Consider the following 115,343-nt stretch of genomic DNA (forward strand, 5'->3'; position numbering starts at 1 on the left):
ATGTTTTCCGCTATTGCTTGCCGCGGCCGCACAGTAATGATACAGCCCGGCATCTCCGGCGACCTCCTCATCCTTCAGCAGACGGCGGAAATGGCTGTAAGCGGCAGCGTGCCGGCCCAGGATACCCATGGTTGTAGCCATTTTGAATACATGCTCCTGATGGAACGGCACCGTTGCTTCAAGCATACCGAGCAGCGTTTCAAGCTGTTCCTTATCTCCTGCATACTGCAGGAAGATGGCCATATTGCACAGAGCATGCAGATTGCCGGGGTCTTGCTTCAGCACCTCATTCAGACATTCCTTCGCCTTGGCGAACCGGCCCATATAGAAATGAGCTAATGCCAGATTATTATGCGCAGCCAAAAAATCCGGGGTACCCGCAGTGATCTCCTCCAGCAGCTCTACAGCCTGAGGGAACTTACCCTCCTCCAGCAGACTACGCGCCCGGTCATGCTCTACGACTCCCTCACGGCTGCGGATACGCACCAGCGGAGCAGGCCGGTTCAGCTCATATTGCAGCAGCTCCATCAGTTCTTCGGATTCGGTCATGAACTCGCCGTTAGCATCCTCTTCCAAGTAAGTGACCAGCGAACGCTCCGCCTCTTCAAAGCTTTCCATATTAGCGAAGTTATTAGCCATGTAGAAATGGCATTCTGTCATAGCGGGGTCGATTTTCTCCAGAACATGGATAAGAATCTCGTTAGATGCGGTATAATTGCCCATCTCAGATAATATACCCGCCATATTGCAATGATTCACCGGATTATCCGGCTCATATTCAACAGCTTTGCGAAAATTTCTTAATGCCTTATCATATTGAAAGCGGTCCAGCGACCGAACGGCTCTTTCAAAGAAAAAATTGGCATCCAGAGTGACCGGAATGACATTACTGTGCTCCGCGGCATTCTCTGAAGTTCTCTCTATCATGGAAGCAAGGCACCTCCCTTGTTTCAGCTTCCCTAGCCTTACCTGTTCGTTTCCATTTATGGTCTCGGCTGTCTTCTTCACACAGTATACCACATGTGGCAACGAGATTCTCAAGTCTCAGAGAGAGAGCTAACGGGAGGGAAAAGCTCAAAAAAAGACGCGGGAGTTAAATCCCCGCGTCTCTGAACAGCTTATCTATGGAACCGCCCTCGATGATAATACGCGTGGCCTCAGCCAGCATGGGAGCTACCGAGAGCACTGCGAATCTGCTGGAATGCTCGTCCGGCAGGGCAATCGAATCGGTAATGACAATCTCGTCGATATTGGGATGATCCATCCGCTCAAGCGCATCCCCGGAGAACAGTCCGTGCGTAGCACAGACGATACTGTTCCGGGCGCCCCGCTCCTTCAGGCCCTCCACCACATTGACGATCGTGGTTCCGGTATCTATAAGATCCTCTATAATGATTGGCGTCCTGCCTTCCACATCACCAATGACATGCGTAATCACCGATTCATTATGCGCCGGACGCTTCTTAATCATGATGGCGAACGGCGAATCCAGCCGGCTGGCCAGCTTCTCCGCCATGGACGCTCGTCCCGCATCCGGGGAGACCACGACCAGATCGGTAAGCCCCTTCACCTTCAGATAACCGCTAATCAGATCAAGCGCCGTCAGATGATCGACCGGAATATTGAAGAATCCCTGTATGGCTGCGGCATGCAGATCAATCGTAATTACGCGCGTTGCACCGGCGGTGGTCAGCACATCGGCGACCATTTTGGCCGAGATCGGCTCACGTGGTGCGGACTTACGCTCCTGCCGGGCGTACCCGTAATAGGGAACGATAATGTTCACCGTTCTGGCCGATGCGCGCTTGGCGGCATCAATCATGACCAGCAGCTCTACAAAAAGCTCGTTAATCGGATGAGCCAGGGATTGCACCAAAAATACGTCGCAGTTCCGGATGCTCTCTTCATAATGCACATAAATCTCGCCGCTTTTGAAACGGGTCAGCTTAATCTGGCCAAGCGGCGCACCAAGGCGCTCCGCAATATCAGCGGCAAGCTTCGGATTCGACGAACCGGAAAAAATCCGTAATTGATGATGCATAGTACCCTCCTGGGATTATAAATTTATACGTTGAACGGAACAGATGTACGGCGGCGTCCTTCAAAGACGGCCAGTTCGCGGAAGCCGGTGCGCCAGAGCATGTCCCGGGCCTCTGTTAAGCCGTCTCCCAGCTTCATGGGATCATGCGCATCAGAGCCAACCGTGAGCGGAATGCCCAGCTCAAGCGCCTGAACAAGCACATGCTCTGCCGGGAACATCTCGGCGCACGGCTTGGTCAGCCCGGAAGCGTTCAGCTCCATCGAGATGCCGCTGCGGGCAATGACCTTCAGCGTATCCAGCTCAAGCTTCTTAGCCTCCGCCAGGTCCTCCGGCGTCCGGGGTCCGTAACCGAACCTTTTGATGACGTCCATATGTCCTATAATATCATATAATCCTGATAACGCCGACTTCTGTACAGCATCATAATAGCGGCGGTATACCGCCATTACATCCTGGCCTTCCCAGCCATGGGTCTGCCGGTGGTCGGTAATGTCCCATTCTCCCAGGAAATGCACCGAGCCAATCAGATAATCCCACGGATAGGGTGCCAAAAGCTCGCGGATCTGTTCCTCATATCCCTCAATATAATCCGCCTCCAGCCCGACCCGCAGCTCAATCGTGCCCCGGTAGCGCTCCTTCAGCGTAAGGCATTCCTCCACATATCGCGGAAGCTCCGCAAGAGGCATAGCCATCTCAGGATAGTAGTGGTCCGGGTCGACATGGATCAGCGGCAGATGATCCGACAGCCCGAGCTGCTCAAGACCCAGAGCGATGCCCCGCTGCACATACTCCTCCAGCTTCCCTACCGCATGGCCGCAGCGTTCATGATGGGTATGATAATCGATGTGCATGCTGAAAGTTCCTCCTAATCGCGGCGAGGCCGTTCATGGCGGGCGCTCAGCTCTTCCAGAATCTCATCCAGCGGAAGCTTGCGCTCCTGCAGCAGCACCAGCAGGTGATAGATCAGATCGCTGACCTCCAGGCGCAGTTCGGCATTATCTTTGTTTTTGGCGGCAATGATCGTCTCGGAGGCTTCCTCGCCGACCTTCTTCAGGATCTTGTCCACGCCCTTGTCGAACAGATAGGTCGTATAGGCCCCCTCAGGACGATTCACCTCACGCTCGGCAATCACACGCTCCAGCTCACCGAGTACCGCAAACCGCCCGCTCTCTGCTTCAGCAGCATTCACAGCAGCCCCCGCAGTGCCAGTTACGGTTGCCGGTGAATCGAGCGGAATCTCGCGGAAGAAGCAGCTGTTCTCCCCGGTATGGCAGGCCGGTCCCTCCGGCACTACCTTCACCAGCAGCGTATCGCTGTCACAATCGTAATGGATCGAAGTGATCGCCTGCGTATTGCCGGACGTCCCCCCCTTATGCCACAGCTCGCTGCGTGAACGGCTCCAGAACCATGTCTGGCCGCTCGCAAGGGAGCGCTGCAGCGACTCAGGATTCATATAGGCGAACATTAATACCTCCAGGGTGCGCGCATCCTGAATGACAGCAGGCAGCAGGCCGGATTCATTCCAGCGGATGCCGGACACTGCCTCTTGCTGGCTTAGTACGATTTCTTTCTTGTCCTCGCTCATCGGATCTCTACTCCTCTTTGCTTCAGATCAGCCTTCAGATCATGAATAGCAATCTCTTTATAGTGAAAAATGGTTGCCGCAAGTCCGGCATCTGCCCGGCCTTCCGTAAATACATCATAGAAATGCTCAATTCTCCCGGCCCCGCCGGAAGCAATGACAGGAATACTCAGCAGGTCGCTGACCGCCGCCGTCAGCTTCAGGTCGAAGCCGTCCTTGGTCCCATCCGCGTCCATACTTGTAAGCAGAATCTCGCCGGCCCCCAGCCGTTCAGCTTCCTTGGCCCAGTTCAAGGCACGGATACCCGTGGGCGTACGTCCGCCGTGCGTATACACTTCCCATTCGCCCCAAGTCTCATTATATTTGGCATCCATCGCCACAACAATGCACTGGGAGCCGAAGTGACGGGCCCCTTCCAGAATCAGCTGAGGGTTATTTACAGCAGCTGTGTTGATGCCGATTTTGTCCGCTCCGGCACGCAGAATCCGCTTCATATCATCAGGTGTCGAGATACCACCGCCCACCGTGAAGGGAATGGCAATCTCACCCGCCGTCTGCCGCACCACTTCAATCATGGTCGCCCTGCCTTCCACAGAAGCGGAAATATCGAGGAATACCAGCTCATCCGCGCCCTCGCGGTCGTACAGCGCCGCAAGCTCCACCGGATCTCCGGCATCGCGAAGATTCACAAAATTCACGCCTTTTACCACACGCCCGTCCTTCACATCCAGACAAGGAATAATCCGTTTCGCCAACATGCCAAGACCCCTCCTTAGTATAGACTTACCGCAATCCGGAGGATTGGCCCAGGGTCTGCAGCGCTTCACCCAGATTAATATTGCCGGTATACAGCGCCTTGCCCACAATCGCCCCGCCGATTCCGCTGCCGCTATGTACGTTCAGGCGCTGCAGATCATTAAGGCTGGTCACGCCGCCGGAAGCGATTACGCTGCGGCCGCTTGCCTTGGCCATAGACAGAATGCCTTCCACGTTCGGTCCCTGCATCATCCCGTCGCGGGAGATATCGGTATAAATGAAGGTCTCGGCACCTTTGGCGGCCAGCTCCCTGGCCAGGTCTTCAGCGCGAACCTCCGAGGTGTTAAGCCAGCCGTGCGTAGCCACATAGCCGTTGCGGGCATCGATGCCGATAGCTACCTTGTCGCCGTATTTGGCAAGAACTGCTTCTGTAAAAGCCTGATCATTGATAGCCGCCGTTCCGATAATCACCCGGCCGACGCCGAGGCCCAGCAGCTTCTCAACATCGGCAAGGGTACGGAGACCGCCGCCTACCTGTACAGGAACATTCGCATGCTTAGCAATGGCCCCAATGATGGAATCATTCACAGGGCAGCCTGCTTTGGCTCCGTCCAGATCCACAAGATGGATATACTGCCCGCCTTGCTCTTCCCATGACTTAGCCACCTCTACCGGACTGTCGTTATAGATCGTCTCTTGGGCATAATCACCCTGCTGCAGCCGGACACACTTGCCGTCCCGGATATCAATCGCCGGATATAGGATAAAAGAAGACATGAATACTCCCCGCTTTCATTGCAATTTAGTGATTCAGACAGCTAAGCCTGCTGTCCCCGGAGCTGCAGGAAATTACCCAGCAGCTTCATGCCAAGCTCTCCGCTCTTCTCCGGGTGGAACTGCATGCCGTAGACATTATCGCGCCCCACGATAGCCGTTACCGGATATCCGTAGTCTGTGACAGCCAGCAGATCGCTGTCTGCCGCGAGTGCATGATAGGAGTGCACGAAGTACACATGCCCCTCCGTCAGGCCGGCCAGCAGAGGACTCTCCGGCTGGCGGAAGCTCAGCTTGTTCCAGCCCATATGCGGCACCTTGTAGCCGTCCCGGGGGGCGAAGCGCACCACTGCGCCGGGCAGAAGCCCCAGCCCCTTATGCTCGCCATGCTCCTCGCTGCTGCTGAACAGCAGCTGCATTCCGAGGCAGATGCCCAGCACCGGCTGGCCCGCTGACGCTGCGGCCCGGACGACATCATCCATTCCGCTCTCCCGTAAGTGCTCCATCGCATCGCCAAAGGCACCGACTCCCGGCAGAATGACACTGTCTGCCGCCAGGATCTCGGCGGCATCCGAGGTTACAAGACTCGTATACCCCAGCCGCTCTACGGCCTTGCTGACACTGTGCAGGTTGCCCATGCCGTAATCGACGATTGCAACGGCCATCCTATAGCACTCCCTTCGTTGAAGGCACGCCCTTCACCCGGGGATCTACGATAGTCGCTTCGTCCAGTGCCCGTCCCAGCGCCTTGAATACCGCTTCAATCATGTGGTGGGTGTTGAACCCGTAGTGCACGATGACATGCAGTGTAATTCTGGCTTCCAGCGCGAATTTCCAGAGGAATTCTTGAACCAGCTCTGTTGAGAAGCTGCCCACCTGCTGGGAAGGATACTCCGCCCGGTATTCAAAGTGCGGCCGGTTGCTGACATCAATGACTACCTGAGCCAGTGCCTCATCCATTGGGACAAAGACACTTGCGTAACGCTTGATGCCTTTTTTGTCGCCAAGCGCTTCCCGCAGTGCCTGTCCCAGACAGATGCCGATATCCTCCACCGTGTGGTGATCGTCGATATCGATATCGCCCCGAGCCTGCACACTCAGGTCAAACTGTCCATGCTGCGTGAACAGATCCAGCATATGATTCAGAAACGGTACATCGGTCTCCAGTTCGGAGACCCCGCTGCCGTCCACGGCAAAGGTTAGCTTGATGTCCGTTTCATTGGTTGTACGGCTAAGTCCGGCCTTACGCAGCGCCACTTCGTTATTATTGTTCTCCATTTCCGTCTCCACCTTTCGCTTCGTTCGTAAGCCGGATTTCTATCGCGCGTGCATGGCCTTCCAGTCCTTCACGCCGGGCAAGCTCCATAATCGCCGCCCCGTCGCGCAGCAGCGCTTCCTTGCTGTAATAGATCAGACTGGACTTCTTGATGAAGTCATCCACATCTACAGGCGAGGAGAACCGTGCTGTGCCATTCGTCGGTATAATATGGTTCGGTCCGGCAAAGTAGTCGCCGACCGGCTCCGAGCTGTACGGCCCGAGGAAGATCGCACCGGCGTTCTCAATTGCGCCGGTCAGCCCCATCGGGTCGTTCACCACAATCTCCAGATGCTCCGGCGCGAGCCGGTTCACCACGGAGATGCCCTCCTCAAGCGAGTCTACGACGATAATCGCGCCGTAGTTCTCGACCGAGGCCCGCGCGATTTGCTCGCGCGGCAATGCCTGCAGCTGCCGCTCAACCTCGGCAGCCACCGCCTCCGCGAGACGCTGCGACGGCGTCACGAGGATCGCCGACGCCATCTCGTCGTGCTCGGCCTGCGAGAGCAGGTCGGCCGCGATGTAGGCGGCCTCAGCGGTATCGTCGGCGAGCACGACGATCTCGCTCGGTCCGGCGATGCTGTCGATGTCGACAGCGCCGTAGACCTCGCGCTTGGCCAGGGCCACGTAGATGTTCCCTGGCCCGCAGATCTTGTCGACCGGCACGATCGATTCCGTGCCGAAGGCGAGGGCGGCGATGGCCTGCGCGCCGCCTACGCGGTAGATCTCGTGTACGCCCGCTTCAGCGGCGGCCACGAGAATATAAGGATCAATACCTTCAGAGCCGCCCGTCGAAGGCGGTGTCACCATCACGATCTCCGGCACCCCGGCGATCTGTGCCGGTATCACGTTCATCAGCACCGAGGACGGGTAGGCCGCCTTGCCGCCGGGAACATAGACGCCCACGCGCTTCAGCGGGCGGATGATCTGGCCGAGGATCGTACCGTCCGGCTGCAGATCCATCCAGGAATTGCGTTTCTGCCGCGCATGGAACGCACGGATATTCACGGCTGCTGCGCGAATCGCCGTCACGAAGGACTCCTCTACCCGGCCGTAGGCGGCCTCAAGCTCCTCCGGCGTTACGCGCAGCTGCGCTGGCGTCAGTACAGCGCCGTCGAAGCGCTCCGTATAACGGAGCAGCGCCGCGTCGCCTTCCCGCTTGATATCGGCCACGATTTCACGTACGGCCTTGTTCTGCTCCGGCGTGCCGTATTCCACCTCACGCTGCAGTTTAAATTCCTTACTGGACTGGATCTTCACCGCCGCTTCCCCCTTGAGCTTATAGTTTTGCTTATATTATTTTACCTGCAACCCCGGTTCTGCAATAACAGCCTGCAGCCGGTCGCACAGCTGCTGAATCTCCTCATTCTTCATCCGGTAGCTTACCCGGTTCGCCACCAGGCGGCTGGTGATCTCGAAGATGCTCGTCATCTCCACCAGACCGTTATCCTTCAGCGTCTGGCCGGTCTCTACCATATCCACAATCCGGTCAGCCAGCCCGATCAGCGGTGCCAGCTCGATGGAGCCGTTCAGCTTCACAACCTCCACCTGCTGGCCTTGCTCACGGAAATACCGCGAAGCCACGTTCGGGTACTTGGTAGCTACCCGCTGCTGAATGCCCGGCTGCCAGTTCGGAAGACCGATAATCGACATCCGGCAGCGGGCGATCCCGAGATCCAGCAGTTCGTACACATCGCGGCTCTCCTCCAGCAACACATCCTTGCCGACAATACCGATATCCGCCACTCCATACTCTACATAAGTGGGCACATCCACCGGCTTGGCCAGAATGAACTCCATTCCGGCCTCCGGCAAGGAAATCACCAGCTTGCGCGACTCTTCTCCGTCCGGAGGAATCGGCAGTCCCGCCTGGCGGAACAGCTCTGCCGCTTTATTGTAAATCCGGCCTTTCGGCATGGCTACCTTAAGAATCTGTGCCATCAATACCCGCCCCCGTTTCGTGTGTACTCATCATTTCAAAACCACCTGCAGCAGCTCCGCTCACCCATGCTCGCTGACAAACGACACGAACGTGTAGATCTCGCCGTACAGCTCGCCCTCTGCCTGAATAGTATCTGCATCCAGCCGCTTCACGGTCTTCAGCTCCTCCGGGCCTGTTGCCAGCCGTGTAACCACAGCATGCCCTTCCGAGCGCAGCCTCGCAGCCTCGGCCAGACCCTCCTGGCGCCGCAGTGCATCGTACTGGACCAGAATCGGCAGCTCTTCCTCTTCCAGCAGCCCGGAGACTCCATCCAGAATACGGTTGGTCTTCAGGGAGAAGCCGGTGGAGGGAATCGGACGCCCGAATTGCTGCAGCAGGTTGTCATACCGGCCGCCGCTGCATACCGGGAAGCCCAGCTCGGAAGCATATCCCTCGAAGGTCATGCCTGTATAGTAAGAGAAATCACCGATCATCGTCAGATCAATCAGCACATGCTCCGAGACACCGTAAGCAACCAGCACCTCCCAGACCTTGCACAGATGCTCGATCGACGCGCGCGCCACCGGATGGTTGCTCAGCTCCAGCGCCTGACCGCAGATCTCCTTCCCGCCGCGCAGCCGCAGCAGTCCGTCCAGCTCCTGCTTCTGGGCAGCAGACAGCTCAAGACGCCGCAGCGTCTGGCGGAAGGCTACATAATCGCGGCTGAGCAGATGGCTCTTCAGCTCCTCCTGAGCCTGGGGCAGGCCGGATACCGCCTCCTGGAAGAGACCGTCGAGGAAGCCCACATGTCCAATTGCTATTTTAAAAGACTTTACGCCCGCCGCCTGCAGTGAAGCAATTGCTAGCGCGACTACCTCCGCGTCAGCCTCCGGCGAATCATCACCGACAAGCTCTACACCGGTCTGAAAGAATTCTGCCTCCCGCCCGGCCTCTTCTTCAATGGCCCGGAAGACGTTGGCATGGTAGGACAAACGCAGCGGCAGCGGCTCATCCTTCAATAGAGAGGAGACCACACGGGCTACAGGTGCCGTCATTTCTGAACGCAGCACCAGCGCCTGCCCACGGTTGTTCAGCAATTTATACAGCTTCTGATCAGATGTAGAGCTGGCTACACCGACCGTATCGTAATATTCAAGAGTAGGCGTAATCATCTGCCGGTAGCCCCAGCGGCTCATACAGTGAAGTACATCCTTCTCGATCTTGCGCAGCTTCGTTACCGCACGCGGGAGATAATCTCTTACGCCGGCAGGCTTTTCAAATCCCTTTGGTTTGGCCATCTTCATTGTTCACCTCATCGGATATGTTAAAGGGTATCATCAAATGCTTTATCATGGTAAAGTGGTAGCAAAGTAAAGTAGTGGCAATATCGTATCACGGACCATCCTTTTGCGTCAACAATTCGCTTGAATTCCAGAGTTCCTTTTGCCACCGGGATAAGCGGCGAATATAATAAGTTAATATGATTGTACTTTATTTCCTCCATTAAGTATTCCCGGTACCTAATTCAGAAGCAGAAAGAAGGACTGACGGCTTGAGTACATCCTATATGATTGGCGTTGATATTGGAACCACCAGCACGAAGGCTGTCCTCTTTGAGGAGAACGGAACAATTGTCGCTCAGAGCAATCAGGGCTATCCGCTGCATCAGCCCTCCCCCTCTGTTGCAGAACAAGACCCGGAGCAGATTCTGGAAGCCGTAATTCATACCATAGCATCGGTCATGCAGGAGAGCCTTGCAACACCTGAATCCATTCTGCTGGTCTCGTTCAGCTCCGCTATGCATAGCGTCATCGCTGTAGATCCTGCGGGTAAGCCGCTGACCGCCTGTATCACCTGGGCTGATAACCGGAGCAGCCGCTATGCCCGGCGGTTGAAGGATGAATTGAATGGACATGAGCTGTACCTGCGGACAGGAACGCCTATACACCCTATGTCTCCAATCACCAAGCTGATGTGGCTGGGCGAGGAGCAGCCCGAGCTGTTCCGGCAGACCTACAAGTTCATCTCCATCAAAGAATATATTTTCTTCCGGTTGTTCGGAGAATATGTGATTGACCATTCCATCGCCTCTGCCACCGGCATGTTCAATCTGGAGAAGCTCGACTGGGACGAGGAGGCGCTCCGGATTGCCGGTGTTACTCCAGAGCGGCTATCCCGTCCGGTCCCGACCACCCATATCCTGCAGGGCCTGCTTCCGGAGCTTACCGGAAAGCTCGGTCTGCTCACGGACACTCCGTTTGTAGTAGGCGCCAGTGACGGCGTTCTGTCCAACCTGGGCGTAGGGGCAATGGAGCCGGGGGTAATCGCTGCAACGATAGGCACAAGCGGTGCCATCCGTACTGTAGTTGACCATCCGCTGACCGACCCCAAAGGACGGATCTTCTGCTACGCCCTGACAGACAAGCATTGGGTGATTGGCGGCCCCGTGAATAACGGGGGGATGCTCTTCCGCTGGGTGCGTGATGAGTTCGCTGCTTCTGAAGTAGAGACGGCGAAGCGCCTGGGCATTGATCCCTACGAAGTATTAACCCGGATCGCCGAGCAGGTGCCGCCCGGCAGCAACGGACTGCTCTTCCATCCGTATCTGACCGGAGAACGCGCACCGCTGTGGAATCCTGATGCCCGCGGCTCCTTCTTCGGGTTAAGCATGAATCACCGTAAGGAGCATATGATCCGTGCGGTGCTGGAAGGTGTCATCTTCAATATGTACACCGTATTGCTGGCCATGGAGGAATGTATCGGTGAGCCCGTTAGAATCCTGGCTACCGGCGGCTTCGCCCGCTCGGCGCTATGGCGGCAGATGATGGCGGATATTTTCGATCAGGAGGTAGTCGTCCCTGAGAGCTTCGAGAGCTCTTGCCTCGGCGCTGTTGTACTGGGATTATACGCCATCCGGCGGATCGATTCCTTGGATGCTGTCTTCAGCATGATTGGCTCCACTCACCGGCATGAGCCTGTTACTGCCCACGCCAAAGCCTACAAACAGCTGCTGCCCATCTTCATCTCGGTATCCCGCAGTCTGGAGGATCAGTATCAGGCTATCGCCGACTTCCAGCGCGAGCAGGCGGGAGAACAGCCCGGCTAACGTGTTTTCCAGAACCGCCTGCTTACAGCAAAGCGCCGGACAGCCGCAGATGCGGCCAGCCGGCGCTTTCAATATATGAACTTAGCCTAAGTCTACACTGTCGCCTTTGGCGCTGCTGCAGGCTTCTGCGGTGCAGAGCCGAACACCATCCAGGCCGGCTTCACATAACGGAAGGCAAGAGCAACCACTAGCCAGGAGCCCAGGAGGGCCACCAGCCAGCCGCCCGCTATTGCCGCCGTATAGGCCAGCGATCCGCCGTGGAACGGCAGCTTCCGGTACATGAACAGCAACAGCGGATGGAGCAGATAGATACCGAAGGAGCATGCCCCGGCCGAGAGCAGCAGTCTGCTCAGCACGCTGCGTCCTGCCCCGTACAGCAGGAAGGACAGCTGGAACAATACCAGACAAGAGAGCAAGGCATGCAGGTTCGAGAACCCTTCGTACCATAGACTATTGATTACTGTTTTCTTCGTATAGTTGTTATACCACAAGACCACATGGTAAGCTCCGGCAGCCGCCCATAAGAGCCATAGTACCACCCAGCTTGTCCCTTTACCGGAACGCCAGCCTTCGCGGGAGGGAACCAGCCACTTTTTCAAGGAGCTGTAGTAGATCGCAATCGCCGCACCTAACAGGAAATACGAGAAATACGTAATGGCCAGACTACCCTTGGACAGCTGCCAATACCCATGGTTCACCATATATTTGTTAAGCAGCACGAAGCCCCACTGTAGAGCAAGCCCGATCACCGGTGCCCATGCCGCGAGATGCCGGACTTTTTGCAGACACCAGAGTATCAACGGGAACAGCAGATAGAACTGGATAATGATGATGATATAGTAGAGATGTGTATACGCCGTACCCGTCCATAGATACTTGAAGAACTTCCCGCCCATCTCCTGAAGAGGCATCCCCCAGGTATGACCGGCCGTCATTTTCAGTCCAAAATACAGCACCGTAAACACAAGATAAGGCACAATAATATAGATCAGTCTGCGGCTGTAGAATTTGGCCAGTACCTTCCCGCCCAGCGGACGGTCAATATAATTGTAGAACAGGACGAACCCGCTTAAGAATATAAAGGAAGGCACCGCAAACTGGCTGAACTTGTTAATAAACAGAAACGGAGGGAACATGGAAGTGCCCAGTGTCTCAGCCAACGTGCGTGAAGTGGCATGGATGGCGATCACCGCAAAAATAGCGATTGCCCGAAAAATATCAAGCTGTGGAATTCTTTCCTTTTGAGCCATTATGATTCCTCCTGTTTACGCAGCTCGCGGAGCGGATTCCCCCCGACGAACGAACCGGCAGCAACATCTTTGTGAACCACCGATCCCGCCGCAACCGTAGCCCCATCCCCAATCGTAACCCCAGGGAGAATAGTCGTGTTAGCCCCAATCATTACATTCTCGCCGATCATAACTTCACCCAGCCGATACTCCTTGATGAGATACTCATGAGCCAGGATCGTAGTGTTATAGCCGATAACCGTGTTCTCCCCAATAGAGATCTTCTCCGGAAAAAAAACATCCACCATCGCCATAAGTCCAAACGCAGTATGCTTGCCTACCTTCATCCCGAGTACCCGGCGGTAAATCCAGTTCTTGAGCGGCAGAATCGGGCAATAGCGGGCAATCTGGATAAAAATAAAATTGCGCACACCCTTCCACGGGCTGACCGTGCGGTAAATATGCCAGAGCGAATTATGCCCCTCCATGGGATAACGGGTTATCTTTCTCACGGCTGCATAGTCTCCTGCTCCACAATAGAGTACAAATCCTTCATCTCCTGGATGATGTAATCCGGTTCATAGGTGCGCAGCACAGCCTCACCCTTAAGCGACCAGGCCACAGCGGCTACACGAACCCCTGCTGCCTTCGCAGACTGAATATCGACAGCACTGTCGCCAACCATCAGTGTCTTGGCTGGATCAACACCCAGATTGGCCACTGCCGTGAGCACCGGCTCCGGATGCGGCTTCGGATGAGTCACATCATTCACCGTAACAATCGTCTCCATATATTTCAACAGATCGAACATTTCCAGTGACTTCAATGTGTTAGGCCGGATCTTCGTGGTCACAATCCCAAGCTTGATTCCCCGGCGCTGCAGCTCCTCCATCGTCTCATTCACATGGGGAAAAGCTTGGACCAGCTCATCATGATGCGCATTGTTGTACGAACGGTAGGACCGTTCCAGCACACCTATATCCTTCGGCTCCAGGCCGGAGAATGCGCCTAGCTGCTGCTGAAGTGTAGTTCCCATCAAGGGAATGATCTGTTCCCGGGTCAGCGCCGGCAGGTTATTCTCCTTCAGCGCATGCATGAACGAATTGATGATCAGCTCATTCGTATTCACAATCGTTCCGTCCAGATCAAATAACACGCATTCTATCATTGATTGTATTACTCCTTTGTTTCCTTATCTTTAGAGGGATCTTCCACCGGCTGAACTGGCTGAGAAGGCTTCTGAGGCGTATTCACAGCACTCTCTGGAACTACCGCATCTGCCGCTGCCGGTTTGGTACTGATGATCGGGTCTGAGTAGTAAGGCAGCGGCCGGACGCTTACGCGCCGGATAATGATCAAGGCGATTGCCGCAATAATAATCAGCAGCGACAATAATTGCGAGACACGAATATTGCCATACGCCGGGTCAAGATACCCCTGCTCGAAGCCCAGCCACTTCATCGGGCTCCATAGCGCATTAATGAATGAGGCCGCTCCGCTGCTGCCATTGAAGGCAAGGCTGTCCGTCCGCAACGCTTCAATGAAGAAGCGGCCGATGGAGTACCAAATTAAATAGGATACGAAGATCTCTCCGGCACGCACAAATTTCTGACGTCGCAGAACGAACAGCAGCAGGATCCCGAGCAGGCACCAGAGTGACTCATACAGGAAGGCCGGGTGATGGAAGGCATCCCCTATGTACATTTGATTCACAATGAAATCCGGCAGATGCAGCTTGTCGCGCAGGAACGACTCCTCCACCACGCCGCCGTAAGCTTCCTGGTTCACGAAGTTCCCCCAGCGTCCGATCATCTGACCAGCCAACAGTCCCGGTGCACAAATATCAATGAGCCGCCAAGCCGAGTAGCCTTTATAGCGGAAATAGATCACTCCGCAGACAACTGCTCCGATCAGCGCACCGTATATTGCAATACCGCCGTTCCAGACCTTGAAGACATCCAGCAGGTTGTCCTTATAATCCTCCCATTTGAACGCTACAAAATAAATCCGCGCAGCAATAATGGCCGATGGCAAGCCCAGCAGCAGCATATCCATGAAGAACTCCTGCGAAATGCCGTACCGTTTGCCTTCTTGAATACATAGGAAGAGCCCGGTAAGCGCACCAAGACCCAGAATCAGGCCATACCAGTGAACCGGCAGAGAACCAATCGAGAAGACAATCGGGTCAATCGCTAGTGAATAAAACATGCTCTCACACTCCTAATCCAGATCATCCATATCTTCTGAGATGGTGGCGGTAAGTTTATTCGTAAATTGTAGCGCGGCATTAAAGCCCATTTGCTTGAGCCGGTAATTCATCGCAGCCACCTCGATAATGACAGCGAGGTTACGTCCCGGACGGACAGGGATGGTAACCAGCGGCACATCGGTATCAATAATCCGTGTCGTCTCCTCATCCAGTCCCAGTCGGTCATACTGCTTGTCCTGCTGCCAGGCTTCCAGTCTGACCACCAGAGTAATCCGCTTGTGATTACGGATAGCGCCTGCCCCAAAGAGCGTCATCACATTAATAATCCCGACACCGCGGATCTCCAGCAGGTGACGGATTAATTCCGGTGCGGTACCATGAAGCTGATTATCCGAGGTCTGACGGATCTCCACCGCATCATCGGCAATCAGGCGATGACCGCGTTTAACGAGTTCCAGTGCCGTTTCACTTTTACCAATGCCGCTGGTGCCTGTAATCAGCATCCCTACCCCATATACATCACAGAGAACACCGTGAATTGTTGCTGTCGGTGCCAGTCTGCCCTCAAGGAAGCTGGTCAGTCTGCTTGAGAAAATCGTGGTCGCCATCGAGCTGCGAAGCACGGGAAGTCCCTTCTCGTTGCTGATGTCTACAAGCTCCTGGGGTACATCCAGCGCACGAGTAATGACAATACAAGGGGTATTGTCGTTACAGATTCCGCGTACCCGGCTTTTCCGTTCTTCCTCTGAGAGCATAGAGAAGAAAGCCAGCTCTGTTTTGCCTAATAGCTGCACACGTTCTTCCGGATAATATTCGAAATAACCGGCCATTTCCAGCCCGGGACGGTTCAAATCATCCACTGTGATCGGTCTCTTCAGACCTTCATGTCCGGATACTACCTCTAATTGAAAATGCTGCACCAATTCCGATACTTTTACCTTCTTAGCCATATATGTCCGTCCTTTCGTCACCCGCGGCTTATGCCGCTTCCCCGCATACCGGTTACATCTTTATCCATTCCAGCTACAGGTAATTCTCCTGCTATCTTAATGGATTATGCCAGTGAATGCAATCTTAACCCCAGCGGTTATCGTTCCATTCCACCATGATCATTACAAGAAAAAGCCGCCTAACCAGGCGGCTTTCTTCATTATAAACTATGTTTACCCTGCAGAGATCTTATCCCAGCAGAACGTTAAGTTCGGATTCTTTGTCGAAGATGTGGACTTTGTTCATGTCGATGGCCAATCTAGGCTTGCTGCCTTCACGGGTAGTGGAACGTCCATCTACACGCGCAATTACAGTGTTATTGCCAAGACCGCTCAAGTAGAGGAGCATTTCATGACCAAGGTTTTCCGTAACATCAACCATCGAAGTGAAGATTGTGTTGGGAGAAGCTTCCAGGAACACTGGCTCTTCATGAATGTCTTCTGGACGAACGCCCATGATTACATCTTTACCGATGAAGCCTTTGTTACGCAGGATTGTAGCTTTGCCGCCTGGAACTTCAACATCAAGGTTCTCTGCACGGAAACGGACAGCGCCGTTCACTTCGGAAAGAGTACCGTTGATAAAGTTCATGGTAGGGGAACCGATAAATCCGGCTACGAACAGGTTCGTAGGCTCATTGTACAGTTCTTCAGGGGAAGCTGCCTGCTGGATGATACCATCGTACATAACTACGATACGGTCACCCATCGTCATTGCTTCTGTCTGGTCATGCGTTACATAGATACAAGTAGTTTCAAGGCGTTTCACCAGCTTAGTGATTTCAGCACGCATTTGACCACGAAGTTTAGCATCCAAGTTGGAAAGAGGCTCATCCATCAAGAAGACTTGTGGATCACGGACGATTGCGCGGCCTAGTGCGACACGTTGACGTTGACCACCGGACAGTGCCTTAGGTTTGCGTTCCAGCAAGTGCTCGATATCCAGGATTTTCGCTGCTTCGCGCACTTTCTTGTCGATTTCTTCTTTCTTCACTTTGCGCAATTTCAGACCGAAAGCCATGTTCTGATATACACTCATGTGCGGGTACAAGGCGTAGGATTGGAATACCATCGCGATATCACGGTCTTTAGGAGCAACGTCATTCACTACACGGTCACCAATGTACATTTTACCTTCAGAGATTTCTTCCAGACCAGCGATCATACGCAGGGTTGTGGATTTACCGCAACCGGAAGGACCAACCAGTACGAGGAATTCCTTATCTTTAATATCAAGATTGATATCGATTACTGTTGCTTTATCGGAACCCGGGTATTTTTTGAAAATATGCTCTAAACGTACGCCTGCCATTGTATTTCCCCCTCGAGTCTAGTATTGGATTAGAAAATCAAACGCTTTCTTGTACACTTATCTTACCCCAGAGCCGGCCTCATGGCTATTTGCAAGGTTCACAAAAAACCTATTTTCTTTTCGTCACTTTATACAATAACATGGCAAGCTTCACAATAGCGGCATCCCCAAAGCTGCGGACATCGGCCCCCGTCTCCTGTTTGATCTTGTCCAGCCTGTAGAGCAGCGTGTTGCGGTGAATGTACAGCTTCTTGGCGGTTTCACTGACATTGCAGTCCATTTCAAAAAAACTCTCCAGCGTCAGCAGCATTTCCTTATCCGCCAGTACCGCCGTGTAATCACCGATCTGGCCCAGCAGCTGTCTCCGCCGGTCATCCGGAATACTGTTAACCAGCCGCTCCATGTGCAGCTCCCACGGCAGATGAATATAATCCCCTACCTGGAAGATACGGCCAAGAATAATGGTCTCCCGCAGCAAGGCGACTGCTCCTGTCAGACCTTTAACCGGGATAATGGCTGGAGAGACCGCCAGATGGAAGACGCCAACCCACTCGCTGGCAATCAGTTCATGCAGCCCCATAGAAGTCTGTGACAGCAAATCCTCAGCACTCTCTTCCTCATCCTCTTTATCATCTCCGCCTGTGAGGAGTTCCTTACGGGCTAAAATTAACCATTCCTTATCCTGCAGGGGAACCAGCAATACATCATTCTCGAAATAACTGCGCAGCAGCTTCATTAAGGAGCGATACGTCATCTGCGGATTATGAACATTCTCGCTTACCAGCATGAACGGAATCATATCTCCGAACAGCCGGCCCTTCAGCGAGATTTCATCCGGGATCTCCGCATCGTCCTTCTCCTGCTCCAGTTGGGCATTCAGCCAGCCGCTAAGCTGCCGCGCCTCCATCTCCCCTTCTTCCTTGAACCCGGTTGCCTTCAGCGCTACCGCAAAATTGCGTCCGGCATAATTCACCAGCTCCAGCTCCAGCGGCGACAGCCCCTCTGTCTCCACCCACACTGCTGTAACACGGCCATCATTCTCATAGAGGGGAATCCAGAGATAACCCTCATGAATGACCGGCAGTTCCTGATCCTTATCCGTACCTATGCCAAAAAGTGAAGCGGAATGCTGTCTCCCCAGCTGCTTGATTCCGGTCCTCTTTCCGGTGAGTTGCTCCAATTTTTGACGCAAACCCTCACTATCCATCATCACCATTCTCCACCACTTTTGCTTTTTTCGCTTATTTTATCATATTTTGCTGTAAAATGCGGAATTTGCGCTTACCGGCATACTTGTATCATGTATCAAAATACAAAAAAGGCCACCACCCTAAAGTGATGACCGTTTGACTTAAGATGAGCCATGAAGGACTCGAACCTTCGACACCCTGATTAAAAGTCAGGTGCTCTACCAACTGAGCTAATGGCTCCTAAAAAGGGATGGAGGCTGATGGATTCGAACCACCGAACACGTACGTGAGCAGATTTACAGTCTGATGCGTTTGGCCACTTCGCTAAGCCTCCATGATGGTGGCGCGGGAGGGAATCGAACCCCCGACACAAGGATTTTCAGTCCTTTGCTCTACCGACTGAGCTACCGAGCCATAAAAAAAACCTAAAAACAAAAAAATGGCGGAACCGACGGGATACTCTTCACTCCGTTAAGAGATTGCGAAGTATTCCTTACGATGCCTATGCTTCAACGAACCCAGGGAATTCTCATCCCTTATGCCATTGAAAATGGCGGAACCGACGGGATTCGAACCCGCGATCTCCTGCGTGACAGGCAGGCATGTTAGGCCAACTACACCACGGTTCCACAATTTGCTCTTAAAAATGGTGCCGGCGAGAGGACTTGAACCCCCAACCTACTGATTACAAGTCAGTTGCTCTACCAGTTGAGCTACACCGGCACGGTGTAAGGCGATACAATTCGAACATAAAAATGGTGGAGGCTGAGGGGTTCGAACCCCCGACCCTCTGCTTGTAAGGCAGATGCTCTCCCAGCTGAGCTAAGCCTCCGGGTATGTATGGTAGCGGCAGAGGGGATCGAACCCCCGACCTCACGGGTATGAACCGTACGCTCTAGCCAGCTGAGCTACGCCGCCACACTACAAGTATTGGATTTATAATGGCGGAGAGAGAGGGATTCGAACCCTCGCACCGCTTACGCAGTCTAACCCCTTAGCAGAGGGTCCCCTTATAGCCACTTGGGTATCTCTCCAAATTAATGGTAGCCATGTAAATCCGCACAGGAAATTGATTCCTGAAAACTGAATCCGAAACGAATCTGCGTGTTAAAAGTTTGGATAAGCCCTCGACCGATTAGTATTGGTCAGCTCCATGCATTGCTGCACTTCCACCTCCAACCTATCTACCTCGTCGTCTTCAAGGGGTCTTACATGTTGGGAAATCTCATCTTGAGGGGGGCTTCACGCTTAGATGCTTTCAGCGCTTATCCCGTCCGTACGTAGCTACTCAGCCATGCTCCTGGCGGAACAACTGATGCACCAGCGGTACGTCCATCCCGGTCCTCTCGTACTAAGGACAGCTCCTCTCAAATTTCCTGCGCCCACGACAGATAGGGACCGAACTGTCTCACGACGTTCTGAACCCAGCTCGCGTACCGCTTTAATGGGCGAACAGCCCAACCCTTGGGACCTACTTCAGCCCCAGGATGCGATGAGCCGACATCGAGGTGCCAAACCTCCCCGTCGATGTGGACTCTTGGGGGAGATAAGCCTGTTATCCCCAGGGTAGCTTTTATCCGTTGAGCGATGGCCCTTCCATGCGGTACCACCGGATCACTAAGTCCGACTTTCGTCCCTGCTCGACTTGTAGGTCTCGCAGTCAAGCTCCCTTATGCCTTTGCACTCTGCGAATGATTTCCAACCATTCTGAGGGAACCTTTGAACGCCTCCGTTACTCTTTAGGAGGCGACCGCCCCAGTCAAACTGCCCGCCTGACACGGTCCCCGTACCCGCTAAGGGCACTAGGTTAGAACCTAGATACGATCAGGGTGGTATCCCAACGGCGCCTCCAGCGAAGCTTGCGCTCCGCTCTCACCGGCTCCCACCTATCCTGTACAGATCGTACCCAAATTCAATATCAAGCTGCAGTAAAGCTCCATGGGGTCTTTCCGTCTTGTCGCGGGTAACCTGCATCTTCACAGGTATTAAAATTTCACCGGATCTCTCGTTGAGACAGCGCCCAAGTCGTTACGCCATTCGTGCGGGTCAGAATTTACCTGACAAGGAATTTCGCTACCTTAGGACCGTTATAGTTACGGCCGCCGTTTACTGGGGCTTCGGTTCACAGCTTCGGACTAAGTCCTAACCGCTCCCCTTAACCTTCCAGCACCGGGCAGGCGTCAGCCCGTATACTTCGCCTTACGGCTTCGCACAGACCTGTGTTTTTGCTAAACAGTCGCTTGGGCCTTTTCACTGCGGCCCCCTCGGGCTATTCACCCTACCGAGGCACCCCTTCTCCCGAAGTTACGGGGTCATTTTGCCGAGTTCCTTAACGAGAGTTCTTCCGCGCGCCTTAGAATTCTCTTCTCGCCTACCTGTGTCGGTTTGCGGTACGGGCACCTTCTCCTGACTAGAGGCTTTTCTTGGCAGTGTGAGATCATGACCTTCGCTACTATAATTTTCGCTCCCCATCACAGCCCAGCCTTAATGATGTGCGGATTTGCCTACACACCAGCCTCACTGCTTAGACGGACATCCATCAGTCCGCGTCACTACCCTCCTGCGTCACCCCATCGCTCATAGCGGATTACGGTGGTACAGTAATTTCAAACTGTTGTCCTTCGACTACGCCTGTCGGCCTCGCCTTAGGTCCCGACTTACCCTGAGCGGACGAGCCTTCCTCAGGAAACCTTGGGCTTTCGGCGGATCAGATTCTCACTGATCTTTTCGTTACTCATACCGGCATTCTCACTTGTATACTCTCCAGCGCTCCTTACGGTACACCTTCAACGTATATACAACGCTCCCCTACCCCAGATGCAAAGCATCTAGCCATAGCTTCGGTGGTGTGTTTAGCCCCGTTACATTTTCGGCGCAGAGTCACTCGACCAGTGAGCTATTACGCACTCTTTCAATGGTGGCTGCTTCTAAGCCAACATCCTGGTTGTCTGTGCAACTCCACATCCTTTCCCACTTAACACACACTTGGGGACCTTAGCTGATGGTCTGGGCTGTTTCCCTTTTGACAATGGATCTTAGCACTCACTGTCTGACTCCCGGCAAGAAGTAAATGGCATTCGGAGTTTGACTGAGCTTGGTAACCCTTGCGGGCCCCGCACCCAATCAGTGCTCTACCTCCACCACTCCATTCACCGAGGCTAGCCCTAAAGCTATTTCGGGGAGAACCAGCTATCTCCGAGTTCGATTGGAATTTCTCCGCTACCCCCACCTCATCCCCGCATTTTTCAACATGCGTGGGTTCGGGCCTCCAGTGCGTGTTACCGCACCTTCACCCTGGACAGGGGTAGATCACACGGTTTCGGGTCTACGTCCACATACTCAGTCGCCCTATTCAGACTCGCTTTCGCTGCGGCTCCGGCTTCTCACCTTAACCTTGCATGTTAAACGTAACTCGCCGGTTCATTCTACAAAAGGCACGCCATCACCCATAAAGAGGGCTCTGACTTTTTGTAAGCACACGGTTTCAGGTTCTATTTCACTCCCCTTCCGGGGTGCTTTTCACCTTTCCCTCACGGTACTGTTTCACTATCGGTCGCCAGGTAGTATTTAGCCTTAGCAGATGGTCCTGCTGGATTCATACGGGGTTTCACGTGCCCCGCACTACTCGGGATCCGTCTCGGAGAGAACACAGTTTGGGCTACAGGGCTTTTACCTCTATCGCGGGCCTTTCCAGACCTCTTCGCCTACCATATTCCTTTGTAACTCCATGTGAGACGTCCCACAACCCCAAGAGGCAAGCCCCTTGGTTTAGGCTGTTCCGCGTTCGCTCGCCGCTACTGACGGAATCACTATTGTTTTCTCTTCCTCAGGGTACTTAGATGTTTCAGTTCCCCTGGTCTGCCTCTGCGTATCCTATGTATTCAGATACGAGTAACTGCGAATTACCACAGCTGGGTTTCCCCATTCGGACACCCCCGGATCAAAGCTTGCTTACAGCTCCCCGAGGCAGTTTCGTTGTTCGCCACGTCCTTCGTCGGCTCCTGGCGCCTAGGCATCCTCCGTGTGCTCTTAGTAGCTTAACCAATGCGTTTTCCGTTAGGAAAATCGCTTAGCATCGCCATTAATTCAAAACTTGTTTACACAAGTTCAGCTTAAAGGAATGTTCTAAAACGCAAATTCGTTTCGGTATCCAGTTTTCAAGGATCAAGTTGCTGTTATTATGAAACAAACACGACTGTGATGTTCGGAATAACAGACGATGTGCATATACTGTTGTAAAGAAGTTTTGGTGGAGCCAAGCGGGATCGAACCGCTGACCTCCTGCTTGCAAGGCAGGCGCTCTCCCAGCTGAGCTATGGCCCCATATAATCACCCCAAAAAGCGAGATGTAGCTTCGAGGTTAATTCCGATTACTTTTCGGGGACCCCGGTACTTGCTATTCAATTTCAGATTGTTATATGGTGGGCCTTGGTGGACTCGAACCACCGACCTCACCCTTATCAGAGGTGCGCTCTAACCAACTGAGCTAAAAGCCCATATAACAAAACTTACAGTAGTGAAGCAATCAATGAATTGATTGTTCGCTTGGCGGCGTCCTACTCTCCCAGGACCCTTCGGTCCAAGTACCATCGGCGCTGGAGGGCTTAACGGTCGTGTTCGGGATGGGTACGTGTGGAACCCCTCCGCTATCGCCACCAAACGCATACGAAAGAGACTTGCTCTTTCAAAACTGAACACGAGTGAGTGTCCGAACCCGAAGGTTCTATTGTGGAAGCTAAGCTTCCGATTTGAATGTCTTCATTGCAGAAGACGATTCTCCATAGAAAGGAGGTGATCCAGCCGCACCTTCCGATACGGCTACCTTGTTACGACTTCACCCCAATCATCTACCCCACCTTCGGCGGCTGGCTCCCTTGCGGGTTACCCCACCGACTTCGGGTGTTGTAAACTCTCGTGGTGTGACGGGCGGTGTGTACAAGACCCGGGAACGTATTCACCGCGGCATGCTGATCCGCGATTACTAGCAATTCCGACTTCATGCAGGCGAGTTGCAGCCTGCAATCCGAACTGAGACCGGCTTTGCTGGGATTGGCTCCACCTCGCGGCTTCGCTTCCCGTTGTACCGGCCATTGTAGTACGTGTGTAGCCCAGGTCATAAGGGGCATGATGATTTGACGTCATCCCCACCTTCCTCCGGTTTGTCACCGGCAGTCACTCTAGAGTGCCCAGCTCAACCTGCTGGCAACTAAAGTCAAGGGTTGCGCTCGTTGCGGGACTTAACCCAACATCTCACGACACGAGCTGACGACAACCATGCACCACCTGTCTCAACTTTCCCCGAAGGGCACCTGATGCATCTCTGCTTCGTTAGTTGGATGTCAAGACCTGGTAAGGTTCTTCGCGTTGCTTCGAATTAAACCACATACTCCACTGCTTGTGCGGGTCCCCGTCAATTCCTTTGAGTTTCAGTCTTGCGACCGTACTCCCCAGGCGGAGTGCTTACTGTGTTAACTTCGGCACCAAGGGTATCGAAACCCCTAACACCTAGCACTCATCGTTTACGGCGTGGACTACCAGGGTATCTAATCCTGTTTGCTCCCCACGCTTTCGCGCCTCAGCGTCAGTTACAGCCCAGAAAGTCGCCTTCGCCACTGGTGTTCCTCCACATATCTACGCATTTCACCGCTACACGTGGAATTCCACTTTCCTCTTCTGTACTCAAGTCACCCAGTTTCCAGTGCGACCTCAGGTTGAGCCCAAGGTTTAAACACCAGACTTAAATAACCGCCTGCGCGCGCTTTACGCCCAATAATTCCGGACAACGCTTGCCCCCTACGTATTACCGCGGCTGCTGGCACGTAGTTAGCCGGGGCTTTCTTCTCAGGTACCGTCACTCCGGTAGCAGTTACTCTACCGGACGTTCTTCCCTGGCAACAGAGCTTTACGATCCGAAAACCTTCATCACTCACGCGGCATTGCTCCGTCAGGCTTGCGCCCATTGCGGAAGATTCCCTACTGCTGCCTCCCGTAGGAGTCTGGGCCGTGTCTCAGTCCCAGTGTGGCCGTTCACCCTCTCAGGTCGGCTACGCATCGTCGCCTTGGTGGGCCGTTACCCCACCAACTAGCTAATGCGCCGCAGGCCCATCCCCAAGCAGCAGATTGCTCCGCCTTTCATTCTTCTCTCAGGAGAAAAAAGAAATTATCCGGTATTAGCTACCGTTTCCGGTAGTTATCCCAGGCTTGAGGGCAGGTTGCCTACGTGTTACTCACCCGTCCGCCGCTAAGTTTGAAAGCAAGCAAGCTTCCTTTCAAACTCCGCTCGACTTGCATGTATTAGGCATGCCGCCAGCGTTCGTCCTGAGCCAGGATCAAACTCTCCAAATTGGTATTTAGAAAGAGCGATTGCTCATTTTGAAACATCTGACGAGAATTGTTATATTCTCTAATTTGGATCTCACCGAAGTGATTTCCCACTCACTCGTTGTTCAGTTTTCAAAGATCAATATCTCATCTTTTGTCGTTGATGTTTGTCTCAGCAGCGACCTTTATAATATATCACAGCACCCTTGTTTTAGTCAAGCGTTTTTTTAATTTCTTTTTTCGCTTTAGCTTCCAGCAAGTGATCCGAAGATCTCCTGTCCAAAGGGCCGAGACTTAATGTATCATGAATCAGGAGCCTTCGTCAACCTCTAAAACAAAGTTAATTTTAATCCCAATAACAACGCCACTCCCGGCAGCCCAAGAATGGTTACAGCACCTATGGTTGTAGGGTTAAGCGGAATGTGCAGATCGCTTACAACTCCTGAGAAATTAACGATATAAATCCCGAGCGCCGCCAATATAAGATGGGTTCCAAATACACTCAACCAAGCCCAGCCCAGTCTTTTCCTGAATACAATCAGGACCAGCAGCGCTGCAGATATAATCAGCACACCCATTGCAACAGTTCTTAGCATTGTTCTCCTCCTCGCTGACTCAGTCTGTTCATACTTGCAGCTGGCTCCGGTTAAGCCCCAGCCGCTTGGCATCCTTAAGGTGTATCTGATATTTACGCTCAGCCGCCTCCAGGATATAGATTGCATAGTCAATCTGATCCTGGCCCAGAGCCTCATCAAACATCAGGTAAGCCCGCTCCCATTCAGACTGCGCTTTACGTACCTCCTGGTATACTGTCCCCCATTCCTCTTCCGTCTGCACTGCCTTTTCCTTATCCGTATTCCCGCTCAGCCACTTGGTACTCCACCAACCCATTGCAATCCCTCCTAAGATATATGAATAACTGCAGATGCAACCGGTGATTCACACCCGTTAATCTCATACATATCGGAATAGGGACAAACTTAGAACCGGGAGAAGGGGCTTAGTAGAACTTTTAGCAGAATATCAGCGGCTCTCCGGGAAATAAAAAAGGAGCCCGAGGGCTCCCTACACTTATAATACAACTGCAAAGCACTCAGAACAGCTCACGACGGCCTTCCAGCGCCTTCGACAGGGTTACCTCGTCTGCATACTCAAGATCGCCGCCTACAGGCAAGCCATGGGCTATCCTGGTGATCTTGATCTCAAAGGGACGGACAAGACGCGAGATATACATGGCGGTGGCTTCCCCTTCAATGTTGGGGTTGGTAGCCATAATCAGCTCCTTCACCCGCTCATCGCTGAGTCTGGTCAGCAGCTCCTTCAGCCTGATATCATCCGGCCCTATGCCTTCCATCGGCGAGATTGCACCCTGGAGCACATGATAATAGCCGTCAAATTCCTTGGTGCGTTCGATAGCCACCAGATCCTTCGAGTCCTGAACCACACAGATTACCGAAGCATCGCGGGTTTTGTCCTGGCAGATCCGGCACGGGTCGGTATCCGTTATGTTGCAGCAGACCGAGCAATAATGAAGATTACGTTTGACGCTGACTAGGGCTTTGGCGAAATCAATCACCTCGTCCTCCTTCATGTTCAGTACATGAAAGGCCAGCCGGGCAGCTGTCTTCGGGCCAATCCCGGGCAAACGTGTAAAAGCTTCTATTAGCTTGGCTAGCGGTTCTGGATAATACAAAGTATCGGTTCTCCTTTGGCAGGGAGTGGAGTAAGCCTAGAACAAGCCAGGAATCTTCATTCCGCCTGTGAATTTACCCATATCGTTGTTCGCCAACTCTTCTGCCTGGGTAAGAGCATCATTAACAGCAGTGATCACCAGATCCTGCAGCATTTCGATATCCTCCGGATCTACAACCTCCGGTTTGATCTGAATGGACAGCAATTTCTTGTGTCCGTTCACCTGAACGGTAACCACGCCGCCGCCGGAAGAACCTTCAATCGTCTTACTGCCCAGCTCTTCCTGGGCTTTGAGCATCTGCTCCTGCATTTTTTTAACCTGCTTCATCATTTGGTTCATATTATTCATAGATCATCTCTCCTTTGGGATGCGCATCTTCGCGCTGATAGCTGAATCCTTATTCTTTTATGACAACAAGGTCTTCTCCAAAGAGCTGGATCGCCTCATCAATCCATGGTTCGGACTTGCCTTCGCCGCTCTCGTGCTCATGCTCCAGACGCAGCTCCTCTGTTCCGGCCGAAGCCGCGGATTTCGTCGCAGCTTCATTCCAGTCACGCATCATCATAGTTACCAGCCGGAATGGCTTACCCAGCTTGGCGTTCATTACGTTCTCGATGACCTGCCGGTTCGCAGGCTTCTCGGTAGTATCCCGGTGAATGGTATTCTTAAAAGCAACCAGCACGGCATCTTCCATCACCGCCACCGGCTCACCGTCCACAAACCACGCATGTACCGTGACCTTCTCTTCCTTCACACCCTGAAGAACAAGACTCCACTGCTTATAGACCGCGCTAAAATCAGGACTGTCCTTACCCGCAATAAACTTATCCAGCTGCGGGGGAAGCTTAGAGGCCGAGGATACGCGCGGAGCGCTTGGCGGGGCAGTGCGCTGCGCTGCCTGCTCACGCCCGCCGCCGGTAACCCCGCCAGCTTGAATAGCCTGCTCCAGCTTCTTCTCCAGCGCGGCAATCTGCGCTCTGAGCTGATCCAGCTCACCGGACTGTACCTGCGGAGAACCATTCGCAGCTGCAGGTGCGGCTGCATTCACTGCCGGATCGCCTACAGAAGGAGCAGTAGCATCCTGCGGACCGCTGCACAGCTTCATCAGCGATACCTCGAATATGGTCTGCGGATGTGTAGCATACTTCATCTCCCCCAGATAACGGCTCAGCGTCTCCACAATCAGGAATAAGCGGTCGCGGGTAAAGGCCTTAGCCATATCGCGGAAATCTGCCGGATTCAGCACGCGGTCCGTTAGCTGATCCGCTCCAGGCACCATCTTGATCATCAGTAAATCGCGGAAATAATACAGAAGATTCTCCAGGCACTTATCTGCGCTCTTACCCTCATGCATCATCTGCTCCACAAGCTCCAGCAGCTGCCCCATGTCACTCTCAAGAATAGCATTCGCCAGACGCGCGAACTGCTCGGAGGGGATGCCCCCGGTCATTCCCAGCACCTGCTGATAGGTCACATTCCCATCTGTAAAGGATGAGATCTGATCCAGGATGCTGAGCGCATCCCGCATTCCCCCGTCAGACAGGCGGGCGATATACTGGAGCGCATCTGCATCTGCTGTAATGCCTTCCTTCTGGCAAATCTCGGTCAGGCGGCCCGTCTGTTCCTCCAGTGAGACCCGGCGGAAGTCAAACCGCTGGCAACGCGAGATAATCGTAGCCGGCAGCTTGTGCGGCTCGGTAGTCGCCAGTATAAACATCACATGCTGCGGAGGCTCTTCGAGCGTCTTCAGCAGAGCATTAAATGCCTCTGTTGTCAGCATATGCACTTCATCAATAATATACACTTTACGGCGTACTTCGGTAGGTGCATATTTCACCTTATCCCGCAGATCGCGAATCTCTTCAACGCCCCGGTTGGATGCCGCATCAATCTCCTGAACGTCCATGATGTTGCCTGCCGTAATCCGCAGGCAGGACGGACACTCATTGCAGGGCTCAGGACCCGGGCCCCGCTCGCAATTGACTGCCTTGGCCAATACCTTGGCCGCACTCGTCTTACCGGTTCCCCGCGGTCCGCTGAACAGATAGGCATGCGAAACCCGTTGTTCACGGATCGCATTCTGCAGCGTCTGGATAATATGCTGCTGCCCTACCATATCTTGAAACGACTGCGGCCGCCAGGCACGGTACAGCGCGATATGTTCCACTATGCATTACCCTCTCTCAGGCTGCCGCTTTCCGGCATTTGTCGCTAATTTATTATACTATATTCCCAAGTCTTTGACCAAGCAGAAGCGGCTCACCATCCGAAAGGTAAGGATATTAGCCAGAACGGAAATAATATCTCATTACCTAGGATACTAGAAAAACAAAAAGCATCTTTGCTTGTAGCAAAGACGCTATCATCATCCTTATTTAAACCGTGCACCTGTTATTGATGGCTGCGATCCAAGCGGTAACCCTACAAAACTGCTCGGGCTAGGCCACCCTCCGGCACAAGAGCAAACTCGCTTATGGCTGCTTCCTTCCGGACCTGACCAGGTTCACAAGCACTCATTGCGGAGGACCCAACCGTCAACACAGCCCATAGGAACCAAGGCCTCACATCGACAGCACCTCTAACAGGAATTCAACCTCGCTACAGCGGATTGCGAGTTACAGGGCACCGCTACCTCCCCGTCTAGCACGGCGAAGATAAGTATAGCTTACGGACAGGCAAAAATCAACTATGCAATATTAGACACCGTATTTCTTCTTGAATCTGTCCACACGTCCGCCGGCATCCAGGAACTTCTGCTTGCCGGTGAAGAACGGGTGACAGCTTGAGCAAATTTCGACGCGAAGCTCCTGTACTGTCGAGCCGGCTTCAAACGTGTTGCCGCAAGCGCAGGTTACCTTCGTTACATTGTACTTGGGTTGAATGGTTGTTTGCATATGAAATCTCACCTCTCACGCCCTAAGCCTCATGCGGGCCTAGAGTTATATGATTACGCAAGCTACATTCTAGCATGTGAAGCCCAGGCTCTGCAATAGGCCAGCAATTCTTAAAAAACCTAAAGCCTAAAGCTGCACTCTGCGCTGCTTGGCACGGGCCAGCTCAGCAGGGGGGACATGGGTGAAGGAACCAATCACAACCTCCGGGAGCTCCTCACGGAAGATCTCAAGCATGGTCTTCATACCAAGGATCTCGCCCCGTGCAGGGGGAATAAGCTCCAGATAGCTCTCCGGGTCAATATTGAGATTACGCATCTGAATGAGCTTAAGATCTGTACGTCTGACGAACTCCACCATCGCTTCAATCTCTTCCTCACGGTCTGTAACCCCCGGGAAAATCAAATAGTTAATGGAGGTGTATACGCCTTGTGAGGCAGCGTACTTCAGCGACTTCTCCACGTTAGCCAGCGTATACCCGCGAGGCTTGTAATAGGCGTTATAATGGTCATCCAGCGCGCTGATGGTACTAACCCGCATCAGATCAAGACCGGCATCGACAATGCCGCGGATATGATCGCTTAAGCCGGCATTGGTGTTGATATTGATATAGCCCATATCCGTAATGGACCGGACTTCACGGATAGATTCAATAATCAGCTTCGCCTGCGTAGAAGGCTCACCTTCACAGCCCTGTCCAAAGCTGACAATGGATTCCGGCGTCTTCAGGTGCTCCAGCATCACTTGCGATACTTCGTTCACTGCCGGACGGAAGCTCATCCGTGTCTGCGGGGACACAAACCCGCTGTCATCGGGCTGTTCAGAGATACAACCGAAGCAGCCGGCGTTGCAGGAGTATGAGACCGGAACAGCGCCTTCCCAGCGGCCGAGGAAGGTATTGGACGAGGTTAAGCATTCATATTCCAGCGCGCAATTAGACAAGTGATTATACAGACGGTTCTCCGGGTATTTGGCAGTCAGTTCGCCCACACCAGTCCTCACATCGTCCCGGTCGCAGTTAAGCGGGTTCCACTGCTCCGGATCATCCGTAAGATCAGCCGCCACATAGAATCCGCCGTCCTTCCATACTACAGCGGAATATCCGAAGAGCGGAAGCTTGTAGGTCTTGTCTATCTTGACGTAACCGGGAAGGCACAGACGGGTGTATCCCTGCGGCAGCAAGGCTCCGACAGCCTGCGAACCTGCCGGCAGGGGCAGCATCTCACCGGTCTCCGGATTCATCCCAATCGCCCGGGTGCTCGGGAGCCCGACCAGCGTGGCCCCCTCAGGCAGCGGAACCAGCTCTTCCTCCAGTATCTCAACGATCATATCGCCACTGCGGGCCAGGGCATACAGCTCGGGATGATCATATACATTTCCTTGTTCGTCGGCATATACCAAATACATGTTATTCTCCTCTTGTTATCTATTCTCAGGTAGTCGGCACAGTAGGCGCCTTGGGACGCGTGGTGCGGCGGGCGGACGAGCCACTGTTCGAGGTGCCGCCTTTGCTGGCCGTACCGCTTGCTGACGAGGAATCCTTGCCCCCGGCTACATCGAAGGAGGCCAGGAACTCCGCATTCGTCTTGCTGTCACGCAGCTTCTTCAGGAATCCTTCTACGAAGTCATAGGATTCATTCATATTTTTACGGATTGACCAGATGGTATCCAGCTCTTCCTTGCTAAGCAATACTTCTTCACGGCGCGTACCCGAACGGCGGATATCAATAGCCGGGAAGATCCGGCGTTCAGCCAGCTTGCGGTCCAGATGGAGCTCCATGTTCCCTGTACCCTTGAATTCCTCATAAATAATATCATCCATCCGTGAGCCGGTATCAATCAGTGCGGTGGCAAGAATAGTTAAGCTGCCGCCCTCCTCCACGTTACGTGCAGAACCGAAGAAACGCTTAGGCCGATGGAACGCGGCAGGATCAATCCCTCCGCTAAGTGTCCGGCCGGATGGCGGAACTACGAGATTGTAGGCACGGGCAAGACGGGTAATGCTATCCAGCAGAATAACGACATCCTTCTTGTGCTCTACCAGACGCAGCGCGCGCTGAAGTACAAGCTCTGCCACTTTAATATGATTCTCCGGCAGCTCGTCAAATGTCGAAGCCACTACCTCACCTTTTACCGAACGCTGCATATCCGTTACTTCCTCGGGACGTTCATCGATCAGCAGAACAAACAGTGCAATCTCGGGATTGTTCGTAGAGATACTGTTGGCAATTTCTTTGAGGAGGAGCGTCTTCCCTGCTTTGGGAGGTGCTACAATCAAACCGCGCTGCCCCAGACCTACAGGAGCAAGCAAATCCATGATACGGGTCGATAAATGAGTTGGGGATGTTTCGAGCGGCAGCTTATCTTGCGGATAAAGCGGCGTAAGCGCCGGAAAATGTAACCGTTCAGCTGCAGTTGCCGGGTTCTCGCCGTTGACGGCATTCACCTGCAAGAGTCCGAAATAGCGTTCGTTCTCCTTCGGCGTCCGGCATTTCCCGGAGACCAGGTCACCGCTTCTAAGGTCGAACTTGCGGATCTGCGATGCAGAGATATAGATATCCTCCGCACTCGGCAAGTAGTTAATCGGCCGAAGGAAGCCATAGCCTTCCGGCAGAATCTCAAGCACGCCTTCCATAAACATTAGACCGCTCTGCTCTGCCTGTGCTCTAAGAATAGCGAAGATTAACTCCCGCTTCTTAAGCGTTCCGTAATAAGGAATCTGGTATTTCTTGGCGAGCTTATACAGATCGGTAAGCTTCATTTCTTCCAGATCGGAAATTTGAAGATCCATGTGCTATAACCACCTATTCAATTTGTGTATGATGAGTTCTAAACTATGAGTCTATGAAAATGCTTATTAGGATAGGATTACCCGAATTGGAAAGAGATATGCATTGAAGCAGCCAATTTCTGCCCTTGCCAATCCGGGTATTCTCATTATTCGTTCTCGCGCCAGACATCGGCTCCCAGACTGCGAAGATTACTTACGAGGTTGTCATAACCGCGGTCAATATACTCTACACCTGTCACTTCGGTGATACCTTCTTCAACAGTAAGACCGGCAATCACCAGCGCTGCGCCTGCACGGAGGTCGGCAGCCTTCACCTTGGCTGCATTGAGCCGGCCGCCTTCAATGATAGCGGAACGTCCCTCTACACGAATCTTAGCGCCCATGCGGACCAATTCAGGAACATGCTTGAACCGGTTACTGTAGACGAAATCGCTCAGGACGCTAACGCCTTCAGCCTGAGTCAGCATGCTCGTCATTGGAGATTGCAGATCGGTCGCGAAACCGGGATAGATCAGCGCCTTGACATCCGCGTGCTGGTACTTGGCCTTGCCGATCACCCGGATACTCTCATCCAGTTCTTCTATGTCAACTCCCATTTCCAGCAGCTTGGCAGTGAGCGCCTCCAGATGCTTGGGAATCACGTTATCAATTAAGACATTGCCCCGCGTAGCCGCTGCGGCAATCATGTAAGTTCCAGCCTGAATACGGTCAGGAATAATCGAATGGCGGCAACCGTGCATTTCGTCTACGCCTTCAATCCGGATTGTTTCGGTACCGGCGCCCTTAATAACAGCGCCCATGGAGTTGAGCAGGGTAGCTACATCTATAATCTCAGGCTCTTTAGCCGCATTTTCAATAATTGTTGAGCCTTTGGCACGGGAGGCCGCGAGCATAATGTTAATAGTGGCGCCGACACTGGATACATCCAGATAGATCTTGGCACCGCGCAGTTCTTTGGCATACAGGTGAATCGAGCCATGGTCATTGGTAACAGTCGCACCAAGCGCCTCAAAGCCTTTGATATGCTGGTCAATCGGACGGGGCTCAAAATTACAGCCGCCGGGTAATCCAATGGTCGCTTCCTTAAACCGGCCCAAAAGTGCGCCCATCATATAATAAGAGGCCCGGAGCTTTTTCACCGGTCCGTTAGGCATGGGAATGGATACGATACGGGAGGGATTAATTCTCATTTGGCTGCCTGTCCATGACACGCTCGCGCCAAGCTCCTCCAGAATCTCGGAGTAAACGGCAACATCACTAAGCGCAGGCAAATTATCCAGCACAACTTCAGACTCCGCCAAAATGGCTGCAGGAATAAGCGCAATGGCGCTATTCTTTGCTCCGCTGATGGTAACAACGCCCTCTAGCGGACGTCCGCCGCCAATCATTAATTTTTCCATAAATTTATCTGGTTCCCCCTACGTGTATTGCAGCTTGTTGTGGCAATACCAGTTGTGGCTTAAGGTGACATAAGGACTGCTTGTGATTGGTGATTAGAAGAAGAAACGGCTGCGCCGCCCTTACCTGAAGGACGGCACCCGTTTCTGAGGAAAACGAAATAGCTTGTGCGGAAAAACGTTATGCGGCAGGGTAATTAGGCTTTGTTGCTGGATCCGAATTCGCGGATTTTGCCGATAACAGTCTGCTTGATAGCATCGCGGCCCGGTGCGATGAATGTACGCGGATCGTAAGCATCCGGCTTAGCAGCAAGAACTTCGCGGACAACCTTAGCGAACGCGATTTGGTTCTCAGTGTTAACGTTGATCTTGGAAGTACCCAGGGAGATGGATTTCTGAATGTCATGTACCGGGATTCCAGTACCGCCGTGAAGTACAAGCGGAAGGTTAACTGCATCGCGGATTTCTTCCATTTCCTTGAATCCAAGGTTTGGTTCGCCCAGGTAAGGACCGTGTACGGAACCCAGTGCAGGAGCCAGAGTGTCAATGCCTGTTTCTTTAACAATGCGTACGCATTCGTTAAGGTCAGCGTATTGGATGCCGCCGATAACGTCATCTTCCTGTCCGCCTACAGTACCAACTTCTGCTTCTACAGAAACACCTTTAGCGTGAGCATAGTCAACAACCTTCTTGGTCATCTCAATGTTATGATCAATCGGGTGGTGGGAGCCGTCGATCATTACGGAAGTAAATCCGGCATCGATGGCTTCTTTACATTTGTCAAAGCTTGAACCGTGGTCCAAGTGGATGGCTACAGGAACGGTGATTTTCATGTCATGAATAAGACCTTCAACCATCTTAACTACTGTGTAAAAGCCGCCCATGTGACGAGCTGCGCCTTCGGATACGCCAAGGATTACCGGTGACTTCTCTTCTTCTGCTGCACCAAGAATCGCTTGCGTCCACTCCAGGTTATTGATGTTGAACTGGCCAACTGCATATTTTCCTTCAAGTGCTTTGGTCAACATGTCTGTCATAGATACTAATGGCATGGTTTCAATCCTCCTAAAATATTGGGTTGCTTATATAAGCCGACATCACATACAGGCCTATTATAGCACATCCTGTGTTAAATACTAAATAGGATACACAAAAAAATGTCCCGGTGGGACGATATTCAGCCAACCCTTTGCCGGCGGACCATTTCCTCATTTTAGCGTATCCATAACAGGATGTCCCCAAACTATAAATTTCTAAGCTAGCTGCATTGATCTACTGATTTGTTGTGCAGGTGCATATTGACGGCAACACGCATCTCATCGATATCAAACGGCTTGGTAAAATGCATCAGGGCTCCCAGTTTGGTCGCTTCCTTAATCATGTCCAGCTCTCCGTAGGCCGTCATCATAATGACCTTGATCGCCGGATTAAGCTCCTTCAGATGCTTGAGAATCTCGAGTCCGTCCATCCCCGGAATTTTCATATCCAGCAAAACCATATCCGGCGATTCGTTCCTGACAATGTCCAGCGCCAATTTCCCGTTAGCTGCCTGAAAGGTGGCATAACCTTCACTATTGAATACTTCCATGAGAAGAATCCGGATTCCATTCTGATCGTCGACGATTAACACTTTTTTCTTTTCCATACGTTACCCTCCCAGAGTTTAAGGCAGATTGTCCATACCGCGCCCTCTCAACAGCTAACGGCCCCGCTTCAACTTAGTCTATACGAAACCTATTATTCGTGCTTTGCAGCCAAAATCCTGCTAATTGGCTAAAATGCGTAAATCTATGCCATATAAAGGAGGAATTCCGGTGAAAAAGCGGGAATACAGTCCCCTTGCATTCCGGGAGCTATTATGCAAAGGATGTTTTGTCAAAAAGAAAGCCCCCGTACCGGGAGCTCCCACAGGCCTGTCTGGCCTATTCATTCTATAGTTACATTTGCTCGGAATGTGTAAGCGAGGCTTTGACAAATTCACGGAACAGCGGCTGCGGACGATTCGGACGGGAAGTGAATTCCGGATGGAACTGCACGGACAGGAACCACGGATGACCCGGCAGCTCCACAATCTCCACCAGACGTCCGTCAGGCGAGGTTCCCGAAATAACCAGACCTGCCTTCTCCATCTCATCACGGTAAGCATTATTGAATTCATACCGGTGACGGTGACGTTCGTAGACCAGTTCATCGTCATAGCAGGACATAGCCAGGGAATCCGGCAAAAGCTTGCAAGGATACAGGCCGAGGCGCATCGTGCCGCCCATATCTTCGATATCCTTCTGCTCTGGCAGAAGGTCAATCAGCGGATGCGGAGTCGCAGGATCGATCTCGGAGCTGTTCGCTCCTGCCAGTCCCAGCATGGAACGGCCGTACTCGATGACAGACACCTGCATTCCCAGGCAAATGCCGAAGAACGGAATGGACTGCTCCCGCGCATAGCGGATGGCCGAGATCTTGCCTTCGATTCCCCGGTCACCGAAGCCGCCTGGAACCAGAATGCCCCCGATGCCGCCCAGCAGCTCATCCACATTCTCATCCGTCACCAGTTCTGCATCGACCCACCGGAGCTTCACTTCGGCATTGGAGGCAAATCCGGCATGGGACAAGGATTCAACCACGCTCAGGTAAGCATCGTGCAGCGCCACATACTTGCCGACGATGGCAATCTCAACGGTACGCTCCAGCTTCTGAATCCGCTCCAGCATGCTCTCCCATTCGCGCATATCCGGTGCAGGAGTGGTCAGCTTCAAATGATTGACGACAATCTCATCCAGACCTTCGTCGCGCAGATTCAGCGGCACTTCATAGAGCGTCGAGGCATCGCGGCATTCCACAACGGCGTTCGCATCAATATCACAGAACAGAGCCAGCTTGGCTTTCATATCGTCGGTGAGCGGATATTCCGTACGGCATACGATCACATTGGGCTGAATCCCGATGCTGCGCAGCTCCTTGACACTGTGCTGGGTCGGCTTTGTTTTCACTTCTCCGGCTGCTTTGATATAAGGAATCAGGGTTACGTGAATGTACATGACATTCTCCCGGCCGATGTCGCTCTTGATCTGACGGATGGCTTCCATGAACGGCAGACTCTCGATGTCGCCCACGGTGCCGCCGATTTCGGTAATGACTACATCGGAGCCGGTCTCACGGCCTGCACGGAAGACGCGTTCCTTGATTTCGTTCGTAATATGCGGGATAACCTGTACGGTTCCCCCTAAGTATTCCCCGCGGCGTTCTTTGCTGATGACCGAGGAATAGATTTTGCCTGTGGTTACGTTGCTGTTCTTGGACAGGTTAATGTCAATAAACCGCTCGTAATGCCCAAGGTCGAGGTCGGTCTCCGCGCCGTCATCGGTCACGAATACTTCCCCGTGCTGATAAGGACTCATTGTTCCCGGGTCCACGTTAATGTAAGGATCGAATTTCTGGATCGTTACCTTGAGCCCTCTGTTCTTGAGCAGTCTGCCCAGCGAAGCAGCGGTAATGCCTTTGCCAAGGGAAGACACAACGCCACCCGTTACGAAAATATACTTTGTCACTGTAAAACCCTCCTAAATAAAGTCCAGAAATTCAGGGGACGCTTGCCCCTTATCGTATCCCTTTTTTCCATCATCCAACCGGAGAACCCGAAAGTTGCTTCCACCCGCCAAAATTCAAGGCCGGCAGACTGGAAATCGCGGAAAACCGCAGCTTCTTGGCATACAAATGAAGCGAAGCCTATTCCTTCTTATCTTGTAAAAAAACAAAAAAGTGACACCCGTAGACCCGGGGCACTTTTTATTTTAGATAACAATATTAACTTTCATTATAAGCCCATGCAATAGTTTACTCTGAGCGTCCCGCCCCTGTCAAGGGAGGAATTTCGCGCTGCAAAGACTGTTCTAAAATTTATCTTCCTCGTCCTCATCGTCGGCATCGTCTTCTTCGCCGTCTTCGGAATCTTCATCATCCGATTCGTCTTCGTCAATGTCGTCTTCATCGATGACCACATCTTCGTCAACTTCCTCTTCGCTGTCGTCGTCGGAATAGAGGTCGTCACGATCTTCGTCAATCGCATCGAAATCCTCTTCCTCGGCAGCATAATTCTCTTCTTCATCGGTGAAGTCGTCATCTTCCAGATCGTCGTCTTCGTCGTTGATAATCCGCACACGCTTGGTGTTGCCGACAGGGTCATCGGAGCGTTCGAGCGGGTACCAGCGCTTCAACCCCCACAGGTTGGTTCCGACACAGGCAAAACGTCCGTCAATATTAATCTCGGTATATAGCTGGGCGATCGTATCTTGGCTCTCTTGATCGGTCAACCCGCGCAGCTTGGCAACCTCCACCATCAGATCACGGTAGTAGTAAGGCGTATTGGCTGCCTTAAGCACCAGGAAGGCCAGGTCTACCATCGGCATTTCTTTTACTTTCTCAGGGTCCAGCTTTAAATTGAGTGGCGTACTCACTAAAGGACACTTCCTCTCACGCATTGTTCACATTCAATCATGCTTCATTCATGATATCCATTAACAAAACTAAGTAAAACCTATTTGCGGGTAAATTGCAAGTCTATTGCAGCAAGATCAGGGAAACAGGATTGGCGGTGCTTCCGCATGAAGAAGGCTTGTCCACCTGGACAGGGCAATAAATGGGATGAGCATGGACGGGCTTTTCATTCCAAAAAGGCGGAGGGGTTACCCCTCCGCGCATGACTGTATCCACGCCAAGGATCGGCTCCTTACGGGATGTTGCAGGGCGCCTCGCGGTTCCCTCTGTTTATTTTATGTAAACTCCAGCCTTTTGACACGATGGGCAGCCTATTTCGTTAAAAAAGGGCAAGTTCCCATTCGGACGCCATCCCCCTTTCATACAATATGGCAGCACGGCACCGAGGAGGGGACGGCGTAACCTATGGATTATTACGGATTTTGGCAGATGCTGCTTGAAGAAATGAAGGCTGCCTCCAAAAGTGCACCACGGCACATTGTGACCTTCAACGACCCCCGCATGTATGCCGGCGCCTTGTCGCAGTGGAAATCTCTGAAGAGTAAAAAGCCTGGCCTGCGGCAGGTTCAGGTCTCTACGCTGATCCGGGCTTTTTTCGTGCCCGCCGCCGGAGCAGAGCGGCTGATGGACCGTTATGCGGATTCCCTCAGTATAGAAGAAGACCACCGGATTAAGGTTCACTCGCCCCTGGCGGACAAAAGCGGTTCCGCCCTGATGCCCTGGGGGATCAGGGCCATCCGTGCTCCGCAGGCCTGGTCCAGATCGACCGGCGTCCATGTGAAGATCGGCGTCATCGATACGGGCGTCGATTTCCGCCACCCCGATCTCCGGCATTCTCTGGCCTCCGGGGTCAACCTGCTGAACCGCGGCATGATGCCGCTGGATGACAACGGCCACGGTACGCATATTGCCGGCACCCTGGCGGCGGCCGGGGGTGCGCGCAACATGATGGGCGTAGCCCCCCGGGCGCTGCTCTATCCGGTCAAGGCCTTCGACCACAACGGCTCCGCTTATGTGTCGGATATTGTCCTTGGCATCGATTGGTGCGTACAGAACAAAATCGATATCATTAACATGAGCTTCGGGATGAGGAACCGGAGCAAGGCTCTGCATGATGTGGTGATCAAGGCCTACCGGGCCGGGATTGCCATCATCGCTTCCTCCGGCAACGACGGCAAGCGCGGCGGGGATTACCCCGCGCGCTATCCGGAGACGATTGCCGTTGGCGCTCTTGACAGAAGGCAGCGCGTCGCGGCCTTCAGCAACCGCGGACCGTACATCGATGTGTACGGTCCGGGCGAGGGCATCCCCTCCTGCTGGCTGCGGGAGGGGTACAAGGAAATGAGCGGCACCTCTATGGCGACCTCGCATGTCACCGGTGCCGCGGCCCTGCTGCTCGCGCTGCGGCCGGGGCTGTCGCCCCGCGAGCTGAAGCTGCTCTTGCGCCGCACCGCCTCGCCGGTGCGGCTGCGTAAGGGCCAGCGCCGCGCATCGCTGGGCGGCGGCGCGGTCGATGCGCTGCGGCTGCTGCGCGTAGGCATCCGGGCCCGGCGCGGCAGCGGCAGTGCCAGCAGCGGAGCTGGCGGCAGCGGAGCCGGTGGCAGCTCCGCTGGCGGCGGAAGCAGCAGCGGGGCGAAGGCCGCTGCGGCGGCAAAGGCGTAAGGTACAGCGGCATGACAAGACCAAAAAGCGCCGCCCCTCAGAAAATAGGAGCGGCGCTTTCCAAGTATAGTTACATCCGGTCCGGTGCGGTAACACCAACCAGCCGCAGGACATTGGCAATGGCCGTCCGTGCAGCGCCCAGCAGGGCAAGGCGGGCTACCGTCTGAGCAGCATCCTCAGTGATTACGCGCTCTGCCTTGTAGTAGCTGTGGAACAGCGAAGCCAGGTCGTATACATAACGGACCAGGCGGTGCGGCGCATAGCCTTCGGCGGCAATGGTAATCTCTGCAGGCAGTTCACCGATTTTGCGGAGCAGATCATATTCATGTACGGCAGTCAGCTTGCTGTAATCAATCTGGGCTGCATCCGGCACTACAATCCCCTGCTCCTCCGCTTGGCGGAATATGCTGCAAATCCGCGCATGTGCGTACTGTACATAGAATACAGGGTTCTCATTGGATGTCGAAATCGCCAGATCCATGTCAAAGTCCAGATGCGAATCCATGCTGCGCATGGTGAAGAAGTAACGGATCGCGTCGATTCCGACTTCCTCCATCAGGTCTTCCATCGTAACGGCTTTGCCGGTACGCTTGGACATCTTGACCTTCTCGCCGTCCTGGAACAGGCTGACCATCTGGGCGATCAGCACCACGAGCTTCTCGGGATCATTGCCGAGCGCCGCCATGGCCGCCTTCATCCGTGGAATGTAGCCGTGGTGGTCAGCTCCCCAGATGTTGATCATCGTATCGTAGCCGCGGCCGTATTTGTCGCTGTGATAAGCGATATCCGGTGTGAGGTACGTATACGTGCCATCGTTCTTGATCAGCACGCGGTCTTTATCATCGCCGTATTTGGTGGTCGCAAGCCAGGTGGCACCTTCCTTCTCATAGACTTCTCCGCGCTCGCGGAGCTCATCCAGTGAACGCAGCACTTCTCCGTTCTCATAGAGGGAGGTTTCACTGAACCAGATATCGAAGTTAACCCGGAACCGGCTGAGGTCGCGTTTGATTTTGTCCAGCTCCTTGGCAAGCCCGTAGGTACGGAAGAATGCTGCCCGGTCGCCCGGTGTCATAGCCAGCAGAGAATCGCCCTTCTCCGCCACCAGCTCCTTGGCGAAGCCCTTGATATCCTCTCCATGATAACCGTCCTCCGGCATCTCGGCCGGCTGGCCCAGCTCCTGCAGATAACGGGTCTCGATGGATTTGCACAGATTGGCGACCTGGTTGCCGGCATCATTAATGTAGTATTCCCGGGTCACGTTGTAGCCGGCATAATCCAGCACGTTGCACAGGGCATCACCGACCGCAGCGCCGCGGGCATGTCCCAGATGAAGGCTGCCGGTAGGGTTCGCGCTGACGAACTCCATTTCTACACGCTTGCCCTGGCCTATGTTCACACGGCCATAACCGTCACCCTGCTCGGCCACAAGTGCGATCACGGGGTAGAGATAGCTTTTGGACAAAGTGAAGTTAATGAAGCCCGGTCCAGCAATCTCCGCCTTCTCAATAGAAGCGCGGCCCGTATCCAGATGCTCTATAATCGCCTCGGCGATCTGCCGGGGGTTACGCTTAGCGATCTTGGTCAGCTGCATCGCAGCATTCGTAGCCATATCTCCATGGGCCTTGTCCTTCGGCACTTCCAGCACAATGGCCGGCAGCTCTTCGCGGGACACCAGACCTGCGGCTACTACCGCATCGGCGATGGCCTCCTTCACCCGTTCATGGGCAAGCTGGAGCGGATTTAAAGATTGTGTCATGATTGTGGTTCCTCCTGTATATTCAAACTTATAGCGAACTGTCCTGATATTTCCCCGTATACGTAGAGATCATATTCCCATGAAACGGCAAGCGATCTTCCTTCGCGCTTGATGTCCAGTGTCTTCGTGTCTGTGGTGAGATTGAACTGTGTATAAGGCGAGCGGTAGAATCCGGGCAGCGGTTGCCCCGGCTCAAAGGACTGCTCCGACTGGACAGCGCCATGGCGGATCAGCTTGATTCTGCCCTCTGAAATCTTCAGTGTGTTGCGTACCACAACTGCTGCGCCTTCGGGTGCGGTCTGCTGCTCTTCATAAATGATGTACAGCGACTGCCCCTTGGCAATAGCCTCTCCTGCAGCATGTACCACACTGCGCTCTGTGCCCTGCACACTCTCCAGCGTTACCGAAACGCCGTATTTGCCTTGCGGTCCTTCAGTCATCACATGTTCCCCGCTTATTCGTACTTGTAATCATAGAGGTCATATTCGCTTTCCCATTGTACACTATATCCAGATCAGGAGGGCATTTCAATCGCTTTTTCATCTGCCCTGGCCCTCACAGCGGCAATAATGCCACACTCTCCCTGCCGCGAAGCTGGCAGATCATCGATGTCCAGGCTTCCGGCTTGCCCTCCAGCACGGCGTAATAACGGGTCAGGAAATCGGCCACCAGCGGCGCCGCGAGGCTCTCCAGCTCCTCATCTCCGGGCATGAAGCAGAGGTCCAGACCGGACACGGCCTCGCCATCTCCCTGCCAGGAAGGGTGGACATAGGGAATATCTATTCTTTTATAGCCCAAATGCGACAGAACTTCACGGCGGACGTACGGGTCCATCGGCTTAATTCCGCCAAAATCATATCCCACACGGTACGGATCATAGATCTCAGCGAACATCCCCAGCAGCTCCGTGTGATTCTCAGCCGCCAGCTTCTCCAGGTCCTTCAAGCGTTGACGCGCCAGAAAACGGCCAATGCCCAGCCCTTCCCGGCCAATGATGGTGAAATCGGTCATCGCTACATTCCAGTCGGCATAGTAACGGTATTCCGTAGTGCCTACAACCTTCCCTTCATGCACCGCAGCGAACACGCGTATTCCCGGATCGGCAAGCGGCTCCTTCCACAAGCTGTACTCCAGCACTTCCTCGGGCGGAAATACATCCGACAGCAGCTGATGCACCTCTCTGAACAACGGGTCGGCAATATCTGTAATTCTTCTATAATCCATAGTCAAGGGATCTCCTCCAAGTGATAGGCTGTATTCATTTATTGAAAAGGATTCCGCCATTCCATCAGCGCTGCGTAATTCCCTGATTCCTCGTCCTCCAGATAACCCGCGACCACACGAACCGGAGACCGGCCGCACCGCAGCAGAAAAGTAATCACCGGATCAGACCAGCTTCCGGCGATAACCCCGGCCAGATACTCTTCCGCTGTCATCTGCCCGGCCACCCGGTGATAGCCCGGCATCCGGCCCGCTCCCAGCAGCCGCTCCAGCTTCTGCTGCACGACCACATGGTATAACGACTGGACCAGCTCCTTGCCCAGACCCAGCTTGCGGTACCCGGGACGGACACACAAATCCGCGATATACAGCGTGTTCCCGCCCGGCTGATGCGTAGTGAGATAACCGTCTGCCGTAACCTCTGACCACGTATGATGATGCGCCTGCGCCTCCGGGTCAAAATTCATCAGGAATCCGGTAACCGATCCGGCCAGCTCCCCGGCCACCTCTACACATAAGGCCCCTTCCGGAAAAAGTGTCACGTGATTCAGCAGCTGCTCCCGGTTCCACCACAGCTCCGCAGGATAAGGCGGCGGGAACGCCTCGGACTGAATCGTGATCAGCTCGGTGAAGTCAGCTTCCGTATAGGAACGGATCACCGCAGGCACCGGCGTCTTGCCGTCCAGAGCGTAGAACTTCTTATAATACATCCGTTAGTCTCCCCCTTACGTCCAGTCGGTGTACAGATCGGTGCGGCGGTCACGCCACGTGGTTACAGACCCGTGTTCCCGGACGCGGTACAGCAGCTCCAGATCCAGATCGGCGGTGATGATCATATCATTGTTGATCTCCCCCTCGGCCAGCAGACCCTGCGGAGGGAACGGAATGTCATTGGGTGTGATAACCGCCGCCTGGCCGAAGTTGGCCCGCATCAGATCAACCGTAGGCAGTGAGCCTACGGTGCCGGTCAGCACCACGTAGACTTGATTCTCGATAGCCCGGGCGTGGCTTGTATACCTTACCCGGTGGAAGCCGTGGCGGTCATCCGTGCAGGACGGGCAGAAGATCACATCTGCTCCCTTGGCCCGGGCCATGCGCACAATCTCAGGGAATTCAATGTCATAGCAGGTCAGCATGGCAATGGTTCCATGGTCTGTCTGGAATACCTGAAGCTCCTCACCGGCCCCCATATTCCAGCCCTCTACCTCAGCAGGGGTAATATGCAGCTTGGCCTGTTCGGCAATTCTTCCATCCGGGTAAAAAAGATGGGCTACATTATACAGCTTGCCGCCGCGCCGCAGCACATGGGTCCCCCCAATAATATGTACCGCATACTTCCCCGCGTACCCGGAGAACATCTCCAGGTAACGGTCTGTGAACTGCGGCAGATCCTCTATCCCCAGCGCCTCCCCGTCCTCGCCTCCGATCGACATCAGCTGTGTCGTAAGAAATTCAGGGAAGAGGATAAATTCGGCGCCGTACTCTCCGGCCGTCTTGATATAGTGCTCACACTCGGCAGCAAACTCCCCGAAGGAAGAGATGGTGTGCAGATGATATTGTACAGCAGATACGCGAAAAGCCATGGCGGCAGTCCTCCCGGGCATGATAGTTACATGCATTTTCATAAGTATCTAAAATTTTACCATAACCGTTCACAAGTAGAAACGGCTTTGCCGTCCTTTTAAAGGACACTCCCAAGTTCCCCGCCGGGTCGGGCAAGTTCCGCTTTCTCTGCCAATGGTGAATATCTCCTCTCATCCTTTCCCATAATGAGGAATACAAGCCGCGGCAGCCCTCATGGGGCCAGCCTGTGTTACTGCTTGAATTCGAAGGAGCCTGATACCATGACGCGCGATTCTGCCACACCCAAAGTCCGCAAACGCCGCTTCCGCCTGCTCTTTCGGCTGCTGGCCGTCTCCGCCCTGCTGTTCCTGCTGGCAGCCGGCGCTCTGCTTGGATACCTATATCAGAAGCCGCTCCCCCCGCTCGGGGATGATGTCCGCTCCAGACTGCTTGACGCCAGGGGCAATGTGATGACCACCTTCACCACAGACGGCCGCAGCCGCGAGCCTGTTGAGCTTAACCGGATCTCCCCGCTGCTCATCAAGGCCACGCTGGCTGTGGAGGACCGGAAATTCTATAATCATATCGGCTTTGATCTGAAAGGCATGGGGAGAGCGGTACTCGCCAATCTGGAGGCGGGCAGACGCACGCAAGGGGCCAGCACCTTAACCCAGCAGCTCGCCCGCAATCTGTACCTGACCCATGAGAAGACCTGGACCCGCAAGGCCAAGGAAGCGCTATATACTCTGCAGCTGGAAATGAAATATTCTAAGGACGAAATCCTGAATATGTATTTAAATGAAATCTACTACGGACACGGCGCTTACGGAATCGAGGCTGCGGCCCGGATGTATTTCGGCAAAGCTGCCGCAGATCTGGATCTGGCAGAGAGCGCCCTGCTGGCCGGAGTGCCCAAGGGACCCACCTATTATTCTCCTTATAATCATCTGGACAGCGCCTTGAAGCGTCAAGGCATTATCCTGGCCGCCATGGTTGATACGGGGGATATTACCGAGTCGCAGGCACAGGAGGCCGCTAAGGAGCAGCTGAAGCTGAGCCCGCAGGGTCAAAAGGATACCACGGTGGCTGCACCCTATTTCCGCGATTATGTGCGCAGTCTGGTGATCGACAGCCTGCATATCAGCAGTGACGAGCTGGACCGGGGCGGGCTGAATGTCTATACAACGCTTGACCCGGATATGCAGCAGGCTGCGGAAGCGGCTGTGGATCAAGGCATGGACCACAGCAGCGAGCTGGAGACGGCCCTGGTCTCCGTTGATCCCCGCACCGGCTATGTGAAGGCTATGGTCGGGGGCACAAATTACCGGACCAGCTCCTTCAACCATGCGCTGGCAAAGACGCGCCAGCCCGGCTCTTCCTTTAAGCCGATTATGTATTTGGCGGCGCTGTCGACCAAAGAAATGACCGGCTTGTCCGTCTTCAACAGCCAGCCGACGCTGTTCCATTATGATAACAACCGCAAGACGTACCAGCCCCGGAATTTCGGGGATAAATATCTGGGAGAGATTAATATGCGGCAGGCCATTGCTGCGTCCGACAATATCTATGCAGTGAATACTATTATGAAGATCGGGGCAGATAAGGTCGCCGCCATGGCGGCCGCAATGGGGATTAACAGCCCGCTGCAGAGCGTTCCTTCTCTGGCGCTTGGAACCTCGCCTGTCAGCCCGCTGGAGATGGCCGCAGCCTTCGCAGTGATTGCGAATGGCGGAGTGAAGCAGCCGGTCACTGCGGTCCTGAAGATCACGGATGCGGGCGGACATCTTCTATATGAAGCTCCTCAGCCAGAGGGTCAGCCCGTGGTTGAGCCGGCAGCGGCTTACGTGTTAACCCGGCTGATGGAGGGGGTCTTTGAGAGCGGAGGCACCGGGAACCGGGTGGCCTCGATGATCAAGCGTCCGGTTGCCGGCAAGACCGGCACTACAGATACCGACGGATGGATGGTAGGCTTCACGCCTGAGCTCTCAACCGCCGTCTGGGTCGGATACGATAAGGGCCGCGATATTGCGACCACCGACGGCAGGCGGGCAGCACCGATCTTCGCCGGATTCACGGAAAAAGCACTGGAGAATGTGCCGCCGAAGATTTTTCCCATTCCCGATGGCGTGGTCAGCGTATATATCGATCCGCTGTCCGGCATGCTGGCTACAGCAGACTGTCTGGAGAAAAAGCTGGAGACCTTCATCAGCGGCACAGAGCCTACCGCATATTGTGACCAGCATAGCTCCGGTGAACCCGGTGCTTCCGGAAGCTCCGATCCTTCCGGCCCTGCCGATCCGGTCAAGGAAGAGCATTCCCTTTGGAATAATATCAAGCGCTGGTGGATGAACTAACCTGGGATTGCCGCTCCCCGCTGTCTGCGTTACGATGGGGAGACCGGCAGAGGCGTACGCCCGCCTAACTCCGCCGCAGGAAGGTGTGCCATCCATTCATGAAGCCGAATCACTCCGCTGGCCTTGAGCCGGACGCGCCACAGCTGTTGCAGCCTGAGCTCTACAAGCTCGCAGCAGTTGAAGCAGCGCCGCGCCTTCTTGGCCAGCATCTGGTCCGCCGCACGGAAGACGGGAACATCCGCTGCCGCATTGTGGAGACAGAGAGCTACGGAGGTGCCGAGGATAAGGGCAGCCATGCGTATGGCAGCCGCCGGACCGCCAGGACGGAGGTCATGTTCAGCGCCGGAGGCGCAGTGTATGTATACCTGATCTACGGCATGTACCATTGCCTGAATGTCGTAACTGCCGCTCAGGACGAGCCGCATGCCGTTCTGATCCGGGCAGTAGAGCCGCTTACGGAGAGGGATGCCGAGCTTATGGCGGCATATAGAGGAGTTGCCGTGAGGAAGCCCTCGGACCTCTCGGGCGGGCCGGGCAAGCTGTGCCGGGCGCTGCGGATTGACAAGAGTCTTAACAATACCAGGTTCGATCTGCCGGAAGGCCCGCTGAGCATCGAGCAGGGGGATGACCCGGAGTCCCTGGATATTGTCGAGGCCCCGCGCATCAATATTCCTTATGCGGAAGAGTATGCCGGGCGCCCCTGGCGCTTCTATCTGAAGAACAATCCTTATGTCTCGGTCAGCGATCCGCAGGCACAGCCCTACAGGCTGGTCTAAAGGCCTATACCGCTGTTTCGGCTGTGGTATATTGGGTATTAATAAGAGAACCCTAATCAGCCTCTCCCTTGGAACTTTCCAGGCGGAGAGGTTTTTCTTCTATATTTTGATCTCCGCACCCTTAGGCGCCAAAAAATGATAAACACTCCTATAAAATGACAATAAATCCCCCTATTTGTATACGCTTCCCCCGTTCTCTAAACTTACAATTACTGCTATAATCATATATATCTACAAAAAATATAAAGATGTAAATGAGGGACATGGGATGAAAGATACAGGCATGATCCGAAGCTTAGACAGTCTCGGAAGAATTGTGGTTCCCGTAGAAATCCGCATGACACGTAATATTGACATTGGGGATCCTATCGAATTTTTTATACTGGATGAGGATATCATCGTCCTCCGAAAGTACACCTCCACAGAATGCACCTTTTGCAGAAGTCTTGATCATGTGACCTACTATAAGGATCAGTTCATTTGCAACACCTGTCTGAAGGAGCTTAGTGACCCCGACCGCGGATCAGAACCCATCCATGCCTCCCCTAGTTCAGCAGAAGAGCATCCCGAGCCAGCCCGCGGGGGACGGAGAAGCAAGACCGAAGAAATGAGTCTGCGTCTTATGAAAGCGATCGAAGATCATCCCTATGCCAACCAGAAGGAGCTTGCCGAGGTTCTCGGCATCAGCCAAGCCAGAGTCAGCCAACTCAAGCGCAAGCTGAACACTCCCGGCAGAACAGATCCGCAGTAACCGTTATCCATTCATCCCTGCTTAGACATCAGATAAGGCTTGGCCCCGTTGGGGCCAAGCCTTAATTTTTGGGCGAAGCATATAACCTGATCTTCTATTCCGATAGCGCAGCTTTCAGCTCCTCAGGCGAAGCGGCCCACCACTCTTCATTATGGGCCATCAGCAGGGATTTCAGCGCTGCCCGCTCAGCACTTCCAAGTCCATCCAGAATAAGCTTGCGCTTCAAGGCCGCATCCAGCTTATTTACATGATCCGCAAGAATCTTCCAGCCGCGCCGCGCTTCGGTGTCAATCCACATCTCACAGGCGGTAATTCCGCCGTAGAACTGTCCCTCCGGGGTACGGTCAACGGCGACCCATACGACCCAAACCTGTCTTCCCGCCGGAACATCCTCACGGTTCATAGAGAATTTAATTCCCTTCTCCACTTTGCTCTTGGCATGCATGGCACCTATATCAATAACGGCGATGCCCTGATCAATAATGACAGGCGATACATTGTTCAGATCAATCGAGCCTGCACCGAAGCCTTTATGCTTGGCTCTGGCGTTCACAATATTCAAGGCAATTTGTTTTTTGCCCTCCGGTTGTACGTTATCCACATGTGCACATCCTTTCCATTCACTAATTATTTAATTTTAGCTAATAATGCGGCGATTGCAAACATATACATCCCGTAGATGCTTGTCACGGGAGGAATCATAGTATGAAGCCACATTCATTAAGGTATACCCTCATCTTCGCAGTCCTGGCTGTCCTCACCTTGCTTGGAGGCGGAATATGGTTTCTGTCAGGGCATAGCCCTGCCGTATGGACTGCCTCTGTTCCAAAAGAGGCCAAGTCCCCCGCCATTATCCCCCGGCAGCAGCCCGTGCAGTCCGATCTTTCAGATACGATCTACACATCGGAGACAGAGGCTTTAAGCCAGCGCGTGGTTGAATATCACATGGATGTGGAGCTCCTGCCTGATAAGGAGACCCTGGTCGCCTCCGAGACGCTGACCTGGACCCATCCGGGCGCAAAGCCGGTCCAGGAGCTCTACTTTCATCTGTATCCCAATGCATTCTCATCCGCCAGCACCACCTTCATGAAGGAGTCCGGGGGCACGCTTCGCGGTGACACCATGCCTGCTGGGGGTTACGGGAGCATTACCCTGACAGATTTGCGGACCTCCGAGGGCATTTCGCTGATGCAGCGCACCCAATATGTGCAGCCGGACGACGGCAATGTCAATGACAGAACACTGCTCAAGGTCCATCTGCCGCAGCCGGTGAACGGCGGCGAGAGCGTTACGGTAAGGCTTAAATTCGAAGTCAAGCTGCCGAAAATTTTCGCCCGGATGGGAACCGCTGGCGACTTCGTGATGGCCGGCCAGTGGTTTCCGAAGCTTAGCGTCTATGAGCCTGCCGGCAGAAGAGGACTCAAGGAAGAAGGCTGGAACCTGCATCAATACCACGGCAACTCCGAATTCTACAGTGATTTTGGAATTTACAATGTATCGATTTCTGTCCCGCCCGAGTATAAGGTCGCCGCAACCGGGTTCCCGGTGAGAGACGCCAAGGTGGTGAAGGGGCGCAAGATCTATCAGTTCTATGCAGATGACGTCCACGACTTCGCCTGGGCGGCATCGCCTGATTTCGTGGTTGCCGAGAAGGCCTTCTCCGCGCCGCAGGTGCCCGGGGTGAAGATTAAGCTCTATCTGGACCCGCTGCATAAGCATCTCCAGGAGCGTTACTTTCAGGCGGCTGAGGCTGCACTGATGGCATTCAGCAAGTGGTACGGCCCTTATCCCTACTCTACCTTATCGATTGTTGTCCCGCCGGAGTCCGGCAACGGGGCCGGAGGCATGGAGTATCCGACCCTGATTACCGCCTTCGGCGCCACGGACACTTCACCGGGCACCTCCCTGGAGCGCACGATCATCCATGAGATCGGGCACCAATATTTCTACGGTCTGGTGGCCAGCAATGAATTCGAAGAAGCCTGGCTGGATGAGAGCTTCACCTCTTATGCCGAAGACCGGCTGATGGAACAGGAATACGGTGTGGTCTCAAGCCTCCCGCTGCAGTCCAGCCTGGTCTCCTCTTCACAGCCGCTTAAGCTGGAGACCTGGAAATACACCGGTGATGACGCCTACACGCGCAATGTATACATCCGGGGCAAGCTGGTGCTGAAGGATATCGAACGCATCGCCGGGACCAAGAATATGGACGCCATCCTCGCCGCCTATGCCCGCAAATACCGCTTCCAGCATCCGACCACCGCCGACTTCCAGAAGGTTGTGGAGAAAGTGACCAAGCAATCCTGGCAGACGTATTTTGAGCGGTATGTCTATAGCGGGGGGGCACCCGACTTCGCAGTTGACGATATCAGGCTCACCGTCAGACGGGACAACAGTGACGGCGGGGGGAGCCGCTATAGCGCTGTGGTTGATGTAAGCAATAAGGGCAGCCTGTACCCCGATGTTCCCGTGAAATTCACCTTCGTAGACGGGTACACGGTACAGCAATACTGGAATGGCGAGGGTAAGGCTACTTCCTTTGAGTTAGCGTATAAAGCGCCGCTGGTCTCCGCAGAGATCGATCCGGGGCATTCCATTCTGCTGGAGAGCAGGCATCTTAATAATTTCAGAATGGCGGAGCTTGAGCCGCGTACACTCTCCCGCTGGACGCTTAGTGCATCAACTCTGCTTGAAACCCTGCTCGGAACTCTTGTCTGGTGAGGTGAAGGAATGGTGAAAAGTTCAATTGCCCGCGGTTGGATCAGCATGAAAGAGCAATTCTATATATTGATTCTGCTATTTATCTACCGGCTGTTCTGGGGATATTTCCTGTACAAATTCATTAAAAGCGCGGTTGTCCCCGTCCTGCTCCGCTACCCGGATGCGAATGCCGGCGGCAGCGGAATAGGCAGGCTGCTGTATTATATCGAGGGGCAGACCGCGCTGCGCACCGACTCCGCCGTCCAGCACTGGCTGTGGATGCTGCTTGCGCTGACAGTGCTAAGGCTGCTGGTGACTCCCTTTATCCGTGCAGGGCTGCTGCACGAGCTTCACCAGGAGCGCGACGGAGCGCGGGGACTGTTCTTTTTTCCCGGAATGAGAAAATATGGGCTGCCGGTGCTGGTGTTCAGCCTCATCGAATGGGCGCTAACCCTCCTGCCGCTCTATTGGCTGCTTCCGCGTATGTACCGTCATCTGCTCAGCGGCGTTCTCGATGTCCAGCTTCTGCTGAAGCTGGTGCCTTATGTGCTGGGCTGGCTGCTCTATCTCTTCCTTGTCCGCAAGCTTCTGCTCTATATGCAATTCGGCTATACCGCCGGTACCGGCATGTTCTCCTCACTGCTGATCTGCCTGAAGATGCTGATGCCTTCGATCGGTATATCCATCGTTCTGGGGGCGGGAAGCCTGGCCGTAATTCTGCTCTGCAGCGCCTCTGCTCTGTTCTATCCCGGATTGCCGGCCCTTATGCTCCGCCAGGCAGCTCCGCTGCCCTCCACGCTGTTCGATATGTGGGGAATCGCTGCCCAGTACCACCTCTGGTCCAGTAAATCATTTCCACAATAATAAGCTGCTGAAGCGGCATACTAAAGAGAGTCACAGCCCCTCTATCCGGGAGCAGGACTCTTTTTTGCTTGAACAGAGGACAAAAGCATTTGCAAAAGGGGAAATCCTCTGATACAATGATGGCTGTACCAGTAGTAACAAAGTTGTAATCTTTCAAGCAAAATATTCCGTAACTCTTGCAATTTAAGCAATACCGATAAGTCACTGTTCTGGTGCATAAAACGCCGAATTCCCTGCACCGGGAAGTGGGGGAACCATATTTTGGGTGAATTGATCTCGCTTTAGAGGGGTCATAGGGGAACCTTCTACCGAATCCTTAAGCTAACCTCGCAGGCCCTGGAAGGAGTACATCTTTTGATTAGTCAGAATTTCAAGAAAAAATGCACCGCAGCAGCGCTGGGTCTTGTGATGGTATTCACACTCGGAGCGGGCAGTGCCTTCGCAGATTCCAAAATGGATACTGTGATTTCAAAAACCATTGGAACGTCGTATAAAACCGGGGGCACAACCACCAGCGGCTTCGACTGTTCCGGATTTACCAAGTATGTGTTCAAGAATGTCGGGCTTACCTTGCCCCGTACCTCCAAAGCACAGTTCAAAGTTGGAACAAGTGTATCCAAGAGCAATCTGCGTTCCGGTGATCTCGTGTTCTTCAATACCCTGGGTAACGGAGTGTCCCATGTCGGTATTTATGTTGGAAACGGGAAGTTCGCACAGTCCTCGAGTTCACGTGGTGTAACCATCAGTTCGATGAGCCAGTCCTACTGGGCCAACCGCTACGTTGGCGCCAAACGAGTAATGAGCACAACAGCCTACCAAGCTGTCGCTTACGATTGAACCCTTGAAGCATACCCCGAATATTTCAGCCTCTAACAACTAAATGTAACTTATACGAGCCCGGGATGATTATTGCCGTAATCATTTCCGGGTTTTTCCTTTTCCTTATTCTACCTTTTACACCGAATTCGCAGCCTTGAAACAGCATTTTCTTGCAAAAATAAAGAAATTATCATATAAATTAACCCCTGCGCATAGATATGAGTCTTTCGAAAGGGCTATAACTCTAAAAAACAGCAAAAAAGATGCATTAATATGTTATAAGTGATTGCCAAGCGCCTTAGTCTTTGTTACAATTATCGCAGTGATCTTTTAGTAACATTTTTGTAATTATTGAATCGCTTTTAACAAAGGTTTTGTCATGTATTGAATGAACCGCTAATCCTAATCAACAGTCGTGCCGAGTTCCCTAATGAATTAGGGAAACGGGGGAACCACTTTGGGTGAATTGACCTCCTATTCTAAGAGGGGTCATAGGGGACCTTCAACCGAACCCTTAAGCTAACCTCGTAGGCATTGGAAGGGGTATTTACTTTTGAAGAAGAAGCTAGCAGCCGCAGTACTAAGCTTGTCCATTATCTTCACCATCGGAGCAGGAAGCGCTTTCGCGGATTCCAAAATGGATAAAGTGATCGACAAAGCCATCGGAACCAAATACGTGTCCGGCGGTACATCAACTAACGGGTTTGATTGCTCCGGATTTACAATGTATGTTTTTGATAAGATCGGCATTAACCTGCCCCATCAATCCGGCTCCCAATATCAGATGGGCACTGCCGTGTCCCGTGACGAGATGAGACCGGGCGACCTTGTATTCTTCAATACAAGCGGTAAGGGCATATCCCATGTTGGTATTTATGTTGGTGACGGCGAATTCGCCCATGCCTCTTCCTCACGTGGTGTAACCATCAGTTCGCTGAGTGACAGCTATTACGTCAACCGCTACGTTGGCGCCAAGCGAATCATGAGTACAGATGCCTACAAGACTGTAGCTTCGGATTCCCAAGACAACGATGATGTACAATAATCCTTTGTAACCTAACGCTCTCTTCCGAGATTTTTGCCGAAATCTTGGAGAAGGGCTTTTTTTGTCTATAAAATTACTTACCCGTCTCTATATTTGTAAAACACTGATTCTGCGCTTTCGGAAAATATATTTTGCCGTTTGTCAAGTTCCTGCATTTCCGTAAGGAAATTGCGTCGAAACTGGCTGTTTTTGTATATAATTAATAGAAGAAATGAATTTATGTCCCTTGGAAGGAGGCCTCCCCTAATGATTAGCTCCCCGCTAACCTTTTATGTGGTGCCTATGGAGCCGCAGCATGCCGCTGAGATCTGTGAGTGGAGCTACAAGCCTCCGTATAATATTTACGGCTGGATGTCCTGGGAGCAGATGCAGGCGCTGGGCGTGGAGTTCGGAGACCCGCAGCTGCGCAGCGAGCAATATGTGTCGGTTGTGAATGGAGAGGGGGATCTGTGCGGCTTCGCCCAGCTCTTTCCGATGGAGGGGGTAGTCCGGCTTGGAGTCGGAATGCGGCCCGATCTGTGCGGTCATGGAATGGGGCATCTGTTCATGAAGGCTATTGTGCAGGCAGCACGGTCGCGTTACCCGGAATGTGAGATCGACCTGGAGGTGCTGACCTGGAACCAGCGCGCCATCCGCGCCTACCAGAAATGCGGGTTCACTATAACGGATACCTATGAACGCCGCACTCCGACCGGCAATAAGCCTTTTTATTGCATGGTCTATGAGGAATAGCACCGGAGACAAGAGGGATTTGCAAAAAATGGATCATTTGTGTTCATTTTTTTGACACACATACTATGATAACGCTTCACCATCCGCTATAATGGAGACAGCAGCTTACATGGAGGGACGGATGCAGATGCAGAAATGGATCATGAGCGGTTTGTTTTTTGCCGCCTGTGCCTTTGCAGTAATCTTAATGTTTACCCTACCCGGTAAATCCGAGGTGGCGGAGCAGAACAAGCCGACCATGCCGGAGGTTGTGCTGGACGCTGCGGGCGCAGAAGCCACAGTAAAGGCCAATTGTATCTCCTGCCACGGAGACCAGCTTCAGGGCGGGGCGGGACCCAGCCTGCAGCAGGAAGGCGCTTCGCATGACGCAGCTCAGATCTACAGCATAGTCACCAAGGGCCGCGGACAGATGCCTCCCTTCAAAGACAGGCTGGCCCCTGAAGAGATTGCGAATGTAGCCCTATGGCTGGCCGAGAAGAAATAATCCGCAACCTGTACTCACACCTTGCTCCTCATTCTAAATGTATAATGCCCGTGACGAGGATAACGAACGATCCTTGCACGGGCATTTCTATTAATTAGATATTCCTGTTGTCTCCATAGGGGCCTTGTCCTCTAGCGGGTCTTCTCGAATGCCTCATTAAATTCATGCGCCTGGCGGAGATCAAGCTTCTCCACATCTGCAGCCAGCCGCAGAACAACCGTCTTGTAATCAATGGTGATATGCGGGTGATGGTCAAAGGCCTCCGAAATTGTCGCTACCTCATCCACAAAGGCAATTCCCTTCATATATTCACTGAACATATATTTGCGCACCAGCCTATCCCTCTCCAGCTTCCAGCCCTCAAGCTTGCCGATCTGCTCCTGCAGTTGTTCCTCAGTTAATTGCAATTCGTTTCCTCCCTTGCTAAGTTAACGGTTTCTTGAGCCTGCTCTTTCCTTCAAATAAAACATCCCTCAGCTTCTGAAAGTCCAAGGGATGTGCCAGGCCAAAGATTTTTGATTAAATGTATTCTGACATCCCAGCAATTAGTACTCCACTTCCAATTTTAACATGGCCGGATGCCCGGGACAAACCCGCTGCCGCATTTTTCCCCTGCTTTATACAAGAACGACTGAAGCCAGATCCTCATCGCCCAGCAGAATATTAATGCGGTGTGTTTCTTTATCGTACATCACAACTCCGCTGCCCACCTGAATGACCGGCTCGTTGCCCAGCGCGTAGAACAGGTCTTCCGCAAGCGCCTCCCAGACCTCCTGCCTCGATTCCTCCGGCAGATTCGTCCACTCTTCAGGCTCCATTTCAAAAAAAATGTACCCGTCTGCAATCCGTCCAACGGCTCCTGTCAGTTCAACCAGAATTTCACCGTAATCCCTGCCATGCTTAACTCCCACATCAATCACTCCGTTTTCTTCGCTGATGAATAATAACCTACCTTATCTATTATAGCCGAAAAAATCACTTCACAAAAAAGGGAATGATGTCGATAAAGAAGAATATACGTGATTTGGTTACGAACAGAGTGTTCTCCCGCGGTTCAAGGACGAATTACGCGGTTAGTCGATCACTTCTTAATTCTCATGGACGAGGTGCATAAATGGAAATCTCAACAATTCTAGGCCTGGTGTTTGGTCTGATCGCAGTAATCTGGGGGATGATACTCAAGCATGCTCCACTTGCAAGCTTGAACAACCCCGCTGCCTATGTCATTATTTTTCTTGGCACGGCTGCCTCCATCTTCATGGCCTTTCCGATGTCGGAAGTCAAGAATTTCCCTAAGCTGTTGAAGATCCTGTTTACGAAGAAAAAGATGGTCGGTAAGCCCGAACTGATTACCATGTTCATGGAATGGGCATCCATTACCCGCCGCGAAGGGCTGCTCGCTCTGGAGTCCAATGTCGATGAAATTGAAGATAACTTCCTCCGAAACGGCATGCGGATGATTATTGACGGCAATGATCAGGAGTTCGTCCGTGATGTATTAATGGAAGATATTCATGCCACTGAAGACAGACATAAAGCCGGAGCCTTGATCTTCTCCCAGGCCGGGATGTATGCCCCTACACTAGGGGTACTCGGGGCTGTTATCGGGCTGATCGCCGCCTTGGGTGATATGAGTAACATGGACGTCCTGGCCCACGCGATTGCCGGTGCCTTCATTGCAACCCTGCTCGGGATATTCACCGGTTATGTCATGTGGCACCCTATGGCGAACAAGCTGAAGCGGATATCCAAACGCGAGATTGAAGTCCGCCTGATGATGGTCGAGGGTCTGCTCTCCATTCAGTCCGGGGTGTCTACCATTGCCATTAACCAGAAGCTGTCTGTCTTCCTGACTCCGTCCGAGCGTGCCAAGCTTAGCGAGAAGGAGGGGGCTTCCAGTGAGCAAAAAGACTAGGCATGAGGAACATGAAGAGCATGCCGATGAATCCTGGCTGCTTCCCTATTCTGATCTGATGACCCTGCTTGTTGCTCTGTTCCTGGTTATGTACGCCATGAGCGCTACGGACGCCGTGAAGTTCCAGCAAATGGCTGAAGCCTTCAATTCAGCGCTCAGCGGCGGCGGCGGCGTCCTGGAGTACCGGTCGGATTCCCCAACCAGCTCCCAGCTGGACCAGGGCAAGCAGGATAAGATGAACAGTGTGATTGCCAAGAACACCGGCACCTCCGATCTGTCCAAGCTCCGTGCCAAGGAGCAGGAGGATCTGGAGAAGCTGAAGAAGCAGTTCGACCAGTACATCAAGAACAACGGGATGACCGACTTGCTTAGCACGAAGCTGAATCAGTCCCAGCTGATGATCACGATTAGTGACAATGCCCTGTTCGCTTCGGGACAGGCTATAGTGAAGGACGAATCCCGCCAGTTGGCCAAGTCGATCTCTAACATGCTGCAGCAATTTCCTGATTATGAAGTATTGGTGCAGGGGCATACCGATAATGTTCCGATCTCCAACAGCACGTACTCCTCGAACTGGGATCTTAGCGTAGATCGCGCCCTGGAGTTCATGAAGATTCTGCTGCTCAATCCCAACCTGGACCCGACGAAGTTCAGCCCGACCGGCTCTGGCGAATACCACCCCATCGCTACCAATGCTACGGCTGCCGGGCGGGCCAAGAACCGCCGGGTAGAAGTATCCATCCTGCGTAAATATAAGGACGCTGCTGCGGAGACAACGGATGTCTCTAATGTAACAGCTCCCTGAATAATAATGAAACAAATAAGAGCTGCTTCGAACGGCCCTACCAGGGTCTATCGGAGCAGCTCTTATTATAGGTATGGGCATTATAATCTTATTGCAGCTGATAGTTCAGCATAGCCCCCAGCTCCTGCTTCTCTTCCTGGGACAGCTCCCGCCATTCTCCGGTCTTCAGTGCGCCAAGTCGGATATTCATTACCCGGATGCGCTGCAGCCGCCGGACTTCATAACCGAAGGCGCTGCACATGCGGCGAATTTGCCGGTTCTTGCCCTCAGTCAGCACGATACGGAATACCCGTTCACTAATACGCGTAATTTCACAGGGAAGTGTCTTGCTGCCCAGAATTTTCACGCCGGTGGACATACCGGTCAGAAAAGAAGGCGTGACGGGTCGATCTACAGTGACCACATATTCCTTCTCATGCCTGCCTTCTGAGCGTAATATTTTGTTAACAATGTCACCGTCATTGGTCAGCAGAATCAATCCCTCTGAATCCTTGTCGAGCCGCCCGATCGGGAAAATCCGTTCCTCATGCCCTATGAAATCGACAATATTGCCTTGAATATGCGCTTCTGTAGTAGAGGTAATGCCAACCGGCTTATGAAGCGCGATATACACGATCCTGCTGCCCGTCTGAAGCGGCTGGCCGTCAATCAGTACGGTATCCCCGGCCTCGGCTTGGCTGCCCAGCATAGCGGGCTCACCGTTGATGGTGACCCGCCCTCCCTCGACCAGCTTGTCTGCTTCACGGCGTGAACAATAGCCTGTCTCACTGATGAATTTATTGATTCTCATGTTCGTCTTCACTCCGTTCTATATTCATAACGGCCGGAGGTACTGGCTCCTTAGCTTCAGGCAGCTTGATAATTACCTGTGCCCCCCGGCCATACTCGCTTCTTATCTCCAGGCTGCCCTTATGGGCCTGAATAATCCGCTGGCTGACCATCAAGCCGAGACCGGTTCCGGACTCTTTGTTCGTAAAGAACGGCTCTCCCAGCTTGGGCAGCATGTCCTCAGGGACGCCTCCGCCCTCATCCGTGATCACAACAACCACAGAATCATCCTGCTCCTGCTGCTCCACGGTAATCGTTCCCCCGTCCAGCATCGCTTCGATCGCATTTTTGATTACATTGATAAATACCTGCTTCAGCTGATTCTCCTCACAGTGCACCATGGCGGGTACTCCCGAGAAATGTGTGGTGAATTCAATGCCGAACAGGTGGGCCTGACTGTCCAGCAGGGAGATGACATCGCCGACAATATGCCGCAGATCCCTTTGTTGGAAATGAACAGCCTGCGGCTTCGCCAGAATCAGGAACTCACTGACAATCATATTGATCCGGTCCAGCTCCGAGAGCATCAGATCAATATGCAGCGGAACGAGAACCTTCTTCTCCTGCTGAAGCTGCAGGAAGCCCCGCAGGGTGGTCAAGGGATTGCGGATCTCATGGGCAACGCCTGCGGCAAGCTGGCCGACTGTAGTCAGCTTCTCCGAGCGTCTGAGCAGCTCCTCGATCCGGTTGCGCTCGGTCATGTCACGGGATACATGGACAACCGACTGCGGCTGGCCCTCTTCATCCCGGATAACCGAGCTGCTGACGCTGACCTCTACCAGGGAACCGTCACGCTTCAGCCTGACGGTCTCCACAGGCGGCAGAGATGCCCCGTCCTTAAGCTGCTGCAATCGTATACTCTCCTGCTGCTGCACAGTGGCCGGAACCAGATAAGGCGGCTTGACCAGAGCATCCGCAGCGCCCCATCCATAGAGATCCTCGAACGCTCTGTTCGTACTGATGATCCGCCCTTCCATATCCACCGTGTGGATGGCATCCGAAGTGCCGTTAATGACCGACTCCAGATGCTCCTTAACCGCACGGTTCTCCTCCAGTGTCTGCCCCAGCCGGTTCGTGTGCTGCAGCAGATGTGAGGTCATCGCATTGATGCGCTGGGCCAGCTGTCCAAGCTCATCGCGGCTGGATACATTAAGCGGGGGCTCGAACTTGCCCTTGGCCACATCATTGACCTTAGCCAGTATATCCTGAATCGGGCGTGTAACAACACCGGCCAGGACATAACTCGCCAAGAGAAAGATAATAAGCAGCAGTACCGAGGTGGTGATATTATTGAACAGCTGCTCGCGGATGACTGAGGAGATCGCCTGGTAGTCCATGACTACACTGATCACATAATCTGCGGCTCCCGGCCGCTCAATCGGAATGAAGCTTTTGAGCACTCTTTTACCCAATGCCTTCGTATCCAGCGTTACCGGCTCGCCCTTGTTCAATGCTTCACGGATTGCCGCCTTGTCCTCTGCAATATTGCCGTAGGAATAGGTTCCGTACTGAATAGGGCGGTTCCGCAGCTTCGTGTTCTTGGGATCTGTACCATCAGGCAGCATGCTTGAGGCCCCGAAGGTCTTCGGATTGATTCCCGTAATCTCCAGAATTCCGGGATTTACAGCTTTGGATTCCTGGATGATCTCATCGGGACTCATAATTTTGACATAATCGCTTACCGCTGTGCTCCGGACGAACGGATCTATGATATAATTGCGGGCCCCGTCATAATAATAACCCCATTTATCAATGTACTCCGGATTGGAGGTTGAATATTCAAACGGCCCGGACCAGAAATTCTCCAGGGATTGCCCCTGATCGACAGACACCCGCTGGCCTGCAAACAGCTCCAGAAAAGCCACATACCAAAATCCCATGCCTCTGGTCGAAAGTCCAATCTCTGCAGGATCTGAAGATTTGGCTACGATAATATCATCCGCAGTCTTCACCAGCAGCGAGATATTCGACACCCCCAGCTTGGTGGATAGCGCCTTCAATTGTTGATTGGTAATATTCCTGATATCCGGGTCCAGCTCATAGGACGCCAGAATGGCGGTCAAGCGCAGGTTCTGGGCAATTTTATCCTGCACGTAATTCGAGCTGTAGCCGCTCTGCTCCACCGATACGGCAACCTGCTTCGCAGTGATCTTCATGTTGCTTACACTCTCATTCCGCAGATTATTCCGGGCAGCATAAAGATTGAGCGAAAGATTAAGCATCAAGATTAAGAGCACCGAGCCAAATATAATCGCTGATAATTTCGTTTTTATGGACAAGCGTATTGTTCACCTCTTATCCGCTGGTAAATCCTAGCGGGCATTCAACATAATCATACCTTTTGCCCTCCCATTTGAAAAGGCCTTTCCCCACAGCCGGGTGCTGGCAGATATTGAATTATCGGGGCAGTTTCACTACAATAGGTAAGAAACCATCCACAGGTTATGCACATATAAACATTTTGCCAAATCGCGATGTGCACAATTTTGTGTATAAGTCGGCCGTTATCCACAGAGTTGTCCACAATTTGTTAAGAACGAATATTTGTTCGTTGTACAATGGGCATAGAAGAAGGGAAGATGCATTTGAATACCAGGCTTGAAGAACTGCCGGCGGAGGAGCGGGCCATTCATGAACATTGGATGACAGAAGCGATAGGAGAAGCCCGCAAGGCCGAGGCCTTGGGCGAAGTGCCGATTGGTGCCGTGGTCGTCCACGAAGGCCAAATTATAGGCCGCGGATATAATCTGCGTGAGACGACGCTTGACTCCACTGCCCATGCGGAGATGGTAGCGATCCGGGAAGCCAGTACAGCCCTGGGCTCCTGGCGTTTGCTCGATTGCCAGCTCTATGTTACCCTGGAGCCTTGTCCTATGTGTGCAGGAGCGATGGTGCAGTCCAGGGTGCCACTCACCGTGTATGGCACTCCAGACCCCAAAGCTGGCTGTGCAGGGACCTTGATGAACCTGCTGGAGGAATCTCGCTTTAATCACCGTACAGAGGTCATCCAGGGCGTGCTGCAGGAGGAATGCGCGGAGCTTCTGACCTCCTTCTTCCGCAAGCTGCGGAAGCGGCCTGCGAAGCTCTAGAACGCCCATTAACACTTATATTATGCTCATAAGGAGAATGCCAGATGTCGTACAAGCTGTATAACAATGCACAGGGGATCTATCTCTCGCTGCTGGAGCTTACGGATGCCGAAGAGCTGCTTAGCCTCCGTCTGCGTAACCGAACCGCACACCAGCAATTTGAGCCCCTGCGCAGTGAAGACTACTTCACCCTGGAGAGCCAGCGGCAGCTGATTAACCAGCGTATCCTGGATGCGCAGCAGGACAGCGCGTATATGTTCGGGATTTATCTGCTCAGCGGCGAGCTGATCGGCCAGATTACGATCTCCAATGTAGTGCGGGGAGTCGGACAATTCTGCGATATCGGCTATATGATCGATCATGAGCAGCAGGGGCAAGGCTATACCAGTGCCGCCGTACACCTGATCCTCGGGTATGCCTTCCGCTCTCTGGGGCTTCACCGGGTGCAGGCTGCCATCCTGCCCCATAATACCGGTTCACGCAGAGTGCTGGAAAAGAACGGCTTCCAGGCCGAAGGACTCGCGCGCCGTTTCATCCGGATCAACGGCGAATGGCAGGATCACCGCACCTACGCCATTCTGGCTGAGGAATTCCTGCCAGAGGGACAGAAATCCCCTTAACCTTCATATGTCCACACAAAAACCCGTATGAGCGAAATTTGCTCATACGGGTTTTTGGCGTGCGGAACTATGGTATTAATAAGTACCCGTACCTGTGCTTCCGAACTGTTGCTGCAGCTCTTCCAGAGTGATGACATCATCGCCTTGCGGAATGCCAATCTTGAAGGTCTGCTTCTCATTGATCTTGCTGTACTGGTTGCTTGCATTCATGGATAAGGTAACGTTCTCACCCTTGTCAGGATCATTAACCTTGATGTCCATCAGCATATCCTGGTATACCGGATAGTCATCTTTATTAACCGCTGTATTCAGGTGGAACTGGTTAATGGTAAGATACTTATTCAGATCGGCCAGGCTCTTATCAAACTCGGCACGTGCTTCGCTGGATTGCAGCTCTTCCTTGGCTTTGGCCAGGTCAGCAGAGTCAACCTGCAGCAGATCTTTATATTCATCCTTACTCAGAATATCCATGATCTTAGGCAATGCGTTGTTCACGAGGATCGTAAGCGCCTCTTTGACATTATCATTGGTTACCTTGAATTGAACCACCTGCTTGGCATCCACGCCTTCAGGCAGGCCGGCATCCTTAGGTTTGATATTGTTGAAGTATTTCGCTTCATCGTACTCGCCCAGCAGCGTATTCATCACTTCATTCGACAGCTTCTGCACTTTCTGTGCATCCATCTGCGCAGGATTGAATTCTGTTCCCTGCTCTTCGGCCAGCTTCTTCAGATCCACCTCTACGAATTTATTGACAATCGTCTCAGGAATCGGCAGGAACGGAATCGAAGGCACTTTGACGTACAGCTTCTGTCCGGACATAACCATCGGAACCGTGAAGGACATAGCCATATCCCCCTTCAGATTCAGAACCGTTGTAAGCTCTGTCTGCATCGGCTCAGCCTGATAGACTCCATCAATCGTAAGCTCTGCATTCTTAAGCATGCTTAGAATCTGACCCGTCGAAGCGTCAGCCTCATTAGTACCGGTGTCTATCGTCAGATCGTTAATGACCACCTTACTCTTCATTTCGTAAGATGTCATAGCTGTAGCTTTGGCTGCAGCTGAAGTCAGAGCCTCCTTCGGCTCCTCTTTCTTTGCACATCCCGGCAGAATTACTGCAGCAGTTAACAGTAACGCGGCAGCGGATAACCCCCACTTTTTGTTCATTATTTTTCTCCTCTCCCATGTAAAAAACTTTTTCCCCTCCCTAATGATAAACCATTTGGCAATTATGAGAAACATTTCTCAGTAATTTCGTTCCATTAGCCTATCAGCCCTGAGGATTATTGTGGTCCACATGGTTGGCCTGCTTCACCTTTTTAGACCCAGACAACGGCTCAGGACCCGATGAATGATGCTCCTTGCGGGGCTCCTGATTGTCCTGCTGTACGCCGGGTACAGGCATGCTCTTGGGTTTGCTCACTTCGATTACCTCCTATGGATTAGTTAAGCCCTGAAGGGCCTGTGCGCACTCATGAATCTGTCTCGTATACTGCTGTGCCAACAGCTGAACAGCATCTAACTGCTCATCCGCGTGTACCCCGGCCTGTTCGGCGTCAAGCAAATCTACAGCAACCTCGCGGCTATCCACATAGGTGCAGCGGAAATCCAGAGAATACCCCTGCCGTCCCGCTGCATTGAAATGGATGAGCAGACTGTTCTGGTTCGCCGCATCCCCCTGCACACTGAAGCTGTCCCCACTCTCCATCAGTTCCGGCAGCCTCTCCTGCCAGGCAGACACCAGACTCTGCTGATCTACTTGCAATTGTCGGTCCATCTTTATTATCAGCCTCCTTCTCTAATACATTGCGGAGAAAGACGGCTTTTTATTCCCGTTGGAACCGCTTCTGTGAAAAAGAGGCCTTGGCAAGTGGAAACGGCATTGCCGTCCTTTACAAGGACGGTACCGTTTCGGCGAGAAATAGAAGGATAATTTATAGCGTGAGACATATAAATTCTTATATTTCAAACAAAAAAACCGTCCTCCTGAGAGAACGGCTTCTATCTGCACTTATTTAGATGTAAAGGAATGGCGGAGAGGATGGGATTCGAACCCATGTGGGCTTGCACCCTAACGGTTTTCAAGACCGCCCCGTTATGACCGCTTCGGTACCTCTCCAATGCACTGAAATTTCACATGCAATAGGAATTATACCACGCCCCGCAAATAATATGCAACTATTATTATTGAGTTGTTTTTGCAGAAATGGATTTCACATTACGCATATACGGCTGCAGGCATTCCGGAATCAGCACACTTCCGTCCTCCTGCTGGTAATTCTCCAGAATAGCTGCTACTGTACGCCCTACAGCCAGGGCGGAGCCATTCAGCGTATGCACGAATTCAGGCTTCGCCTTCGGCTCCTTGCGGTAACGGATGTTGGCCCGGCGCGCCTGGAAGTCCTCGGTGTTGGAGCATGAGGAGATCTCGCGGTACATGCCGCTCTCAGGCAGCCACACCTCAAGGTCATACGTCTTGGCAGAGGTGAAGCCCATATCCGCCGTACAGAGCAACAGGACGCGGTAGGGCAGTCCCAGAAGCTGCAGGACGCGCTCAGCATCGGCTGTCATCTTCTCCAGCTCCTCATAGGAGCTCTCCGGGCTGGCCAGCTTCACCAGCTCCACCTTGTTGAACTGATGCTGACGGATCAGACCACGGGTATCGCGTCCGGCAGAACCGGCTTCCGAGCGGAAGCAAGAGCTATAGGCCACATGATACTTCGGCAGATCGCCAGCCGTCATAATCTCTTCACGGTAATAGTTCGTCACAGGCACTTCCGCCGTAGGAATCAGATAATACTCTGTATCCCGCAGCTTGAACAGATCCTCTTCGAATTTCGGCAGCTGTCCCGTTCCATAGAGGCTGTCCTTATTAACAATATAAGGCGGCAGCATCTCTTCATAGTTATGTTCCCCGCTGTGCAGGTCCATCATGAAATTGATCAGGGCACGTTCCAGTCTGGCACCCAGTCCTTTATAGAAGGCAAACCGGGAACCCGTAACCTTCGCCGCTGCCTCAAAATCAATGATATCCAGCTGCTGCGCCAGCTCCCAGTGGGATTTCGGAGTGAAACCAAGCTCTTTGGGCTCTGACCAGCGGCGCACTTCGACATTGTCCGCCTCGGAGGTACCTACCGGTACCGATTCATGCGGAATATTCGGGATGCTCATCGTCAACTCGTCAATTTTGGCCTCAAGCTCGCGCACTTCATCATCCAGTTCTTTGATCCGGTCCGACACCGTACGCATTTCTGCGATCAGATCATCAGCCGGTTCCCCGTTCTTCTTCTTCTTGGCTACGTCTCCGGACACAGTGTTTCGGCGGTTCTTGAGCCCTTCCGTTTCCTGAAGCAGCTCACGGCGGCGCTGATCCAGCGCCGGGAAGCCGGCAATCAAATCCAGCGACTTTCCTCTTTTATTCAGTGCCTCTTCTACTCTTGCATAATCGCTGCGCAATACTTTAACATCTAACACAAAGTTTCCCTCCTGAAAACAGCCCAAACTCTTTCAAAATGCTGTTTTGTTTGCAGCTTTGAAAGAGTCAAAGTGTCCTTATATGCGGTTCTATAGATTGGCTGCAATACGGTCCTCTACCATGTCGGCAAAATATTGATGCAGCCTGTAATCATCAGTCAATTCCGGGTGAAAAGAGCAGGCCAGCAAATTGCCCTGGCGAGCGGTTACAATCTCATCCTTATAGAGGGTAAGCACCTCGACATCAGGCCCCACCTCGTCAATAAGCGGAGCGCGGATAAATACCGCCCGCACAGGCTCAGCAATCCCCTTAACCTCGAGATCACATTCAAAGCTTTCCCGCTGGCGGCCAAAGGCATTCCTTGCCACGGTAATATCCATCAGCTCCAGATGACCGGCCTCGTCTCCGGCAATCCGCTTCGCCAGCACGATCATCCCGGCGCATGTGCCGAAAATAGGCTTCCCTTGACCCGCGAACTCACGAACAGCCTCAATAAAGCCATATTTGCGCATCAATTTGCCAATCGTTGTACTCTCACCGCCGGGAATGATCAGACCATCTACCCCGTCTAACTCCTCTACACGCTTAATAGGCAGGCCCTGCGCGCCGGTCTTCTCAATACTGACAATATGCTCTGTAACAGCGCCTTGAAGCGCTAACACTCCAATTCTCATCCGGAAGCCTTCTCTCTATTATCGGCCGCGTTCCGACATGCGTTCAGCCGGGGACAACGTGGCGATATCAATCCCCTTCATCGGAGCGCCCAGATTCTTGGATACTTCAGCAATCAGCTTGTAGTCCGTGAAGTGGGTTGTCGCTTCGACGATGGCACGGGCGAACTTCTCAGGATTGTCCGATTTGAAAATCCCGGAGCCGACAAACACCCCGTCAGCACCCAGATGCATCATGAGCGCGGCATCGGCAGGCGTAGCTACACCACCGGCAGCGAAATTAACGACAGGCAGCTTGCCCAGCTCGTGAACCTCCAGCAGCAGCTCATACGGAACACCCAGCGTCTTAGCTTCATGATATAGCTCATCAAGCGAGAGGCCGGTCACCTTGCGGATCTGGCTGTTGATATGGCGCATATGGCGGACAGCTTCCACGATGTTGCCGGTTCCCGGCTCACCCTTGGTGCGGATCATGGAGGCCCCTTCGCTAATCCGGCGCAGCGCTTCCCCAAGATCCTTGGCTCCGCATACAAAAGGAACCGTGAATTCGCGTTTGTTGATATGGAACACTTCATCGGCAGGAGTTAGCACTTCACTCTCATCGAGATAGTCTACACCCAGAGATTCTAGAACCTTGGCTTCCACATAGTGACCGATCCGCGCTTTAGCCATTACAGGGATACTCACTACCTTAATAACCTCTTCTACAATAGTAGGATCGGCCATACGTGCGACACCACCCGCAGCGCGGATATCAGAAGGTACACGCTCCAGGGCCATTACGGCTACTGCGCCTGCGGCCTCAGCAATTTTCGCCTGCTCTGCATTCATGACGTCCATAATGACGCCGCCCTTTTGCATTTCTGCCATGCCTCTTTTGACTCGCGATGTTCCTGTTTCCATATCTACGCCTCCCGTTAGATCTAACCTAATCTAACATGTTATTTTACCGCAAGGCTGTAATATATACAACCTATTTACTGGGATTTTGTCGTGAAGCTAGTACCTGTGCACCTGTTAAGGTTAGAACAGATTTTTAATTCCTTTGAACAGATCACCGAAAAAATCACCTATGGCTCTCAGCAGCAGCTTGAACCAGCCCGCCTTCTCCGCTTCCTCGGCAGTAATCAGGTTCACTGTCTTCTCTTGCGTCTGATTCATTCCTTCAATCTTATAGGAGTACGTGACCTTACCTACCTTACTGGCTCCGGCAATCGGTGCGACCAGCGTAGCCGGATCATTCGTGACCACAGTGGTCTTGATCTGCGGCGATACAGTACCCTTAGGGACCATGAACGTTACACCAGCATCCGTTACTACGGATACCTCTTTATTCTTGCCCTTCAGCACAGGCACAGTCTCAGTGCCGGCAATCACAGCCTTAGGCGCAACTACCTGCTTAATCTCGAAATTATTGAAGCCAAAATCCAGCACCTTCTTCGTTTCGGTGAAACGGTGGGCCTCAGAGTCCGCTCCCATAACTACGCTGATTAGACGCATGCCGTCACGCACCGCAGTACCCGTGAAGCAATTACCGGCGTTAGTGGTATGTCCTGTCTTCAGTCCGTCCAGGCCCGGATAAGCGTATGCCTTGAAATTGGGGATATTCTTGTTGGCTTCCAGCATCCAGTTGTAGTTAATCATCGGCTTCGAATCACGCTCGCGGAATTTATACGATTGAATTGTCGTAAAATCTGTAAACTCCGGATGATCGGTGACAATATATTTGGCCAGAATCGCTGCATCCATCGCAGACATTACCGTCTCACGGTCCTCTTCAGGCCGGTATTTAGTAGGCATGTCCTTCCGGTCCAGACCGGTGGAATTAATGAAATAAGCCGTCTTCATGCCCATCTTCTGTGCGGTCTCATTCATCTGGGTCACAAACTGCTGCTCCGAGCCAGCTACCAGTTCAGCCAAAGCAACTGTAGCATCATTGGCAGAGCCTACCGCCATCGCTATGTAGAGTTCTTTAACCGTATGTTCATCGCCCGCTGCCAGAAAAATCCGAGACCCGATCTGCTTGGACGCATTCTCCTGTATAATGACCTTTTGATCCCAGGAAATCTTGCCGCTATTCACCGCTTCAGTTACAAGGTATTCTGTCATCATCTTCGTCATACTCGCCGGAGGCATAGGCTGATCCGCATTAAGCGAGAGCAGAACCTCACCCGTTGTAGGCTCAATCAATACTGCCGATTTCAGCTTCAGTCCGAGAGATTCCACGCTTGGAATCTTGGCTACTGCCGTCTTGGCAGGGGTAGCTGCCGCCTTGGTTCCAGCCTCGGTTGTAGCCGGTTTATTTACTGCCTCTGCCATCGCAGAAGCCGCAGGAAATGCCAACATATTTAAAAGCAGACCTACTGTCGCTGTCTTAATCACAATTTGCTTACTGCTAAGTTTTCGCTTGGCCTTCAATGATTAACTCTCCTTTAATCCTCAAATCAGTGCTTGTTCTATTCTAACACAGGGGTATCTGCAAAAAAAGACAGACAGGACGAATTCGTCCCGTCTGTCGGCAAAATAAGTGATTCTCTCCGGTTTATAGAGAATAGTTCGGGGCTTCCTTGGTGATCTGGACATCATGGGGATGACTCTCACGCAGGCCTGCCCCAGTGATACGGATGAACGAGGTATCATTGCGCAGCTCTTCTAACGTCTTAGTTCCGCAATAGCCCATACCGGAGCGCAGTCCGCCGATCAATTGGTGAACCGTGTCAGACAATGGCCCTTTAAAAGCGACTCTGCCCTCAATGCCTTCCGGTACCAGCTTCTTATCATCATCCTGGAAATAACGGTCTTTACTGCCCTGCTTCATGGCGCTCATGCTGCCCATGCCGCGGTATACCTTGTACTTACGTCCCTGGTAGATTTCCGACTCTCCCGGGCTCTCTTCCGTACCGGCGAACAGGCTTCCCATCATGACTGCAGCAGCACCGGCAGCGATGGCCTTGGTAATCTCTCCGGAGTACTTAATTCCTCCGTCTGCAATCACCGGAATGCCGTATTCACGGGCTACTGTCGCACAATCGTAGATCGCGGTAACCTGCGGAACGCCTATACCGGCAATTACGCGGGTAGTACAGATAGAGCCTGGACCAATACCCACCTTGATTACAGAGGCTCCTGCTTCAATCAATTCCCGGGTAGCTTCGCCTGTAGCCACATTACCGGCTACGATGGTTAGGTCAGGATAAGTCTCGCGCAGCTTACGCACTGCATCGATAATATTGATGTGATGGCCATGTGCGGAATCCACGGTAATCAGGTCCACACCGGCTTTTACCAGTGCTTCAGTCCGTTCCAGCGTGTCCTTGGAGATCCCGATTGCCGCTCCAACCAGCAGACGTCCGTGAGCATCCTTGGCACCGTTGGGGAACTGGATAGCTTTCTCTATATCTTTAATAGTAATGAGACCTTTGAGAATATTATGCTCGTCTACCAGCGGCAGCTTCTCAATCTTGTGGCGCTGCAGAATGCCTTTCGCTTCCTGAAGAGTGGTTCCTACAGCAGCTGTAACGAGATTCTCATGAGTCATCACTTCTTTGATCTGAATATTGAAATCATGGATGAAACGCAAGTCGCGGTTCGTCAGAATACCGACAAGCTTGCCCTCTTCATCTACGATAGGCACACCCGAAATGCGGTATTTGCCCATCAGAACTTCAGCATCGGATACCCAGTGATCCGGCGTAAGTGAGAATGGATTGGTAATAACCCCGCTCTCTGAGCGCTTCACACGGTCCACCTCTTCTGCCTGCTGCTCCACGGACATATTCTTATGAATGATGCCGATCCCGCCCTCACGGGCGATAGCAATCGCCATAGCGGCTTCTGTGACTGTGTCCATACCTGCACTCATCAAAGGGATATTCAGCTTCACATTCTTGCTGAGTACAGTGGTTAAGTCCACTTCCTTAGGCAATACCTCGGATTTACGCGGAACCAGCAGCACATCATCAAAAGTGAATCCCTCTTTACCAAACTTATCTTCCCACACCTGGGTCATTCCTCCTCTAAATTCTTTTCTCTACCCGCCCGCCAACTTATGAATAAAGAAACTCCTGCGTCAAGTCCATACCCGATAGACAGCAGTAGAGGCCTGGGAGTTATACATAATTGTGTCTTTTGTTAAGGTTTGAGAGGCTTGTCCAAAAATATATTATTGTCCATCTTAGCAAAGGGCATTTGGCCTGTCAAGAATATTACACCGCTCTGTGAAGGGATTAGGCAATCCGCCCTCCGGTAAGCGAATTCTTGGACTAAAGTCCGTCTCCAGTGGACAATAGAACAAATTTCGGCGGCATCATCGTATATACAAAAAGACCACTGTCTGAGAATCAACAGTGGTCTTGTGTGCTTGGCAACGTCCTACTCTCCCAGGACCCTTCGGTCCAAGTACCATCGGCGCTGGAGGGCTTAACGGTCGTGTTCGGGATGGGTACGTGTGGAACCCCTCCGCTATCGCCACCAAACATGATTTTTCGAAGCCTACGCTTCTCGAAATCGCTACAGAAAATATCAAACCATCGGTTTAACATCCTGCCAGGCTTGATCGCCTGAAAACTGAATCCGAAACGAATCTGCGAATTATTTTTTGGATAAGCCCTCGACCGATTAGTATTGGTCAGCTCCATGCATTGCTGCACTTCCACCTCCAACCTATCTACCTCGTCGTCTTCAAGGGGTCTTACATGTTGGGAAATCTCATCTTGAGGGGGGCTTCACGCTTAGATGCTTTCAGCGCTTATCCCGTCCGTACGTAGCTACTCAGCCATGCTCCTGGCGGAACAACTGATGCACCAGCGGTACGTCCATCCCGGTCCTCTCGTACTAAGGACAGCTCCTCTCAAATTTCCTGCGCCCACGACAGATAGGGACCGAACTGTCTCACGACGTTCTGAACCCAGCTCGCGTACCGCTTTAATGGGCGAACAGCCCAACCCTTGGGACCTACTTCAGCCCCAGGATGCGATGAGCCGACATCGAGGTGCCAAACCTCCCCGTCGATGTGGACTCTTGGGGGAGATAAGCCTGTTATCCCCAGGGTAGCTTTTATCCGTTGAGCGATGGCCCTTCCATGCGGTACCACCGGATCACTAAGTCCGACTTTCGTCCCTGCTCGACTTGTAGGTCTCGCAGTCAAGCTCCCTTATGCCTTTGCACTCTGCGAATGATTTCCAACCATTCTGAGGGAACCTTTGAACGCCTCCGTTACTCTTTAGGAGGCGACCGCCCCAGTCAAACTGCCCGCCTGACACGGTCCCCGTACCCGCTAAGGGCACTAGGTTAGAACCTAGATACGATCAGGGTGGTATCCCAACGGCGCCTCCGCAGAAGCTTGCGCTCCTGCCTCCACGGCTCCCACCTATCCTGTACAGATCGTACCCAAATTCAATATCAAGCTGCAGTAAAGCTCCATGGGGTCTTTCCGTCTTGTCGCGGGTAACCTGCATCTTCACAGGTATTAAAATTTCACCGGATCTCTCGTTGAGACAGCGCCCAAGTCGTTACGCCATTCGTGCGGGTCAGAATTTACCTGACAAGGAATTTCGCTACCTTAGGACCGTTATAGTTACGGCCGCCGTTTACTGGGGCTTCGGTTCACAGCTTCGGGTTTAACCCCTAACCGCTCCCCTTAACCTTCCAGCACCGGGCAGGCGTCAGCCCGTATACTTCGCCTTACGGCTTCGCACAGACCTGTGTTTTTGCTAAACAGTCGCTTGGGCCTTTTCACTGCGGCCCCCTCGGGCTATTCACCCTACCGAGGCACCCCTTCTCCCGAAGTTACGGGGTCATTTTGCCGAGTTCCTTAACGAGAGTTCTTCCGCGCGCCTTAGAATTCTCTTCTCGCCTACCTGTGTCGGTTTGCGGTACGGGCACCTTCTCCTGGCTAGAGGCTTTTCTTGGCAGTGTGAGATCATGACCTTCGCTACTGTAATTTTCGCTCCCCATCACAGCCCAGCCTTACGATGTGCGGATTTGCCTACACACCAGCCTCACTGCTTAGACGGACATCCATCAGTCCGCGTCACTACCCTCCTGCGTCACCCCATCGCTCATAGCGGATTACGGTGGTACAGTAATTTCAAACTGTTGTCCTTCGACTACGCCTGTCGGCCTCGCCTTAGGTCCCGACTTACCCTGAGCGGACGAGCCTTCCTCAGGAAACCTTGGGCTTTCGGCGGATCAGATTCTCACTGATCTTTTCGTTACTCATACCGGCATTCTCACTTGTATACTCTCCAGCGCTCCTTACGGTACACCTTCAACGTATATACAACGCTCCCCTACCCCAGATGCAAAGCATCTAGCCATAGCTTCGGTGGTGTGTTTAGCCCCGTTACATTTTCGGCGCAGAGTCACTCGACCAGTGAGCTATTACGCACTCTTTCAATGATGGCTGCTTCTAAGCCAACATCCTGGTTGTCTGTGCAACTCCACATCCTTTCCCACTTAACACACACTTGGGGACCTTAGCTGATGGTCTGGGCTGTTTCCCTTTTGACAATGGATCTTAGCACTCACTGTCTGACTCCCGGCAAGAAGTAAATGGCATTCGGAGTTTGACTGAGCTTGGTAACCCTTGCGGGCCCCGCACCCAATCAGTGCTCTACCTCCACCACTCCATTCACCGAGGCTAGCCCTAAAGCTATTTCGGGGAGAACCAGCTATCTCCGAGTTCGATTGGAATTTCTCCGCTACCCCCACCTCATCCCCGCATTTTTCAACATGCGTGGGTTCGGGCCTCCAGTGCGTGTTACCGCACCTTCACCCTGGACAGGGGTAGATCACACGGTTTCGGGTCTACGTCCACATACTTAGTCGCCCTATTCAGACTCGCTTTCGCTGCGGCTCCGGCTTCTCACCTTAACCTTGCATGTTAAACGTAACTCGCCGGTTCATTCTACAAAAGGCACGCCATCACCCATTAATAGGGCTCTGACTTTTTGTAAGCACACGGTTTCAGGTTCTATTTCACTCCCCTTCCGGGGTGCTTTTCACCTTTCCCTCACGGTACTGTTTCACTATCGGTCGCCAGGTAGTATTTAGCCTTAGCAGATGGTCCTGCTGGATTCATACGGGGTTTCACGTGCCCCGCACTACTCGGGATCCGTCTCGGAGAGAACACAGTTTAGGCTACAGGGCTTTTACCTCTATCGCGGGCCTTTCCAGACCTCTTCGCCTACCATATTCCTTTGTAACTCCATGTGAGACGTCCCACAACCCCAAGAGGCAAGCCCCTTGGTTTAGGCTGTTCCGCGTTCGCTCGCCGCTACTGACGGAATCACTATTGTTTTCTCTTCCTCAGGGTACTTAGATGTTTCAGTTCCCCTGGTCTGCCTCTGCGTATCCTATGTATTCAGATACGAGTAACTGCGAATTACCACAGCTGGGTTTCCCCATTCGGACACCCCCGGATCAAAGCTTGCTTACAGCTCCCCGAGGCAGTTTCGTTGTTCGCCACGTCCTTCGTCGGCTCCTGGCGCCTAGGCATCCTCCGTGTGCTCTTAGTAGCTTAACCAACGTTCCGGCATTTGGCTTGTTTGCACAATCCAAAACCTTCACTTTGTAGCAACTAATAACTATTTCCACTTGCTTACACAAGTTTCAGCTAAAAGATGTTCTAAAACGCAAATTCGTTTCGGTATCCAGTTTTCAAGGATCAAGTTTCTTACTTGAGAGCTTAAACTCTCAAAACTGACCAACGAGTGAGTAACTAGCCGACCGGCTAGATTTAAGATTTGAATGTCTTCATTGCAGAAGACGATTCTCCATAGAAAGGAGGTGATCCAGCCGCACCTTCCGATACGGCTACCTTGTTACGACTTCACCCCAATCATCTACCCCACCTTCGGCGGCTGGCTCCCTTGCGGGTTACCCCACCGACTTCGGGTGTTGTAAACTCTCGTGGTGTGACGGGCGGTGTGTACAAGACCCGGGAACGTATTCACCGCGGCATGCTGATCCGCGATTACTAGCAATTCCGACTTCATGCAGGCGAGTTGCAGCCTGCAATCCGAACTGAGACCGGCTTTGCTGGGATTGGCTCCACCTCGCGGCTTCGCTTCCCGTTGTACCGGCCATTGTAGTACGTGTGTAGCCCAGGTCATAAGGGGCATGATGATTTGACGTCATCCCCACCTTCCTCCGGTTTGTCACCGGCAGTCACTCTAGAGTGCCCAGCTCAACCTGCTGGCAACTAAAGTCAAGGGTTGCGCTCGTTGCGGGACTTAACCCAACATCTCACGACACGAGCTGACGACAACCATGCACCACCTGTCTCAACTTTCCCCGAAGGGCACCTGATGCATCTCTGCTTCGTTAGTTGGATGTCAAGACCTGGTAAGGTTCTTCGCGTTGCTTCGAATTAAACCACATACTCCACTGCTTGTGCGGGTCCCCGTCAATTCCTTTGAGTTTCAGTCTTGCGACCGTACTCCCCAGGCGGAGTGCTTACTGTGTTAACTTCGGCACCAAGGGTATCGAAACCCCTAACACCTAGCACTCATCGTTTACGGCGTGGACTACCAGGGTATCTAATCCTGTTTGCTCCCCACGCTTTCGCGCCTCAGCGTCAGTTACAGCCCAGAAAGTCGCCTTCGCCACTGGTGTTCCTCCACATATCTACGCATTTCACCGCTACACGTGGAATTCCACTTTCCTCTTCTGTACTCAAGTCACCCAGTTTCCAGTGCGACCTCAGGTTGAGCCCAAGGTTTAAACACCAGACTTAAATAACCGCCTGCGCGCGCTTTACGCCCAATAATTCCGGACAACGCTTGCCCCCTACGTATTACCGCGGCTGCTGGCACGTAGTTAGCCGGGGCTTTCTTCTCAGGTACCGTCACTCCGGTAGCAGTTACTCTACCGGACGTTCTTCCCTGGCAACAGAGCTTTACGATCCGAAAACCTTCATCACTCACGCGGCATTGCTCCGTCAGGCTTGCGCCCATTGCGGAAGATTCCCTACTGCTGCCTCCCGTAGGAGTCTGGGCCGTGTCTCAGTCCCAGTGTGGCCGTTCACCCTCTCAGGTCGGCTACGCATCGTCGCCTTGGTGGGCCGTTACCCCACCAACTAGCTAATGCGCCGCAGGCCCATCCCCAAGCAGCAGATTGCTCCGCCTTTCATTCTTCTCTCAGGAGAAAAAAGAAATTATCCGGTATTAGCTACCGTTTCCGGTAGTTATCCCAGGCTTGAGGGCAGGTTGCCTACGTGTTACTCACCCGTCCGCCGCTAAGTCTGAAAGGAAGCAAGCTTCCTTTCAAACTCCGCTCGACTTGCATGTATTAGGCATGCCGCCAGCGTTCGTCCTGAGCCAGGATCAAACTCTCCAAATTGGTATTTAGAAAGAGCGATTGCTCATTTTGAAACATCTGACGAGAATGGTTACATTCTCTAATTTTGGATCTCGCCGAAGCGATCTCCGATACTCACTCGTTGTTCAGTTTTCAAAGATCAAGCTCGTTGTTAGCAGCGATGTTATCGTCACCAGCAACTCTTATAATATATCACATCCAACCGATCAATGCAAGCTCTTTTTTTCAACTTCTTGTTCGAGCCAGGCGTTGATGTTTCGCGGCCAGAAATAGAATATATCACGTATAGAGATTCAATGCAAGCATTATTTCTAAATCATTTAACCAGATTATTCAATCCCCGATGCCAAGAGAACTGCCTGAGCAGCTCCCTTGGTTATCCGGGTCTGGAATCAGAGAAATCCTCAGTCTTTATTACGCATATGAGGGAACAACAGCACGTCACGGATAGATGCTGAGTTGGTCAGCAGCATGATCAGACGGTCTACACCGATACCCAGTCCGCCTGTTGGCGGCATGCCGTACTCCAGAGCACGGATGAAATCATCATCCATCTCATGGGCTTCATCATTGCCCTGCTCTTTCTCGTGAATCTGTGCTTCGAAGCGCTGACGCTGGTCAATCGGATCATTCAGCTCGCTGAACGCATTGGCATGCTCGCGGGCCACAATGAACAGCTCGAACCGGTCGGTGAAGCGCGGGTCCTCTTCATTCTTTTTGGCAAGCGGTGAGATCTCTACAGGATGTCCCATTACGAATGTCGGCTGAATCAGCGTCTCTTCCACAAACTGCTCGAAGAACGCATTCAGGATATGTCCGAAGGTCATATGCTTCTCTACCGGTACCCGGTGTTCCTTAGCCAGAGCCTGTGCTTCTTCATCCGTCATCTGAACACCGAAGTCTACTCCGGTTACTTCCTTAACGGCATCCACCATAGTAACGCGGCGCCAGCCTGGAGACAGATCCACTTCCTGTCCTTGATAATTAATTATCTGGGAGCCCAGCACCTCGCTGGCAATATGAGCGATCAGGCTCTCTGTCAGATGCATAATGTCCTTGTAATCCGCATACGCTTCATACAGCTCGATCATTGTGAATTCCGGATTATGGCGTGTTGAAATACCCTCATTACGGTATACACGGCCAATCTCATAGACTTTCTCCAGACCGCCGACGATTAGGCGCTTCAGGTGCAATTCGATGGCAATCCGCATATACAGCTGCATATCCAGCGTGTTGTGGTGGGTAATAAACGGACGGGCCGCTGCTCCGCCAGCGATGGCATGCAGGGTCGGAGTCTCCACCTCTAAATAGCCCAGCGAGTCCAGATAACGGCGCATCGACTGGATAATCCGTGAACGCATGATGAAGGTCTGCTGTACCTCAGGGTTAATGATCAGGTCCACATAACGCTGACGATAGCGGAGTTCTACATCCTTCAGACCATGATACTTCTCGGGAAGCGGAAGCAAGGACTTGGACAGCACCTCAAGGTTATCCACTTTAATAGAGGTTTCGCCGGTCTTTGTCTTGAACAGGGTTCCCCGGATACCGACGATATCGCCAAGATCAAGGATCGTGAAGGCTGCATATTGCGACTCAGGGATACTGTCCTGGCGCACATAGATCTGGATTTTGCCGCTAAGGTCCTGGATGTGAGAAAAGCTTGCCTTGCCCATGACCCGTTTCGCCATAATGCGTCCGGCCACACTAACCTCCAGCGCCAGCTCGTCCAGCTCTTCCTTGGTTAGCCCGTCGTATTTGGCCAGAAGATCGCCTGCAGCAGCGGTACGCTCATATTTCTTGCCAAACGGGTCGATCCCGAGTGCGCGGAGCTCGTCCAGCTTGCCCCGGCGGATCTGCAGCAATTCACTTAATTCATTCTCTGTAGCTTCGACGTTGTTGATTTCTTCCGTCATGTTCTTCATCCTCTCTTACTCACTATACAAAAGAAGAAACGGCTCCGCCCCGATCTAGAGGACAGTCCGTTCCGTTACAAAATATAAGCTGTATGTGTTCACCCATATTTTACGGCTGGCTGTAACTTTGAAAAAAGCTTCCCTAAGGAAGCTTTCGGAACCGTCTTACTTCATTTTGATATCAAGAATTTTATATTGAATGACGCCTGCAGGGACACTAACATCCACAATCGTACCAATCTTCTTGCCGATGATCGCTCTGCCTACAGGGCTCTCATTGGAGATTTTGTTGTTCAGCGGATCGGATTCGGCAGTACCCACGATGGTGTACTCCATAATGTCGCCATACTCCATATCTTCAACGTTCACCGTTACTCCGATGCTTACCACATCTGTCACGATCTCATCACTATTAATAATACGGGCATTGCGGAGCATCTTCTCCAAAGTAAGAACCCGTCCTTCAATGAAGGCCTGTTCATTCTTCGCGTCTTCATATTCCGAGTTCTCACTGATATCTCCGTAGCCGATGGCCACTTTGATACGTTCCGCTACTTCGCGGCGTTTAACGGATTTGAGGAACTCCAGTTCTTCTTCCAGACGCTTAAGTCCGTCCGGTGTAAGGATGACTTCTTTATCGCTCATCTTAACCGATTCTCCTGTCGTATACATTTATTGAAAACACCATACTATATGCGAATCCGGAGGGATCAGAACCCTCCTTCACCATTGCTCCTGCTGTAACGGCGATTTTATACTGTGAAATTATATTGGAACCGCTACAAAATGTCAATGACGCCCCATATAATGTTTAGCAATAATCAATAAAGCACACAGGAACGGGGCTTAGTCCCAGGAATATGTGAGGCTCATACGGCAAAAAGCTCGCTATCCGCGCTGTTCTGCTCCTCATCCTGCTTAAGCTGACCGACAAAATCATTCAAAATCCGCACCATCTCGTCACGTTTCGTTTCTTCCATAATAACGTCCTTCACACGGGCCGCCGCCTTAAAGCCCTTCAAATACCAGGCCAGATGCTTGCGCATCTCGCGGACAGCCACCGCTTCACCCTTAAGAGCAATCAGGCGGTCCATATGAAGAATGGCTACCTTAATCTTCTCTTCAGCGCCAGGCTCAGGCATCAGAACACCGGTATCCAAATATTGAATCGTCCGGTACAGCATCCACGGATTGCCCAGTGCGCCACGCCCGATCATTACACCGTCACAGCCAGTCTGGTCCAGCATCGCCCGCGCATCCTCCGGCGTATTCACATCGCCATTGCCGATTACCGGGATCGATACTGCCTCTTTAGCCATACGGATATAATTCCAGTCGGCGCGTCCCGTATAGAGCTGCTCGCGGGTCCGCCCATGTACGCTGACCGCCGCTCCGCCGGCCCGTTCTACCGCACGTGCATTCTCTTCAACGAAGATATGCTCGCTGTCCCAGCCAATCCGCATCTTCACGGTGACCGGTTTGTCCACGGCCTCCACTACTGCGGATACCATCTCGTATATTTTGTCCGGATTCAGCAGCCAGCGCGCTCCGGCATCGCATTTCGTCACCTTCGGCACCGGGCAGCCCATATTGATGTCGATGATATCGGCATTCGTCTCTTTATCGACAATTCTCGCCGCATCCACCAGTGATTCCCGGTCCCCGCCAAAAATCTGCAGGCTCAGCGGTTTCTCACGCTCATCAACAAACAGCATCTCACGCGTACGCTGGTTGCCATGTACAATCGCTTTGCCGCTAACCATCTCCGCACAGACCAGGCCAGTCCCGAATTCCTTGGCAATCAGACGAAATGCCGGGTTACATACGCCAGCCATAGGCGCCAGCACGACCTGATTCTTCAATTCAATATCACCAATCTTCAGCATGGCCCAATCACTTCCCTACCTTAATTTGTAACGTTCAGCCCGTTCTCATGGTGCCGGATGGGCCAATTCCTCTACTGTCACTTCCAGAAAATCCGCAATTTTATTTAAAATTTGATCTTCCAAACGTCTGTTTCCCCGCTCCACTGCGCCAAGCACAGCAAGTGATATTCCGACAGAATCCGCCAGTTCCTGCTGCGTGTAGCCCTTCAGCTTCCGGAACGCTCTGACCCGCATTCCCATACGTTTGTTGTCCACAGGCGAATTCCTGCCTTTCCGTCTATGTCTTGCAGCGCTGTTGTAATTAATCTGCGGAATCCGGAAGACTCTTCGTTCTGCGATAAGATATCGCTGAGCGGCAGAAGGACAAACGCCCGCTCCAGCATCCTCGGATGAGGCAGCGTCAGATCCGGCGTGTCCAGGGTCAGCCCCTCTACCCACAGCAAATCCAAATCTACCGTTCTCGGTCCATACCGCACATCCCGGACCCGGCCTAACTGGGTCTCCGTGTCCAACATCACATGAAGCAGCTCCTCCGGTGCCAGTGTGGTGCGCAGAACAGCCGCCATGTTAAGAAACTGAGGCTGATCGAGATATCCGACAGGCTCCGTCTCGTAGACCCGGGAGGTGCGGATAACTTCAATCTTGTCGTGATGCGCCAGCCGGTGCAGGGCTTCTCTCAAGGTGCCTTGACGGTCACCCAGGTTAGCCCCTAAAGCAATATAAGCCTCTGATGCCTCAGAGGTGGAAGGTATGTTCATCAGTCTGTCTCACTTTCTCGTCCGGCGCAATTCTACAGTGACTCCCTGAAAATGAATATCAAAAGGAGGATGCGGCTTGGTCACCTGGACCGTTACTGCATTGATAACAGTATAAGTGTCCAGTAACCCGGATGCAATATGTTCCGCCAAAGCTTCTATCAGCTTGAAGGACTGGGTTTCGACAATTTTTTTGACCAAAACATGAACTTCAGCATAATTCACAGTCTGCTCCAGATCATCGCTGAGCCCTGCTCCCTGCAAATCAAGCTCCAGCTCAAGGTCGATATAATAACGCTGGCCGAGCTTCCGCTCCTCTTCGAACACTCCGTGGTAACCGTAGTACTCCATGCGGTGCAGCTTCATTTTATCCATTAAGGGTACCTGCCTTCTCTTGAAGAATATAGTCTATACGCAGAACACAGGTGACCCTGCATATAACATGGCGTCACACATCTCTACGGTACGTTTCATTACCGCAATATCATGAACCCGCACAAGCTGACAGCCCTGGGCAATCCCGAAGGCGACAGTAGCTGCGGTCCCCTCCAGTACATCATCTGCGGGCAGACCTAGGGCGGTACGAATGAATTTTTTGCGCGAAGTGGCCAGCAGCACCGGATATCCCAGCTTCGTCAGTGCGCCGAGGCCGGTCATGACCTGAAGATTCTCTGCATAGTCCTTGGCGAAGCCGATTCCCGGGTCCAAAATAATATTGTCCGGCTTCACTCCGGCTGCCAGCGCCAGGTGAATGCTCTCGCTCAGGTCATCCGTCATATCGCCGATCAAATCGTTATAATCTCGGTCATGGCGGTTATGCATCAGAATGATTGGACAGTCTGCCTGCGCAGCAACTGCCGCCATCTGCGGATCGGCCTTGGCTCCCCATACATCATTGATGATATGCGCACCGGCCTGAATCGCCTGGCGGGCGACTTCCGCCTTGTAGGTGTCTATAGAGAGGGGGAGATGCGGGGCGGCCTGATGGATGCGCTCAATGACAGGAAGTACACGGGCTAATTCCTCCTCAGCACTCACCGGCTGGTGACCCGGACGCGTGGATTCTCCGCCTATATCGATAATATCGGCACCCTCTGCCGCCATTTGCAACGCATGCTCTACCGCTCTATCCCGCTCTGTCCACAGGCCCCCATCCGAAAAAGAGTCCGGCGTCACATTGAGTATGCCCATAATTAGCGTGCGCTTGCCCAATTTCAGCTCGCTGTTTCCGCAGCGGTAAGTCCGCTCATAGATCATCGGCTTCATATCAGCATTTTCGTCCTTTCTCTGTACAGCCTCATAAGTGCAGCCGTTTGCTCTCCACAACGCCCGCTGCCTATGGTTACCCTCCGGTCCCCATTCCACAAGGTGCTCACCGGTACGATCTCCTGCACGGAATTGGTGAGGAAGATTTCATCCGCAGCCGCAAGCTGTTCACAGCGGTAAAAGCCTTGTTCAGGCTGAAGGCTGGACGCTGCCAGCTCAAGCACCATTTCCCGGGTAATTCCCGGAAGAATCCCGGTGTCGGCATCGGGGGTATAGAGCTGCTTATTGGAGATAAAAAAAATATTACTCACAATCCCTTCGGCGACCTCGCCCTGTGCGGTCAGCATCAGTCCCTCGGCTCCTCGCTCTGCGGACGGATAACCGGCCAATTCACGTTTTGCCAGAATGTTGTTCATATAGTGCAGCGATTTGAGTCTTACCGGGCCCTCCGGGGTATTGCGTCTGTGGTTCAGGAGCTGAAGTTCTTTGCCTTCCGTATAAAGGCTGGTTGGCGTGACCGGCAGGGCTTTGATATAGAGCAGCTGATTAGGCTGCTTATAGGCTGCGGATGGCAGACCCAGAATATCCTCACCCGCCGTAACGGTGTAGCGGATATACGCCTCACTAAGCTCATTCCTGTCCATTACAAGCTGAATCCATTCCCGCAGCCCCTGCACATCCGGCTCGAAGGGAATGCCCAGCTGACGGCAACCCGCTGCCATTCTGCTCAGATGACGCTCCAGCAGGAACGGCTGCCCCCCATAGGTGCGGAAGGTCTCGAACAGACCCATGCCGTACAAAAAGCCGTGATCCAGAGCGGAGACCACGGCGTCTTTGGCGTCGACTGCTTTGTTGTTAAGTCCTATATATTTCATGCCGGTTCTCCGGCTCTCCGTTTCAGGAAATTACGCAGCATCGTATGCCCGTGGTTCGTAATGATCGACTCGGGATGGAACTGTACCCCTTCAATCGGGTATTCCTTATGCCGCAAGGCCATAATCTCGCCTTCAGCGGTCTCGGCGGTAATCTCCAGGCAATCCGGCAGACTCTCACGTTCCACGATCAGTGAATGATAGCGTGTCGCTGTGAAAGGAGACTCCAGCCCCTCAAATACGGAGGTACCGTTATGGTGGATCGGTGAGGTTTTGCCATGCATCAGACGTTCTGCACGGATGACATTACCGCCAAAAGCCTGTCCGATCGCCTGGTGTCCGAGACATACGCCGAATATGGGGATGATGCCTTTGAAATGCTGCAGCAGCGCAAGGCTGATGCCTGCCTCATTCGGTGTGCAGGGTCCCGGAGAGATCAGAATATGATCCGGGGCTAATGCTTCTATCTCCTCAATGCTGATCTCATCGTTGCGCGCTACCTTAACCTCTTCCCCCAGCTCACCCAGATACTGCACCAGGTTATACGTAAAGGAATCATAATTATCGATGACCAAGATCATTAGAAGCTTCCTCCTTCGGTGCCGAGGGCAGCCCGCTCTTCCTGCTCACGTTCACTGCAGAGAATGGCTTTGACTACCGCTTTGGCTTTGTTGTGGCATTCCCGGTACTCCCGGTAAGGGTCTGAATCGATCACAATCCCCGCACCTGTCTGAATGTAGCCGATTCCGTCCTTCACGGCCAGCGTACGTATGATTATATTTAATTCCATATTGCCGTTATAGTCAATCCAGCCCATAGATCCCGTATAGGGTCCCCGGCGGACCGGCTCCAGCTCTTCGATGATCTCCATCGTGCGCACCTTGGGCGCGCCCGTGATGGTGCCGCCGGGGAACAAGGCGGCAATGACATCATACGCATCCCTGCCGGGTGCGATGATCCCCTCAACCTGCGAGACGAGATGCATGACATGCGAGTATCGCTCTACGGTCAGCAGCTCCGGCACGCTGACCGTTCCGTAGGCGGCGACACGGCCGATGTCGCTGCGCTCCAGATCGACAAGCATAATATGCTCGGCGATCTCCTTCTCGCTCCCGCGCAGCTCCGCCTCCATGGCGGCGTCCTCCGCGGGAGTGTGGCCCCGCCGCCGGGTGCCGGCAATGGGGCGGGCGCTGACCTTGTCCCCGTGCAGCTTGACGAGCAGCTCCGGCGATGCGCTGGAGAGCGCGAAGCCGGGCGTGCGGAGCAGCCCCATGTACGGGGACGGGTTGAGTCTACGGAGCCATTCGTAGACGTCCTCGGGTGTAGACTTGAGCTGCGCCTGCTGGCGCAGCGAGAGGTTCACTTGGAATACATCTCCGGCACGGATGTATTCCTGGACCTTCAGCACAGCCTGCTGGAAGGGTGCGGCAGAGAAATCCGAGCTCATGCCGGGCCACTCGCCGGTGATCTCGGCCTCGCCCTCCACCCTGCGGGTAAGCCCGGCGTACCTTGCAGCGGCTGCTTCTTCCGGCTCTGCCGGTGCGTAGAGAAGGCTCCACTGCTCCAGCATGCGCTCCGCACGGTGCACAGCAGCCTCATACAGACTCCTTAGCCCATCCAGGTTACCGCTGGATACAGTATCCGGCACAGGGATATGAACTGCACAGTAGAGCTGCTGCTCCTGCTCATCGTAGATCCACACTTCTTCCAGTCTCATGAACAGATAATCCGGAAACTCAGGGTTGTTCCTGGCAAGCGACGGCAGCTTCTCCAGGGAACGGGCCACATCATAGCCAAGAAATCCGATACAGCCGCCGGTGAACGGCGGCAGAGCGTCAACCGGCAGGCGGGGAGACGTATATTCCCTCATCCATGCCTGCAGCACTTGCAGCGGCTGGCCTTCCGTTACGGCAGACTCTATATGCCCCGAAGCCTTGGCTCCGGGAGTATAGCTCTCCGCAACGGCTCCCCGGCCTTCGATGATCGAGACAGGGCTCAGGCCAAGATAGGTGTAGCGCCCGCCCTTGCCGCTCTCCAGGACAACCGAATAGGGGGAAGCCTGTTCCCAGGCCTGCTTCCAGCTGCGGGGCAAGCCTTGGTTGTCCTGCCGTTTCCTCAGGATCAGGGGAAGGACGCTCCAGGCCTCATCTGCCTCTGCCCACTGCTCCCAGTCCTGCCAAGCCGTTAAGATCTCCACAACCATTCTCCCGTCTCATCGATAGTTTATTGCCTGTCAGTATACTGTACATAGGGTTACTTTGAAAAGCCCGCAATTCTTATAAATGCTTATTATCCGAAAAAAGAGCCTGCGGTATCCCTGTGAAAGCGGATAGGGCAGGCTCTTCGTAAGAGCTGAATTCTCAGCAATTATACTTCAAAGTTATAGAGCGGAGTGCTCAGGTAACGTTCGCCGTTGCTTGGGATGATGACAACAATTTTCTTGCCTGCGCCAAGTTCCTTCGCTACCTTCAGTGCAGCAAATACAGCCGCCCCGGAGGAAATACCGGACAGCACGCCTTCTTCCTTGGCTACGCGGCGGGCAGTTTCGAACGCTTCATCATTCTCAACATGAATAATCTCATCATAGATATTCTGGTTCAGAATTTCTGGCACGAAGTTAGCGCCGATACCCTGAATCTTGTGCGGGCCCGGTTTACCTCCAGCCAGAATCGGTGAAGCCGCAGGTTCTACCGCATAGATCTTCACGCCCGGATATTGACTCTTCAGCACTTCACCCGCACCGCTGATCGTTCCGCCTGTGCCGACACCGGCAATGAATGCATCCAGCGGGCCGCCTACGGATTCGATCGCTTCAACGATCTCCGGTCCAGTGGTCTCGCGATGGATCTTCACGTTAGCCTTGTTCTTGAACTGCTCCGCAAGGAAATAATCCGGATTCTCGCTCAGAATCTGCTCGGCCTTCTTGACCGCACCGTTCATTCCTTCCGATCCCGGAGTCAATACGAGCTCAGCGCCGTAAGCGCGCAGCAGGTTGCGGCGTTCAAGGCTCATCGTTTCCGGCATAACAATAATAGCCTTGTAGCCTTTGGCAGCTGCCACAAGCGCCAGGCCGATCCCTGTATTACCGCTGGTCGCTTCTACAATCGTGCCACCCGGCTTCAGCAGGCCCTCTTTCTCAGCCTCTTCTACGATGCTGATGGCAATACGGTCTTTCACACTGGAGCCTGGATTCTGGTATTCCAGCTTCAGGAAGATCTCTGCCGAGCCTTCCGGAACAATCCGGTTCAGGCGGACGAGCGGTGTGCCACCGATCAAATCTGTTACACTGTTGACGACTTTAGCCATGAGTAAAAACCTCCTTGGAATGATAAATGAATTAGGGTGCGGAACTTATGACAGATGCTATCAGCATATATTACCGTAGCTCCCGGTTCACAATGCCTGGGTAACTAACAGTTGTAATTGTACCGCTTAATATTTCCGACTAAATCAGTAGGTTTTATATTTAATTTCATATTATCAATCTTGCAGGCTGTTGTCAATATATATTGCTGTATCATATTTGGCCCGTAATTCACGCTCTACCTGCTGCAAGGGCGCTGCCTGCTCCAGTCTCAGCTGCTGGCCGATCATCCGCCGCAGTTCCTCCTGATCCGGCTTCACAGGATCAATCAGCTTCTCCAGACGGATCACAGCATACCCCCCGTCAACCTGCAGCGGTCCTGCGATATCGCCATTCTCCAGCCCGATTGCTGTCTCCAGCAACTCCTCAGGCCAGAACGGGTCCTTCTCCTCGACCGTTCCGATACTGCCGCCATGCTGGCGGCTCTCTTCGTCGATCGAGACCTCACGGGCCAGCTCTGCAAAATCCTCACCCCGCTCCAGGCGGTCCATCACTGTACTGGCCTCGTTATAGGTGGAGGTCTGGATGATAGAGAGCTGCATTTGCTTGCGGGGCATGAATCTCTCGCTATTTTGCTTCAGATAATCATCAATTTCCGCATCACTGACCGCAATGCCGGCCGTTGCTATGGCCTGGAGCGTCAGCCGGTATGCCGTCTCCTCACGCAGCTCCTGACGGGATAGTCCAAGCTCAGACTGCATCTGCTGATAATATTGCTCCTCCGAGCTGTAACCGGACATTCCCCGCTTCAGTTCCCGTTCAATCTCATCATCCGTGACCATAATTCCCAGAGCTGCGGCTTCCTTGCCCACCACGATATGATTCAGCATGCTCAGCAGCACTTCTTCCCCGTGCTTCTTCTGAAGCTCCTCTATCCATTCCTGTTCCGTGACCGGCTGTCCTCCGGCAGCAGCGACATCCGAGGCTTCTCCTTCAGCCGTCTCTGCCTTCAGCAGTGCCATGGCACGCAGGCTCCAGAATAATAGCCCTCCCAGCACCAGCGTTGCCACGGCAAGTAATATAACGGCATTGCGCAGCGCGCGCTCCTGTCTTGTCACCATTTCATAGCCCTATGACTTCGCTTGATCGAGGATTACCTGCAGTTCATCCTTGTTAAATACATAGCTCTCATTGCAATAATGGCAGACGACTTCTGCCGTATCATCTTCTTCGATCAGCCGTTCCAGCTCGTGCTCACCCAGACTAACCAGAGTCTGCTCAATCCGTTCCCGTGAGCACTGACATACAAATCGGACCTCCAGCTCATCCAGGATCACAGCATCCGGCAGCAGCAGCCGCAGCATTTCCTCAGGCTCAAGCCCCTGATCCAGCACGGACGTAACCGAAGGCATGGCTCCAACCGCTTGCTCAACCTCGGTAATCTCCTCATCGGTCAGGCCGGGCAGCAGCTGAATAATAAAGCCTCCGGCAACTCTGACTGAATTATCGGTCTCCACCAGCACTCCAAGTCCTACAGCAGCAGGCGTTTGCTCCGAGAGGGCAAAATAATAGGTGAAATCCTCACCCAGCTCTCCTGAAACGATAGGCACACTGCCGCGGTACGGCTCCTTCATCCCCAGATCCTTGCTGACATCAATGAAGCCTTCCGTGCCTACCGCCCCTGCAACATCCAGCTTGCCCATGCTGTTGCTTGGCAGATGAACATGCGGATTGTGCACATAGCCGCGAACTTCTCCCAGGGCATTGGATTCAGCCGTAATCTGCCCGAGCGGACCGTTTCCTTTGACCATAATCGCAAGCTTCTCCTGCCCCTTGAGCATGGCCCCCATTATAGCTGCGGCAGTAACCGTACGTCCAAGCGCTGCCGTAGCCGTCGGATACGTATCATGTCTGCGCCGCAATTCATCGACAAGCTCTGTGGTACGGACAGCGAACGCTCTGACTTTTCCGTTCATCGCCGTCCCCCGGACCAGCCGGTCCTTCTTATTATCCATTGGGTGCATACTCCTCCTATCTCTCTCTTCTGTATAGGTTCATCTTTATGATTATTTGTTACGGTTGTAAATAATGCGCAATCCTTCAAGCGTCAGCATCGGATTAACCTCATCGATACATTCTGTCTCACTGGCAATCAGTGAGGCCAGCCCTCCGGTAGCAATAACCTTGAGAACGGGAGCGTTCATCTCCTGCTTGATGCGTCTGACGATACCCTCAACCTGACCGGCATAGCCAAAAATGATTCCCGCCTGCATCGCATGTACGGTATTGCGCCCGATTACCTTCTTGGGCTTCTCCAGCTCAATCCGGGGCAGCTTGGATGCCCGCAGATAGAGGGCCTCCGTGGAAATGCCCAGACCCGGCACGATAGCACCGCCCAGATAGTTGGCCCCGGCATCAATGCAGTCGAAGGTGGTTGCCGTGCCGAAATCAACGACGACAAGCGGACATTTATACTGCTCAATCGCCGCAACCGCGTTCACAATCCGGTCCGCCCCCACTTCGCGCGGGTTCTCATAACGCAGATTAAGCCCGGTTTTGATACCAGGCCCCACAAGGAGCGGGTCCTTGCCGATGAATTTGACACACATCTCTACGATAACCTGCACGAGCGGCGGAACAACCGAGGAGATGATGACCCCCTCGACATCCCTGAACGAGAGATTCGACATGCTGAACAGATTATGAATCATCACACCATATTCATCGACAGTGGACCCGCGGGCAGTGCTCAGCCGGAAATGGTGCAGCAGCTCACTGCCCCGGTAGACGCCCAGTACGATGTTCGTATTGCCGATATCGACGACAAGTATCATCAGAGGGCTCCCTCCTTCTTGCCATTCAGATCCAGGCTGATATCGAGACTCGCGAAGGAATACGTCAGCCGTCCTACCGAAATCACATCCACACCCGATTCAGCAATGCCCCGGACCGTCTCCAGAGATACATTGCCCGATGCCTCAATGGTGACATGCTTCGCCTTGGTCCGGATTCTTCTCACGGCTTCAGCCATCTGCTCAGGAGACATGTTATCGAGCATAATAATATCAGCTCCGGCCGCCAGCGCTTCCTCTACCTGCTCCAGACTCTCCGTCTCTACTTCAATGGTCATGGTGTGCGGGATATTGGCACGGGCACGTCCTACTGCCTGACGGATGCCGCCGGCCCCCTTGATATGATTGTCCTTAATCATTACCGCATCATACAGACCGTAACGGTGGTTGGCTCCGCCGCCAATGCGAACTGCATATTTCTCCAGCATCCGGTGACCCGGTGTGGTCTTGCGGGTATCCACCAGGCGGGTCGGCAGCCCTTGAAGCTTCTCAACAAAAGAAGCCGTGCGCGAGGCCACACCGGATAAACGCTGCATCAAGTTGAGGGCAAGCCGTTCACCCGTCAGGATGGCATGAGTGCTGCCTTCTACCTCAGCAATCACAGTGCCCTTGGAGACCGCTTGTCCTTCCTGGACCAGCGCCGTGAATACGAGCCCAGGATCAACAACCTCGAATACCAGCTCAGCCACGGGGATTCCACAAATAATCCCGTCTTCCTTGGCATGGATGATTCCCTTGGACTCATGCCCGGCTGGAATGGTAGTACGGGTAGTAATATCCCCCGAGCCGACATCCTCCTGCAGCCAGCCCTTAATAGCCTTAAGCAGATCTTCATTGTATCCGTTAAACATCATCACTTAATTCCTCCACTATTCCAAGTTCGCGAATCTGGAGCAGATGCTTCTGCCACTGTGCGTCACTGCGCAGCGGATAATCCTCACGATAATGCGCACCGCGGCTCTCCTCCCGTGCCAGGGCCGATTCAGTGATCAGCAGACAGCATGTAAGCATATTGGCGAACTCGTATTCTTCCCGTGTTGTCAGTTTGGTCTTAAAAATCGGCAGCTGGCGCTTTATCTCATCCAGGCCTTTGTTCAGCATTTCCCGGTTCCGCCGCAGTCCGGCGTACCGCACCATAGCCTTTTGAAGCTTCAACCGCCGTTCAACAATAGCCTGTGCAGGAGCTTCTACCCTTGCCTGATGATAGGCTGAGGGTAGGTTATCCCGGTGAAGCGGCGGCAGCTGGCGGATTCGTTCAATGATCCGGCGGCCGAACACAACAGCTTCCGACAAGGAGTTGCTGGCCAGCCGGTTGGCACCCTGCACACCAGTAGATGATACCTCACCGCAGGCAAACAGGCGGGCAACCGTGCTCTCTCCGCTCAGGTCGGTCTTCACGCCCCCCATCATATAATGCGCAGCAGGAGCCACCGGAATCCAGTCACTTGTAATATCCAGCCCGTAGCTCATGCAGGTTGCATAAATGGTCGGGAAGCGGTGTTTAACCATATCCGCCGGTTCATGCGTAATATCCAGATAGACAAAGGTGGATTTGGTCAATTCCATCTCGCTTACAATGGCACGGGCAACAATATCCCGCGGGGCCAGCTCCTGCAGCTCATGATAACGTTCCATGAACCGCTCACCGTTAATGTTCCGCAGCACAGCGCCTTCTCCCCGCACAGCCTCCGAGATCAGGAAGCGCGGAGCGCCAGGATAGCTGAGTGCGGTCGGATGAAACTGAATGAACTCCATATCCCGGATATGGGCACCGGCACGATAGGCAATGGCTACCCCGTCTCCGGTGGCCACCTCAGGATTGGTCGTGTAACGGTATAGCTGTCCTGCTCCGCCGGAGCATAGGATTGTTGCATCTGCCTGCAGGAATAACCGCCCGCCGTCAGGCCGCTGTACAAGCGCTCCCAGACACTCTCCGTCCTCCGTAATCAGGTCAACGACATAATGGTCATCCCAGGTCTCAATATTCTCATGCCGGGCAGCCTGTTCAGCGAGTGCGCGGACAATCTCATATCCTGTAGCATCCCCATTTGCATGTAAAATACGGCGGTGGCTATGTGCCCCCTCCTGGGTTAAGGCCAGTACACCATTCTCCTTATCGAAAATAGTGCCAAGCCGGATCAGTTCGCGGACGCCTTCGGGTCCTTCATTGACCAGCACATCCACAGCCGCAGAGGAGTTCAGTCCCGCGCCGGCCATCAGGGTATCCTGACGGTGATACGCCGGCGAATCATCCTCCGAAATGACGGCCGCAATTCCGCCCTGGGCATACCGTGTGTTGCTCTCCATTACGGTCTTCTTCGTAATCATAATAACCTTCCGGTCTTCGCTGGCCTTGATCGCTGTGAATAACCCGGCAATACCGGAACCAATGACCAGGCAGTCTGTCTTAACTACAGGAAGTCCCTGAAGATCAAAATCAACCAAATATTGTGGAATCATGACCGCTTTTCACCTGTTTCAACGAAAGAGTAGCGCATGCTACCGGACTTGTAGCATGCGCTCTAGGGATGTTCTGGCTTTGTCGGCGACTGCAGGCGGTACATAGATCTGCGGCTTCATCGTCTCCAGGCATTTGACCAGCTTTTTCAAATTATTTACCTTCATATTAGGACATACCAGGAATTTGGTAGCAAAATGAAACTCCTTATCCGGGCTATCCAGCCTTAGCTGATACCCGGTTCCATCCTCAGTTCCCACAATAAACTGCCGGCGGTCCGATTTCCGGCAATACTCCAGAATTGAGGTAGTGCTGCCCACATAGTCCCCCATTGCCACGACTTCCGGGCGGCATTCGGGGTGTACAACAAATTCAGCTTCCGGGTATTTGGCTCTCATCTCCATGACATCCTTGACGGTAAGCATGTCATGAGTATTGCAATAGCCCTCCCAGATAATCAGCTTCTTGCCGGTCTGATCCTGCACATATTGACCCAGATTCTTATCGGGCACCCAGATGATTTCTTCAGCATCGAGTGATTCGATCACCTTCACCGCATTCGCTGAGGTGCAGCAAATATCTGTCTCCGCCTTGATCTCTGCAGAGGAATTGATGTAGGTTACTACCTTCGCACCCGGATGCTGAGCCTTCAGCTTGCGCAGCCCATCCACATTGACCATGTCAGCCATCGGGCAACCTGCACGTTCGTCAGGAATCAGGACCGTCTTGTTCGGCGCCAGAATCTTGGCACTTTCCCCCATGAAATGAACGCCGCAGAATACGATTACATCTGCCTCTGTCTCCGCTGCCTTCTGGGCCAGCAAAAACGAGTCTCCCCGGAAATCGGCGACTTCCTGAATTTCATCACGCTGATAATAATGAGCCAGAATAATAGCATTCCGTTCCTTCTTAAGCTGTTCGAGGCGCACACGAAGTTCACGATTCTGTTCCTGCTTGCGCTCAAGCGCCAGAGCTTCCACGGTCAGTCTCCCCCTTATGTCATCATGGCTTGCCGCCAGTACATTTCTTATAAATGATAAATTTAATATTTATTCACTAATGTACACAACGTTCCACCCCCTGTCAATCCAAGCGGGTGCTCTGTTTCAGAGAGAAACCGGAGGACAAGTTGCCGTGTGAAACCTGTGCATGCCTGTATTCAAAAGAAAAGTCCGGAGAACCAGTGGTTCTCCGGACTAGATTACACAATTTGCTGCGGTACAGCTTAGACCAGGCTTCCGCCGCCCTTATTCCCGTCATCCGGTCCGTTGCCCTCTTCAGGGTCCGGCTTGTTTGGAATATCCTTGGACAGGTCTAATGGGGATTCCTCGCCAGTTTTGCCTTGAATCCGGACACGCACATCACCGATGGAATCAATAATCGGCTCGCCCGCTTCATTGGTAATGGCGTCGCCTTCTTCTGGCTTGCCATCCTCGCTCAGGTAGCCTTGCTCAATCAATTCTGTGATCTGATCAAGCTCCAGCGTTTCCTTCTCAAGCAGGGTGTTGGCAATCAGGTGCATTTCCTTGGAATGCTTGGTCAGCAGCTCTCTGCAGCGCTCATAGCTGCTGCGGATAAGGTTCTGCATTTCCTGATCAATCTCATAAGCAATGGAGTCACTGTAATTCTGTTCATGTCCGATATCCCGGCCCAGGAAGACTTGGCCTTGGGTTGCACCGAACTGCAAGGGCCCAAGCTTATCGCTCATTCCATATTCCATAATCATCGCACGCACAATGCGCGTAGCCTGCTGGAAGTCACTATAAGCGCCTGTGCCGATTTCGCCAATGAACATTTCTTCAGCAACGCGTCCACCAAGCAATCCGGTAACCTTATCCAGAAGTTCTTGCTTGGTTACGATCATCCGGTCTTCCTTAGGAAGCATAATAACATATCCGCCGGCACGGCCACGCGGGATAATGGTAACCTTGTGAACCACATCAGCATGCTCAAGGAAGTACCCGGCAATGGTATGGCCTGCTTCGTGATATGCGACAATCCGCTTCTCGCGGTCACTGATGACGCGGCTGCGCTTCTCGGTACCGACGATGACACGGTCAATCGCTTCATCCACTTCACGCATCGTAATGTCCTTGCGGTTACGGCGTGCAGCAAGCAATGCCGCTTCGTTGAGCAGGTTCTCCAGATCGGCACCGGTGAAGCCGGTAGTACGCTTGGCGATAACGTCAAGTCTTACATCCTTGGTCAGCGGTTTGTTGCGGGAGTGAACCTTCAGTACAGCTTCACGGCCCTTCACATCTGGGCGGTCAACCGTAATTTGACGGTCGAAACGGCCCGGACGGAGCAGCGCCGGGTCAAGAATATCTGCGCGGTTGGTAGCCGCGACAATGATAATGCCTTCGTTGCCGCCAAAGCCGTCCATTTCAACGAGCAATTGGTTAAGGGTCTGTTCCCGTTCGTCATGTCCGCCGCCAAGTCCTGCGCCGCGCTGACGTCCCACAGCATCGATCTCATCGATAAAGATAATACAAGGAGCGTTCTTCTTCGCGTTCTCGAACAAGTCACGTACGCGGGATGCGCCGACACCGACGAACATTTCCACGAAGTCGGAACCGGAGATGCTGAAGAACGGAACGCCTGCTTCCCCTGCAACTGCACGGGCCAGCAAGGTTTTACCTGTTCCCGGAGGACCTACAAGGAGTACCCCCTTCGGAATCCGGGCACCTACCGCTGCGAATTTGCGGGGGTCCTTGAGGAATTCAACAACCTCAACCAGCTCTTGCTTCTCTTCGTCAGCTCCTGCAACATCCTCGAAGCTGATCTTCTTCTTCTCTTCATTATATAACCGGGCCTTGCTCTTGCCGAAGTTCATCACCTTGCCGCCGCCGCCCTGTGCATTATTGAACAGGAAGAAGAACAGGATGAACATGATGACCAGTGGAATCATGGAAGAGAGGAATGTCAGCCAGATGCTGTCACCTTCCATTTTCTTTTGGCTAAGTTCTATGCCGTTCTTATCGCTGGCAGCCACAAGCTCGTTAAGGGCCTCGTCTGTAGGAGGAACATAAGTGGAGAAATTCTTCGATTTAGCCTCGGGTGGCAGCTCTTTATATTCGCCAGTAACCAGAAATGCATTCCCCTCAAACTGAACCGTCATGCTCTTCACATTATTGTTCGAGATCTCCTGCCGCAACTCATCATATCTAGGGAGATCGGCGGATTCATTTCCATTGCTTACAAACTGGACTATGCCCACCACGACTAAAAATAAAATCAAATAAAAACCAGAATTCCGGATGAACCGATTCATCCCCTACCTCCTCTCGCAACGCTCAAGTTATTGTACCATAGCCTGACCGGACTCCTCAAATTGTCAGGAAATCCAGAAAAGTGATCCGTAGATCTAAGGCTGTCGGGTAGTTCATTTGGTGTAAATCTCAGGCTTCAGTACACCGACATAAGGGAGGTTCCGGTACAGCTCGGCATAGTCCAGTCCATAGCCTACAAGGAATGCATCAGGAATCACAAAGCCGGTATACTGGGCTTCAAGATTCACGGCACGGCCCGAGGGCTTGTCGAACAGAGTGACTACATTGACAGAAGCGGCATTGCGCCCCTGCAGCATGTCAATCAGATAGCTGAGTGTAAGGCCACTGTCGATAATATCCTCGACAATCAGAACATCACGGCCTTCAACCGATGTGTCCAAATCCTTGATGATTTTGACTACGCCGGATGATTTGGTTGTACCGCCATAGCTGGATACCGCCATGAAGTCCATTTCAACGGGTACTGTAATCACTTTAACCAGATCCGCCATAAAAATAAACGCACCTTTGAGTACACAAATCACTAAAGGTGTGCGGTCTGCATATTCCTTGCTCAGCTGGGCGCCAAGCTCCCTGATTCTTTGTTGAATTTCTTCTTCGCTGATCAAGATTTCCTGAATATCATTCTGCAACTTGCGAACCTCCTAAGATATACTTATGAAAGACTTACTTCGGCCATTACGATTCTTCACCCTGTTCCATGTCTTCCAGGGTAAGGAGCAGAACTGAGGCCGTGTGCCGCCCAACTGCGGCATGCACCGAGCGCCTTACGCCCGGAATCCAGACGATATTGCCAAGTGCATCACATACGAGGGGAATTGCAGGCCGTTCGGAAGAAGGTATTTTATCATCAATGTAAATATCTTTTACCTTTTTGCTTCCGTTTAATCCCATAACCCTTATGGTATCTCCAGGCAACCGGGAACGAATGGTGAGCGGCAGGACAAGATCGTCCCCGTCAAACCAAGCCGAGTTCTTCCCGTAATCCTCCTCCTGTGCAGAAAAAACTTCCCCCGCAAGCCCCCTCATCGTCATAACCTTTCCTATCTCCATCAGCTTAATCCGGGGATGAGTCAAAGACAGCAGGTATGTATAGCTTACCTGCCGGGTCAAGGGCTTGGACGAGAACACAATGGTATCATATTGCCGCACGCAGACATAACCGCCACCCATATCCAGCGTCCAGACGGTAGGGTATTCCTGCAGCGTTCCCCGGCGTACTGCTTCAATCTTGGAAAAATCCATGAATGATGAATCCGCCGACAGATAATTTAATATTAGTTTAATCAAACGCCGTTGTAAAGCGGAGGGTATGGCCGCAAAGGCAGCTCTTTTCAAGGTGTATTTTCCATGCTCGGTGAAAACCAGCTCATCAAAGCATTTTGCCGCATTCGCCTCCATATATTCATCTTCCGCCGAGGCAATTTCAGCCAGCTGCAGAAGCGATTGTCTCACTCTCGGATTATGCTGCTCCAGCATAGGGAGCAGCTCCAGCCTGACTGCATTCCGCTTGTACTGCGTCAGGAGGTTGGTCGCATCCTCCGCATAAGCTAAGCCCTCTTCTAGGCAAAAGCCGACAAGAGCCGTTTTGTTAATACGCAGGAAGGGGCGGATGAGTTCCACCTTTTTTTCGGTCCGTTTCCAGCGCATGCCTGCAAGGCCCGAAGGCCCGCTCCCCCGCAGCAGCCGCATAAGCACCGTCTCGGCCTGATCGTCTGCATGATGGGCCAGCGCTACCGAGCGCGCCCGGTAACGGTGTGCGGTAGCAATCAGGAACTGGTAACGCTTCTCCCGTGCAGCCCCTTCCGGGCCAAGCCCGCTCTCCTTAATAATGGACGGAATATCGAATTCGCCCAGCTCGAAGGGAATGCCCAGCTCGGCCGCGAGGTCCCGGACCAGCTCTGCTTCCTCAACCGATTCGGCTCTGAAGCCGTGATTGACATGGGCGCAGATCAGCGTCAGCGGCATCCGGGTCAGGGAGATCTCATGCAGAATACGCAAAAGAGCCACAGAGTCCGGCCCTCCGGAAACTGCGACTACAATGGTGTCATGCGGCGCCCACAGCTCATATTCAGCCGCAGCCTCCATTACGGATTCCACCAGTTCCTTCCTGTGCTCCATAGGGGCTTCCTTTCCTGCCATCCCTTACACCGCCTGCTCCGGCGGTCAGCATCTTGTTGATTATGTACGATATCAGATCTCAGAAACGGAAAACCCAGTATAGCGTGAATGCCAGTAGAAATAAAGACAGCGCGAACGCATTTTTGAGCCAGCGCGGAGTCGCCATCGTCTCGTGTCCGCTCTTCCGTCCTCTGTAGATGTGGCTTCTCCAGATCTCTGCTGCCTGCGCGGAACCGGGGAAACCGCCTTTAAGCGCGAGGCATAGCCAGGAGGACAGCTTCTTATCCGGCAGCTCCCGGGCCAGCTTCATCAGCTCCTCTACGCTCCTTGTCTGCGGCAGCTGCTGGGCGGCAGACTTCAGCCCTTCTTCATTAAGCAGACGCAGGCACAGGACGGCAAAAGCAAACAGGTCATAGCTCTGGTCGCCTGTCCGGCTGCCGGCATTCCAGAATCCGCGGTCATGCCATTCTGTGAACTGCTTCACGCTCCGTCCGATGGGGCTTGCCCCTCCGTAATCAATCAGCTCGGCTTCCCCGTAGCTGGATACCATGACATTCTCCGGCTTCAAATCCCCGAACACGAAGCCGCACTCATGCAGCGTCTGTAGCTTCTCCAGAATCGTCATTCCGACCAGCCCCAGCCAGGAGGCACCGTTCCTGGACAGGAAATGGTGCAGCGGCCTTCCTTCCACATAACGCATTACATAAAAGGGCGTATGGTCCCGGTCCTTGAAATCATCCGATTCCAGCAGATAGGAGGACAGCGGCGATTCCTTGCGGGCCCGGTGCTCGCTGCGCTTTCGGCAGGACTGCAGAGAGGTCAGCACGTTAATCTCAGACTGCAGCTCCAGCGTATCGTATCCGATCTTGAGCGCATACCGCTCCCGTCGGCCTTCCCGCTGCACCAGATATACGGTTCCGTTTGCCCCCTTCCCCAGTACACGCTCCACGACATAACGGTTCCCCCGCCATTTGCCGGTAATTACTGTGCCTGCCGGATAGGATGGATTAGACGACATACCCATCAATCATCCCTTCTCTTGCCCCGTCATCTTCCCCTGGAAGATAATTACGATGTTCTTCCAGTTTATCATAACGGTAATGTTCCAGCACCTTGAAAATAGCTGGCCCGGTCGGCGTAGCCCCCCGCATCTTCAATCTGGAAAAGAGGGAGCGGACCTCGGACACATTCCGGGTCCAGTCGATATCCAGCATGGCATCCTCACTGCCGGAGCGTCCGGGAAAATGGAACACGGCAATCTCGCTGCGCCCTTCCCGGGCCTCCAGACTGAGCGCCAGATCACGGATGGCATCCTCCACCGCGCCAAGCTTCGGCTTCATACTGGCGCTTGCATCAATTAAAAGCGCTATGCGTAGCGGCGAGGTCTCGGTCAGCTCATCGACCACGGTAACCACCTGTGAACGCTGCTGCGGAGGCAGCTCCGCCAGTGAGCCGTCGCCGAGAATTTTTTGCACCTCTTTATTAACCGCCTGCTGAATGGTCTGAACCACCGTCTTGCGTGTCATCATCTGAATGGTCTGGGCCAGCTGCGGGGTTCCCACGATCCGGCTGATCCCGCCCCCTGCCTTGGCAATATCGGCAATCTCCCGGCTGCCCAGCTCACCGATGGTTCCATAATCTACGACCCCTACAACATTGACCGTGATGCCCTCCTGACGGGCGTGTGCTGCCGCCAGCACCGGACTCTCCCCCACATTCGAACAACCGTCCGTGATCAGCAGAATTTGTTTCATGACCGTTCCTCCCTTCCTTGTCTAGTTACTAGCATTGCCAAGGTTGAGAGATTTCAAACGCCGCTTAACGCTTAAAGATTAGATCTGAATGAGCTCGTAAAAAAGAGTCTCTGCGAGAATTTTGGGCCTTCGATCGCTGTTGTCTTCCGATTTCTTGATTTTTTGTACCGCAGCTCGCGGTTGAAATCGGAAGACAAAGGCGAACGCTTCGCTTCTACGGCTCCAAAATTCTCTCCGTTCCGTTTATTTTACGATAAACCGTCAACCTCAACTTTCATCCGCTAACCAGCAGCGGTTGAAAAGGAGAGGAGCAGGGGCTGGCGAGTGACTGGAATGCACTCGCCGAATAGTTTAAAGACAAGACCCGGATTTTCAGCACTGACTTTGCTCTCGGCTCGCTCAAATCCAATAATCCTGCCTTAAATGCAACATTCCTTCCATCAATCCACTCAAATAACGAAATTGTTGCACAAAAGGCAGGAATCCTCCTCCTTGAAGCAGATTAGTGTAAAAAATCTTGCAATTCATGCAGCAATCCACTCCAACACCCAGGTATCTTCAGCGTCAGGCTGCATTTCGTACAACATTTTCAGCTTACTCATCCAAATAGACTAATTAGTTGTCAGGTCAATGGCTTACTGCGTTAGCTAACCGTACGCGGACGCTCCATCCGGCCCACGCCGGGCATATGCAGGCTGGACCATTCCGGGTGGTAATGATCCACACGGCTGACTACGATGGTCATATCATCATGGACCTCATTGCCCTGATAGCGGATTACCTTATCCAGCAGCTCGTCCGCCATATCCTGCGGGTCATCACCCTCCAGCTCCTGAATCAGACGTTTCATCCATATCTCCTTATTAACGGCATAACCGGGCGCATCATAAATACCATCGGTCATCATAATGAGGATATCACCGGGGCGAAGCTGCATGGTGACCAGATCCACCTCGATATCTTTGATGATGCCGATCGGCAGATTGCTGGCCGTCACGGGGATCACCTCGCTGCCCCGCCGGATGAAGCTCGGAGCGGAAGCAATCTTCATGAAGATGGTCTGAGCCGAATACTGGTCGATCAGCGCCATATCTACTGTCGCATAGAATTCATCCGGGGAGCGCAGCAGCAGAATGGAGTTAACGGATTTCACCGCCAGCTTCTCATCCATTCCCGATTGCAGCAGCTTCTCTAGCATAGATAACGCAGCGCTGCTCTCCATCCGGGCCCGCTCCCCGTTGCCCATTCCGTCACTGATGGAGACGGCAAAGGTGCCGTTACCCAGCTCCACCGTACTGAAGCTGTCTCCCGACAGCATATCGCCTCCCATTGCGGCGGCAGCTACGCCGGAGCTTATCTCGTAAGCCTTCGCCGAGCCAAAGGTCACCATCGACAGGCCCTCGCGGGGATGGACGGCGGTCTCACTGACCACTGCGATATTCTCCTCCAGAATATCTGAGAGCAGCGGGGCGATCATTTTGCGGCATTCATCGAAGCCCCGGGTGTAGGCATGCACGACTTCAATCTCTACCCGGCCGGGATCGAGACTCAGAATCTCAATGCTGTGAATGGAGAGGCCCAGCTTCTCCAGCGCCTCCCGGATCTGGCTCTCCTGCCGGTACATCGCCTGCCCTTCCCGCTTAATCTCCTTCGCCAGGTCCTCCATGACCTGCGATACGCCGGATAATTGCTCGGCCACAAATTGGCGGCTGTCGTATATTTGCCGCTTCCAGCGCATATCATGCTGGTATAGCTCATATTGGCCCTTCATCACCTCAAGAACCTCCCCCGTCCTGCCGCAGATCCGGCTCCACTCCGGCGGCAGCTGGGCAGCGGTAATGTCCGGGCACTCCTCGACCGTGGTCATCATGTCCGTCATATACCTGTAGGTCTGATAGAACTTGGCATCCCAGCAGTGGGTCCGCCGGATGCATCCGGCGCAGGCTCCCTCTGTTACCGTATTCATAAAGTCCTCCATCTCACGGTCGCTTTTGCCCGCCTCTGCGGCCCGGGGAATCTGCCCGAAGCTGCTGGAGAGCTGCTGGAATACCTGCGAGAACTGGGTCACCCGGTCTGCTGTAATATCCCGGACCCTCCGGGCATATTCATGCTGGGAACGGCTGTGATCGGCTGTGCCTGGTACATATTTGGCAATGGCAGTAATCATCCCCTTAGGTGTTAGAAGAAACAATACTACAGCTGCACAGGTCTCCCAGGTAGAATTCATGACATCGCCCGGTCCCATGAAGTATACGGATAGAATCGTTGATCCCAGCAGCATCCCGATGGAGACCGCCCCTTTGCGTCCGGACTGCATCATGCCTGCCAGCATCCCGGAAAAGGCCAGCAGGCTCATTTGATAGATGGCTCCGATATCGGCCAGACTGAGAATTAGTCCGGTCACTACACCAACCGCAGCACCAAGCGGCGCTCCTCCGGCCAGGGCAAAGATCAGAATCAGAAACCGCGATAAAACATGCTCCAGCGATAGACCGTTAATGGTCCAGCCGACAAGGCCGGTCATGACGGAAGCCAGCAAGATGATCAGACAGAGTACCTCCTCATTGCGGAGTGCCCTGCTTTTCTGCTTATAGGTGAATAAAGGAAGCGCCTGCAGGAATACAAGCGTCAGCACGAATCCAAGTATGGCATCAATGGCCGCCATCATCAGCGGATACCACGTGAGCGAGGGACCGATAACGACCTGGAACAGTCCCACCATAAACGAAGCTACGAACACCATCAGAGGGGCATAAGACAGATCCACCCGCTGGAAGTTCTCCAGCCCTTTGTAGATCAGATAAAAAATAATCAGCTCTGCCGCAACCACGATGGCACCCGGAAACGGGGTGAAGAGACTGCCGAGCACGATGGCTGCGGCCACAGGCAGCATGGAATCCCTGCGCATAAATACAATGACGGCGAAATAAGCAGCAGCAAACGGGGTAAGCTCATCCAGGATCATAGCCCGTCCCAGCAAAAAGCCCATAAGGCTAAGCAGCAGCACCCACTTCTTGACCGCGATGAACTGGATAACCGGCAGCTTGGTGCCCCACGCCTTCAAGCGCGTACCTAAGGCTTCTTTCTGATTTTTGTCTTTGCTTCCTGCTCTTGTCCACTCCGGCAAATTCACCACATTGCTTTTACTCATTCCCTGCACCACCCGTTTATGAATTTTATGGTTCTCATTATATAGCGGGGTCTTAAGAAAGTTTGTCAGAAACGGAGAGCAATCTGTAAAAAATTTCCGACAAAAAAGCCTGTCCCGACATTCTGTGGAAAAGCCTCCCAATCCCATACGGGGTAAAAGATCGGCTGCGGACTGCCGCAGTCAGACTGCCGGTTGCAGGTAGTGGCCGCGCGGACATTCGTCAGCGATTGCCCTAGAGTTATGTGAGAATGGCATAGATGCTGTCGGCAATTTGTTCAAAGCCCGACAAAAATAGCCGGACGCAACAAAAAAACCGCGAAGGGCGCAACGCCCCTGCGGTTATTTATGATGTGCAAGACTCAGATTATACGCGCTTGGCTCCACGGCCGCCGCGCTTTCCTTCTGTGTTCTTCTTGATCGAAGATATCCGTTCTTCGCTGTCTTTCAGGAAGCGTGACATTTTATCCTCGAATGAAGGTTTACCGGCTGCAGGCTTGAATGGACGCCCACCCCGTTCACGATTGAATCCACCGCCGCCTCCGCCACTGCCGCCACCACCGCCGAAACGGTCTCCACCGCTTGGACGTTCAGGTCTTGGAGCTCTGGGGGGACGTACTTCCGATGCCGGCTTATCAACGGCTTGCTTAATGGAAAGTCCGATCTTGCCGTCCTTGTCAACATTGATCACCTTAACGGTTACTACATCCGCAATCTTCAAATGATCGTTGACATCCTTGACGTAGTTATCGGCGATCTCCGAGATGTGAACGAGACCTGTGACACCTCCTGACAGATCCACAAATGCTCCGAAATGCGTGATGCCTGTCACCTTGCCCTCTAACTTGGTGCCCACTTCAATTGCCATAGAATAAAATGATCCTCCCTTAAAAATATACAGACGAATATAATGTCCATCCTGTCTGCGGTGATTTGATTATACAGTAAAGAGCAAAGCAAGGCAACACAGCGTAAGCCTCTTTTCGCCTGCTTTTATTGCCCGGATTGCTCGGTACGGATAGGAGATTCCCCTGCAGGATACATATTGTACCATTTACGCGCTAATTGTCCGATATACTCATCGTCATTCAGCCGCGAGACCTCATATTTCAATTGATTCATCGTGGCTGTTACACTCTCACTGTTCTCTTTCTTACGGGCGAGCTGTTCGCTCTTGTCGGCGATTACTGCGCTCTGGGCAAAGAAAGTGAATCCGGCCCAGCCGAAGAAAACAGCCATCACAAGAATCCATATAAACTTTCTTCTCTTCGCGCCTGCGGCCGAAGCACTCTGATTCGTATTCTTCTCTTCCGCAGAGAATCTGTTCATTCAGCTTACCTCCAGTTCCAGGGTTCAAGGTCAGCGCTTCCGCCACCCTGATATCCACTCGGTGATCCTCACGATCCGGGCGCTATGAACGAACCGGGATGCATACGGAGAGGCCCACCTTACAGGAAGTACCCAGATTGGCTTGGTTAGACGCAGCAGCAGCTTAAAAATATAAAGAAGGACCCGGCCGAGCAGCAGTACTATTCCCTTAACCAGGCGCCACAGCCAGAGAATCGGACCTCCGATGACTATGGTAATGAACCGCCATAGCATCCTGCATACATACTGAACTGACTGAATTAACCTTACCACAAAACGCTGCACTGTAATACTGAAGATCAAAAAATAGATCCATACACCTAGAAAGAGGCCAAGAACGACATAAAACCTCAATTGTCCCTGGTTTCCGGCATAAAGCATGCGAAAGACCAGCAGGGCAGCTCCTATCCAATACAGCAAATCCAGCAGCGCATTCAGCCAATTGGGAAATCTCAGCTTCTGCGACAGCACCCGGTAGCTGTCATAGGCCAGTCCCATGGCAATGCCGGACAGAATCATATAGAGCAGGGTGATCCATTGAACGGAGGGATTCATTTAAACAGCTTGCGGAGAATCCCTTTATTTTTGCCTTGCGCCCCGGGGTCCAGATAAATCAGGGAATGAACATTGCCTTCAAGGGACAGCATTCCATTCTCCAGACTTAAATTCTTGATATGTAAATGAGTCCCCCGAATGGTCAATTGGCCGAGCTCTGTACTTAGCAGAAACTCCTCGTTGTCAAAGCTCTCCACATTCTGCACACCTGTCAGCTCAATCTGCTTACGGCTGCGCATGTGCAGATCATGCTGTTTGTTGACTTTAGTTGGCTCCATCATAGCATGTACCCCTCCTTCTTGGTTCTAATCTATGAAGGAAGGACAGGGTATAGAACAGGTGAAAACAACAAAATAACCCCACAAAGTGGGGCTTTAGCTTAGATGATGACTCAGGTACTTTGCGGGGACCCCAAAACATATAAATTCTTATCTTTTAAAAAAGAGGCATCCCGCTCCGCCGTCTTCCGGCTTCAGGAATACCTCTTAACCTTATGCTGCAATCATTTGCTACCAGTCGAGTCCCGTGCTTTTGGCAACCGGCTCTTCACGGAGCAGGGTATACATTCCGGCGGCCTCGTCCTTGCGGGTGGTTTCCACCAGCTTTTCCACTTTGACCGTCACAAGCTTTTGGCCGAACTGCACGGTAATCTCGTCACCGATCTTCACCGTGCTGCTCGGTTTGGACTCCCGTCCATTGATCAACACCCGGCCCTGTTCGGACACATCCTTGGCCACGGTGCGGCGCTTGATCAGACGGGAGACCTTCAGGAACTTGTCCAGACGCATTAGTTAACGGCTTCTTTGAGCTTGTTGCCTGCCTTGAAGGCCGGCACTGTGGATTCAGGAATTTCGATAGGTGTGCCCGATTGCGGGTTACGGCCGGTGCGGCCGGAACGTTTGCGCGTTTCAAAAGTACCGAAGCCGATCAGCTGTACTTTATCTCCGCTTGCGAGAGCTTCTGTAATTTCGCCCAGCATTCCGTTAAGTACGGTTTCTACGTCTTTTTTGGATAGTCCGCTTTTCTCGGAAATGTTGTTTACCAGATCTGTCTTGTTCATAATTTGAAGTTCCTCCTAGGATACAAAAAATAAATGAAAATCAGGTTTACCGGAAAATCACGGCAAATCGTCATTTCGTCTTTATGATATTCTGGATTCCGCCCTCAATTCCTGCCACGATCCGCCGTTTTTTTTGAAAAAGTAACATCTTGCGTAGGATATGGGGGTTATAGCACTATAACATTATAAACCTCTCAATGCATTTTAAATCAGAGATTCGCGCCAATAGTCACAGCATTGCCGTGAAACGCGCGGGATATACGCCGAAGACTATAATTCTAAAATCTATTGCTTCCGCTCTTCTGCCTTGGCTTCCTGCCAGAGGGCCTCCATCTCTTCCAGCGGGCTGTCCTCCAGCCGGACCCCCCGATCCCGCAGACGCTGCTCAATATACTCGAAGCGGGCTACGAACTTGCGGTTGGTGCGGGTCAGCGCTTCTTCCGGATCGGCTCCGATGAAGCGGGCCACATTGGTGGCTGCGAACAGCAGGTCGCCCAGCTCCAGCATCTGCTCCCCGGCGGACTGTCCCGTCTCAATCGCTTCCTGAAGCTCGTCAACCTCCTCGCGGATCTTGGCCAGCACATCACTGGTGTTATCCCAGTCGAAGCCGACGCGGGACGCCTTCTTCTGCAGCTTATACGCCTTCATCAGAGCCGGCAGATCCCTCGGAACCCCGCTGAGTGCGGACAGGGCTTCGGGCTTCACGCCTTTGCGCCGCTTCTCCTCGGCCTTCATCCCTTCCCAGTTCTGCAGCGCCTCCTCGGCATTGCCCGCCGCCTGATCGCCGAAGACATGCGGGTGGCGGAACAGCAGCTTCTCATTCAGCCCCTCAATGACATCGTAGACACTGAAGGTTCCCAGCTCCTCTTCCATCTGGGAGTGCAGCATAATCTGGAGCAGCAGGTCGCCCAGCTCTTCCCTCATATGGTCCGGATCATCCTCGTCAATCGTCTCCAGCACCTCATAGGTCTCTTCGATCAGATTTTTGCGCAAGGATTCATGCGTCTGCTCACGGTCCCAAGGACAGCCCTCGGGGCTCCGCAGAATATCGACAATCTCATGCAGCCGGGCAAAGGTGCGGTTACGCGCTTCATCCGCACGGTTCGCCGGAACATACACCAGCGACAGGTTACCATAGCCGTCCTGCCGGTCCAGCTCGTACAGCGGCACCCGGAGAATCTGCTCCTCGCCCTCCACGCCAAGCGCATGTGCGGCAATGACCTCATACTCGGGCGGGTACAGCTCCATCAGGCAAAGCTTGGTCTCAGACGCGGTGAAGCTGTCATAGACCTGCCCGATCAGGGTGTGCAGCTCCGGGTGAAGCTGGGAGCTGCGGATACCGGAGGCATCCAGCAGCTGGAAGCCTTCAATCGGATCAAAGCCCAGTCGGACAAACGCTTCATCCAGGAAGCTCTCGCCGCCGAGGATATTCAGCTCAATGCCCGCCTCCGGGCAGCGCCTGCGCAGCAGGGAGACGGCGGATTCGGCCACCATGGGATGCCCCGGCACGGCATAGACGATCTCCGTGCCCTGCGGAGCGGCCGCAGCCTTCTCGATCAGCGTTGCCGTAATGGCTTCATAGACCTCAGGGAAGGACGACAGCGACTCATACAGCCCGTCGAAGGACTCCCAGGCTATCTCCATCTCCGCCAGTGCAGCCATGACAGGATGCTCTGCGGTCCGCACGTATACGGCCGAGGCCGCCTTCAGCTTCTTGATAATGCCCAGCGTCAGCCGGTCCGGGTTCCCGGAGCCCAGGCCGACGATCGTTAATGTTGCGCTCATGCCAGTCTACTCCTTCCAGGCAGCCGCCTGCTGCTATTCGCGAAAGGCGGCTGCGCTATGTATCTATTGAGCTGCGCCTTATGGGAACAGGCGCAGCTTCTTCAGCTTGTCCGCTAAGCGCGGGCCGAAGCCCGGAAGCTGGCGCAGCTCGCTCTCGCTGAGCAGCCGCAGCGCCACTGCGCCGAGTGCGAAGACGGCGCAGCCTGCGAGCACGCCGAGCAGGCTCTGCGCCAGGGCCACGGTCCGCCCGCCGCCGAAGCCGGCGGCGTCTGCCGCCCTGGCTGCGCCGTGGCTCACAGCCGCGGCGGCCAGCCCCAGGCCCGCGAGCAGCGCCGCGGGCTTCAGCAGGACATCTGCGGCGCGCAGCCGCAGATGTCCCTGCCGGTAGAGCAGCAGCACGTTCAGCGCTGCTGCGAAGAGATGTGCGGCCACGCCAGCGATGGCCGCACCGGTAATGCCCTGCTGCGGGACGAGCAGCAGGTTGAGGGCCGCCTTAAGCGCAGCGGCGGCCAGCAGGGTCAGCGCCGGCGCGCGCACGGCGCCCAGGCCTTGCAGCAGCGCGGCGGAGATGATGCTGACCGTGCCGCCCGCGGCGGTGAAGGCCAGCCAGGTCATCGCGCCGCTGCCGGCGGCGTCCCCGTACAGAGCCGTGTTCACCGGCTCTGCAAGCACGGCCAGGCCTACGGAGGCGGCCAGCCCGAGGAGCCAGAACCAGCGCAGCGACAGCGTGATGCGCGTGCGGATCAAGGCCTCATCCCGCTGGTACTTCGCTTCGGCCAGTGCCGGGATGAAGACGACCGAGAGCGAGGTCGCCAGCATCGTTACGATCTGCACGAGCGGCAGCCCGCGGTTATAGATGCCGAACTGGGCCATCGCCGCCGTCTCGCTGCTCCCGCTCCCCGCCAGCAGACGGGGAACTGTGAAGACATCGACCAGTCCGATTAACGGAACAGCCAGCGCACCAAGCATCACCGGGAGGCCATAGGCTAACAGCTCGCGGGCAGGAATGCCCTGCTTATCCCTTCGTACGGCCGATGCTGTTCTGTTCTGAAGCGGAGCTTGAGGCAGCCTGTCCTGCAAGCCCCGGCGGTGGCTGCGCCAATACAGCAGCATCACGCCGAGACCGGCGATCCCGCCCCCGGCTGGACCCAGCATCGCACCGGCAGCAATTCCTGCCGCATCTGCGCCAGCGCCCGTCAGATACAGCAGAAGCGCGATCATGACCGCCACGCGTACCGACTGCTCGACCACCTGCGACACGGCGGTCGGCATCATATTATGCAGTCCCTGGAAGTAGCCGCGCAGCGCAGCCATCAGCGGCACCACCGCCAGCCCCCAGGCGCTGCTGCGCAGCGCCGGGACAATATGGGAGCTGCCGACCCATACCGCAATGAGCGGAGCCCCGGCGTAGACCAGAATGCCGAGCACCAGGCCGCTGGCCGCTGTAATTCCGGCGGATAGCAGCAGGACCCGCCGCCCCTTCTGCGCGTCCTGTGCCGCCGAAGCCTCGGCCACGAACCGCGAGATGGCGGCAGGCAGCCCGAGCATCGCCACAGTAACCAGAATGGTATACAGCGGATAGACCGTATTGTAGATACCGAACGCGGCGTCACCGCCCAGATTCTGCAGCGGTATCTTCTGGAGCGTACCGATCAGTTTCGAGAAAATAGCTGCCGCGCTAAGAATAAAAGCGCCCTGCAGCAGCTTCGAGCCTTGCGAATTGGATGTCATCGTTTACCTGCTTCTACAGCCATAACTGCCATAATATAGAGCTTGCTTTAACCTAAGCAAATGAATTTCTATATTATAACTTATCTAAGGGTAGAAGTGTAAATGACCATGCGTCTATTCCTTAGCTTGCCGATTCACAGCAAAAACCCGCCATTCCCTACGGTCATAATAACCTAAGGAAAAGCGGGACTCTCCAGCACCAGCTGATTACTGCTCCATTTGCTTGCCCAGGAAGGCTGCGGCTGTCTCCGCCATTTTCACTTCCATCTGGGCCATCTTGACCGAATCATCCTTATTCAGCAGCACTACGCAGCCGATGGGATCTCCTCCGGAGATAATAGGCGCTGCCACATACGTGGATAACAGCTCCGTGTGGTCCTTGCTGATGTCATAGCTGCCTGCATTATTCTCAAGCATCGTTTTACGGCTTTCCATTACCTTTTCCAGCAGCACACCCACTTGCTTCTCCAGATAATCCTTCTTGGAGCCGCCGGCGAGCGCGATGAACGTGTCCCGGTCCGTAATCATGGTAATATGCCCTGTTCCTTCATACAGCGACTCTGCATATTCCTTGGCGAAATCGCCCAATTCACCAATCGGTGAATATTTTTTCAATATAACCTCACCATCGCGGTCAACAAAAATTTCCAGAGGATCGCCCTCACGAATCCGTAAGGTGCGTCTGATCTCTTTGGGGATAACAACTCGTCCGAGGTCATCAATACGTCTTACAATACCAGTAGCTTTCATTTCAAATGTTGCCCCGCTTTCCTTAAGAAGTATGGTCCAACTACTGTCCATTATGGGAATGGTTAATCCCGGTGATTTATCGTAATATCTGACCATAGTATTCATCTCTTCCCAGTTCCTTATACATCCCTCAGCCCGCATATAATTGTTCATGGAGAATGAGAACGCCCCGGCCCGGCATCATTCCAGTTATGATCACAAATAGTCATTTCTATACCGCCGCAGTATTTTCCCCATTTTGTTCTATTGTGGCAAAAAAAACCGCCCGGATGCATGGCGCATCAGGCGGCTTGTCCAGCCTAAATTTATTTAGCGGCTTCTGTAGCAGCCGGTGTATCTGTAGCGGCTGGCGTGTCACTGCCCGCAGCCGGAGCCGGTGTAGCTGTGGCTCCCGCGCTGCCTGCAGCAGCAGAGCTCTTCGGCAGATTGATTTTAATCTCCAGACTATCCAGTTCCTTCTCCAGGAAGGTCTCCAGGCTGGCAGAAGCGGCAGAGTTCTTCACAGCCTTCAGCTGGTCGGCAGTCAGCGTATCAAAGGTGGTGTCCTTGCGGGCTTCCACCTTGATAATGTGATATCCGTAGGTAGTCTTGACCGGCTCACTGATCGTATTCAGCGGAAGAGAGTGGGCCGCAGCCTTGAACTCTGCTACATAATCTACCAGTGCCTTGTCCTTGTATTCACCGCCGGTTTCCTTCGTGCTGGTATCATCCGAGTATTCCTTGGCCACGGCTGCAAAGTCCGCCCCGCCATCCAGCTTCGCCTTCACTTCCTGGGCGCGCTTCAGCGCATCGGCATCCGTCCGCTCTTTGCCGGCGCTATCGGTCAGGCCAACCAGGACATGGCGCAGAGTAGCCACACTATAATCAGCCTTGGTGGCTTCATAATGGGTCTTGACCTGCTCGTCCGTTAATTTCAGCAGCATGTCCTGATATACGGTAAGTACGCGCTGCATATAGGAACGCAGGTCCGACTCGCTCAGATCCTGTTCCTTCAGCGTGCTCTTGTACTTATCGCCCAGCGCAGTCTTGATAGAGCCGATCTGAGTATCGACTTCTTTCTCCGCAGCCTTCTTCGCTTCATCCGTGGCCTTGTCCGCCAAGTATTCGAACGCGACCTCCTGCTTCAGGATGGACTCCTTGAACATATCAATCTCCAGATACTGCGCCTGCTCGGGGGACAGGAATTTCATTACGCGGGTATCCAGATTGAATTCCTTCTGGGTAATGGTGCCGCCCTTATACGTTGCTACCGCAGTATCATCACTTTTATTGCTGCAGGCAGCAAGCATGGAGAAGGACAGGGCTGCGGTCAGCGAGACCACCAGTACCTTCCAGGATTTTTTATTTAACGACATTGTGTAATTCTCCCTTCGATTTTAAAGACTGTTTGGCTGCCGCGAGGAATTGCTCCAGCACATCCAGCAGCTCCTTGTCACCTAAATCCTTCGCTTTGATCCGGATCGTTGCCTTGGCATCCTTATCAAATTGTACACGCCTTTCGAAGCTATTACCAACTTTGGCGAGCTTTGCCGTATCAAACGCCCCCAGGCTGCCCTCGTGGAAATTAAGCAGGGCATCATCCCCGCGCCGGACCATGGATTCCATGCCGTACAGCTTGCCGTACACCTTCAACCGGGCCACAGAGAGCAGATTAATAACGGCTTCCGGCAATTCGCCGAACCGGTCCAGCAGCTCATCCTCAAGCTCGGAGGCATCTTCGAAGGAAGCCACAGCAGCAACCTTTTTATAGATTTCTATTTTTTGGATACTGTCGTAAATATACTCGGAAGGAAGATACGCGTCAATCGACAAATCAATGACCGTATTCCCCTGCTTCAGCGAAGTATCCTCCTCGCCAAGCACACTCACCTTGCGTTTGCGGATTTCCTCCGCCAGCATTTGCGAATACAGGTCGAAGCCGACCGAGGCAATGAAGCCGTGCTGCTCCGCCCCCAGCAGATTGCCTGCTCCCCGGATGGAGAGATCGCGCATAGCAATTTTGAAGCCTGACCCGAGCTCAGTGAATTCCTTGATGGACTGCAGGCGCTTCTCAGCCACCTCTGTCAGCACTTTATCGCGCTGGTAGGTGAAGTAGGCATAAGCAATCCGGTTGGAACGGCCGACGCGTCCGCGCAGCTGATAGAGCTGGGACAGGCCCATTTTGTCAGCATCATGAACAATCAGTGTGTTTACATTAGGAATATCGACACCGGTCTCTATAATACTGGTGCTGACCAGCACATCATACTCTCCGTCCAGGAAGTCGAGAATCGTCTTCTCAAGCTCCGATTCCGACATCTGGCCATGCCCGATACCCACTCTTGCCTCCGGCACCAGCATGGAGATCTGCGCCGCCATTTCCTGAATCCCCTGTACACGGTTGTACAGATAGTAGACCTGCCCGCCACGGGCCAGCTCGCGCTCCACTGCTTCCCGGGTCAGTGTCTGGCTATGCTCCACCACATACGTCTGTACGGGAAAGCGGTTCTCCGGTGGTGTCTCAATAACTGACAAGTCACGCACCCCGAGCATCGACATATGCAGCGTGCGGGGAATCGGTGTAGCTGTCAGAGTCAATACATCGACATTGGTCTTCAGCCGCTTCAGCTTCTCCTTGTGGGTCACGCCGAAACGCTGCTCTTCATCGACAATCAGAAGGCCGAGGTCCTTGAAGACCAGATCCTGTGACAGCAGCCGGTGTGTGCCGATAATAACATCCACTGTCCCCTGGCGTACTCCCTTGATCGTCTCATTCTGCTCCTTGCGGCTGCGGAACCGGCTCAATACCTGAATATTCAGCGGATAATTGGCGAAGCGCTCACGGAAGGTCTCGTAGTGCTGCTGCGCCAGAATCGTCGTCGGCACGAGCACAGCCACCTGCTTGCCCTCTATAGCAGATTTAAAAGCAGCCCGGATCGCCACCTCTGTCTTGCCATAGCCTACATCGCCGCAGAGCAGCCGGTCCATCGGACGGTTCTGCTCCATATCCTTCTTGATCTCTTCGATCGCCCGCAGCTGGTCACGTGTCTCCTCATAAGGGAACATCTCTTCGAATTCGCGCTGCTCCTGCGTATCCTTCTCGAAGCCATAGCCAAGCGCGCTCTGGCGCTCTGCGTACAGCTTGATCAGATCATCGGCGATATCCTGAACCGAGCTCCGTACCTTGCTGGTAACCCGGGTCCATTCATTGCCGCCCAGCTTATAGACCTTCGGCTCCTTATCTTCCGAGCCGACATATTTCTGAATCAGGTCAATCTGTTCAATCGGAACAGAGAGCTTGTCGCCTCCTGCATAGAGGATGTGCATATAGTCGCGGTGAATACCGCTAACCTCAAGCGTCCCGATGCCCATATATTTACCGATCCCGTGATTCTGGTGAACCACATAATCCCCGATCTTCAGCTCGGTATAGCTCTTAATCCGTTCGGCATTATCAATGCCCTTCGAGACCTTCCGCGCCTTACGCTGCTTCTGCGAGAACATCTCACCCTCAGTGATCACTGCGAGATGAATCGAAGGAAGCTCGAAGCCGGAGCCCAGGTTGCCCTGCAGGATCGTCGGTTCCTCAATGCCATAGTCATCCAGTACCCGGCGGATACGCTCCATCCGCTCCTCGCCATTCGCCAGCATGATCACCTTCACGCCGGACTTGTGCCAACGCTCCATCTCGGACTTCAGCACATTCATCTGGCCATGGAAGTCCTGCATTCCGCGGCTGATGAAGCCTAAGATATTCTGTGGCTGAATATGTGGAACCTGACGCAGAAATATCGACATAAACAGGCTCTGGAACGGACGCTGGTACATAATAACCTCGCTGTCGACAGAGAGCTGCAGCTCAGGCAGCGTCTTGCCGTTCTGCAGCAAGTGCAGATTCCATTCCGACTCATCCCGCTCCAGCTGCTTGGCGGTCTCCAGAAGTCTGGCCGGCTCATCCAGGACAAGCAAAGTATCCTGAGCCATATAATCATACAGATGAATACGTTCAGGGTAGAGCAGACTGATATATTTATAGACTTCCGGGAAATAGGTACCCTGCCGCAGCATCTCCAGCTCCCGGCCCATCTCCTCACGCAGACGCAGCTTGGCCTGACGGTCACTCATCTTCTCAAGCTGCCGCTCCAGCATTGCGGACGCAGCGGTAGAAGCCGCATCCTGACGGAGCTGATCGAATATAATCTCCTTGGCCGGTGTAATCTTCACACTGCGGACCTTATCGATGGAGCGCTGATCCATAGGGTCGAAGGTACGGATGGAGTCTACTTCATCATCAAACAGCTCCACCCGGTAAGCCAGTGGAGAGGTCATGGGATAGAAGTCGATAATACCGCCGCGTACACTAAGCTCACCGCGGTTCTCTACCCGCTCCACCCGCTCATAGCCCATCTCAATCATGGACATGAGGAAGTCATCCAGTGGCAAGGTTCCGTCCTGCGAAACCGTAAGCTGGGCTTCAGCCATGACATGCGGAGCGGGGAGCAGCCTCCGAACGCCGGAGTAGGGAACAACTACAATTCCCCGGAAGCCCTGGGAGCAGCGCGTCAGTACATCAATCCGCTGAGCCAGCGTCTCCGGGCTTGAGACAGCGGCCTCAGCCGCCACCAGCTCATTGGCCGGATAGAGCAGCACCCGCTCCGGGGAAAGCGCTTCCTGCAAATCATCAGCCATCTTCTGGGCTGAGAACATATTATGGGTCACAACCAAGAGCGGACGCTGCGTCTCCTCATGCAGGGCAGCCAGCATGATTTGTCTGGCCGAGCCGGACAGACCGGAGATAAGCTGTTCCTTCATCCCTGCTGCGATGCCACGGGTGACAGACTGGAAATCAGTATCCTTGGAAAAATCTTCTATAAGACCTTGTAACAACAGGTGCACCTCTCTTACTAAACAGGCTGACAGCGGCAATGCCGCTGTCACCTATTATAATTAGAATCGAAAACAAGCCTCAGCGGATAAGGCCAAGGCTTGCGGATGACGATAGAGACAGGCGCTTCCACCTTACTGAAGCGGACTGGCCAGCAGGCTGAGCTCGGGGTTGTTATCCAGCGCCTGCTTGCAGTAATCGCAGGTCACCTTCACCGTAATCTCGCCTTCTGAATCATACGCTATTATATCTCTGCGCTCCGCAGGGGTCAAGGATTGCAGCCCCAGCTGCATCTCTGTAATATCGCTTCTGCCAATGCTTCCCAAGAACGTCCGGCAGTGCCTGCATACATAGTGTATTGCCATCTATATGCCTCCTGAAGGTAGTATATACCTTCAGTATGCCCCGCCCGGGAGGGCTTTAGCCGCAGGGTCCTGAACCCTATGCCTTGTATTTCATCCGTTAAATTTGGCCATGGTCTGTTCAAAGGTATGCTGCAGGCTGAATTCCACAGCATCGCAAGTATCACTTATCATGCTCTCAAGCCTTGCTCCATCCTTCTTGGCGAAGGTAGATAGTACGTAGTCAACTATAGCAAAGCCCGGCTCCGGACGGGATATGCCCATCCGCACCCGGTTGAAGCTCTGGGTGCCCGTATGCTGAATGATGGACTTGATGCCATTGTGCCCGCCGGCACTGCCTTGATATCGCAGCCTGATCTTACCCAGCTCCGTATCCAGGTCATCATACACCACAATCATATCTTCCAGCTGGACCTTATAATAATCCATATAAGCCCGTACAGCTTCCCCGGACAGATTCATGAAGGTCATCGGCTTGATCAGCACCGTCTTCACACCGCCGATCATCCCTTCACCGATTACCGATTTGCATTTATTCTGGTTAAAGGCAATTCCGTGTCTGGACGCAAGCTCATCGAGGGCCATGAAGCCGACATTATGCTTGGTCTTCGCGTATTGCGTTCCGGGATTCCCGAGTCCAACAATCCATTTCATATTTAAGGTTTTTCCTTTCCACCCGGTACTCTCAGCAGAAGAGTTCCGTTTTTGGTACAATAAGTTTATACTCCGGAGACAGGTGATGAACATGCCACATCAGGGCGATATCTTAACACTGCAGCGCCATTTCCAGTACCATATTCAATATGCTGTGCCTGTTGAAGTCTATAGGGGGAACGCGCACGTAGACATCGGTGTGATTACAGCGGTGGACGAAGGCTTCGTAGAGCTGCAGGGTACGCTGTACAACCGCAGCCTCTTCACCTTCATCTCCCGTCCGGGATATTGAAGCTTATACGAGCCTTTAGTCCCTGCCGCTGTATCACGCCGATAAGGGTTACACCTTCCGCTTGACGAAAGGTGTAACCCTTTTTCTGCTGATCTGCCTGCGGCCTATTCGATTTCGAACAGCTTACTGATCGACAGCTCTTCATGCACGCGAATGATAGCTTCGCCCATAAGCGGGGCTACGGACAGTACCTTGAGCTTGGAGGTCGGGTTGCTGCTGCGAATTGGAATGGTATCCGTCACGATAATTTCTTTGATCGGAGAGTTTTCCAGACGTTCATGCGCCGGACCGGATAATACAGGATGCGTACAGCAGGCGTAGACTTCTTTCACGCCGCCTTCCATCAGAGCATTGGCTCCAAGAACGATCGTTCCTGCCGTATCGATGATATCATCGATCAGGATCGCCGTTTTGCCTTCAATATTACCGATAATGTTCATAACCTCACTGACGTTCGGTTCAGGACGGCGCTTGTCGATAATCGCCAGCGGAGCGTTAAGGAAGTCAGCCAGCTTTCTGGCACGCACCACGCCCCCATGGTCAGGAGAGACGACCACCGGGTTCTGAATTTGCTTCGAACGGAAATATTGAGCCAGAATCGGAACACCCAGCAGATGATCCACTGGAATGTCGAAGAAGCCTTGAATCTGCATCGCATGAAGGTCCATAGTAATGACGCGATGTGCACCCGCCTTCTCAATCAGGTTCGCTACCAGCTTGGCCGTAATCGGATCACGGGAACGGGCCTTACGGTCTTGACGGGCATACCCGTAGTAAGGAATCACGACATTGATGCTCTTCGCGGAGGCACGCTTAAGCGCATCTACCATCACCA

The 115,343-nt window shown here is 53.3% G+C and carries 102 protein-coding genes, 11 tRNA genes, 6 rRNA genes, 1 other RNA gene and 2 riboswitches (2 of these 122 cut by a window edge); of the genes, 16 read left to right on the forward strand and 104 right to left on the reverse strand.

The genetic code is table 11. The features are described 5' to 3' along the window. The 11 genes from MHH78_RS01680 to MHH78_RS01730 form a co-directional block, all read right to left on the reverse strand. A protein-coding gene (locus tag MHH78_RS01680; protein WP_340827736.1) for a tetratricopeptide repeat protein crosses the window boundary here: on the reverse strand, positions 1-927 show its 5' portion. The gene continues 522 nt to the left of window position 1, outside the view; 927 of the gene's 1,449 nt are visible here — the first part of the coding sequence; the start codon lies at positions 925-927; its stop codon lies off the left edge, out of view. A gap of 166 nt (positions 928-1,093) precedes the next feature. Beyond that, the gene (locus MHH78_RS01685; RefSeq protein ID WP_036726251.1) at positions 1,094-2,041 is read right to left on the reverse strand and encodes a ribose-phosphate diphosphokinase; all 948 of its coding nucleotides are present in this window, start codon (positions 2,039-2,041) and stop codon (positions 1,094-1,096) included. A 23-nt stretch (positions 2,042-2,064) separates the two neighbouring features. After that, entirely contained in the window at positions 2,065-2,892 is an 828-nt protein-coding gene (gene hisJ, locus MHH78_RS01690; RefSeq protein WP_341166445.1) for a histidinol-phosphatase HisJ, read from the reverse strand. 14 nt (positions 2,893-2,906) lie between these two features. Beyond that, the gene (gene hisIE, locus MHH78_RS01695; RefSeq protein WP_341166446.1) at positions 2,907-3,626 is read right to left on the reverse strand and encodes a bifunctional phosphoribosyl-AMP cyclohydrolase/phosphoribosyl-ATP diphosphatase HisIE; all 720 of its coding nucleotides are present in this window, start codon (positions 3,624-3,626) and stop codon (positions 2,907-2,909) included. After that, positions 3,623-4,381: an imidazole glycerol phosphate synthase subunit HisF gene (hisF, locus tag MHH78_RS01700; protein ID WP_341166447.1), complete on the reverse strand. Its 759-nt coding sequence runs from the start codon at positions 4,379-4,381 to the stop codon at positions 3,623-3,625. The genes hisIE and hisF overlap by 4 nt, the downstream gene beginning before the upstream one ends. Positions 4,382-4,406: 25 nt before the next feature. Beyond that, a complete protein-coding gene (hisA, locus tag MHH78_RS01705) occupies positions 4,407-5,156 on the reverse strand; it encodes a 1-(5-phosphoribosyl)-5-[(5-phosphoribosylamino)methylideneamino]imidazole-4-carboxamide isomerase (protein WP_341166448.1) in 750 nt (249 codons plus the stop codon). A 41-nt stretch (positions 5,157-5,197) separates the two neighbouring features. Continuing rightward, positions 5,198-5,818: an imidazole glycerol phosphate synthase subunit HisH gene (gene hisH, locus MHH78_RS01710; protein WP_341166449.1), complete on the reverse strand. Its 621-nt coding sequence runs from the start codon at positions 5,816-5,818 to the stop codon at positions 5,198-5,200. 1 nt (position 5,819) lies between these two features. Further along, the gene (hisB, locus tag MHH78_RS01715; protein WP_076077043.1) at positions 5,820-6,431 is read right to left on the reverse strand and encodes an imidazoleglycerol-phosphate dehydratase HisB; all 612 of its coding nucleotides are present in this window, start codon (positions 6,429-6,431) and stop codon (positions 5,820-5,822) included. After that, a complete protein-coding gene (hisD, locus tag MHH78_RS01720) occupies positions 6,418-7,728 on the reverse strand; it encodes a histidinol dehydrogenase (RefSeq protein WP_076077040.1) in 1,311 nt (436 codons plus the stop codon). Before hisD ends, hisB begins: the two co-directional genes overlap by 14 nt. A gap of 36 nt (positions 7,729-7,764) precedes the next feature. Then, a complete protein-coding gene (gene hisG, locus MHH78_RS01725) occupies positions 7,765-8,409 on the reverse strand; it encodes an ATP phosphoribosyltransferase (protein WP_036726240.1) in 645 nt (214 codons plus the stop codon). A 60-nt stretch (positions 8,410-8,469) separates the two neighbouring features. Then, positions 8,470-9,687: an ATP phosphoribosyltransferase regulatory subunit gene (locus tag MHH78_RS01730; protein ID WP_036726347.1), complete on the reverse strand. Its 1,218-nt coding sequence runs from the start codon at positions 9,685-9,687 to the stop codon at positions 8,470-8,472. A 269-nt stretch (positions 9,688-9,956) separates the two neighbouring features. Between MHH78_RS01730 and gntK the strand changes: the two genes are divergently transcribed. Beyond that, a complete protein-coding gene (gene gntK, locus MHH78_RS01735; protein WP_445668080.1) occupies positions 9,957-11,495 on the forward strand; it encodes a gluconokinase in 1,539 nt (512 codons plus the stop codon). Between the two features lie 92 nt (positions 11,496-11,587). Here gntK and MHH78_RS01740 read toward each other — a convergent pair whose 3' ends face one another. The 34 genes from MHH78_RS01740 to rpoE all read right to left on the reverse strand — a co-directional run bounded on the left by MHH78_RS01740 (position 11,588) and on the right by rpoE (position 37,968). Then, complete coding sequence (locus MHH78_RS01740) at positions 11,588-12,745, reverse strand: acyltransferase (RefSeq protein ID WP_341166451.1); 1,158 nt, start codon at positions 12,743-12,745, stop codon at positions 11,588-11,590. Then, positions 12,745-13,236: an acyltransferase gene (locus tag MHH78_RS01745; protein ID WP_341166452.1), complete on the reverse strand. Its 492-nt coding sequence runs from the start codon at positions 13,234-13,236 to the stop codon at positions 12,745-12,747. The genes MHH78_RS01740 and MHH78_RS01745 overlap by 1 nt, the downstream gene beginning before the upstream one ends. Further along, on the reverse strand, positions 13,233-13,892 hold the full coding sequence (gene ppaX, locus MHH78_RS01750) for a pyrophosphatase PpaX (protein WP_076077032.1): 660 nt from the start codon (positions 13,890-13,892) through the stop codon (positions 13,233-13,235). The genes MHH78_RS01745 and ppaX overlap by 4 nt, the downstream gene beginning before the upstream one ends. A gap of 8 nt (positions 13,893-13,900) precedes the next feature. Next, complete coding sequence (gene lgt, locus MHH78_RS01755) at positions 13,901-14,932, reverse strand: prolipoprotein diacylglyceryl transferase (protein ID WP_076077014.1); 1,032 nt, start codon at positions 14,930-14,932, stop codon at positions 13,901-13,903. 12 nt (positions 14,933-14,944) lie between these two features. After that, positions 14,945-15,883, reverse strand: coding sequence for an HPr(Ser) kinase/phosphatase (hprK, locus tag MHH78_RS01760; RefSeq protein ID WP_036726232.1), 939 nt, complete (start codon positions 15,881-15,883; stop codon positions 14,945-14,947). Between the two features lie 229 nt (positions 15,884-16,112). Then, a complete protein-coding gene (locus MHH78_RS01765) occupies positions 16,113-17,234 on the reverse strand; it encodes an ABC transporter ATP-binding protein (RefSeq protein ID WP_036726231.1) in 1,122 nt (373 codons plus the stop codon). 109 nt (positions 17,235-17,343) lie between these two features. Beyond that, positions 17,344-18,444: a helix-turn-helix domain-containing protein gene (locus tag MHH78_RS01770; RefSeq protein WP_036726230.1), complete on the reverse strand. Its 1,101-nt coding sequence runs from the start codon at positions 18,442-18,444 to the stop codon at positions 17,344-17,346. Positions 18,445-18,591: 147 nt separating this feature from the next. Further along, positions 18,592-18,664, reverse strand: a tRNA-Lys gene (locus MHH78_RS01775). 11 nt (positions 18,665-18,675) lie between these two features. Then, a tRNA-Tyr gene (locus tag MHH78_RS01780) sits at positions 18,676-18,758 on the reverse strand. 4 nt (positions 18,759-18,762) lie between these two features. After that, positions 18,763-18,838, reverse strand: a tRNA-Phe gene (locus tag MHH78_RS01785). Between the two features lie 137 nt (positions 18,839-18,975). Next, positions 18,976-19,053 (reverse strand) — tRNA-Asp (locus MHH78_RS01790). Positions 19,054-19,071: 18 nt separating this feature from the next. Next, a tRNA-Thr gene (locus MHH78_RS01795) sits at positions 19,072-19,147 on the reverse strand. A 33-nt stretch (positions 19,148-19,180) separates the two neighbouring features. After that, positions 19,181-19,256, reverse strand: a tRNA-Val gene (locus MHH78_RS01800). A gap of 9 nt (positions 19,257-19,265) precedes the next feature. After that, positions 19,266-19,342, reverse strand: a tRNA-Met gene (locus MHH78_RS01805). Positions 19,343-19,366: 24 nt separating this feature from the next. Further along, positions 19,367-19,458 (reverse strand) — tRNA-Ser (locus MHH78_RS01810). An 81-nt stretch (positions 19,459-19,539) separates the two neighbouring features. Then, a 23S ribosomal RNA gene (locus MHH78_RS01815) occupies positions 19,540-22,467 on the reverse strand. 204 nt (positions 22,468-22,671) lie between these two features. Then, positions 22,672-22,747 (reverse strand) — tRNA-Ala (locus MHH78_RS01820). Between the two features lie 96 nt (positions 22,748-22,843). Further along, positions 22,844-22,920 (reverse strand) — tRNA-Ile (locus tag MHH78_RS01825). Positions 22,921-22,967: 47 nt separating this feature from the next. Next, positions 22,968-23,084, reverse strand: a 5S ribosomal RNA gene (gene rrf / locus MHH78_RS01830). Between the two features lie 124 nt (positions 23,085-23,208). After that, positions 23,209-24,769, reverse strand: a 16S ribosomal RNA gene (locus tag MHH78_RS01835). Together the 16S, 23S and 5S rRNA genes with 10 tRNA genes alongside form the textbook arrangement of a ribosomal RNA operon. A gap of 305 nt (positions 24,770-25,074) precedes the next feature. Continuing rightward, positions 25,075-25,341 carry a pro-sigmaK processing inhibitor BofA family protein gene (locus tag MHH78_RS01840; RefSeq protein WP_076084856.1) on the reverse strand — a complete coding sequence of 89 codons (267 nt, stop codon included), beginning with the start codon at positions 25,339-25,341 and terminating at the stop codon, positions 25,075-25,077. A gap of 28 nt (positions 25,342-25,369) precedes the next feature. After that, a complete protein-coding gene (locus MHH78_RS01845; RefSeq protein ID WP_076084853.1) occupies positions 25,370-25,636 on the reverse strand; it encodes a DUF2508 family protein in 267 nt (88 codons plus the stop codon). A 202-nt stretch (positions 25,637-25,838) separates the two neighbouring features. Continuing rightward, a complete protein-coding gene (recR, locus tag MHH78_RS01850; protein WP_036698882.1) occupies positions 25,839-26,438 on the reverse strand; it encodes a recombination mediator RecR in 600 nt (199 codons plus the stop codon). A 36-nt stretch (positions 26,439-26,474) separates the two neighbouring features. Then, on the reverse strand, positions 26,475-26,786 hold the full coding sequence (locus MHH78_RS01855) for a YbaB/EbfC family nucleoid-associated protein (RefSeq protein ID WP_036698884.1): 312 nt from the start codon (positions 26,784-26,786) through the stop codon (positions 26,475-26,477). Between the two features lie 49 nt (positions 26,787-26,835). Then, a complete protein-coding gene (dnaX, locus tag MHH78_RS01860) occupies positions 26,836-28,605 on the reverse strand; it encodes a DNA polymerase III subunit gamma/tau (protein ID WP_341166453.1) in 1,770 nt (589 codons plus the stop codon). Positions 28,606-28,818: 213 nt separating this feature from the next. Then, positions 28,819-29,087, reverse strand: an RNA gene (gene ffs / locus MHH78_RS01865) — signal recognition particle sRNA large type. Between the two features lie 47 nt (positions 29,088-29,134). Then, positions 29,135-29,332, reverse strand: a complete 198-nt coding sequence (rpmE, locus tag MHH78_RS01870) for a 50S ribosomal protein L31 (protein WP_036724459.1) — start codon at positions 29,330-29,332, stop codon at positions 29,135-29,137. 126 nt (positions 29,333-29,458) lie between these two features. Next, a complete protein-coding gene (locus MHH78_RS01875) occupies positions 29,459-30,736 on the reverse strand; it encodes a radical SAM protein (RefSeq protein ID WP_341166454.1) in 1,278 nt (425 codons plus the stop codon). Positions 30,737-30,761: 25 nt separating this feature from the next. Next, positions 30,762-32,120: a transcription termination factor Rho gene (gene rho, locus MHH78_RS01880; RefSeq protein WP_036724456.1), complete on the reverse strand. Its 1,359-nt coding sequence runs from the start codon at positions 32,118-32,120 to the stop codon at positions 30,762-30,764. 146 nt (positions 32,121-32,266) lie between these two features. Further along, positions 32,267-33,520 carry a UDP-N-acetylglucosamine 1-carboxyvinyltransferase gene (locus MHH78_RS01885; RefSeq protein ID WP_036724455.1) on the reverse strand — a complete coding sequence of 418 codons (1,254 nt, stop codon included), beginning with the start codon at positions 33,518-33,520 and terminating at the stop codon, positions 32,267-32,269. Between the two features lie 194 nt (positions 33,521-33,714). Beyond that, a complete protein-coding gene (fba, locus tag MHH78_RS01890; RefSeq protein WP_036724454.1) occupies positions 33,715-34,569 on the reverse strand; it encodes a class II fructose-1,6-bisphosphate aldolase in 855 nt (284 codons plus the stop codon). Between the two features lie 206 nt (positions 34,570-34,775). After that, entirely contained in the window at positions 34,776-35,162 is a 387-nt protein-coding gene (locus tag MHH78_RS01895; RefSeq protein WP_036698896.1) for a response regulator, read from the reverse strand. A gap of 292 nt (positions 35,163-35,454) precedes the next feature. Next, on the reverse strand, positions 35,455-37,062 hold the full coding sequence (locus MHH78_RS01900; RefSeq protein ID WP_036724451.1) for a CTP synthase: 1,608 nt from the start codon (positions 37,060-37,062) through the stop codon (positions 35,455-35,457). Between the two features lie 342 nt (positions 37,063-37,404). Next, on the reverse strand, positions 37,405-37,968 hold the full coding sequence (gene rpoE, locus MHH78_RS01905) for a DNA-directed RNA polymerase subunit delta (RefSeq protein WP_036724449.1): 564 nt from the start codon (positions 37,966-37,968) through the stop codon (positions 37,405-37,407). A gap of 445 nt (positions 37,969-38,413) precedes the next feature. Between rpoE and MHH78_RS01910 the strand changes: the two genes are divergently transcribed. Beyond that, entirely contained in the window at positions 38,414-39,670 is a 1,257-nt protein-coding gene (locus MHH78_RS01910) for a S8 family peptidase (RefSeq protein ID WP_341166455.1), read from the forward strand. 70 nt (positions 39,671-39,740) lie between these two features. Here MHH78_RS01910 and argS read toward each other — a convergent pair whose 3' ends face one another. From argS to MHH78_RS01935, 5 genes are all read right to left on the reverse strand, one after another. Continuing rightward, positions 39,741-41,426, reverse strand: coding sequence for an arginine--tRNA ligase (gene argS, locus MHH78_RS01915; RefSeq protein WP_036724447.1), 1,686 nt, complete (start codon positions 41,424-41,426; stop codon positions 39,741-39,743). Then, on the reverse strand, positions 41,423-41,866 hold the full coding sequence (locus tag MHH78_RS01920) for a DUF1934 domain-containing protein (RefSeq protein ID WP_076084844.1): 444 nt from the start codon (positions 41,864-41,866) through the stop codon (positions 41,423-41,425). Before MHH78_RS01920 ends, argS begins: the two co-directional genes overlap by 4 nt. Positions 41,867-41,981: 115 nt before the next feature. Further along, positions 41,982-42,650, reverse strand: coding sequence for a GNAT family N-acetyltransferase (locus MHH78_RS01925; RefSeq protein WP_341166456.1), 669 nt, complete (start codon positions 42,648-42,650; stop codon positions 41,982-41,984). A gap of 38 nt (positions 42,651-42,688) precedes the next feature. Next, positions 42,689-43,357, reverse strand: coding sequence for a GNAT family N-acetyltransferase (locus MHH78_RS01930; protein WP_341142280.1), 669 nt, complete (start codon positions 43,355-43,357; stop codon positions 42,689-42,691). Between the two features lie 15 nt (positions 43,358-43,372). Continuing rightward, the gene (locus tag MHH78_RS01935) at positions 43,373-44,230 is read right to left on the reverse strand and encodes a carbon-nitrogen hydrolase family protein (protein WP_076084835.1); all 858 of its coding nucleotides are present in this window, start codon (positions 44,228-44,230) and stop codon (positions 43,373-43,375) included. A 261-nt stretch (positions 44,231-44,491) separates the two neighbouring features. On the opposite strand from MHH78_RS01935, the gene MHH78_RS01940 reads away from it, so the two are divergent. The 3 genes from MHH78_RS01940 (at position 44,492) to MHH78_RS01950 (ending at position 48,091) form a co-directional block, all read left to right on the forward strand. Continuing rightward, positions 44,492-46,564: a transglycosylase domain-containing protein gene (locus MHH78_RS01940; RefSeq protein ID WP_341166457.1), complete on the forward strand. Its 2,073-nt coding sequence runs from the start codon at positions 44,492-44,494 to the stop codon at positions 46,562-46,564. Positions 46,565-46,662: 98 nt separating this feature from the next. Then, entirely contained in the window at positions 46,663-47,340 is a 678-nt protein-coding gene (locus tag MHH78_RS01945) for a DNA-3-methyladenine glycosylase (RefSeq protein ID WP_341166458.1), read from the forward strand. A gap of 268 nt (positions 47,341-47,608) precedes the next feature. Next, positions 47,609-48,091: an AbrB/MazE/SpoVT family DNA-binding domain-containing protein gene (locus MHH78_RS01950; protein WP_036724433.1), complete on the forward strand. Its 483-nt coding sequence runs from the start codon at positions 47,609-47,611 to the stop codon at positions 48,089-48,091. A gap of 94 nt (positions 48,092-48,185) precedes the next feature. On the opposite strand, the gene MHH78_RS01955 is transcribed toward MHH78_RS01950, so the two are convergent. Continuing rightward, on the reverse strand, positions 48,186-48,692 hold the full coding sequence (locus tag MHH78_RS01955) for a YwhD family protein (protein WP_036724431.1): 507 nt from the start codon (positions 48,690-48,692) through the stop codon (positions 48,186-48,188). A 104-nt stretch (positions 48,693-48,796) separates the two neighbouring features. Here MHH78_RS01955 and MHH78_RS01960 point away from each other — a divergent pair, with 104 nt between their 5' ends. The 6 genes from MHH78_RS01960 to MHH78_RS01985 all read left to right on the forward strand — a co-directional run bounded on the left by MHH78_RS01960 (position 48,797) and on the right by MHH78_RS01985 (position 54,735). After that, on the forward strand, positions 48,797-50,812 hold the full coding sequence (locus MHH78_RS01960) for a M1 family metallopeptidase (RefSeq protein WP_341166459.1): 2,016 nt from the start codon (positions 48,797-48,799) through the stop codon (positions 50,810-50,812). Between the two features lie 9 nt (positions 50,813-50,821). Continuing rightward, positions 50,822-51,655, forward strand: coding sequence for a hypothetical protein (locus MHH78_RS01965; protein WP_083685702.1), 834 nt, complete (start codon positions 50,822-50,824; stop codon positions 51,653-51,655). A gap of 212 nt (positions 51,656-51,867) precedes the next feature. Continuing rightward, a riboswitch (cyclic di-AMP (ydaO/yuaA leader) is annotated at positions 51,868-52,006 on the forward strand. A gap of 57 nt (positions 52,007-52,063) precedes the next feature. Next, entirely contained in the window at positions 52,064-52,492 is a 429-nt protein-coding gene (locus MHH78_RS01970) for a C40 family peptidase (protein ID WP_051477954.1), read from the forward strand. Positions 52,493-52,880: 388 nt separating this feature from the next. After that, positions 52,881-53,023: riboswitch (cyclic di-AMP (ydaO/yuaA leader) on the forward strand. Between the two features lie 4 nt (positions 53,024-53,027). Then, on the forward strand, positions 53,028-53,519 hold the full coding sequence (locus MHH78_RS01975; RefSeq protein ID WP_036724428.1) for a C40 family peptidase: 492 nt from the start codon (positions 53,028-53,030) through the stop codon (positions 53,517-53,519). Positions 53,520-53,765: 246 nt separating this feature from the next. Next, positions 53,766-54,251 carry a GNAT family N-acetyltransferase gene (locus MHH78_RS01980; RefSeq protein ID WP_341166460.1) on the forward strand — a complete coding sequence of 162 codons (486 nt, stop codon included), beginning with the start codon at positions 53,766-53,768 and terminating at the stop codon, positions 54,249-54,251. A 127-nt stretch (positions 54,252-54,378) separates the two neighbouring features. Further along, on the forward strand, positions 54,379-54,735 hold the full coding sequence (locus tag MHH78_RS01985; protein WP_076084861.1) for a c-type cytochrome: 357 nt from the start codon (positions 54,379-54,381) through the stop codon (positions 54,733-54,735). Between the two features lie 131 nt (positions 54,736-54,866). On the opposite strand, the gene MHH78_RS01990 is transcribed toward MHH78_RS01985, so the two are convergent. Next, entirely contained in the window at positions 54,867-55,142 is a 276-nt protein-coding gene (locus MHH78_RS01990) for a 4a-hydroxytetrahydrobiopterin dehydratase (protein WP_036724424.1), read from the reverse strand. A 210-nt stretch (positions 55,143-55,352) separates the two neighbouring features. After that, a complete protein-coding gene (locus tag MHH78_RS01995; RefSeq protein WP_036698940.1) occupies positions 55,353-55,646 on the reverse strand; it encodes a hypothetical protein in 294 nt (97 codons plus the stop codon). 203 nt (positions 55,647-55,849) lie between these two features. Between MHH78_RS01995 and motA the strand changes: the two genes are divergently transcribed. Continuing rightward, positions 55,850-56,650: a flagellar motor stator protein MotA gene (gene motA / locus MHH78_RS02000; RefSeq protein ID WP_036724422.1), complete on the forward strand. Its 801-nt coding sequence runs from the start codon at positions 55,850-55,852 to the stop codon at positions 56,648-56,650. After that, a complete protein-coding gene (motB, locus tag MHH78_RS02005) occupies positions 56,634-57,455 on the forward strand; it encodes a flagellar motor protein MotB (RefSeq protein ID WP_341166461.1) in 822 nt (273 codons plus the stop codon). The genes motA and motB overlap by 17 nt, the downstream gene beginning before the upstream one ends. Positions 57,456-57,543: 88 nt before the next feature. On the opposite strand, the gene MHH78_RS02010 is transcribed toward motB, so the two are convergent. Together MHH78_RS02010 and MHH78_RS02015 are read right to left on the reverse strand one after the other, a co-directional pair. After that, entirely contained in the window at positions 57,544-58,245 is a 702-nt protein-coding gene (locus tag MHH78_RS02010; protein ID WP_076084823.1) for a pseudouridine synthase, read from the reverse strand. Beyond that, entirely contained in the window at positions 58,232-60,505 is a 2,274-nt protein-coding gene (locus MHH78_RS02015; RefSeq protein ID WP_341170261.1) for an ATP-binding protein, read from the reverse strand. The genes MHH78_RS02010 and MHH78_RS02015 overlap by 14 nt, the downstream gene beginning before the upstream one ends. Before the next feature lie 363 nt (positions 60,506-60,868). Between MHH78_RS02015 and tadA the strand changes: the two genes are divergently transcribed. Both tadA and MHH78_RS02025 read left to right on the forward strand, forming a co-directional pair. Next, the gene (tadA, locus tag MHH78_RS02020; protein ID WP_268748444.1) at positions 60,869-61,372 is read left to right on the forward strand and encodes a tRNA adenosine(34) deaminase TadA; all 504 of its coding nucleotides are present in this window, start codon (positions 60,869-60,871) and stop codon (positions 61,370-61,372) included. Between the two features lie 44 nt (positions 61,373-61,416). Further along, positions 61,417-61,992 carry a GNAT family N-acetyltransferase gene (locus MHH78_RS02025; protein ID WP_341166462.1) on the forward strand — a complete coding sequence of 192 codons (576 nt, stop codon included), beginning with the start codon at positions 61,417-61,419 and terminating at the stop codon, positions 61,990-61,992. Positions 61,993-62,067: 75 nt separating this feature from the next. Here the strand turns inward: MHH78_RS02025 and MHH78_RS02030 are convergent, their stop codons facing one another. From MHH78_RS02030 to pth, 48 genes are all read right to left on the reverse strand, one after another. Then, positions 62,068-63,162, reverse strand: a complete 1,095-nt coding sequence (locus MHH78_RS02030; RefSeq protein WP_076084814.1) for a DUF6612 family protein — start codon at positions 63,160-63,162, stop codon at positions 62,068-62,070. A gap of 103 nt (positions 63,163-63,265) precedes the next feature. After that, positions 63,266-63,418, reverse strand: a complete 153-nt coding sequence (locus MHH78_RS02035) for a small acid-soluble spore protein P (RefSeq protein ID WP_076084811.1) — start codon at positions 63,416-63,418, stop codon at positions 63,266-63,268. 12 nt (positions 63,419-63,430) lie between these two features. Continuing rightward, entirely contained in the window at positions 63,431-63,772 is a 342-nt protein-coding gene (locus MHH78_RS02040; protein WP_036724411.1) for a hypothetical protein, read from the reverse strand. 253 nt (positions 63,773-64,025) lie between these two features. Further along, positions 64,026-64,114, reverse strand: a tRNA-Ser gene (locus MHH78_RS02045). 65 nt (positions 64,115-64,179) lie between these two features. Next, on the reverse strand, positions 64,180-65,469 hold the full coding sequence (gene serS / locus MHH78_RS02050) for a serine--tRNA ligase (RefSeq protein ID WP_341166463.1): 1,290 nt from the start codon (positions 65,467-65,469) through the stop codon (positions 64,180-64,182). Positions 65,470-65,559: 90 nt separating this feature from the next. Further along, positions 65,560-66,144 carry a pyridoxal 5'-phosphate synthase glutaminase subunit PdxT gene (gene pdxT, locus MHH78_RS02055; protein ID WP_076084804.1) on the reverse strand — a complete coding sequence of 195 codons (585 nt, stop codon included), beginning with the start codon at positions 66,142-66,144 and terminating at the stop codon, positions 65,560-65,562. 18 nt (positions 66,145-66,162) lie between these two features. After that, the gene (pdxS, locus tag MHH78_RS02060; protein WP_036724406.1) at positions 66,163-67,044 is read right to left on the reverse strand and encodes a pyridoxal 5'-phosphate synthase lyase subunit PdxS; all 882 of its coding nucleotides are present in this window, start codon (positions 67,042-67,044) and stop codon (positions 66,163-66,165) included. A 120-nt stretch (positions 67,045-67,164) separates the two neighbouring features. Next, positions 67,165-68,559: a D-alanyl-D-alanine carboxypeptidase family protein gene (locus tag MHH78_RS02065; RefSeq protein ID WP_341166464.1), complete on the reverse strand. Its 1,395-nt coding sequence runs from the start codon at positions 68,557-68,559 to the stop codon at positions 67,165-67,167. Between the two features lie 124 nt (positions 68,560-68,683). Next, positions 68,684-70,141 (reverse strand): IMP dehydrogenase, encoded by a 1,458-nt coding sequence (guaB, locus tag MHH78_RS02070; RefSeq protein ID WP_076084859.1) that lies wholly within the window; start codon positions 70,139-70,141, stop codon positions 68,684-68,686. Between the two features lie 358 nt (positions 70,142-70,499). Continuing rightward, positions 70,500-70,616 (reverse strand): 5S ribosomal RNA (gene rrf / locus MHH78_RS02075). A gap of 122 nt (positions 70,617-70,738) precedes the next feature. Continuing rightward, a 23S ribosomal RNA gene (locus tag MHH78_RS02080) occupies positions 70,739-73,666 on the reverse strand. 256 nt (positions 73,667-73,922) lie between these two features. After that, positions 73,923-75,483, reverse strand: a 16S ribosomal RNA gene (locus tag MHH78_RS02085). A gap of 383 nt (positions 75,484-75,866) precedes the next feature. Then, positions 75,867-77,381 (reverse strand): lysine--tRNA ligase, encoded by a 1,515-nt coding sequence (lysS, locus tag MHH78_RS02090; protein ID WP_076082836.1) that lies wholly within the window; start codon positions 77,379-77,381, stop codon positions 75,867-75,869. A 165-nt stretch (positions 77,382-77,546) separates the two neighbouring features. Next, complete coding sequence (gene greA, locus MHH78_RS02095; protein ID WP_036696487.1) at positions 77,547-78,026, reverse strand: transcription elongation factor GreA; 480 nt, start codon at positions 78,024-78,026, stop codon at positions 77,547-77,549. A gap of 224 nt (positions 78,027-78,250) precedes the next feature. Further along, positions 78,251-79,267 (reverse strand): tRNA dihydrouridine synthase DusB, encoded by a 1,017-nt coding sequence (dusB, locus tag MHH78_RS02100; protein ID WP_036723910.1) that lies wholly within the window; start codon positions 79,265-79,267, stop codon positions 78,251-78,253. Positions 79,268-79,312: 45 nt separating this feature from the next. Beyond that, positions 79,313-79,522 carry a helix-turn-helix domain-containing protein gene (locus tag MHH78_RS02105; RefSeq protein WP_036696484.1) on the reverse strand — a complete coding sequence of 70 codons (210 nt, stop codon included), beginning with the start codon at positions 79,520-79,522 and terminating at the stop codon, positions 79,313-79,315. Then, positions 79,474-80,025, reverse strand: a complete 552-nt coding sequence (gene folK / locus MHH78_RS02110; protein WP_341166465.1) for a 2-amino-4-hydroxy-6-hydroxymethyldihydropteridine diphosphokinase — start codon at positions 80,023-80,025, stop codon at positions 79,474-79,476. The genes MHH78_RS02105 and folK overlap by 49 nt, the downstream gene beginning before the upstream one ends. A 9-nt stretch (positions 80,026-80,034) precedes the next feature. After that, positions 80,035-80,397 (reverse strand): dihydroneopterin aldolase, encoded by a 363-nt coding sequence (gene folB / locus MHH78_RS02115; RefSeq protein ID WP_076082833.1) that lies wholly within the window; start codon positions 80,395-80,397, stop codon positions 80,035-80,037. A 33-nt stretch (positions 80,398-80,430) separates the two neighbouring features. After that, on the reverse strand, positions 80,431-81,288 hold the full coding sequence (gene folP, locus MHH78_RS02120; protein ID WP_341166466.1) for a dihydropteroate synthase: 858 nt from the start codon (positions 81,286-81,288) through the stop codon (positions 80,431-80,433). Continuing rightward, positions 81,285-82,163 (reverse strand): aminotransferase class IV, encoded by an 879-nt coding sequence (locus tag MHH78_RS02125; RefSeq protein ID WP_341166467.1) that lies wholly within the window; start codon positions 82,161-82,163, stop codon positions 81,285-81,287. The genes folP and MHH78_RS02125 overlap by 4 nt, the downstream gene beginning before the upstream one ends. Then, positions 82,160-82,741: an aminodeoxychorismate/anthranilate synthase component II gene (gene pabA / locus MHH78_RS02130; protein WP_076082822.1), complete on the reverse strand. Its 582-nt coding sequence runs from the start codon at positions 82,739-82,741 to the stop codon at positions 82,160-82,162. The genes MHH78_RS02125 and pabA overlap by 4 nt, the downstream gene beginning before the upstream one ends. Then, positions 82,741-84,363 carry an anthranilate synthase component I family protein gene (locus MHH78_RS02135; protein WP_445668023.1) on the reverse strand — a complete coding sequence of 541 codons (1,623 nt, stop codon included), beginning with the start codon at positions 84,361-84,363 and terminating at the stop codon, positions 82,741-82,743. Before MHH78_RS02135 ends, pabA begins: the two co-directional genes overlap by 1 nt. Positions 84,364-84,527: 164 nt before the next feature. Next, complete coding sequence (gene cysK / locus MHH78_RS02140; protein WP_036723922.1) at positions 84,528-85,466, reverse strand: cysteine synthase A; 939 nt, start codon at positions 85,464-85,466, stop codon at positions 84,528-84,530. 174 nt (positions 85,467-85,640) lie between these two features. After that, on the reverse strand, positions 85,641-86,585 hold the full coding sequence (locus MHH78_RS02145; RefSeq protein ID WP_341166469.1) for a peptidylprolyl isomerase: 945 nt from the start codon (positions 86,583-86,585) through the stop codon (positions 85,641-85,643). A 9-nt stretch (positions 86,586-86,594) separates the two neighbouring features. After that, a complete protein-coding gene (hslO, locus tag MHH78_RS02150) occupies positions 86,595-87,479 on the reverse strand; it encodes an Hsp33 family molecular chaperone HslO (RefSeq protein ID WP_076082813.1) in 885 nt (294 codons plus the stop codon). A 51-nt stretch (positions 87,480-87,530) separates the two neighbouring features. Beyond that, on the reverse strand, positions 87,531-88,298 hold the full coding sequence (locus tag MHH78_RS02155) for a type III pantothenate kinase (RefSeq protein WP_036723925.1): 768 nt from the start codon (positions 88,296-88,298) through the stop codon (positions 87,531-87,533). After that, a complete protein-coding gene (gene nadC / locus MHH78_RS02160) occupies positions 88,298-89,170 on the reverse strand; it encodes a carboxylating nicotinate-nucleotide diphosphorylase (protein ID WP_036723928.1) in 873 nt (290 codons plus the stop codon). Before nadC ends, MHH78_RS02155 begins: the two co-directional genes overlap by 1 nt. After that, positions 89,160-90,776, reverse strand: coding sequence for an L-aspartate oxidase (nadB, locus tag MHH78_RS02165; RefSeq protein ID WP_076082810.1), 1,617 nt, complete (start codon positions 90,774-90,776; stop codon positions 89,160-89,162). Before nadB ends, nadC begins: the two co-directional genes overlap by 11 nt. 39 nt (positions 90,777-90,815) lie before the next feature. Further along, positions 90,816-91,754 carry a quinolinate synthase NadA gene (nadA, locus tag MHH78_RS02170; protein ID WP_036696456.1) on the reverse strand — a complete coding sequence of 313 codons (939 nt, stop codon included), beginning with the start codon at positions 91,752-91,754 and terminating at the stop codon, positions 90,816-90,818. A 245-nt stretch (positions 91,755-91,999) separates the two neighbouring features. Then, positions 92,000-94,045: an ATP-dependent zinc metalloprotease FtsH gene (gene ftsH, locus MHH78_RS02175; protein WP_341166470.1), complete on the reverse strand. Its 2,046-nt coding sequence runs from the start codon at positions 94,043-94,045 to the stop codon at positions 92,000-92,002. Between the two features lie 111 nt (positions 94,046-94,156). Beyond that, positions 94,157-94,696, reverse strand: a complete 540-nt coding sequence (gene hpt, locus MHH78_RS02180) for a hypoxanthine phosphoribosyltransferase (protein WP_036696450.1) — start codon at positions 94,694-94,696, stop codon at positions 94,157-94,159. Positions 94,697-94,742: 46 nt separating this feature from the next. Then, complete coding sequence (gene tilS, locus MHH78_RS02185) at positions 94,743-96,206, reverse strand: tRNA lysidine(34) synthetase TilS (protein WP_445668024.1); 1,464 nt, start codon at positions 96,204-96,206, stop codon at positions 94,743-94,745. A gap of 58 nt (positions 96,207-96,264) precedes the next feature. Beyond that, a complete protein-coding gene (locus MHH78_RS02190; RefSeq protein WP_445668081.1) occupies positions 96,265-97,203 on the reverse strand; it encodes a serine/threonine protein kinase in 939 nt (312 codons plus the stop codon). Beyond that, positions 97,193-97,939, reverse strand: a complete 747-nt coding sequence (locus MHH78_RS02195) for a hypothetical protein (protein ID WP_036723943.1) — start codon at positions 97,937-97,939, stop codon at positions 97,193-97,195. The genes MHH78_RS02190 and MHH78_RS02195 overlap by 11 nt, the downstream gene beginning before the upstream one ends. 643 nt (positions 97,940-98,582) lie before the next feature. Next, positions 98,583-101,090: a stage II sporulation protein E gene (spoIIE, locus tag MHH78_RS02200; RefSeq protein ID WP_076082799.1), complete on the reverse strand. Its 2,508-nt coding sequence runs from the start codon at positions 101,088-101,090 to the stop codon at positions 98,583-98,585. A gap of 364 nt (positions 101,091-101,454) precedes the next feature. Further along, entirely contained in the window at positions 101,455-101,955 is a 501-nt protein-coding gene (locus MHH78_RS02205) for a S1 domain-containing RNA-binding protein (RefSeq protein ID WP_036696437.1), read from the reverse strand. A gap of 125 nt (positions 101,956-102,080) precedes the next feature. Beyond that, on the reverse strand, positions 102,081-102,416 hold the full coding sequence (locus MHH78_RS02210) for an FtsB family cell division protein (protein WP_036723947.1): 336 nt from the start codon (positions 102,414-102,416) through the stop codon (positions 102,081-102,083). 30 nt (positions 102,417-102,446) lie between these two features. Beyond that, positions 102,447-103,010 (reverse strand): spore cortex biosynthesis protein YabQ, encoded by a 564-nt coding sequence (yabQ, locus tag MHH78_RS02215; RefSeq protein WP_076082795.1) that lies wholly within the window; start codon positions 103,008-103,010, stop codon positions 102,447-102,449. Next, positions 103,007-103,291, reverse strand: a complete 285-nt coding sequence (gene yabP / locus MHH78_RS02220) for a sporulation protein YabP (protein WP_076082791.1) — start codon at positions 103,289-103,291, stop codon at positions 103,007-103,009. The genes yabQ and yabP overlap by 4 nt, the downstream gene beginning before the upstream one ends. Positions 103,292-103,519: 228 nt before the next feature. Beyond that, positions 103,520-103,798, reverse strand: coding sequence for an RNA-binding S4 domain-containing protein (locus MHH78_RS02225; RefSeq protein ID WP_036723951.1), 279 nt, complete (start codon positions 103,796-103,798; stop codon positions 103,520-103,522). Further along, a complete protein-coding gene (locus tag MHH78_RS02230) occupies positions 103,798-104,070 on the reverse strand; it encodes an HU family DNA-binding protein (protein WP_076082787.1) in 273 nt (90 codons plus the stop codon). Before MHH78_RS02230 ends, MHH78_RS02225 begins: the two co-directional genes overlap by 1 nt. 285 nt (positions 104,071-104,355) lie before the next feature. Next, positions 104,356-105,855, reverse strand: coding sequence for a nucleoside triphosphate pyrophosphohydrolase (gene mazG / locus MHH78_RS02235; protein WP_341166471.1), 1,500 nt, complete (start codon positions 105,853-105,855; stop codon positions 104,356-104,358). A gap of 78 nt (positions 105,856-105,933) precedes the next feature. Further along, positions 105,934-107,586 carry a putative polysaccharide biosynthesis protein gene (locus MHH78_RS02240; protein WP_076082781.1) on the reverse strand — a complete coding sequence of 551 codons (1,653 nt, stop codon included), beginning with the start codon at positions 107,584-107,586 and terminating at the stop codon, positions 105,934-105,936. A gap of 207 nt (positions 107,587-107,793) precedes the next feature. Beyond that, positions 107,794-108,336: a stage V sporulation protein T gene (spoVT, locus tag MHH78_RS02245; protein WP_036696414.1), complete on the reverse strand. Its 543-nt coding sequence runs from the start codon at positions 108,334-108,336 to the stop codon at positions 107,794-107,796. Between the two features lie 305 nt (positions 108,337-108,641). Then, positions 108,642-109,691, reverse strand: a complete 1,050-nt coding sequence (locus MHH78_RS02250) for a peptidylprolyl isomerase (RefSeq protein WP_341166472.1) — start codon at positions 109,689-109,691, stop codon at positions 108,642-108,644. Further along, positions 109,678-113,202, reverse strand: a complete 3,525-nt coding sequence (gene mfd, locus MHH78_RS02255; protein ID WP_341166473.1) for a transcription-repair coupling factor — start codon at positions 113,200-113,202, stop codon at positions 109,678-109,680. The genes MHH78_RS02250 and mfd overlap by 14 nt, the downstream gene beginning before the upstream one ends. Before the next feature lie 132 nt (positions 113,203-113,334). After that, positions 113,335-113,565, reverse strand: coding sequence for an anti-sigma-F factor Fin family protein (locus tag MHH78_RS02260; protein ID WP_036696405.1), 231 nt, complete (start codon positions 113,563-113,565; stop codon positions 113,335-113,337). Between the two features lie 90 nt (positions 113,566-113,655). Then, a complete protein-coding gene (gene pth / locus MHH78_RS02265; protein ID WP_076082772.1) occupies positions 113,656-114,216 on the reverse strand; it encodes an aminoacyl-tRNA hydrolase in 561 nt (186 codons plus the stop codon). A gap of 85 nt (positions 114,217-114,301) precedes the next feature. Between pth and MHH78_RS02270 the strand changes: the two genes are divergently transcribed. Further along, positions 114,302-114,508 carry a hypothetical protein gene (locus MHH78_RS02270; protein ID WP_379254216.1) on the forward strand — a complete coding sequence of 69 codons (207 nt, stop codon included), beginning with the start codon at positions 114,302-114,304 and terminating at the stop codon, positions 114,506-114,508. Between the two features lie 104 nt (positions 114,509-114,612). Here MHH78_RS02270 and MHH78_RS02275 read toward each other — a convergent pair whose 3' ends face one another. Continuing rightward, positions 114,613-115,343, reverse strand: the 3' portion of a protein-coding gene (locus MHH78_RS02275) for a ribose-phosphate diphosphokinase (protein ID WP_019914487.1). The gene runs 223 nt beyond the window's last position; the window shows 731 of its 954 coding nt (coding positions 224-954); its start codon lies beyond the right edge, outside the window; the stop codon is at positions 114,613-114,615.

The sequence above is a fragment of the Paenibacillus sp. FSL H3-0333 genome (genome assembly GCF_038002805.1).
GTDB lineage: Bacteria > Bacillota > Bacilli > Paenibacillales > Paenibacillaceae > Paenibacillus_AQ > Paenibacillus_AQ silagei.

Bases quoted from the DNA above. Each gene is read 5' to 3' on its own strand.
- MHH78_RS01685 (WP_036726251.1), bottom strand. From the start codon at position 2,041: ATGCATCATCAATTACGGATTTTTTCCGGTTCGTCGAATCCGAAGCTT.
- hisJ (WP_341166445.1), bottom strand. From the start codon at position 2,892: ATGCACATCGATTATCATACCCATCATGAACGCTGCGGCCATGCGGTA.
- hisIE (WP_341166446.1), bottom strand. From the start codon at position 3,626: ATGAGCGAGGACAAGAAAGAAATCGTACTAAGCCAGCAAGAGGCAGTG.
- hisF (WP_341166447.1), bottom strand. From the start codon at position 4,381: ATGTTGGCGAAACGGATTATTCCTTGTCTGGATGTGAAGGACGGGCGT.
- hisA (WP_341166448.1), bottom strand. From the start codon at position 5,156: ATGTCTTCTTTTATCCTATATCCGGCGATTGATATCCGGGACGGCAAG.
- hisH (WP_341166449.1), bottom strand. From the start codon at position 5,818: ATGGCCGTTGCAATCGTCGATTACGGCATGGGCAACCTGCACAGTGTC.
- hisB (WP_076077043.1), bottom strand. From the start codon at position 6,431: ATGGAGAACAATAATAACGAAGTGGCGCTGCGTAAGGCCGGACTTAGC.
- hisG (WP_036726240.1), bottom strand. From the start codon at position 8,409: ATGGCACAGATTCTTAAGGTAGCCATGCCGAAAGGCCGGATTTACAAT.
- MHH78_RS01730 (WP_036726347.1), bottom strand. From the start codon at position 9,687: ATGGCCAAACCAAAGGGATTTGAAAAGCCTGCCGGCGTAAGAGATTAT.
- gntK (WP_445668080.1), top strand. From the start codon at position 9,957: ATGATTGGCGTTGATATTGGAACCACCAGCACGAAGGCTGTCCTCTTT.
- MHH78_RS01740 (WP_341166451.1), bottom strand. From the start codon at position 12,745: ATGGCTCAAAAGGAAAGAATTCCACAGCTTGATATTTTTCGGGCAATC.
- ppaX (WP_076077032.1), bottom strand. From the start codon at position 13,892: ATGATAGAATGCGTGTTATTTGATCTGGACGGAACGATTGTGAATACG.
- lgt (WP_076077014.1), bottom strand. From the start codon at position 14,932: ATGTTTTATTCACTAGCGATTGACCCGATTGTCTTCTCGATTGGTTCT.
- hprK (WP_036726232.1), bottom strand. From the start codon at position 15,883: ATGGCTAAGAAGGTAAAAGTATCGGAATTGGTGCAGCATTTTCAATTA.
- MHH78_RS01765 (WP_036726231.1), bottom strand. From the start codon at position 17,234: ATGGCAGGCGTACGTTTAGAGCATATTTTCAAAAAATACCCGGGTTCC.
- MHH78_RS01770 (WP_036726230.1), bottom strand. From the start codon at position 18,444: ATGATGGATAGTGAGGGTTTGCGTCAAAAATTGGAGCAACTCACCGGA.
- MHH78_RS01840 (WP_076084856.1), bottom strand. From the start codon at position 25,341: ATGCTAAGAACTGTTGCAATGGGTGTGCTGATTATATCTGCAGCGCTG.
- MHH78_RS01845 (WP_076084853.1), bottom strand. From the start codon at position 25,636: ATGGGTTGGTGGAGTACCAAGTGGCTGAGCGGGAATACGGATAAGGAA.
- MHH78_RS01855 (WP_036698884.1), bottom strand. From the start codon at position 26,786: ATGAATAATATGAACCAAATGATGAAGCAGGTTAAAAAAATGCAGGAG.
- rpmE (WP_036724459.1), bottom strand. From the start codon at position 29,332: ATGCAAACAACCATTCAACCCAAGTACAATGTAACGAAGGTAACCTGC.
- MHH78_RS01875 (WP_341166454.1), bottom strand. From the start codon at position 30,736: ATGTATTTGGTATATGCCGACGAACAAGGAAATGTATATGATCATCCC.
- rho (WP_036724456.1), bottom strand. From the start codon at position 32,120: ATGGATCTTCAAATTTCCGATCTGGAAGAAATGAAGCTTACCGATCTG.
- MHH78_RS01885 (WP_036724455.1), bottom strand. From the start codon at position 33,520: ATGGAAAAATTAATGATTGGCGGCGGACGTCCGCTAGAGGGCGTTGTT.
- fba (WP_036724454.1), bottom strand. From the start codon at position 34,569: ATGCCATTAGTATCTATGACAGACATGTTGACCAAAGCACTTGAAGGA.
- MHH78_RS01895 (WP_036698896.1), bottom strand. From the start codon at position 35,162: ATGGAAAAGAAAAAAGTGTTAATCGTCGACGATCAGAATGGAATCCGG.
- MHH78_RS01910 (WP_341166455.1), top strand. From the start codon at position 38,414: ATGGATTATTACGGATTTTGGCAGATGCTGCTTGAAGAAATGAAGGCT.
- argS (WP_036724447.1), bottom strand. From the start codon at position 41,426: ATGACACAATCTTTAAATCCGCTCCAGCTTGCCCATGAACGGGTGAAG.
- MHH78_RS01920 (WP_076084844.1), bottom strand. From the start codon at position 41,866: ATGACTGAAGGACCGCAAGGCAAATACGGCGTTTCGGTAACGCTGGAG.
- MHH78_RS01925 (WP_341166456.1), bottom strand. From the start codon at position 42,650: ATGGATTATAGAAGAATTACAGATATTGCCGACCCGTTGTTCAGAGAG.
- MHH78_RS01930 (WP_341142280.1), bottom strand. From the start codon at position 43,357: ATGTATTATAAGAAGTTCTACGCTCTGGACGGCAAGACGCCGGTGCCT.
- MHH78_RS01935 (WP_076084835.1), bottom strand. From the start codon at position 44,230: ATGGCTTTTCGCGTATCTGCTGTACAATATCATCTGCACACCATCTCT.
- MHH78_RS01940 (WP_341166457.1), top strand. From the start codon at position 44,492: ATGACGCGCGATTCTGCCACACCCAAAGTCCGCAAACGCCGCTTCCGC.
- MHH78_RS01945 (WP_341166458.1), top strand. From the start codon at position 46,663: ATGAAGCCGAATCACTCCGCTGGCCTTGAGCCGGACGCGCCACAGCTG.
- MHH78_RS01950 (WP_036724433.1), top strand. From the start codon at position 47,609: ATGAAAGATACAGGCATGATCCGAAGCTTAGACAGTCTCGGAAGAATT.
- MHH78_RS01960 (WP_341166459.1), top strand. From the start codon at position 48,797: ATGAAGCCACATTCATTAAGGTATACCCTCATCTTCGCAGTCCTGGCT.
- MHH78_RS01965 (WP_083685702.1), top strand. From the start codon at position 50,822: ATGGTGAAAAGTTCAATTGCCCGCGGTTGGATCAGCATGAAAGAGCAA.
- MHH78_RS01970 (WP_051477954.1), top strand. From the start codon at position 52,064: ATGGTATTCACACTCGGAGCGGGCAGTGCCTTCGCAGATTCCAAAATG.
- MHH78_RS01980 (WP_341166460.1), top strand. From the start codon at position 53,766: ATGATTAGCTCCCCGCTAACCTTTTATGTGGTGCCTATGGAGCCGCAG.
- MHH78_RS01985 (WP_076084861.1), top strand. From the start codon at position 54,379: ATGCAGAAATGGATCATGAGCGGTTTGTTTTTTGCCGCCTGTGCCTTT.
- motA (WP_036724422.1), top strand. From the start codon at position 55,850: ATGGAAATCTCAACAATTCTAGGCCTGGTGTTTGGTCTGATCGCAGTA.
- MHH78_RS02010 (WP_076084823.1), bottom strand. From the start codon at position 58,245: ATGAGAATCAATAAATTCATCAGTGAGACAGGCTATTGTTCACGCCGT.
- MHH78_RS02015 (WP_341170261.1), bottom strand. From the start codon at position 60,505: ATGCTTAATCTTTCGCTCAATCTTTATGCTGCCCGGAATAATCTGCGG.
- MHH78_RS02025 (WP_341166462.1), top strand. From the start codon at position 61,417: ATGTCGTACAAGCTGTATAACAATGCACAGGGGATCTATCTCTCGCTG.
- MHH78_RS02030 (WP_076084814.1), bottom strand. From the start codon at position 63,162: ATGAACAAAAAGTGGGGGTTATCCGCTGCCGCGTTACTGTTAACTGCT.
- MHH78_RS02040 (WP_036724411.1), bottom strand. From the start codon at position 63,772: ATGGACCGACAATTGCAAGTAGATCAGCAGAGTCTGGTGTCTGCCTGG.
- pdxT (WP_076084804.1), bottom strand. From the start codon at position 66,144: ATGAGAATTGGAGTGTTAGCGCTTCAAGGCGCTGTTACAGAGCATATT.
- pdxS (WP_036724406.1), bottom strand. From the start codon at position 67,044: ATGGAAACAGGAACATCGCGAGTCAAAAGAGGCATGGCAGAAATGCAA.
- lysS (WP_076082836.1), bottom strand. From the start codon at position 77,381: ATGACGGAAGAAATCAACAACGTCGAAGCTACAGAGAATGAATTAAGT.
- greA (WP_036696487.1), bottom strand. From the start codon at position 78,026: ATGAGCGATAAAGAAGTCATCCTTACACCGGACGGACTTAAGCGTCTG.
- dusB (WP_036723910.1), bottom strand. From the start codon at position 79,267: ATGCTGAAGATTGGTGATATTGAATTGAAGAATCAGGTCGTGCTGGCG.
- folK (WP_341166465.1), bottom strand. From the start codon at position 80,025: ATGAACATACCTTCCACCTCTGAGGCATCAGAGGCTTATATTGCTTTA.
- folB (WP_076082833.1), bottom strand. From the start codon at position 80,397: ATGGATAAAATGAAGCTGCACCGCATGGAGTACTACGGTTACCACGGA.
- folP (WP_341166466.1), bottom strand. From the start codon at position 81,288: ATGAAGCCGATGATCTATGAGCGGACTTACCGCTGCGGAAACAGCGAG.
- MHH78_RS02125 (WP_341166467.1), bottom strand. From the start codon at position 82,163: ATGAAATATATAGGACTTAACAACAAAGCAGTCGACGCCAAAGACGCC.
- pabA (WP_076082822.1), bottom strand. From the start codon at position 82,741: ATGATCTTGGTCATCGATAATTATGATTCCTTTACGTATAACCTGGTG.
- MHH78_RS02135 (WP_445668023.1), bottom strand. From the start codon at position 84,363: ATGGTTGTGGAGATCTTAACGGCTTGGCAGGACTGGGAGCAGTGGGCA.
- cysK (WP_036723922.1), bottom strand. From the start codon at position 85,466: ATGGCTAAAGTCGTCAACAGTGTAACAGATTTGATCGGTGGCACACCG.
- MHH78_RS02145 (WP_341166469.1), bottom strand. From the start codon at position 86,585: ATGGTGACAAGACAGGAGCGCGCGCTGCGCAATGCCGTTATATTACTT.
- hslO (WP_076082813.1), bottom strand. From the start codon at position 87,479: ATGGATAATAAGAAGGACCGGCTGGTCCGGGGGACGGCGATGAACGGA.
- MHH78_RS02155 (WP_036723925.1), bottom strand. From the start codon at position 88,298: ATGATACTTGTCGTCGATATCGGCAATACGAACATCGTACTGGGCGTC.
- nadC (WP_036723928.1), bottom strand. From the start codon at position 89,170: ATGATGTTTAACGGATACAATGAAGATCTGCTTAAGGCTATTAAGGGC.
- nadB (WP_076082810.1), bottom strand. From the start codon at position 90,776: ATGATTCCACAATATTTGGTTGATTTTGATCTTCAGGGACTTCCTGTA.
- ftsH (WP_341166470.1), bottom strand. From the start codon at position 94,045: ATGAATCGGTTCATCCGGAATTCTGGTTTTTATTTGATTTTATTTTTA.
- tilS (WP_445668024.1), bottom strand. From the start codon at position 96,206: ATGGCAGGAAAGGAAGCCCCTATGGAGCACAGGAAGGAACTGGTGGAA.
- MHH78_RS02190 (WP_445668081.1), bottom strand. From the start codon at position 97,203: ATGTCGTCTAATCCATCCTATCCGGCAGGCACAGTAATTACCGGCAAA.
- MHH78_RS02195 (WP_036723943.1), bottom strand. From the start codon at position 97,939: ATGAAACAAATTCTGCTGATCACGGACGGTTGTTCGAATGTGGGGGAG.
- spoIIE (WP_076082799.1), bottom strand. From the start codon at position 101,090: ATGAGTAAAAGCAATGTGGTGAATTTGCCGGAGTGGACAAGAGCAGGA.
- MHH78_RS02205 (WP_036696437.1), bottom strand. From the start codon at position 101,955: ATGGCAATTGAAGTGGGCACCAAGTTAGAGGGCAAGGTGACAGGCATC.
- MHH78_RS02210 (WP_036723947.1), bottom strand. From the start codon at position 102,416: ATGAACAGATTCTCTGCGGAAGAGAAGAATACGAATCAGAGTGCTTCG.
- yabQ (WP_076082795.1), bottom strand. From the start codon at position 103,010: ATGAATCCCTCCGTTCAATGGATCACCCTGCTCTATATGATTCTGTCC.
- yabP (WP_076082791.1), bottom strand. From the start codon at position 103,291: ATGATGGAGCCAACTAAAGTCAACAAACAGCATGATCTGCACATGCGC.
- MHH78_RS02225 (WP_036723951.1), bottom strand. From the start codon at position 103,798: ATGCGTCTGGACAAGTTCCTGAAGGTCTCCCGTCTGATCAAGCGCCGC.
- MHH78_RS02230 (WP_076082787.1), bottom strand. From the start codon at position 104,070: ATGAACAAGACAGATCTGGTAAACAACATTTCCGAGAAAAGCGGACTA.
- mazG (WP_341166471.1), bottom strand. From the start codon at position 105,855: ATGAGCGCAACATTAACGATCGTCGGCCTGGGCTCCGGGAACCCGGAC.
- MHH78_RS02240 (WP_076082781.1), bottom strand. From the start codon at position 107,586: ATGACATCCAATTCGCAAGGCTCGAAGCTGCTGCAGGGCGCTTTTATT.
- spoVT (WP_036696414.1), bottom strand. From the start codon at position 108,336: ATGAAAGCTACTGGTATTGTAAGACGTATTGATGACCTCGGACGAGTT.
- MHH78_RS02250 (WP_341166472.1), bottom strand. From the start codon at position 109,691: ATGTCGTTAAATAAAAAATCCTGGAAGGTACTGGTGGTCTCGCTGACC.
- MHH78_RS02260 (WP_036696405.1), bottom strand. From the start codon at position 113,565: ATGGCAATACACTATGTATGCAGGCACTGCCGGACGTTCTTGGGAAGC.
- pth (WP_076082772.1), bottom strand. From the start codon at position 114,216: ATGAAATGGATTGTTGGACTCGGGAATCCCGGAACGCAATACGCGAAG.
- MHH78_RS02270 (WP_379254216.1), top strand. From the start codon at position 114,302: ATGAACATGCCACATCAGGGCGATATCTTAACACTGCAGCGCCATTTC.